Raw genomic sequence first — 108,565 nt, 5'->3', positions numbered from 1 at the left:
GACCTTCGCCAGCTCGACTTCCTGCCGCATCAGCGTGGACATGTCCCGCGTGACCTCGCCCAGAAGATCGCCCAGGGACGACGTTTCAGCCTTGGCGTGCGCGCCGGCGTGGGGCATTTCGCTGGTCATCGACGGCCACCATCAAAGGGATCATCACGGAACGGATCCTGCCGGGCCGGGTCCGTCGCCACAGGCTCGGATGCCCAGCGGTCCTGCCGGCCACCGTCACCGAGCGGATCGGCGTCGAGCGGATTGGGCGGATACGTCTCCGCAAAGCCCGCCGTCGTGGTTTCCGGGGCAGGCATCTGCACGGGCGGCGGCGGAACCGCCATGCCGGTGTCCGGGACCCTCGTGGCGGGCGCGGTTGCGCCCGTTTCCGGCGCTCCGGCGCTCAGGCTGCGGCTGAGCCGCCCGGCCAGGACGCCCGCGCCGGCCGCGAGCAGCAGGAACGTGCCGGGGCGCTGGCGGGCAAAGGACTTCACCTCGGTCAGCAGCGAACCCGGGTCGCGGCCATCGAGCCAGCCGGCGACTGCGGAGGACCGCTCGGCGGCCTGGCGCACAAGATCGCTGGCGACGCCGGGCTGGTCGGACGCCGTGGCCATGGTGTGCAGTTCGGTGGAAAACGAGCGAAGGCCTTCGGCGACCTTCTGCTGCTGCGCGCCGGCCTGGTCGGTGAGGTCGGACTTGGCCTGGTACATCAGGTCACGGGCGTTCGTCTTGACTTCGGCCGCGACATTGGCGGCTTCGGTTTTAGCGGTCTCGGCCACGGTCTGGGCCGAGTCCGTAGCCTGGCGCTTCAGGTCAGCTGCCTCGTCCTTGGCCGCATCGGTCTTAGAGGCCCCGCCCTCGGTGGAGGTGCCATAGGCGCTCTCGTTGGCCGTCGGCGGGAAGGTGGTTTCCGGCCGCAGGGGAGTCTGCTGGGTGGCCGTGGGATTGCCGTAGCTACCGTCCTGGGGCCATTTGTTCTCTGTCATCTTCGCTCTCTTTTCAAGATCGGCTGCTGATCACAAACCAGCAATAACTGGAGACATAATAGTAAGCATGATTACTAGTAAATGGTAAGTACCCTTTGCTTAATTCTTGCCGCAGAGTCTGGGCCCGCCGCGGTGAAGCCCTCCACGGCCGGTGAACTAGGCTTGAAACATGAGCAAAACGGTGGACGGCTGATGGCCAGGCGGGGCAGGGCTGCCGGCCGGAGCAACACCGAAAAGGCCCCCGGGGTGGTGGAGATCCCGAAGGGCAGCCGCCCCGACGGACCCCTGGAGGGCATCTACTACATCGACACCGGTGACTGCGAACTGATCGCCGACCAGGACAACTCCAATGGCTGGCTGCTGCGGATCAACGGGGTGATGAGCTCGCACATCGACCTGGCCGATCCGCTGTTCCTCGACTTCGAATACATGCGCTGGATCTCGGCCCTGGTGGAATCACGCTGGCCGCCGGACTCCCGGGTGAAGCTGCGCGCCCTGCACCTGGGCGGCGGAGCATGCTCCCTGGCGCGTTACTTCCACGCCGCCTACCCGGAGGCCCGCCAGGTGGTGGTGGAACTCGACGGCAAACTGGCCGAATATGTCCGGGGCTGGTTCGACCTGCCGAAGGCGCCGCTGATGCGCCTGCGGGTGGGGGAGGCCCGCGAGGTCACCGAAAGCCTCACGCCGCAGACCCGGGACCTGATCATCCGCGACGTGTTTGCCGGCTCGCTGACGCCGCGGCCGCTCACCACGAGGGAGTTCAACGAACACGCCAAGCGCGTCCTGGCCCCCGGCGGGATCTATGTCGTGAACTCCGGCGACGCGCCGGACCTGAGAAACGCGCGCGAGGACGCGGCGACCATCGCGGACATCTTTAAGCACACCGTGATCATCGCGGACCCCGCCATGCTCAAGGGCAGGCGCTACGGGAACATGATCATGGCCGGCAGCGACCTGCCGTTCGACGACGATCCCGGCCTGGCGCGGCGCCTGCTCGGCGGCGCCGTTCCCGCCCACATCTGGAACGACTCCAAGGTCCGGGCGTTCGCCGCCGGCGCCCCGGTCCGCCGCGACCCGAAAACGGTGGAGCCGGCGCCGTCGGCTGCTCCGTAGCGGCCGTTTAGCACCCCGATAACGGCGGTTACGGAGCAGTCGCTGCGTATCCTCCCCGCCCCAGGAGCGCCTTGCGGTGGGCCTTCGTCTGCTCGCGCAGCGCCTGCACCACCGCCGCGACGGCCGGGCGCCGCATGGAATCTGGCCGCAGCACCATCCAGTACGGCAGCAGTTCGGCGAACTCCTCCGGCAGCAGCCGGATCAGATCCGGATGCAGGTCCGCCGCGAAGCAGGGCAGGAAGCCGATTCCGGCGCCCGCGCGGGTTGCCTCCACATGGACGAAGACATTGGTGGAGCTCAGGCCGTCCCGCATCGTGGGCACAAGGCGCCGCGGGGCATCCAGATCGTCGACCTGAAGCATGGAATCCACGAAGTAGACCAGCGAATGCGTGGTGAGTTCCTCGATCGTCGCGGGGGTACCGTACTCGGCAAGGTAATCGCGGGAGGCGTACATGCCGAGCATGTACTCGCCGAGCCGGGCGGCCGCGGCCCGGTGCACCTGCGGTTCGCCCACCACAACCTCGATGTCCAGCCCGGAACGCTGCTGGAGCGCCCGGCGGGTCACGGTGATGATCTCAACGCTGAGACCGGGGTGGTCGCGGCGCAGCTTGGCCACCGCAGGGGCCGCGATGTAGGCGCTGAAGCCGTCTGTCGCGGTCATCCGGACGACGCCGGTGATCGGGTCCGGTACCCGGCCGGGCTGTTCCAGGGTCCGGATCGCCGCTTCCACCCGCTCGGCCACCAGCACCGCTTCCGCGCCCAGTTCCGTCAGCTCCCAGCCTCCGGAGGCCCTTGAAAGCACCCGGCCGCCCAGGGCCTTCTCCAGCGCCGCTATCCGGCGGGACACGGTGGTGTGGTTCAACCCCAGTGACTGCGCCGCCGTCGTGAACTTGGCGGAGCGGGACACGGCCAGAAGTACAAGCAGATCATCCGGGTTCGCATTCATATCTGCAATTCTGCACACAAGGGGTGCCGGTTTGACCATTGAATCGCACACTTTCTGCGGCAATACTCAATAAAGCTGCTCAGCGCTGTGCATCGCACCTCCTCTGGGCTGTTGACGACCGCAAACTTGAGGAGTGCAGGACATGGAGAGCAGCTTGAACGGGCGAAAGGCCCTGGTGACCGGCGGAGCCGGCGGAATCGGCGCTGCGAGCGTCCGCGCGCTGGCGGCACGGGGTGCCAAGGTGGTGATAGCGGATGTGGATGAAGCCGCGGCCACGGCCCTCGCCGACGAGGTCGGCGGCACCTCCTGGGCGGTCAACCTGCTCGACGTCGAGGCGCTGCAGTCGGTCAGCCTGGACTGCGACATCCTGGTCAACAACGCCGGCTTCCAGCGCATCAGCCCGATTGAGGACTTCGACCCGGCGGACTTCCGCCGCCTCATCACGCTCATGCTGGAAGCGCCGTTCCTGCTCATCCGGGCCGCGCTGCCGCACATGTACGCCAACAACTTCGGCCGGATCATCAACCTGTCCTCCGTGCACGGGCTCCGGGCCTCGCCTTTCAAGAGTGCCTATGTCTCGGCGAAGCACGGCCTGGAAGGACTGAGCAAGGTCACGGCGCTGGAAGGCGGCGCGCACGGCGTCACCTCCAACTGCGTCAACCCCGGCTATGTCCGGACGCCGCTGGTCGAGTCGCAGATCGCGGACCAGGCCAAGCTGCACGGGATCCCGGAGGCCGAGGTGCTCTCCAAGATCATGCTGACCGAGGCCGCCGTCAAGCGTCTCGTCGAGCCGGAGGAGGTCGCCTCCCTCGTGGCTTGGCTGGCCTCTAACGACGCCGGCATGGTCACCGGCGCGAGCTACACGATGGACGGCGGCTGGTCCGCCAGGTAGCGGGCCGACAATCAGTCCTTCGGCTTGTCGTCCTTCTGCTCGTCCGTCTCGCCGCCTTTGTCGTCCGCCTGGGCCGGGGTCGCGGGCTCGGTGGCGCGGCGGATGTAGTCGTTGACGGCTTCCTCGGGAACCCGGAACGAGCGGCCCACCCGCACGGCCGCGATCGCGTGTGACTTCACCAGCCGGTAAACGGTCATTTTGGACACCCGCATCGCCGCAGCGACCTCCGCGATCGTCAGGAAATGGGAGGAATAATTCGCTGAGCTCATGTCTTCTGGCCCGTCCACTAGTCGGGGTACCGGAGTTGCCGGTAGTCGTAGAACCTGACGTGCCCGGCCCCGCTGCCGGCTGTCCTGAGACCCACGTAGGGGGCATCGATCACGGCCACTGTGCCCAGGTGCCGGCCGTTGAACGGATCATCGCCAATCAGCACCTGACCCATCCGGAACGGGACGCGCGGGGCCCTGGCGCGGCTCACAGATCCCCACAGGAAATCCGCCACCCGGCGTCGATGGTGTGGTGGTCGTTGGTCTTGTGCCTGCGGAGATGCTGGGGACTCCATCGGAACCACTCCTTTGAAAAGCGCGCCACTCGGACAATCGGCGGCATCCGGAGCGGCTTAGGGCAGGCCCCCCAAGCCACGCCCCCGGCCGTCCGTGTCGCCGTGACGCCACTGTACCCGTCAGCCCCATTCGTCACACGAGTAACTTCTTCCTCTGCCGGACCGCGTACCACTTGGGCCGCAGCGCCGACTACTTGCTAGGGGGCGGATCCGTCCCGTTACCGGCCAAGGCAAGAGCTCCTCCCAGCCCGATCATCATCGCCCCGCCGGTGGTGCCCAGCGCGGCGATCCGCCGGGGCGAGCTGGCAAACCAGCGGCGGGCAGTACCGGCGACCAACGCCCAGCCACTGTCCGAGGCCAGCGCGATCGCGAGGAACAGCGCCCCCAGCGTCGCCAGCTGCAGGGGGATGGCGCCGGCCGAGTAGTCCACAAACTGGGGCAACACGGCGACGAAGAAGATAATCGACTTGGGGTTGGTGGCACCGACGATGAATCCTTCCCGGAGGGTCCGCAAGGTCGACGCCGGACGCGAGGGCTCCGCCGGCGTCGGGCCTCTGCCACGGTGCCGGATGGCCTGGAAGCCGAGGTAGATGAGATAGGCCGCGCCGGCGAACCTGACCACGCTGAAAAGCAGCACGGACTGTGCCAGCACCACGCCCACCCCCAGGGCCACCGCGGCGATCTGCAACAGCTCCCCGGCGGCGTTGCCCAGCACGCTCAGGAGTCCGCCCCGGCGGCCCAGCGCCAGCGTCCGTCCGATCACGAACAGCACACTGGGTCCAGGCACAGCGATCAGAAGGAGGGCGGCGAGGGCAAAGGCCAGCAGGTTGGTGGCGGGGACCATGACTGATTTTAGCCCCGCGGGCCCGGCCGTGGTCGCGGCGCCCTACCGGAGGGTGTGCCGGCCATGGTAGAACCGATCCGGGTCGCGAATCCCTTCGTCTCCTGCGCCCTGAGCAGGGCCGTCACCCGCCCGTGCGCTCAGGGTGCCGCCGGGCGCTGAGTTTCCAGCACCCCGACAGTGAAGAAGAAGAGGCGTCATGAAAGCCATCGTCCAGGACGTGTACGGCTCTGCGGATGTGCTGGTGCTGCGCGACGTTGAAACCCCGGTACCGGGCGATGACGAAGTGCTGATCCGGGTCCGCGCCGCCGGCGTCGAACAGGGGGTCTGGCACCTCATGACCGGGCTGCCGTTTCTGACCCGGGCCTTCTTCGGGGTCAGGGCCCCCAAGAATCCGATCCGCGGCAGGGAAGTCGCCGGGCAGGTCGAGGCGGTGGGGCAGAACGTCGTCGGGTTCCGTCCGGGGGATGAGGTCTTTGGGACCGCAGAGGGAACCTTCGCCGAATTCGTCTGCGCCAAGGAGGGCAAGATCGCCCTGAAGCCGGTGAAGGCCGGCTTCGAGCAGGCAGCAGTCGTGCCCATCTCCGCCACCACGGCACTGCAGGGCCTGCGCGACAGTGGGCAACTCCAATCCGGGCAGGATGTACTGATCATTGGCGCCGGCGGCGGGGTGGGCTCCTTTGCCGTCCAGCTCGCCAAGGTGCTCGGAGCGCAGGTCACCGGCGTATGCAGCACCGCGAAGCTGGAGCTGGTCCGGTCGATCGGCGCCGATCACGTCATCGACTACAAGCACGACGACTTCGCGGACGGCGCGCGGCAGTTCGACCTCATTCTCGACACGGCTGGCAACCGCCCGCTGTCAGTCCTCCGCCGTGCGCTGAAACCCCGGGGAACCCTCGTGATTGTCGGCGGCGAAGGCGGAGGCCGCTGGACCGGAGGATTTGAACGGTCCCTCCGGGCCGCCCTGATCTCCCCCTTCGTCGGGCAGAAACTGACCGGTCTGATGGCCACCGAGCGGCAGGAGGACCTCCGCTACCTGGCCCAGCTCATCGACGCCGGGACCGTCACCCCCGTCATCGAGAAGAGCTATCCGCTGGACGACGCTCCGGGGGCAATCCGGCACATGCACGACGGCCACGCCCGCGGCAAGGTGGTCATCACGGTCTGAGCGTCAACCGGCAATTCACCGGTATCCGGCTGCGTCCGCCGGAAGGCCCGCGTCCTGAACCTCCTCGAGATACCGCCAACAGTCGGGCCGGGAGCCATCGAGGTCAGTGAAGCCGTAGTCGCGGGCCAGCCCGCCCGATGAGTAGGAGCCGCCGCTGCGGCCCAGCACACCGGGGTCGGCAGCGAGGGCAGCCACTGCACGACCGACGAAGCGCGGGCTCTCCGAAATCGCGCCGAAGTGCGGCTGGACGGCGGCGGCATCACGCCAGTTCGCCTCCGTGACGCCGAACGCTTCGAGCATCATCTCGGAGCGCATCCAGCCGGGCGTGAGGGCCACCGCGGAGCATCCGTATGGCTTCAGTTCCTCCGCCTGGCTGAAGGCGAGGCGGAGAACTGCAGCCTTGACGAGGTCATAGAACACCGAGACCCGGTAGTGCCCCGCGTTGTACTCGCGCGTCCCGTCGGTCATCTCCACGACCAGGCCGCCGGGGCGACGGATCAGCAGCGGCAGGGCAAAGTGGCTTGTGATCAGGTGCGTGTCGAGACCCGTGTGGAGCATCCGCAGCCCGGAATCCAGGTCGTGGGTCCAGACCGGCGTGTTCCATTCAATCCGGCGCTCGCCGCCCCAGATGTCGTTGACCAGGATGTCCAGCCGGCCCTCTTCGGCGTCGATCTGCTGAACCAATGCTTCCACTTCGCCAGGCTGAAGATGGTCGACGGCGACGGCGACCCCCCTTCCACCGGCAGCTGTCACCAGTTCCGCGGTCCCTTCGATCGTCTCCGGCCGGTCGTACTCGGACCGCCGGCTCCGCGTCGAGCGGCCAGTGCAGTAGACCACGGCTCCGGCCTCCCCGAGGGCGACGGCGATGCCGCGGCCGGCGCCGCGCGTCGCCCCGGCCACTAAGGCCACTTTGCCGGCCAGTGCCGAATCAGGAGCTGTCACGGACTTCCCTGCCTTTCAGCCACGGCGTCCATCGAAGCACCGCCGCCGGGGGAATGGCTAGGGGCGGAAGTCCTCGGACTCCCGGCCAGCCCTGCGCTGCGGGAACCGGACGCAAGTCCGGGATTCCAGACAGGCTCCGCCGGTCGGACGGTCCGGAACCCCGGCCCGGGGCGCATGATTAAGTACGGGATACCGGACACCGCGCACTTGAAGAGGATCCATGCCAGCGACCAGCACACCCCCGCCTGCCGACGAGGCGGCACCCCACGCCGCCCCGGTCAAGGTGACCTCCAAAGTTCCGGCAGCGGAAAATACCCTGCGCATCCTCAAACTGCTGGCCTCCAAACGGGGGCCGATGGCGGCGTCGAACATTGCCACCGCGCTGGGGCTGCCGCGCTCCAGCGTCTATCACCTGCTGGGCGTCATGGAGGCCAACGGCTTTGTGCTGCACCTGCACGAGGAGCAGCGCTACGGGCTGGGGATCAGTGCCTTCGAGCTCAGCTCGGCGTATTCGCGGCAGGAGCCGCTCTCGCGCCTGGGCCGGCCGCTGCTCGCCGCGCTGGTGGACGTGATCGGTGAAAGCGCCCACCTCGCCGTCCTGCACGGCCGCGATGTGCTCTATATCGTGGAGGAGCGGGCAAAGAACCGCCCCTCGCTGGTGACCGACGTCGGGGTGCGGCTGCCGAGCCACCTGACCGCGAGCGGGCGCGCCATCCTCGCCGCGCTGCCCAAATCGCAGGTCCGGGCGCTGTACCCCAACGCGGCCGCCTTCACCGCCCGGCACGAGACCGAATCGCCGATTATGAAATACTCGGCGCTCTCCTCGCATCTGGACCAGGTCCGGCAGCGCGGCTATGCCACCGAGCACGGGGAGGTCACGCCCGGCTTCGGCTCGATCGCGGCCGCCGTCACGGACCATGTGGGCTGGCCGACCGCCGCCGTCGCCGTGACCTTCCTCGAGGACAAACTCCCGCCCGAGGAGTGGCCCGCCCTCGCCGCCCGGGTGCGGAAAGCCGCGGACGATCTCTCCCTCCGGATCCACGGCCGCCCGCAGCCCGGCTGACCGGCCCGCCTTGGCGGCGGGCGGGTCTGGAATCCCGGACAGCACCCCTGGGTGAGGCCTGTTTCCGCGGCCGCGGACAGGCTTTAGTTGATACAGAACCTCATTCCCCGGAACCATCAAGACACAAAGGAGCCCCTCATGGCACCCGCCGATTTCACCACCGGCGCCCGCCCGGTCAAAGCAGCCCGCGGCACCGAGCTCACCGCCAAGAGCTGGCAGACGGAAGCCCCGCTGCGCATGCTCATGAACAACCTGGACCCCGAGGTCGCCGAACGCCCCGATGACCTGGTGGTCTACGGGGGTACCGGCCGCGCTGTCCGGTCCTGGGCCGCGTTCGACGCGATCACCCGCACCCTGGAGACCATGGAAAAGGACGAGACCCTGCTGGTCCAGTCCGGCAAGCCGGTCGGAGTCTTCCGCACCAACGAATGGGCGCCGCGGGTGCTGCTGGCCAATTCCCACCTCGTCGGTGACTGGGCGAACTGGCCCGAGTTCCGCCGGCTCGAGGCTGAGGGCCTGATGATGTACGGCCAGATGACCGCCGGGTCCTGGATCTACATCGGCACCCAGGGCATCCTGCAGGGCACGTTCGAGACCTTCACCGCGATCGCCCGCAAGCTCACCGGCGACGAGAACGGCACCCTCGCCGGGACCCTGACCCTCACCGGCGGCTGCGGCGGGATGGGCGGCGCCCAGCCGCTCGCCGTCACCCTGAACGAGGGTGCCTGCCTGATTGTCGACGTCGACGAAAGCCACCTGCGCCGCCGCCTCGGCAAGCGCTACCTCGACGAGGTCGAGACCGACCTCGACGCCGCGATCGCCAAGGTCCTGGCGGCCAAGGAAGAACGCCGCGGCTGGTCCGTGGGCTACGTCGGCAACGCCGCAGAGGTTTTCCCGGAGATCCTGCGCCGCCACAACGCGGGGGAACTCACCGTGGACATCGTCACGGACCAGACCTCCGCGCACGATCCGTTGAGCTACCTGCCCGAGGGCGTCACGGTCGAGGAATGGCACCGTGAGGCCGCGGCCGACCCGGAGGGCTTCACCAAAAAGGCCCAGGCCTCCATGGCCAAACACGTCCAGGCCATGGTCGAATTCCAGGACGCCGGCGCCGAGGTGTTCGACTACGGCAACTCCATCCGCGACGAGGCCCGCAAGGGCGGCTACAACCGTGCCTTCGAGTTCCCCGGCTTCGTCCCGGCGTACATCCGGCCGTTGTTCTGCGAGGGCATGGGCCCGTTCCGCTGGGTCGCGCTCTCGGGTGATCCGGAGGACATCGCGGTCACGGACAAGGCCATCAAGGAACTCTTCCCGGCGAACAAGCACCTGCACCGCTGGATCGACGCCGCCGCCGAGCGCGTCGAGTTCGAAGGCCTTCCGGCCCGGATCTGCTGGCTGGGCTACGGCGACCGCGCCAAGGCGGGGCTGCTGTTCAACCAGCTCGTCAAGGAGGGCAAGGTCAAGGCGCCCATCGTGATCGGCCGCGACCACCTCGACTCCGGCTCCGTCGCCTCCCCCTACCGCGAAACCGAAGCCATGGCTGACGGATCGGACGCCGTGGCGGACTGGCCGCTGCTCAACGCCCTGCTCAACACCGCCTCCGGCGCCACCTGGGTCTCCATCCACCACGGCGGCGGCGTCGGCATCGGCCGCTCCATCCACGCCGGACAGGTCTCCGTCGCGGACGGCACCGACCTGGCCGCGCAGAAGCTCGAGCGCCTGCTCACCAACGACCCGGGCATGGGCGTCATCCGCCACGTCGACGCCGGCTACGACCGCGCCGTCGAAGTCGCCGCCGAACGCGGCGTCCGCATTCCGATGTCAGAAGCCCGCTAACCAAGGCCCCAACCCACATCGACTGCTCCGTAACTGCCGTTTTGAGCCACCAAAAGGGCAGTTGCGGAGCAACCGATGGGAAATAAGTAGGAACATCCCATGACTGTCACCACACACTCACCGCTCACCGTCACCCTCGGCTCCAGCGGCGTCACGCCCGAGGACGTCGTCGCCGTCGCCCGCCACGACGCCCGGGTGACCATTGCCCAGGACGCCCTCGACGCCGTCGCCAAGGTCCGTGCCCACATCGACGACCTCGCCCACAGCGCGGTTCCCGCCTACGGTATCTCCACCGGCTTCGGGGCGCTGGCCAACCGGCACATCCCCACCGAACTGCGCACCCAGCTGCAGAAGTCGCTGATCCGCAGCCACGCCGCCGGCATGGGCCCGGCCGTGGAGCGCGAGGTGGTCCGCGGCATCATGTTCCTGCGCGCCAAGACCCTCGCGTCCGGCCGCACCGGCGTCCGCCCCGTGGTCCTGCAGACCATGGTGGATGTCCTCAACGCCGGCATCACCCCGGTGGTCCGCGAATTCGGCTCGCTCGGCTGCTCCGGCGACCTCGCCCCGCTGTCCCACTGCGCGCTGGTCCTGATGGGCGAAGGCGAAGCCACCGGCCCGGACGGTGAACTGTACGGGGGGAAGGACGGCCGCCCGGTCGCCGAACTCCTCGCCGCGCACGGGATCGAGCCGGTCACCCTTGCCGAGAAGGAGGGCCTGGCGCTGGTCAACGGCACCGAGGGCATGCTGGGCATGCTGCTGATGGCCATCGCGGACATCCGCCAGCTGCTCACGACGGCGGACATCACTGCCGCGCTCAGCGTCGAGGCGCTGCTCGGCACCGACCAGGTGTTCCTGCCGGAGCTGCACGCGGCGCTGCGCCCGCACCCGGGCCAGGCCGCCTCCGCGGACAATATGCTCCGGGTCCTGTCCAACTCCCCGATCGTGGCCTCGCACCGGATCAACGACACCAAGGTCCAGGACGCCTACTCGCTGCGCTGCGCCCCCCAGGTGGCCGGCGCCGTCCGCGACACCGTGGATCACGCCGCCATGGTCGCCTCCCGGGAACTGGCCGCCGCGATCGACAACCCGGTGGTCCTGCCCGACGGCCGGGTCAGCTCCAACGGCAACTTCCACGGCGCCCCGGTCGGCTACGTGCTGGACTTCCTGGCGATCGCCGTCGCGGACCTGAGCTCCATCGCCGAGCGCCGGACCGACCGGATGCTGGACCCTGCCCGCTCGCACGGGCTGCCGGCGTTCCTGGCGGCGGACCCCGGCGTCGACTCGGGCCTGATGATCGCCCAGTACACCCAGGCCGGGCTGGTCTCGGACAACAAGCGGCTGGCTGTCCCGGCGTCGGTGGACTCGATCCCGAGTTCGGCGATGCAGGAGGACCACGTGTCGATGGGCTGGCACGCGGCCCGGAAGCTCCGCCGCGCCGTGGAGAACCTGCGCCGCGTCCTGGCGATCGAACTGGTGACCTCGGCGCGGGCACTGGACATCCGCACGCAGCTCTCCGGCGGCGAACTCACCCCGGGTCCCGCCGGCGCCGCCGTGATCGCCGCGCTGCGCGACGTCGTCGACGGTCCCGGCACGGACCGGTTCCTGTCCCCGGAGCTGGAAGCGGCGGACCGCCTCGTCGCCTCGGGCAGGGTGCGGGCCGCCGCCGAATCCGCCGTCGGAAATCTGGCCTGAGGGAAAACAAAGTTCAGTGCGGGTGGCCTATTTCCGGTGCCCCCGAAATAGTGGGCAACACGGCCAGCGGGGTCCCGGGAACTGTAGTACAAATGGAAAGTCACACCAACGAAGTTGTGACGAGGAACATATACAAAGGGGTAGAAGTTCATGAAAGCACGGGGGACGGTAATTTCCAGGCGCCTGGCATCGGTCAGTGCGGTCTCCGACTGGCGGAGCCTCAAGGCCGGGGACCGGGTCGAAATCCTCAAGCACGCCCAGGTTTTGGCCGCGGGTGAGGTCGAAGAAGTCTCACTGAGCGGCAACGTTCTCTGGCTGGTCCCGGCGGTCCCGCCGGCACCGTCCGAGACGCAGCTTTTCCTGAAATCTGACGGCGTGGAGGTGCGGCGCAGCTAGCCGCACACGGTTTTCGCGCCGGTCGCGCGTATCTTGGTGAGGGGGCGCCGTTCCGCAAGGACGGCGCCTCACTCATCCCCGGGCTTCCGGGCCCCGGCAGGAGGGATACGCAGTGTTTGAGGCGCCCAGTGTCATTTTTGCGGCGGCAGGCCTGGCCGTCTTCGCCGCGGCCCTGCTGCCCAGGCTGCTGCGCAACGCGCCGCTGTCCATGCCCATGGTCTTCCTGGCCGCCGGCATGCTGGCCTTCACGTTCATCCCGGACCTGCCGGACCCGGACCCGCTGCAATACGGGGAGTTCACCACCCATCTGACCGAAGTCTGCGTCATCATCTCGCTGATGGGCGCCGGCCTCGCGCTCGACCGCCCGGTGGGTAGGCGCTCATGGTCCACCACCTGGCGGATGCTGGGGGTGGCCATGCCGATCTGCATCGTTGCCCTCACCCTGCTGGGCCTTGGCGTGCTGGGGCTGGGGCTCGGAGCCGCACTGCTGGTCGCGGCGGCGCTCGCGCCGACCGACCCCGTGCTGGCCTCGGAAGTCCAGGTGGGCGAGCCCGCCGACGACGAGGACGAAACCGAGCGCGGCGAAGACGAGATCCGCTTCGGCCTCACTTCCGAGGCAGGCCTGAATGACGGCCTGGCTTTCCCGTTTGTCTACCTGGCCATCGCCATCAGCCTGGTCGGTCCCTCGCCGTCGCAGTGGTTCGTCTCCTGGTTCGCCATCGACGTCGTCTGGCGGATCGGCATGGGCGTGCTCCTTGGCTGGCTGGCCGGGAAAGCCCTGAGCCGGCTGTTCTTCTCCGCCCGGGACAGCATCCGGCTGTCCGCCCACTCCGAAGGGTTCGTGGCGCTGGCGGCGACCTTCCTGGCCTACGGGGTCACGGAAATGCTGGAAGGCTACGGGTTCGTCGCCGTCTTTGTGTGTGCGGTGACCATCCGGGCCGCGGAACGCACCCATGGGTTCCACCGCGTGATGCACTCCTACGTGGAGCAGCTCGAACGGCTCATGACGGTGGTCATCCTGGTGCTCCTGGGCGGCGCGATTGCCCGGGGCCTGCTGGCCGGCATCGGCTGGGCGGAGATCCTGGTGGCGCTGGCGTTCCTGCTGGTCGTCCGTCCGCTGGCCGGCTGGATCGGCCTGGCCCGGGGCAAGACCGGCCCGCGGGAACGGATCGCCATCGCCTTCTTTGGCATCCGCGGCATCGGCTCCCTCTATTACCTCGCCTACGCGCTCAGCAAGGGCGACTTCGACGCCCAGGCCGAGCAGTTGTGGGCGGTCATCGGCCTGGTGGTGGCAATGTCCATCGTGCTGCACGGGGCCACCACCGCACCGGTCATGAACCGGCTGGACCGGCTCCGCGAACGGAAGGCCGCGCGGCAGCATGGCGACGAGGGCAAGGCACCGAAAACACCGATCTGACGGGGCCGCACGCTGTGCCCTCCAGGCAGCCGGCTACCCCAGCACCGTATTGATGAGCCGCGCGGCCACCTTCGCGGTGCGGGCGTCGACGTCGAACTCCGGGTTCAGCTCGGCGACATCGAGGTGCAGCAGCTTTCCGCTCGCGGCCACCTGGCGGCACACCGCGCTGATCACCGGCAGCGGCACGCCGTACGCGGCCGGTGCGCTCACGCCCGGCGCCACCGAGGCTGGCAGCACGTCCAGGTCGATGGTCAGATACAGGGCGTCGACCTGCGCCAGGAACGCGGCGACAAACACGTGCGCGGCCTCGGCGGAACAGTCCTCGTCCAGCAGGAAGTCCACCCCCAGCTCCTCAGCGGTCCGGAACAGCGCCCGGGTGTTGTTCGGCTCGGAGATCCCGACGACGGCGTACCTCAGTTCGCGGCCCGCGGCGGCTTCCGCGCGGGCCATCTGCAGGAACGGGGTCCCGGAACTGGGCACTGCCTCGTCGCGGAGGTCGAAGTGCGCGTCCAGGTTCAGCACCCCCACACGCAGGCCCTCGCGGACCGCCGCCGAGCCTGCCACGCCCAGGTAGCTTGCGAACGCGGTCTCGTGCCCGCCGCCCAGCACCACGGGAAGCTGCCCGGCGTCGAGCAGGCCGGTGATGGCAAGCCCGGCACGCGCCTGACCCGCCTCCAGGGCATCCCCGGCAACGGTGACGTCGCCGGCGTCGTGCACTGCCCGGTTGAGGTGGAAGGCGAGCGGACCGAGGGCCGCACGGATCGCGGCGGGGGCCGCGGCGGCCCCGGTGCGGCCCTTGTTGCGGCGCACCCCTGCGTCGCTGCCGAAGCCGAGGATGACGGCGGAGCGGGCTGAGGCGGTGTGGACGGGGCGCGGCGTGTAGGGCGTGATGGCCTGCCACCAGCGCCGGTGCTCGGGCCCGTCGCCGTCGAACCGTCCGGTCCAGGGCTGCGGCGGGACATCAACGGCGGGCGCGGGGGAAACCATGCCCCTAGCTCACCGCAGCGCGGGCCGGAAAGCCAGCCGCGCAGCCGTCGGAGTGTCCGTAATCCCGGAATTCACACTTAAACACCGCCGAGGTGACACTTCGCGCCCATGCTTTGGACAAACATGGGTGCGAAGTGTCACCTCGGCGGCAGAGGGGAGCGGAGGTGCCTAGTGCATCCCCAGCGCGGCCTCGATCGGGCCGATGGCGAAGAACAGCAGGAATGCCGCGGCCACAGCCCACATCAGCGGGTGCACCTCGCGTGCGCGGCCCTGGAAGGTGCGGATCAGGACGAAGGTGATGAAGCCGGCACCCAGGCCGTTGGCGATCGAGTAAGTGAACGGCATCAGGGTGAACGTCAGGAAGGCCGGGATCGCGATGCCCATGTCCTGCCAGTCGATCTTGCCGACCTGGGAGACCATCATGAAGCCGACGACGACGAGCGCCGGGGCCACAGCCTCGAACGGCACGAGGTTGATCAGCGGCGTGAAGAACATGGCCACGAGGAATAGCAGGCCGGTGACGACCGAGGCCAGGCCGGTTCGCGCGCCTTCGCCGATGCCGGCGCCGGATTCGACGTAAATCTGGTTCGAGGAGACCGAAGCGCCGCCGCCGATGATCGCGCCGAGCGCGTCCACCTGCAGCACACGGTCCACATTGGGGATGTTGCCATCCTTGTCGATGCTGCCGGCCTCCGTGGCCAGGCCCACCATGGTGCCCATGGCATCGAAGAAGATGCTGAGCAGGATCACGAACGCCAGCAGGGTCGCGGCGACAAAGCCGAGGTGCTCAAAGGCGCCGAACGGGTTGGCCTGCCCGATCAGCGACAGGTCCGGGGCCGCCCATTCGGAGAACGCCGGCGCCACCAGGGACCAGCCCTGCGGGTTGTAGGTCGTGCCGTCGAAGCTGGGGCCGATGTGCAGCGTGAATTCCAGGATCACGGACAGGACGGTCGAGGCGACGATGCCGATCAGGATCGCGCCCTTGACCTTGCGGACCACGAGGGCGATGGTGAGGATCAGGCCGAAGACAAAGACCAGGGTGGGCCAGCCCGTCAGCTTGCCGTCGAAACCCAGGCCGACCGGAACGGTGGTGCCGGCAACATCGGGGATACGGCGCACGAAGCCCGCGTTGACCAGGCCGATCAGGGCGATGAACAGGCCGATGCCCACCACGATCGCGGTCTTCAGCCCTTCCGGGACCGCCTTGAAGACCGCGGTCCGGAAGCCGGTGAGGACCAGGATCAGCATGGTGATGCCCGAGAGCATCACGAGGCCCATCATGTCCGGCCAGGTCAGGCCGGGGTTGGTGGCCACGGTGACGGCGACGAAGGCGTTGACGCCCAGGCCCGTTGCCAGCGCGAAGGGGTGCTTGGCCCACGCGCCCATCAGGATGGTCAGGATGCCGGCCACAAAGGCGGTGACGGCGGCGACGGCGGGGAAGCCGAGGGTGGCGCCGGAGGAATCGGGGCCGGAGAGGATCAGCGGGTTCAGCACCACGATGTAGCTCATGGCAAAGAACGTGGCGAAGCCTCCCCGGATCTCCCGCGAGACGTTTGACCCCCGCTCGGATATCTTGAAATACCGATCGAGTGCGGAGCCCTGCTTGAGCATTAGATCTTGCATTAGTCCTCCGGGAGTGATGTGTGTTGTTTAAATCCTATTTGGCGCCAGATGGCCAACCCCGCGTTTTCGCCTAGTCTGTAAGGAAGCCAACACTAGGAGCAGCTTTTCCATGCGCCTCATCCGACCGCTATTAAGTGCCCTCGTGGGCGCCGCGATCCTCGCCGCCGCCCTGCTGGGCGCGGTGGCGCCCGCCTCGGCCCACGATGCCGCCGAATCCACCAGCCCGGCCTCCGGCGCCACGGTGGCAGCGCCGCCGGAGCAGGTCTCGGTCACCTTCAACAAGAATCCTCTCGCGCTGGGGTCGCAGATCTTGGTGAACGATGCCGCCGGCACCAACTGGTCCGACGGCGCCGTCGAGATCGTGGACAACGTCGCCTCGCAGAAGCTCAAGGCCGGCGCCCCGGCCGGGGCCTACACGGTGGCGTGGCGCGTCGTCAGCTCGGATTCACACCCGATCGAAGGCACCTTCACGTTCACGGCCACGGCCGCAGCGACGGGCTCGACGGCGGCTGCCGCGGTTCCCACGATGGGAACCGCCCAGCCGGGCGTCACACCGGCGCCGTCGCAGCCGGCCAGTTCCGCGGAGCCGTTCCCCTGGAGCATTGTGATCTTTGTCGGAACGGCCGTCGGCATCCTGGTGGTCCTGGGCCTGATGGCCAAGAGCCGGCTCAAATCGGACTCCGGCAGCGACACCAAAAACTGAACCAGTAGCGCAAAACTCCGGGGCGGCGAGCTGCGGCTAGGCCGGCGCGGCGAGGTCGTAGTAGGCCGGGAAGGCAGCGGGAAAGCCGTCGGGGTGGACCTTGGCGGAGATCGCCTGGCCCACGACCTTCGCCTGGCGCAGCACCTCCTTCGGCGTGGGGGTGATGAGTTCGCCCACGCCCACGAGGTACATCCCGAGGGCGTGCATGGCTGCCATCAGATTCTGCCCCGCAGTCATGCCGAGCTCCGAGAGCAACCGGCGCAGCTGGCTGTGGGCGCAGCGTGTCAGGACGAGGTGATCCGCCAGCAGGACGCCGCCGGGGGTGCGGACAGCCCACTGCTGGGCCGGTCCGGTGAGGCCGCTGACGCCGGTGTCGCCGCTGACGCCGGTGTCGACGTGGTCCAACTGCAGGGCCCGGATGTTGTTCCGGACGTCCAGCTTGTGGCTGGTGGCGTAGTTCCGCAGGTGCCGGAGGATCTCGTTGCGTTCCCGGAGGCTGGCGGCGTCGGCCGCGTCGCAGCGCTGCAGGGAGGAGGTGTTGGCCGGATGCCCGGCACCCAGAAGATCGAGCCCGTCCACAGTAATGGAGTCGACGCCGCGTCGCTGCAGCTCGCTAGCAACCGCCAGCCCGGACAGGCCGGTGCCGATCACGACGGCTGCGGTCCGTTCGGTCCCACCGGACATAGGCATGGTCGACACTGCAGGGTCCCTCCTCGAATGGTGCAGTCGCGGGGCCGATGCCCCGGACGCCGTCCGCTGCCCGCCCCGAATACGGCCCTCACTGCATCAGCAGCAGTTTCCGCGTTCTGAAACACGAGTCTCGGTTCAGCAACGCCTCGAAGACTACCTAACATTTCCGGCCTTGGATAGAGCGGCCGACACATTGGCTCATCCGGGAATTCCCGGGCTTTGCGGGCGGCGCCGCGGGGCTTTTCCACCGTCCTCCGGGGCCGCCGGAAGCCCTGTAAAAACTGGGTAAAACCTGTCTGACGACCGCCAGACCAGAGGCCCGCCGGGGCGCTTGCTAGTTCCCAAAAAACCGAGAATAGTTGTAAAGACCAGGGGTTCTAGCCCGCGGATTCTTCGGGCGCGTCGCCGGTGGACGTTGCACGCGGACACGTCTGGCAGAATAGCCGCAACATACGGCAAGAATCGCGAGGAGGCGGACCCCATGGGCCGAGAACAGGTGCATCCGGATCCGGCAGGGGATACCCCCGGCGGATCCGCGGGTCCCCGGGGGATAGTGGTCGGCGTTGACGGGTCAGACCACAGCAAGTGTGCCCTGGTATGGGCCGCCCGCGAGGCCGAGCGCCGCAATCGCCCGCTGCACATCGTGACTGCCTATTCCATTCCAATCTTCGCGGCGTCAGGGCTCGACGGCGGGTACGCCACCGTGGATGATTCAGTGATCCGCGAAGGCGCGGAGGCCATCCTGAAGCAGGCTGTGAACAAGGTGGCCGGCTACCTAATCGACGTCGACGCCTCCGTCGAGAATGGCGATGCCTCCGGCGTCCTGCTGGAGATGTCCGAAACCGCCGAGCTGCTGGTCTTCGGCACCCGGGGCCGGGGCGGTTTCGTCGGCCGGCTGCTTGGCTCCGTCAGCAGCGCCCTCCCCGCGCACGCCAAGTGCCCTACGGTCACCGTGCCCCTGATCTGCTCCGACCGCCTGGGCGAGACCACCGACGACAAGCACGTCCTCGCGGAGCGGGCGAAGTCCGGTCACGTCCCGGTTGAAAACGTGGTGGTGGTGGGGGTCGACGGCTCTGAACAGGCCCGCGTGGCGGTATTGGAGGCGGCGGCGCAGGCCGAGCGGCTCTCGGCGCGGCTGAGGGTAGTGTGCGCCGTCCCGCAGTACAGCGGTTCGCTTGCCTGGGTTCCCGCGCCAATGGACCGTGACGCGCTTTTTGCCGACATCAGGGCCCAGCTCGAGGCCGGCCTAGCCTGGATCAGGAGCCATTTTCCCCACCTCACAGTGGAGACGCAGCTCGTTGACGGCTCGCCCGTGGACATCCTCGTCGGGGCCAGCCGGCATGTGGAACTGGTGGTCGTCGGCACCCGCGGCCGCGGCGGCTTCGCCGGGATGCTGCTCGGGTCCACCTCGGACGGGATCCTGCACCACGCCAAGGGCCCCGTCATGGTGGTCCCGGACCGGGACGATCCCCGCCTGGCGGACCGGGTGAACTTCGGACCCATCCTCGGCGATTCATAGTCCCGACCGGTCCGGACCCGGGACGGAAAGCTTCCTCGCTGAAGGGAGGGCCGGCAGGTGAAACAGCTCCCCAGCCAGGGTGCGCCGGTGCAGGAACAGGTGCAGGAACAGCGGCAGGAACCGCCGCCCGGGCTGGTGCTCGCACTGGACCTGGCCGGCACGGAGCTGCTGCCCGACGTCGGCGGCAAGGCGGCTAACCTCGGTGAACTGCTGCGGGCCGGGCTGCCGATTCCGGCCGGATTCTGCCTCACCACGCAGGCCTACCGGCGTGCCACGGCGCCCGCCGGGCTCGAGGTCATCCACGCCGGACTGGCCGCGGCCGCTCCGGAGGACCTTCCGGGGCTCGCCCGGCTGGCCGCCGCCGCCCGCGCCCTGATCCTGGCCGCTGACATCCCCGCTGACATTGCCGAGGCCGTCCGGGCCGCCTACACGGCACTGGGACCGGACGCGCCCGTGGCGGTGCGCTCGTCCGCGACCGCCGAGGACCTGCCGTTCGCCAGCTTCGCCGGCCAGCAGGACACCTTCCTGAACGTCGTGGGCCCCGACGCCGTCCTGGCCGCCGTCCGGCGGTGCTGGGCCTCGCTCTGGACGGACCGTGCCGTGAGCTACCGTGCCACCCACGGAATCAGCCCCGCAACGGTGTCGCTCGCCGTCGTGGTCCAGCAGATGGTGGACGCGACCGTGGCCGGTGTCCTGTTTACCGCGAACCCGGTGACCGGACGGCGCCACGAGGCGGTCATCGATGCCAGCCCCGGGCTGGGCGAGGCCGTGGTGTCCGGGGTGGTCAACCCGGACCACTTCGTCGTCGACAGCGCCACGCGGCTAATCCTCGAGCGCCGGACCGGGAGCAAAACGGTGGCCATCCGGCCACTGCCGGGTGGCGGAACCGAACGGATCGAGCAGCCCGGATCCGGGTCCCGGCCCTGCCTGGACGACGCCCAGCTCCTGGCGCTGGAGCGGCTTGGCCGGCGCGCCGAGGTGCACCTTGGCGCGCCGCAGGACCTCGAATGGGCGATTGATGGCGGCGGAGCAGCGTGGCTGACGCAGTCGCGGCCCATCACCACCCTCTACCCGCTGCCGGAGCCGCGTCGCGGCCGGGACGGGACACGCGTCTACCTGTGCTTCAGCCTGGCCCAGGGCCTGACCCGCCCGCTGACCCCGATGGGGCTGGCAGGCTTCCGGCTGATTGCCTCGTCCGTGGCACGGGCCGCGAACTTCGACGTCCCCGTGCCGCACGACGGGCCGCGGCCCTACGTCCAGGCCGGCCAGCGCCTCTTCTTCGACCTGACCCCGGTGGTGCGCAGCGCCGTGGGACGGGCCATCGTGCCGCGGGTGTTCGACATGATGGAGGCCCGCTCCGCGGTCGTGCTGCGGCGGCTGTTTGCGGACCCCCGCTTTTCCGTCACCAGCAGGTCCCCCTGGCGGGTGCTGCGGCATGTGGGCCCGGTGGCGGCGCGGGCCAGGGTCCCGGAGTCGTTGCTCCGTGCCCTGTTCCGGCCCGAGGCCGCGCTGCGCCGGGCGGAACGGTTCGGCGAACGGTTCAGGTCCGCCCTCGTCGTCCCGGCCGGGTCCACCCCGGTGCAGCGGCTGGACCATGTGGAACGCATCCTCGGACAGGAGCTCTTCCCGGTGGTACCCAACATCCTGCCGCTGCCCGCCCTGGGCTTTGCCCTCCTGGCGGGCGCCGGCCGGCTGCTGGGACCCGCCGCCGGCCCGGGGGCACTGCAGCCGGTGCTGCGGGGACTTCCCAACAATGTGACCACTGAAATGGACCTGGCACTCTGGCAGCTCGCCTCAGCCATCCGGGCCGATGCCCGATCCGCGGCGGTGTTCGAGGGCGCTGGGTTCGATGAAACACGAGTGCCGGAGCTGGTCCGCCGCTACCGGGCCCGCGAGCTGCCCGCCGTCGCGCAATCCGGGCTCGCCGGATTCCTGGGCCGCTACGGGCACCGTGCCGTGGCGGAAATTGACCTCGGGATGCCGCGCTGGTCCGACGACCCGGCCCACATCCTCGGCGTCCTGGCCAACTACCTGCGGCTGGACGATCCCGGCCAGGCCCCGGACCGGCTGTTTAGCAAAGCGGCACGCGACGCTGAGTCCCAGGTGGAGCGGCTTGCCGCCGCCGCGGGGGAGCGGGGCAGGCTGCGCGCAGCGCTGGTACGGGCGGCGTTGAAACGCACCCGGATGTTTGCCGGGTTGCGGGAACTGCCGAAGTACCACATCGTCGAGGCCCTGGCCGCGGTGCGCGGTCAGCTCCAGGCCATCGGGACCGAACTCGCGGCCGCCGGAAACATCTCCATGGCGGACGACGTCTTTTTCCTGGACCTGGCCGAGGTCCGCGAAGGCCTCGCGGGGAGGGAGCTGCACCATGTGGTTGCGCAGAGCCGTGAAGCGTACACACAGGAACTGGGCCGCCGGCATATCCCGCGGGTACTGCTCTCGGACGGGACGGAACCTGAGGCGCTACAGGCCGGCCCGGCCAGTGCGGACGCAGGATCCGCCGGACTGCTGACGGGCACTCCGGCGTCGGCGGGCACGGTCACCGCCCCGGCCCGCGTGATCCTGGAGCCGCAGGGCGCGCACCTGGAGCCGGGCGAGATCCTCGTGGCGCCGTCCACGGACCCGGGTTGGACGCCGCTGTTCCTGACCGCCGGCGGTCTGGTGATGGAAATGGGCGGCCCCAACTCGCACGGCGCCGTCGTCGCCCGGGAGTACGGGATTCCCGCAGTGGTCGGGGTTCCGGACGCTACCTCGCTGATCGTCACCGGGCACAGCGTCACGGTCGACGGCGCTGCCGGCACCGTGGTGCCGGACGCCCCATCGGCGGGGACCTAGCGACAAATGGACATGAGCGACGCGCAGGGCGCCCCGCCGGCGAGCGACACGGCCGGGCCGGAAAACCAACCGGAAACGCAGCCGGCAAACCAGCCGGAACCCGAAGCGGAGGTGCCCCAGCCGGCGGAGCCCGGCACCGACGACTCCTGGCTCCCCGGCTGGCTGGTCCGCCGGCCACTCACCGCCGGCTGGGCCTGGACGGGATTCTGGGCGGTCGTGATCGTCGCGGACGACTTCTTCGACTTTGCGGGCTGGTCCTGGTACGTGATCGTCGGGATGGCCGCCTTACCTACCCTGCTGGCGACCATCGCCCTGCTGCAGGCCACGCCGCGCCGGTATCTCAGACCGCGGAAGGACTCCGTGCTGGGGCACTTCTTCGTCCGTTTCCTCGCCCTCACCGCGGCGTTCCTCGTGTGGGGTGTCTCGGTGGTCATGAGCGCCTCGATCTCCACCACCATCCAGTCCCTCGTCGGCGCCTCCGAGCGCGAGGTCACGGCCTTGGGGTTCAATCTCCTGCTGGCCGCGGTTCCCCTCGTCGTATCCGTGCTCTGGTTGGCGTTCATCGTCCGCTGCGCGTGGTTCCTCCGGCGGCTCCGCGGCTGGAGGCAGGACCCCGCGCCGGGCGGGCTGCCCAAGAAGTTCCTGCGCGGCAGGCCCCGGCTCAGGCGGGTCGTCGTGGGACTCGCCCACCCGGGGTTGCTGCTCGTTGCCGGACTCGGGACGTCGGTCCTGGCGCTCCTGCTCGGGGCGGTCGAACTGACGCTGAATGTTTTTTCCTAGCCGCGAAGCCGGGCCGCGACCACGGAGGCGAACCGCCGGAACCGATCTGCCGGCGAAGGGTGAAACGGGCCAGTCCCGGGCGTACTGTTGAATCATGAGCTGCAAGGTTGGAGCGCGGTCACGATGACGCGCAAATGGCTGCGTTGGATGCCCGCTGCGGTGGTGCCTGCCGTGATCGCGGCCGGCGTCCTCTCCGGATCCCTTCCCGCGAGCGCCGGAGACCCGCTGCCGGAGAAGACCCCGCAGCAGGTGCTGCTCATGGTCGCCCAGCACGGCGAGAAGTCCCTGTCCGGGACGCTGGAACAAACCTCCGAGATGGGCCTGCCGGAACTTCCGAAGGCCGGTGCCGGGTCCCCGGAGACCGCCTGGCTGGAACTGCTGACCGGACCGCACACAGCTCGTGTCTACCTGGACGGGCCGGAGAAGGCCCGGGTGCAGATCATGGACCGGATGGCGGAACGGAACGCGGTCCGGAACGGTAACGAGCTCTGGTTCTACAACTCCAAGGACAACACCGCCGCCCACGCCCAGCTGCCCGCCGATGCCGACGGCCGCCATGAAGCCCGCCCCGGGACCGTAGCGACCCCCGAGGAGCTGGCCGACAAGCTGCTCGGCAAGCTCGACGCGAGCACCGAGGTGACCGTCGGAGCGGACGTCCAGGTCGCCGGACGGGCCGCCTACAATCTCCTGCTGACCCCGACGTCGGATGCCACCCTGGTGGGTTCCGTCGCCATCGCGGTCGACGGCGAAAGCGGACTTCCGCTCGGCGTGAAAGTGAAGGCGCGGGGACAGGCCGAGCCGGCCTTCAGCGTGGCCTACACGAGCCTCACGCTGGAGGCCCCGGATGCCGCCATCTTCAACTTCACCCCGCCGCCCGGCGCCACCGTGGAGGAAATCCCGGTGCCGGACCACAAGGCCGCCGCCCTGCCGCCGTCGGACGCTGCCGCGAAGGCTGCCAAGCGGCCGACCGTCACAGGCGCGGGTTGGGCCTCGGTGCTCGAATTCCCGGCCGGGGCCGTGGCGATGCCGGGCCAGGCACAGCTTCAGCAGGGAACCCCGGATCCTGCAACCGCCAACCCGCTGCGGCCCGGACCCTCGGACCCGAAGGGAACCCGGTCCGGCGCGGCCGCCCTGCTGGAGCAGGCCGCGGTCGCTGTCCCGGGCGGGCGGCTCGTGTCGACGTCGCTGGTGAATGTGCTGATCCTCGACGACGGGCGCATCCTGGCCGGTTCCGTGCCGTTGGAGCGGCTGCAGGCCGCCGCCACGCCGCGGTGAACGACTTGGCGAACTACCCGGTGAACCGCCCGGTGTCCGCCGCGTGACCGCCGCCGCGCCGGCGACGGAACTAAGCATCGAGACGACCGGTCTCAGCAAGCGCTTCGGCCACCAGCTGGCCGTCGACGGCGTTGATCTGGCCGTGCCCAGGGGTTCGGTCTTCGGCTTCCTGGGTCCCAATGGCTCGGGAAAGACGACCACCATCCGGCTCATGCTCGGTCTCGCCGCGCCCACGGCTGGCTCCGTCCGGCTCCTCGGCGAGGAAATGCCGCGGCTACTGCACGCGGTGCTGCCGCGCGTGGGTGCCCTGGTCGAGGGACCGGCTTTCTATCCTTTCCTTTCCGGGGCCGCCAACCTGCACCGGTTCGACGCCGCTGACCCGCATGTTCCCGCCGCCACCCGGAAGGCCCGGGTCCAGTCGGCGCTGGAGCGGGTGGGGCTGACGCATGCCGCGGACAAAAAAGTCCGGGCCTATTCGCTGGGCATGAAGCAGAGGCTCGGCATCGCCAATGCCCTGCTCGCACCCCGGGACCTCCTGATCCTGGACGAACCCACGAACGGGCTGGATCCGCAGGGCACGCGGGAGGTCCGCAGCCTGGTCCGCTCGCTCGCGGCCGACGGCGCCACCGTGTTTGTCTCCAGCCACCTGCTGGCCGAGGTGGAACAGATCTGCACCCACGCGGCCATCATGAGCGCGGGCCGGCTGGTGGCGCAGGGAACCCTCACGGAACTGCGCCAGGGCGGGCAGGCACGGATCCGCGTCTTGACGCCCGACGCGGGAACCGCGGCCGAGGTGCTGGCCCGGCTGGGCCTGAACACGGCCGCAAGTGCCGGCGGTGCAGCGCCCTGCGGCGGCGAGGTCCTCTACGCGCCGCTTCCCGTGGCGGCCGGGAACGGAGCCGTGGCACCGGAAGCGGTGGTGGCCGCCCTGGTGGCCGCCGGCGTCCGGGTCCGGGGCTTCTCCACCGAGCAGGTCAGCCTGGAAGATCGCTTCGTGGCGCTGACGGGGGAGGGCTTTGACGTTGTCCAGTAAAGAATCCGCGTCCACGCCCCGGGGGCAGTGGGGCCGCGGTCTGTTCGCCTCCGAGCTCGGGGTGCTTTTCCGCCGCCGACGGACCTGGGCCATGCTGTGCGCCCTGGCAGCCATTCCGATCCTGATCGCCGTGGCCGTGCGGCTGTCCTCCGCGGTTCCGCCGGGACGGGGACCGGCGTTCCTGGACCGCATCACGCAGAACGGCTTGTTTGTTGGCGTGACGGCCATGCTGGTGTCCGTCCCGCTGTTCCTGCCGTTGACCGTGGGGGTGGTGGCAGGCGATACCGTGGCCGGCGAGGCCGGGCTGGGAACGCTGCGGTACCTGCTGGTGGCGCCCGCGGGCCGGGTCCGACTGCTGCTCGTGAAATACGCCGGGGCCGTGGCCTTCGCCGTCGCGGCGCCGCTCGTGGTGGCGCTGGTCGGGGCCGGCATCGGTGCGGCGCTGTTCCCCGTGGGGCCGGTCACGCTGCTCTCCGGGGATTCGATCGGTGCAGCCGAGGCGCTGCAGCGGCTGCTGCTGATTGCCGCCTACCTTGCCGTGTCGCTGATGGGGCTGTCGGCGATCGGGCTCTTTATGTCCACACTCACGGATGTCCCCGTGGGCGCGATGGCGTCCACGGTGGTGCTCTCGGTGGTCTCGCAGGTCCTCGACGCGCTGCCGCAGCTGGAATGGCTGCACCCGTGGCTGTTCAGCCACTACTGGCTGGACTTCGCCGACCTGCTCCGCCAGCCCATCGCCTGGGATTCCTTCCTCACCAATGCACTCCTGCAGGGCGGCTACGTCGCCGTGTTCGGTGCGCTCGCCTACGGCCGGTTCGTCACCAAGGACGTGCTTTCCTGACAGCGGCCTTCGGGCTGCGGCTTCCAGCCTGCTGCCGCTCAGCAGCGGGCGGCCACGGGGTGGAGCTGCATTCCTGACATCGACAGGGCTCAGGCGTGCTGGTGTGATTCGTGTTCCGCGTGGGAGACCGGTTCCAGCTGGAAGGTGCAGTGCTCGGTGTCAAAGTGCGAGCCCAGGCAACTGACGAGCTTGTCCAGGATCTGGTCGGCGCCGCGGGCACCCAGGGCCGCATCCTCCACCACCACGTGGGCTGAAAAGACGGGCACGCCGGAGGTGATGGTCCAGATGTGGATGTCGTGTACGGACACCACACCCTCCACGGCAAGGATGTGCTCGCGGATCATCTGCACTTCCACGCCCTTGGGGGTCGCCTCCAGCAGCACGTCCACCACGTCGCGGAGCAGGTGCCAGGCCCGCGGCAGGATCATCAGCGCGATGACGATCGAGGCGATGGTGTCCGCCGCCTGGAAGCCCGTGACCATGATGACCACGGCCGCGGCGATCACGGCGAAGGAGCCGAGCAGGTCGCCGAGCACCTCAAGATAGGCGCCGCGGACGTTGAGGCTCTCCTTCTGTGCGCCGCGGAGGATCAGCAGGGACACGAGGTTGGCGACGGCGCCGAGGACGGCCGCGGCAAGCATGACGTCGGTCTGCACCTCGGGTGCGGACCCAAGCCGCCGGATGGCCTCCGTGAAGATGACCACCGAGATCACAATCAGCACCAGGGCGTTGGCCAGGGCGGCCAGGACCTCGGCGCGCTGGTAGCCGTAGGTGCGCTGCTCGCTCGCCGGCCGGGCGGCTATCCAGGCGGCCAGCAGGGCGATGAAGACCCCGGCCGCGTCGGACAGCATGTGGCCGGCATCGGCCAGCAGGGCCAGGGAGCCGGAAATCAGCGCGCCGACGATCTGGATCAGGACGACGGCGAGGGTGATGGCCAGGACGGCGACCAGGCGCTTCCGGTGCTTGGCGGTGCCGGTCAGGCCGTGCGAGTGGCTGTGGTCGTGTCCCATGCCTACAAGGCTAGCCCCAGCCGAGCTCATGCAGGCGATCGTCGCTGATGCCGAAGTGGTGTGCAATCTCGTGAACCACGGTGACCGTCACCTCGTCGATGACGTCCTCGCGTGTTTCGCAGATGTCCAGGATCGGCTGGCGGTAGATGGTGATGCGGTCCGGCAGCGAGCCGGCGTCCCACCACGAGTCCCGTTCGGTCAGCGGCACGCCCTCGTAGAGGCCCAGCAGGACGGTGTCCGGATCGTCGCCGGGCTGGGGGGTGTAGTCGTCCTCGATGAAGATGGCCACGTTGTTCATGGTCTTGGCGAGGTCCGGCGGGATCCGGTCCAGGGCGTCGTTCACCGCGGCTTCGAAGTCGGTCTCGGACATCGGGAACGGCGCGTGGTCGTGGCCGGCGCCGTTCCCGCCGTCGTCCGGGCTGTCCGGACCGTCCGGAATGATCGGGAGGCCTGGCGGCAGGGAGGCGGGCATAGCTGAAACTCTAGCGCCGAATCAGCGGGACCGGCGCCGCGTCAGTCCCACCCCCACGAGGCAGATCGCGCCGCCGACCAGGCCCCACACGGTGGGGATCTCGCCGAGCACCAGCCAGGAGATCAGGATCGTGGTGCCGGGCACCAGATAGGTGGTGGCGGCCAGCCGGCCGGCGTCGATCAGCGACAGGGCATAGGCCCAGGTGGTGAAGGCGATCGCGGTGGGGAAAACGCCGAGGTAGACGAGGCCCAGGGTGGCCGGCAGCGGGGCCGCCTGCAGTTCGAAGATCAGCTGGCCGCTGAAGGGCAGGCAGCAGATGGCGCCGACCATGATCCCGAACCAGGTGGCCTGGGCGGCGGGGATCTTCCGCAGCACCGGCTTCTGCACGATCACACTCACCGCGGCGAGGGCCGCGGCCAGCAGGCACAGCAGCACCCCGGCGACGTCCGCCGTCGACCGCTGGCCGGAACCCAGGGCGATCACCGCGACCCCGCCGAACGCGACGAGGCTGCCGATAATCAGCCAGCGCGGGAAGCCCTCCTTGAGGATCACGCCAGCCATGATGGCGACCAGGATCGGGTTGACGTTGATCAGCAGGGCGGCCGTGCCGGCGTCGAGGAGGTGCTCCGCGGCGTTCAGCGCCACGTTGTAGCCGCCGAACCACATGACGCCGTAGGCCAGGATGGGCCACCATTCGCGGCCCCGGGGGAGGTTGCGGGTCTTCAGGAGTTGCGGGAGCACCACCAGGCCCAGCACGACGGCGGCAATGGCCAGCCGGCCCAGGGTCAGGGAGCCGGGGGAGAAGCTCGGTCCCACGGCCCGGATGCCCACAAAGGCGGACGCCCACAGCACCACGGTGACCACGACGGCGGCGATGCCGAGCCGGCTGATCTGGCCCGGCTGCAGGGTCTTGGACGGGGGAGCGGGGGCGGGAGCATGCGGCGGCACTTCGTGGGTGCCGTCCTGGTGCGTGCCGTCCGGCTGGGGGGAGCCTGTCTGGGCGGTTGTGGCCATGCTGCCAATCTAGTCCGCGCGGCGGCCCCGGGACTGGCGGAAATCGGCCATGTCTAGTCGAGTTCCTGCCAACCGGGGCGCAGCCGCGCCCGGCGGCTCACCGGAGGCGTCGGGCGGCGGCCTGGATTGCCGCTGCGACCTCCTCGAGGGCCGCCGATCCGTGCCGCCACTGCTGCCAGTGAAGCGGCACGTCCACGTGCGCGGCGACGTCCAGGGACACCAGCGTGCGGCGCTTCAGTTCCTCCGACACTTCGATCTCGGGAAGCAGTCCCCAGCCCATTCCCCAGCGGATGGCTTCGCCGAACTCGTGGGCCGCCGGGACATAGTGCCGGGGCGGCTGGAGTGCCTGGCGGCTCACGGACCGCAGGTACCGGTCCTGCAGGTCGTCCTTGCGGTCGAAAATGATGACCGGGGCGGCGGCGAGCGTTTCCGGCGTTGCCCCGCCGGAGAACCACCGGGCGGCGAAGTCCGGCGTGCAGACCGGCAGGTAGCGCATGACGCCCAGGCGCCGCGAGGAGCAGCCCGGCGCCGCCGTGGCCGTGGTGGTGATGGCAGCGGCTGCGGCGCCGCTGCGGAGGAGCTCCAGCGAGTAGTCCTGGTCCTCGCGCAGAATCTCCAGCTGGACCTTGTCCGCCACGGCCGCCAGCCCGGGCAGCGCCCAGGTGTGCAGGGAATCGCTGTTGATGACCAGGGTCAGCCGGACGCTGGCGGGCTGCGCGCCGGGTTGTAGCTCTTCGGCCAGATCGGCGGAGAGCATGTCCAGCTGCCGGGCGAAGCGCACCACCGCGTGGCCGGCGGACGTGAGTTCGACGGGGCGGGTCCGTTTCAGCACCGGCCGGCCGACGGCCACTTCGAGGGCGCGGACGCGCTGGCTCACCGCCGACGCCGTCACGCGGAGGTGGCTGGCTGCGGCCTCGAAGCTTCCGTGGGCCACGATGGCCGCGAGGGTCCGGGCCTGATCCGGATGAATGTCGATCATTAGCTCATCTTATGTTGACCAAGAATTATTAACTGGTTTCATGTTCTTGGGCCCTCTAGCGTTAAACCCGTGATCCTCTCTCTCCTTTCGGGCTTGGCAAGCGGGCTGTCCCTTATCGTCGCCATCGGCGCGCAGAACGCCTTCGTGCTCCGCCAGGGCGCCCAGCGCTCGCACGTTCTGCTGGTTGTTGCCGTGTGCGCCCTCTCCGACGTCCTGCTGATCGTGCTGGGCGTGGCCGGGGTCGGCGTCCTCATCGAGCAGGCGCCCGGCGTGCTCGACGTCGTGCGCTGGGCCGGAGCCGCCTTCCTCCTGGCCTACGGCGGCATGGCAGCAATGCGGGCCATCCGCGGAACGCAGGCGTCCCGGCCGGTGGCCGGGCAGAAGGGAACCTGGGCGGCCGCGCTGGGGACCTGCCTCGCGCTGACCTGGCTCAACCCCCACGTCTACCTGGACACCGTCCTGCTGCTGGGGTCCCTGGCCGGCACCCACGGCCCGGACGGGCGGTGGTGGTTTGCCGGCGGGGCTGGCCTGGGCAGCATCGCGTGGTTCGCCGCCCTCGGCGCCGGTGCCCGGTTCCTCGCGCCGGTGTTCGCCCGGCCGGGCAGCTGGCGCGTGCTCGACGGCGGCATTGCCTTGGTCATGGTCACCCTGGCTGTCATGCTCGTGGCCTGAGCCTGTCACCCGTTCCGCGCCTCACCGCACAACACAACTCGATAAAGGAAGCCCCCATGTACGTCCCCTCGCACTTCACCGCCGACCAGCAAGTCATCAATGAACTGCTCTCGAACCCGGGCGCCGCCAATCTGGTGACCTCGACGGAGCGCGGGCTGCTCGCGACGCTGCTGCCGTTCGTCTATGACCCGGAGGCCGGCGACCACGGGGCGCTGCTGGGCCACCTCGCCCGCAACAACGACCAGTGGCTGCTGCCGGCGCTGGGGGAGTCCCTGGTCATCATCCAGCGCTCCGACGCGTACATCTCCCCGTCGTGGTACCCGTCCAAGGCCGAACATGGCCGGGTGGTTCCCACGTGGAACTACACCACGGCGCACGTCCACGGCCGGCTGGTCATCCACGACGACCCGGCCTGGGTGGAAGACCTGGTCCGACGGCTGACCACATTGCACGAGGCGTCGTCGGCAGAGCCCTGGACCGTGGACGATGCCCCCGCGCGTTTCATCGCCGGGCAGCTCCGGGCGATTGTCGGCGTCGAACTTCTCATCACGCGGGTGGAGGCGAAGCGGAAGCAGAGCCAGAACCGGCCGGCCGCCGATGTGGACGGCGTCATCGCGGGACTGCGGGCCAGGGGCGACCTGGAGTCGGCCGGCGACGTGGAGCGGGCGCAGCAGGAGTCCCGGCCGGACTGAGTGCCCCGGCAGCCGGCGGCCGGGGATTTTGGATAATCCGGGGGTCTGCCCTTATAGTTTTATAGTCCAGTTCGGAGGAACCCGAAAGGACAAAAACGACAGGCTTCGGGCCTTAATTTTTGTCCTGGTTTATATCGTGTTTATTCGGATGGCGTTCTGGCCCCCATCGTCTAGCGGCCTAGGACACCGCCCTTTCACGGCGGCGGCACGGGTTCGAATCCCGTTGGGGGTACGCAAGGAACTGGTCAAGCCGGCTGTGAAAGTCTGGTAGGCTAAAGGCCTTGAAAAATTGCAGTAGCGATACTGCAGAGAAGCAAGAAAATAGCAAGGCCCTGTAGCGCAGTTGGTTAGCGCGCCGCCCTGTCACGGCGGAGGTCGCGGGTTCAAGTCCCGTCAGGGTCGCTCTGATTGCCAGAAGAAATTCCGGCTCTCATGGTGACATGTCACCTAGGCTCTGTAGCTCAGTTGGTAGAGCGTTCGACTGAAAATCGAAAGGTCACCGGATCGACGCCGGTCGGAGCCACCAGCTAGAACCCCGCAGTTCCCAGTGTTTACACGGGATCTGCGGGGTTTTTTCGTTGTGCGGGAAAGCCGGCGCTTCAGCCGGAATCAGGGGGGAATCAGCCCAGATCGGGAACAGCCCACTGGTATCCCCTTGGTAGAAGCCTCGCTGGCATGAGGCCACCCGCGCTGACATGCGAGCGGCTTCAGCCCATTAAAATCCCGAGGCATGGCCCCCTCGATGGATCGAGGCCAGGCTACGCACGCCAGGACAGATACTCTCGTCGCAAATTACCCTGATCGAAGCGTCCTCTCGGCCGCGAAGGCGAGCCGGACATGCGGTTGGTGGATTCCGCCATGATTCCGGCGGCCCGCTCCGGGCCACCGCTTCCCCGGGTCCCCATTGACGGCGCGGCCGTCCGGGCCGGAACCCCGCGCCGGGCGAAAGCCGGCTGATTTCGTACCATTGCGCTTGGACGCAGGCCAGGGTCCGTTCAGCTGTTGCCGGCGTACACGAGGCTCTCGGGGTCAGTTTGGTTTGCTGGGGCATCGGCGAGTCCTTGCGGGGACAGGTCCAAGTCGTTCACGCTGGGTGGTTCGATGTGGGTTGCGGGGTACGCGGCTTCGGGGGCGTGGTGGTTCGACACGAGGTCTCCCTGTTCCTGGTTGAATGCAGAGCCGAGGAGGCTGCCAGTCATTAGCGAAGGATCTCCATCTGGAATCCGCACCGGCAGCGCAGAACCCGGGTCCGGAGATGGACGCCGAGGAACTCGGCAGGACCGGTGTGGGTCGAAACGGGCCAAGGCCCGCTGAGCAATTCGGGGTCCGCCGCGGACATGGGCTTCTGGCAGCGGATGTAGGCGGCGTTCTCTTGCACGAGGTCTCCGTCGCTTTGTGTCCGGATCAGACATCCGGGACACGCCGCCCTGAGCGCGGATATCAACCATAATGAGTTCCAGCGTCATCAACAGCACCGGCATCCTCCGCGCCGTATGCGGTGACGCGGCCTTTGTTGGCTGCCTGAACTGCTTCGATGATTTCGGGGTGAGCCCCGGCGTAGTTATCCGAGGCGAAGCCCCGGTACGCCGGGTCGTGCAGGCGCCCCGCCAGTCTCTGCGGGACGCCTGTTTTGGTATCAACGCTGACGCTCATGCCGGTGCGCCCACGAGGTAACCGGCCGTGAGGGGCAAGCGCTGCCCGTTGATCTGTTCTGCCTCCCGGCCGAAGATCCGCTGTACAGCGTCGGCAAGGACACTGACATCGGTGAAGCCCGGAAATTTCCGTTCCGGCTGGGCTGCGCGCATCCGGTCATCGACCAGAGCCTTGACGACGAAGACCAGGGCGGCTGAGTGCTGAGCGGAGAGGGGGCTTTCGGTTCCTTCCTGCAGGTGCCGGAATCCGTCGGCCACGGCCAGGGTCCATGCCTCGGCCGCGGACTTGACGGCGGCATAGGCGGCGCCGTCCGCTGTCGGCGAGGAAGCGGACTGTGCGGAAACGATGGCCAGGCGACCCACAGGGGAGGTAGCCAAGTCATGGTAAAACGCCCGGCTGGTGTTCCTCAGGGTGGTGAGGACGCTGGTGTGCAGGAAGTCCCAGTCTGCATCCGTCTGGCCTTTAATGCCGGTACCGCCTCGCCACCCTCCTACAAGATGGATAAGGCCGTCCACGGGCCCCAGATCGTTCCGGACAGACGTCGCCAAGTCCTCAACGGCTTGCAGGTCCGCGAGGTTGCAGACATAGCCCGTGACGTTGTCGTACGTTACCGAGAGTTCCTGCACTCGGTCCTCAAGAATGTCCACGGCGGCCACGCGTGCCCCTGCTTGCGAGAGGGTGCGGACTACCGCGACGCCGGCAGCGCTTGTCGAACCGGCGACGACGACTGTCCGCCCCGAGAGGTCCTGGCTCATGCGCCCGCCTCGCCCTCAGTCTTCACAGGCCCCATACCGGTGATCCCCGCAGTTGATTCAATGACCGAGGACATCTTCTTCTCCAGTGCCTCGTAGAACATCGACAGGGGGAATTCGTCATCAAGGATCTGGTCCGTCAGACCCCGGGGAGGGCCGTCGAGCGGAAGGGCCTCCGGTCCCTTGGCCCACACGGAGGCCGGGTGGGGGGTGAGAGTTTCCGAGACGAGCTCGTAGGCAGCCAGCCAGTGTGCGGTCTTCGGCCGGTCGATTGAACGCCAGTAGAGTTCCTCGATGCGGAGACCCAGCTCGACGACCACGCCGGCGACGTCCTTCCAGTCGATGCTCAACTTACCATCGGTCCAGTGCAGGACCCGGTGCTGGTGCATCCAGGCGAACAGTAATTGGCCGCCCACGGCGTCGTAGTTACGGACCCGGTTCCCGGTAATCGCGAAGCGGAAAATGCGGTCGAAGATCACAGCGTACTGGACCAGCTTGGCGTGCTTGCGGGCGTTCTCGGAAGCCGTTTCGTCCCGCTCGATGAGGACTGATTCGCGGAAGGCGGTCAGGTCACAGCGGAGCTCCTCCAGGGAGTACAGGAAATACGGCATCCGCTGCTTGATCATGAACGGGTCAAAGGGCAGGTCACCGCGCATGTGGGTCCGGTCATGGATCAGGTCCCACATCACGAAGGTCTTCTCCGTGAGGTGCTGGTCTTCGATGAATTCCGCGGCGTCAGCCGGCAGGTCCAGGGAAGTGATGTCGGCAGCAGCTTTTAGGACGCGACGGAACCGGGCAGCTTCGCGGTCCGCGAAAATGCCTCCCCAAGTGAAGGAGGGGGTGCTCCGGACCGCTACGCTCTCGGGGAAGAGAACTGCGGAGTTCGTGTCATAGCCGGGCGTGAAATCGACGAAGCTGATGGGAACGAACAGCTTGTTGGAGTAGTTTGCTGCCTCCAGTTCAGCGACGAAAGACGGCCAAATGACCTCGATGAGGACCGCCTCGAAGTAGCGGTTGGTGCTGCCGTTCTGCGTGTACATGGGGAACACAACCAAGTGCGTCAACCCATCGATGCGCCACTGCTCGGGGTGGAAGGCCACCAATGAGTCGAGGAAATCCGGTACGACGAAGCCCTCGGACGCCCACCGCTGGAAGTCCTGCACGAGCAGTTCAAGGTAGTCCGTGTCGTGGGGGAGGAGGGGGCGCAGGTCGTTGATTGAGTCAGTAATGATGCCGACATTCCGGCGGGCCCGGTCATGATCAGCGGGTTCCGGAACGGAACCGTCCTGCACTTGAACCTGCTGCAGTCCGATGACGGCTGCCTTCAGAGCCTGCCATGCCGGGAGCGCCTTGAGGTCTTCTGCCCGGGCGGTTGTCACTTCCGGGTCTGCGATTACAGACATGCTCGTTCCTTCCGTTGAGGGGATTCCTGAAGAAGCTAGCACTGCATAAGCATACGTGAAGGGTTATTCCCTTATGCATAAGGAATACTCTTGCTCGGTGCCGTCTCTTCGCTGCTATGCCTGCGCCTGACCTTAAGGTCGGCCTCTCTAGGGCATCCCATAAACGGCGCATCACGATTGAAGAAGCCGCACTATCGGCTAGATCCGAGACTCAGCTCCTGCCACTCGTGCCGATCAGTGGATGCCTTGGCAGTAAGAGCGCACCCGCGCTGCTGCTGATCAGCGGGGCCCGTGCGGCCGCCCTTGGGCATCCAACTCGACACGTTGGGTGTAATGGTCTTAATCGCCGCCTATCGACGCGGCAGGTCGTTGCAAAGCAGAAAGGGCTTCCTCTGGGGCGAGTCTGAGAGGCGCTTGCTGGTCGAACCGGAAAGTTCATCGACATGCGCCCTGCTTGACGAGATGTTCAGACACCTCTTGTGCATCCTTACCCCAGGCATCGTTCGCCTAACGCCGGCCGCCTGCAATAGCAGATCATCAGAGCCGCTTACTCATTCGATGGATTAACATCAGTAACTCTTACGCTCAAATCGGATAATCCATGCCTATGCGTAAGGACTTGACCCGTCGGACGTGCAACATTCGCCACGCCAAAGGTCGCTTCCTTCACGTGTGTTAGCTTGATCACCATCCTTCCCGGCCCGGGGGCTCCGGAAGGCTCAAATCCACCGCAGCTACCTTTTCGGAGGCACCATGGGACTTAGCTCCCACACGCAAAAAAACGATCGGGCTATCGCTCCCCGCATCCCTGAAACCGATCTGTGTTTCGGTGCGGGACTCTTCCTCATCTCGGGAGACAGCACCGCGGAGGCGAGGACTGTCGGGACCCTTTTTTCCTACCAGCTCGCCACGGCAGTCGTAGACGCCTGCACCGGTCGAGCCGTCACCGGCACCAAGAACTCAAGCCGGATCGCAGCGATGCACCTTGGTGGTGTTGCATGACGCCAGTCAGTGAAACATCCGTAGAAATCACACCCGATGCAATGGCACAACGCGGTTCATCCCCCGAGGCAGGGGCAGTCCGCGCCTCGGGCGAAACCGGCAACGAACTCAATCGCGGGCTAAGCGGTCGCCATCTGCAGATGATAGCTATCGGCGGTGCGATCGGTACCGGGCTGTTCGTGGCCTCGGGCGCCACCATTTCCCAGGCGGGTCCCGGCGGTGCGCTGGTCGGCTACGCGCTGGTCGGGCTGATGGTATTCCTGTTGATGCAGTCTCTGGGCGAGATGGCGGCCAAAATTCCGGTCGCCGGTTCCTTTCAGTCCTTTGCCACCCGTTTTGTCTCCCCGTCCTTTGGGTTCGCGATCGGCTGGAACTATTGGTTCAACTGGGCCATCACCGTGGCCGCCGAGCTGGTCGCGGCCGGAATCATCATGGACTTCTGGCTCCCGGGGGTCCCAGGATGGATGTGGGCTGGGTTATTCCTGCTCGTGCTGACCGGGCTCAATGCCCTCTCGGCGAAGTCCTTCGGAGAGTCGGAGTTTTGGCTCTCCCTGATCAAGGTCAGCGCAGTGGTGCTCTTCCTGATCGCCGGCGTGCTGATGATTTTCGGCATCCTCGGGGATAACTCTCCGGGGCTGAGCAACTGGGAAAACCGCGATGACGTGTTCCACGGGGGATGGGTCTCGATCATCTCGGTCTTCATGGTTGCCGGGTTCTCCTTCCAGGGCACCGAACTCGTGGGAGTCGCCGCAGGCGAAGCCAAGAACCCGCGCCGCGAAGTGCCGAAGGCTATCCGCACTGTCTTCTGGCGCATCATGCTTTTCTACATTGGTGCCATCTTCATCATCGGCTGCCTGATCCCGTTCACCGATCCGAGCCTGCTGGCTTCCGGCGAGTCCGATATTGCAACATCGCCGTTTACCCTCGTCTTCACGCGCGCCGGAATCGCCTTCGCAGCGGCCTTGATGAACGCCGTGATCTTGACCGCAATCCTGTCTGCGGGCAACTCGGGACTATATGCCTCCACCCGGATGCTTTACGCCATGGCCCATGACGGCATGGCACCGAAGATCTTCGGCCGAACCAATTCGCGTGGCGTGCCGATTCCGGCGTTGCTGGCCACCGCGGCCGTGGGACTCTTCGGGTTCCTCTCCGCGATTGTCGGTCAGGGCGCAGCTTACTCCTGGCTGCTGAACATGTCAGGCCTATGCGGCTTCATCGTCTGGGCGGGAATCGCGGTCTCCCACTACCGCTTCAGGCGCGGCTTCCTGGCTCAGGGGAACAAAGTCAGTGACCTGCCGTACAAGGCGTCCCTGTTCCCCATTGGCCCGCTGCTGGCCTTCGCCCTGCTGATACTGGTAATCGCGGGACAGAACTACGAGGCTGTGCTTGCCGGGCGGAGCATAGAGGTGCTTTCCTCCTACATCGGGTTGCCAGTCTTCATCATCCTGTGGCTGGCTCACCGCTTCATCACCAAGTCCAAAGTGGTGCCGCTGCTCGAGATGGATCTCACGGCACCTAAGGACCTCGAGGACGAACCTAGGGGCGGCACCCAGTAACCATGCTGCGTGGGCTACCCCTTCAGAAGTCGTCTGCACTGGATTCCGCGGAACTACAGGGCTTGTTCAGACGACTCCTGACACGGAGGCGTTCGAAGTCGTCTGGGAAGAGTCAACTAAATGCCAGCCGCGGATCCACCGTTAAACGGACACTCCCAAACGCATAGCCATTGGTTCTGCGTCGGTAGCGAGTAATGACCAATGAGTGGGGCCTCCCAAGGCTCAGAGAGTCTGCCGTCGTTGATGCCGGCCCACGCCCAAACAAGGACGTCATTGCAGTAGTGCAGACGGCTTCTGCCGGCGGCTCGCATGTTTTGTTGAGAGAGTGTGACAGCTACTGTCAAGTAGGTTGACATTGGCGTACCTTTGGGAGGGTCAGAGCTTGGGGGCTGGCGGATACCTGGGAGGGTCCGTTGGGTGAACCGGGCAATCAACTCATCATCGGTTCCAAGACAAGGTCTCAATCATGAATACCCCTTCTGCTCGCACCCGTAAAATCGCCCTGTTTAGCGCCGCCCCGCTGGCCGTCCTGATTGCCGGCGGCATGGTCTGGCAGGGATCCCAGGCGGCCTTCACCGCCTCCACCCGCAATGCCGGCAGCTCCTGGAGCACCGGCAACGTTGTCCTCACCGACGATGACCTGGGCGCGGCCGCGTTCACGGTGGAGAACATCGTCCCCGGCCAGACCGGCCAGAAGTGCATCGTGGTCACGTCCCAGTCCAACGTCCCCGGCGAGGTCCGCGCTTACACGCAGAACCTGATTAGCTCCAAGGGCCTGGAGAACAGGATCTACTTCGATCTGGAGCAGGGAACTGGTGGCTCCTTCAATGACTGCGCCGGGTTCACCCCCATCGCCAACAACGTCCCCGAACTGCCCATCTCCACCCTGGCCTCGGTCAACCGTGACTTCGCGACCGGCGGCGCCTCCTGGCAGACGTCGGGAACGCCCGGCGAAACTCAGAGCTACCGCGGCACCTGGCGCTTTGACACCACCGGCCTGAGCCAGGATGACATTAACGCTCTGCAGGGGGCCCGTGTGGGCATCGACCTGGCGTGGGAGCTCCAGTCGGACGAGTCCCCGGTACTCCCGTAGCCGGGAGGCTTCGGAAATAGAAGATCTGTGAACCGGGAGGAGCCCGGGTCCGCCCGGGTACCCTCCTGGTGGGGTCCGCTGTTTTCCGCTGACGGCTGGGCGCTGTTCCTGGCCTCCGTCGCGTCGCGGCTGTATCTGGGTGTGCTGCTAAGCCTTGCCCTGATTGCGGTGCTGCCCGCCCTGCTGGGCTGGCACGGCACCGTCGTGCAGAGCGGTTCAATGGAACCGCACATCAGCGCCGGCGACGTGGTGCTCGCGGCCGGGTTCGACACTGCCCGGAAGATACCGGTGGGCGGTGTGGTGGAGTTCACCAGCCCGGCCGAGGCGGAGCCGGGCGGGGTGGAAAAGACCCGGCTGCACCGCATCGTTGCCGAAAACCCGGACGGCACCTTCGTGACAGCCGGAGACGCCAACTCCGAGGTGGACAGCACCCCGCTGGAGCGCGGTCAGATCACCGGCCAGGCCCGCCTCCTGGTCCCCGCGGTCGGCCTCCCCGGCCTCTGGCTGAACGGCGGCAACATTCCGGCGCTGGCGTGGTGGGCCGTGCTGACGCTGCTCGCCGTCGTCGTGGCCGTGTTCGGCGTCCGTACAGACGGAGAAGGGGACGAGGAGGAGGAGGACGAGGGCGGCCCTACCCCGTCTGGCCCCACCTCGCGGCGCTGGAAGGCAAGCGCCGCCGTCGGCATCGTGGCAGCCCTGGCCGTGTTGATCATCGCTACCTCCACCGCGTTTTCCTCAGCCGCGTTCACAGCCGCCACCGCGAACGCCGCCAGCACGTTCGGCGCGTCCGCGGACTGGACACCGCCCGTGGTCAGCATGCCCAGCCCCGGGACCACGGTGCGGGCCAGCGCGACGCTGACCGCGGAAGCGAGCGACGCCGAAACGGGCATCCGCAATGTGGCCATTCAATACCAGCCGCCCAACGGCGCTTGGACCACGCTGTGTACGGTGTCGGCCGAGCCCTATTCGTGCGTGTGGAACACCCGGGGCATGCCGGACGGCGCGTACAGCCTCCGGGCCGTCGCCACTGACAACTCAGGTCTCACCAGCAGTTCCGCCGCGGTACAGGCCACGGTGGCCAACAGCTTCGCGGTGGCCCTCAACGATCCCGGCGAAATCCAGTCCGGCACCGTCAACCTCAGCGCAACGCTCTACAGCCCGGGCAGCACCCTCTACACCGTAAGGGTGGAGTACTCCCTGGCCGGGACCAACAAGTGGAACAACCTGTGCCAGAACGTGACGGCCCCGTACCACTGCACCTGGGCCACGGGAACGTTCGCCAACGACTACTACGATCTCAGGGCCGTCGCCGTCTCCGGTCTGACGTCCACCTACTCGGAAACTGTCACCGATGTGCTGGTGGACAACCTGACACCCACGGTGACCATGAGTGATCCGGGCACCCCGCTGCGGGGCGTCAGCACCTTTGCCGCCGCGGCCGCGGACGCCCACTCGGGCATCGCCCAGGTGCAACTGCAGTACGCCCGCTCCGGCACCACCACATGGACGCCTCTCTGCACGGTGTTCGTGGCGCCGTATTCCTGCCGGTTCGACACCATCACCCTTGCCGACGCCTCCTACAGTTTCCGCGCCATCGCCACGGATGAGGCGGGCCTCAGTACGACGTCGGCCGCGATCACCAACAAGGTGGTGGACAACACCCGGTCCTCGGTTTCAATGGAGGATCCGGGCGGCTACCTCACGGGCAATGCCACGCTCACCGCTGCCGCGAACTCAACAGCGGGCGTGGGCAGTGTGCGGATTCAGACGGCGCCGGCCGGAACCGGCACCTGGACCACGCGCTGCACCCTGGCCGCAGTACCCTATTCCTGTGTGTGGGACACCCGGACTGTGGCCGACGGGCAGTACGATCTCCGCGCCATCCTCACCGACGCGGCCGGCAAGGAAACCATCTCCGCCATCGTGCCCGGGCGCCGGGTGGACAACAGCCCCCTGCGCGTCGCCGACATCCAGGCCGCCAACAGAACCGGCATCCAGGGCAGGCTCGACGCCGGCGACACCCTGAGCTTCACCTACAGCCAACAGGTCAACCTGGCCTCCGTCACTCCGGGATGGACCGGTGCCGCGCTACCAGTGACCCTCCGGCTGCGCGACGGCAATATTCTGGGCACGGGCAACAACGGGGACTCCCTGGACGTCCAGCGCCCGGGCAGCACGGTGAATCTGGGGGCGGTGAACACCAAAGGCAATTATGCCAAGAACCGGAAGACCGTCACCTACAACGCGACCATGACGGCCGCCACGGTGACCGTTGCCGGCATTCCCAGCACGGTGGTTACCGTGACGCTGGGCAGCGTTGCGAGCAGCAGCGGCAGCATCCGCACGTCCAGTACGGCAGCCGCGATGGTGTGGACGCCGACGTCGTCCGTTACGAGCACAGCCGGCGTCGCGTGCTCTCTCGCGCCGGCAACCGAAACCGGCACAATCGACAGAGACTTCTAACGAAAATCACGCCGGCAGGGCCAGGCAAAGTAGGGATTGCCCACCAAAGGGCTCCGCAGGACAGCGGTGACCTGACGGAGGCGCTCCGTCCCACAATTCACCTGAATCAATGCCTTGACGGTCCTCAACTATGGCTCATAAGCTAAGCAAGCTTAGTAATGCTGTTCCGGAGAGATCCATTCCGAAGCCTCACTTGGCGAGGCGCTGACTTGCATGTCCGGAGGCGGAAACCCGCGCGTGGAGACCGGCCTGGATTGCGGTCAGCAGTGAAGTCATCAGTGTCATTCCGTCACCGTTTGAGGAGCCACCATGTACTTGCACACTCAGCTATTGATCAACGACATCGCCGTCGACGAGCCCGATCCCGCAGCGGCCAATGCGCTTCAGGAAGGGCTGGGTGGACAGTTCGGGGAGATGCGCACGATGATGCAGTACCTTTTCCAGAGCATCAATTTCCGCGGAGACCCTGTATCCAAGCCGTATAAGGATCTGCTTCAGGGAGTGGGAACCGAGGAGATCAGCCACGTCGAGCTGATCGGCACCACCATTTCGCGGTTGCTGGACGGGTCCCCTGAATACCAGGGCAAGAAGACCGATCCGGTGGACCAGCCCGGCGCCAAAGGGGCCACACCCCTGAAGATCGCGCTCGACACGAGCAATATCCACCATTACTTGGTCGGCGCTCAGGGCGCCTTGCCGGTGGACGCCGCTGGAAACCCGTGGTCCGGCTCCTATGTCTACAACAGCGGCAACTTGGTTCTGGACCTTTTGTACAACCTGATGCTGGAATCCACCGGACGACTGCAGAAATGCCGGATCTACGAGATGACCGAGAACGCCGCCGCGCGGTCCACGATCGCGTACCTCATCGTCCGGGACCAGGCCCATGAGAACGCCTTCGCGAAAGCCCTTGAGAGCCTCGGCGTCAACTGGGGCAAGGTCCTGCCGATTCCGAAAACAAACGCCGAGCAGTTCCCGGAAGTGAAGAAGCTTCTGGACAAGGGTCTCCAGAGCATCCAGTACACGTTCAGCGCGGACAACGCCAGCGAAGCCTCCAAGCTGTACCGGGGAGCATCACCCTCCAATGACGGCACCGAGCTGAGCACGGATGTTATGCCCGAGGGCTTCCCGATGCCAATGGCCCCCGAACGACGGGAAGAGTTCGCACCCGGACTTGATGCCGACCTTCTAGCGCTAATCCAGGCCACGGCGGAAGTAGAAATGAAAGACGCAGATAACCCCAAGGAACCGAAGGGATAGTCGCGCGGCTCCCGCCGGCGCTCCGTCCGACCGCTTCGGAGCGCCGGCGATTTCTGCCCTTGGCCCTGACCGGCGTTCCTGATGGCAGCGGCCCGAGCCTGTTTCGATGGCACGGGCCGCCGTAGGCTAATAGGGATCCAACACATCGAGGAGGCACTCATGCGCACGGCAAGACCCACCACCCAGGCCGATCAGATCCGCCATCTTTCTGAGAATCTCATGTCCCAGCTCACCAAGGGGAGAGAGTGGGCTACCCCCGGTGTCGAGGCGGCATTGCAAGGTGTGCTGGCCGGGCTCGATGCGGGGATTGAATCTGCGTCCCCGAAGATCCAGACCGGACTGCGGCGGCTCGCCGAAGAGCTTGCCGGCGGGGTGGAAACTCTGACTCCGCGTGTTCATGAGGGCCTGAAGAGGGTTGCACCGAAAGTTGATCCGGCGCCCGGTCGGGCTAAGTCGCGGCGGACGGCGTCCGGGAAGGCCTGGCTGATTGCCGGGGCGGTGGCCGTCGCCGTGACTGCGGGACTCGCGGCCTGGCTCTCTTTTCGGCCGGCCGTGGATGAGCCGATGCCGTCCGTGGATGCGCAGCGTTCCAGCGGCGCTGACCCCGACGGGGACGCCGGCCCTGCAAAGGCCCGAACCTGAGGCAATCATGACTCCGGGGGTCTTGCGAACGGCACGTAAGGGCCCCGGATACTTCCCCGGCACCGTAGTAATTCCTAAACCCCATCGAGGCCGGCCGCCAATCCCTACGCCAAGCGGCCACCTTGTCGTTGACAGGTACTAGGGTGGTCACAAAGAGAAGGGGGAGTGCTTCATGGAATACCAGAATTCCCAGCCCGCAGCGGCCCCAGTGCCCGGGTTGGCCACCGACCTGCCGCTGCCCGGTGCCGGCCGCACCGTCATTTCCGAAAACGCCGTCGCGAAGGTCGCGGGCATCGCCGCCCGCTCCGTTCCCGGCGTGTACTCCCTGGGGAGCGGCCCGTCCCGCGCGCTCGGCGCCTTCCGCGACGCCGTCGGCAGCTCGGACCATGCCGCCGGCGTCCACGCCGAAGTCGGTGAAACCCAGGTCGCCGTCGACATTGACCTGGTGGCGCTTTACGGCACCCCCCTGCACGCCCTGGCGGACCAGATCCGCGCCGCCGTGTACGCGGCGGTCGAGGAACTCGTCGGGCTCCAGGTCATCGAAGTGAACATCGAGATCAACGACGTCTACGTGCCCGGCCCGGCGAAGCCCGGTACCCCCGCCGAGACCCGGCCACCAAGGGAGGCAATCCAATGAATCTGACGGTTGTGGGGATTGCAATGGGCGCCTTCGTCGCGTTCATGTCCTTCCAGTTCGGCGCATGGGGTTTCCTCGGCGCCCTGCTGTTCATGGGAATCGGAGCCCTGCTGGGCCGCGCCGCGGAAGGGAAACTGGACCTGCGCAGCGTGCTTGACGCCCTCACCGGCCGGCGTTCCTCCTCATGAGCGCGACAGCTGGCGCCGTCCGCGCCACCGTGATGGCTGGACACACCAGGATCAGCACGCAGGCGCTCACCAGCGTGGCCCGGGCCGCCGCGGCGGAAGCCCTCGGCGTCACGCCGCACGAGGTGCGGGCCCAGTGGTCCGACGACGACGGGCTGTTGGTACTGTCCCTCGTCTCACCCATCACCCTCCCCCCGCTGGCCGTAGTCCTGCGGGAACCCGGACGCGTCGCGGGATTCGGCGGCTCCGTCTGGGACCGGGCCGTGGCCGCGAAGGCCGACATCCTGCGCCGTGTGACCGAGCTGAGCGGTGCCGGCCTGAGCCGGGTCGACATCCGGATCAGCGGCGCCAGTGTGAGAGAAGGAGGGCGGGTCCATTGAGCCACGCCACCGACCGTCATTCCAGCGGCGGACGCCATGTCCCGCCCGCTCCCGCTGCCGCACCGTCCGCCGGCAACCCGAAAGCCGCCGGGACGGGCGGCGAGGGTATGGAACAGATCCTCAAGCGCGAAACCCATTCCTCCAGGGCTACGGCCTCGATCATCGCCGCCGTGCTCGTCATTGCCCTGTGCGTCTATGGCCTGCTGGAAACCGCGGTCCGGGCCGTCGGCCAGCCGCCCTGGCTCGTGGATCCGCAGACTGCCGCGGAGCGGGTCGTGGCGCTCCCGAACGGGATCCCACCGCTCCTGCTCGGCGTCGTTGGCGCGGTGCTGGTCATGGCCGGGCTGTTCTTTTTCCTGAACGCGGTACTGCCGGGACGCCGTGCCCGCCACATCCTGCTGGACCGCCGCGCCGCCGTCGTCGTGGACGACGAAGTGATCGCTTCCGCGCTGGCGCGGCGGGCGCGGCTGGCCGCCAACGTTAGCCAGGAACAGGTGATGGTGACGGTGTCCCGGCAACAGGTCGACGTCAACGTCCGTCCCACCTCCGGCGTGCCGTTGAGCCGGAACGCAGTCCTCACGGCCGTCCAGGACGAGCTCCGGGAGATGGGACTGACCCCTGCTCCGGAGGCCCGGACCAATGTCTCCTCGACCGGGGTGATCGGCGCATGAACGGCACCCCCAGAACCCTCAACCGGATCCTGATCGGGGTCCTTGGCTTCAAGCTGCTCAGCATCGGAGTGCTGCTCATTCTGCTGGCGACTGTGCCGGCGGTCGCCGCATGGTGGCACGGCTGGGCCGCCGGCGTCTGGAGCATCTGGCGAGACCTCTTCGAGCGCACGCGCTTCCCCGGCCGTGCGGAGAGCTGGCTCTGGATCGTAGTGGTCCTGATGCTGCTCCTCGTGATCGGTGCCATGGTGGCCTGGGTTGCCCAGCAGGGCAAGGGCCGGGCCGACACCCTCCTGTCCGAAGAGGATCCCGGCGACGTGCCCGGAAACGTCAGGATCGGCAGCGGAGTAGCCGAGCAGGCCCTTCGGGCCGCCCTGGCAGACCGTCCGGACCTGGCGGGCACGACCGTTGCCACGTACGAATTCCGCGGCGAGCCGGCCCTGAGAATCAGGATCCAGCCCCGTCACGGCGTGGCACCGCACCGGCTCGCGGCCGAGGTGTCCGCCCTCGTGGAGGCACTCGACTTCGCGCTCGGAAAACGCACCCTGGTGCTCATCCATATCGCCTCGGGTGCCCGGTCGAGGTTTGGCCGGGCCGAACGGGTCCGCTGAGCGGTGTGAGCTTCCGGCAATATTTTCGCCGGGCACGCGCGGGGCGCCCCGTGGCCGGATTTCGCTGAAGCGGCGCGGGCTGGCTCACAAAAAAAGCTCCGGCGCAAGGGTCTCTTTTCTGTAAAGGTCCATGTAAACGCTTGCATTCCTCACCGCATGGTGATTATGGTGATGGGCACCACACAACGCACGGCCGTTTTTGTCAGGTACTCAGCGAGGAGCCCCCCAGAATGAAGAAATCGAAGTTCCTACTTCCCGTAGCCACAGCAGGCGTTCTCGCCATCACCCTTTCCGCCTGTGGTGGCGGCGGTGGCGGCGGAGGCACTGCCAGCGGCGGCGGCGACGCCGCGAACGGCTTGGACTCGCGCGGACCCATCACCTACGTGCAGGGCAAGGACAACAGCAACGTGGTCCGCCCGCTGATCGACAAGTGGAACGCGGCCCACCCGAACGAGACGGTCACGTTCAAGGAGCAGACGGACAACGCCGACCAGCAGCACGACGACCTCGTCCAGCACTTCCAGGCCAAGGACCCCGGCTACGACGTTGCAAGCGTCGACGTCGTCTGGACCGCCGAATTCGCCGCCAAGGGCTGGCTGCAGCCGCTCAAGGACAAGATGGCGCTCGACACCTCGAAGATGTTGAAGCCGACCGTCACGGCCGCCTCTTACAAGGGCACGCTGTACGCGGCACCGGAATCATCCGACGGCGGCATCCTGTACTACCGCAAGGACCTGGTCCCCACGCCCCCGAAGACCTGGGACGAGATGATGAGCATGTGCTCCATCGCCACGGCCAACAACATCGGCTGCTACTCCGGCCAGTTCAAGAAATACGAGGGACTGACCGTCAACGCCTCCGAGGCCATCAACTCCGCGGGCGGAGCCGTGCTGGATGCCGATGGCAAGCCCAACTTGCTCACCCCTGAGGCAAAGGCGGGCATGGCGAACCTGACCAAGGCCTACGCGAACGGCGAGATCCCCAAGGAAGCCATCACCTTCCAGGAAGAGGAAAGCCGGCAGGCGTTCCAGGACGGCAAGCTGCTGTTCCTGCGCAACTGGCCCTACGTGTACAACCTGGCCACCACCGAGGGTTCCTCGAAGGTCAAGGACGTCCTGGGCATGACCGCCCTCCCGGGCAAGACCGGACCTGGCGCCTCGTCCCTGGGCGGGCACAGCGCCGCGGTCAGCGTCTACTCGAAGAACAAGGCCACGGCACTGGACTTCCTGAAATTCCTCACCACGGAAGAGACCCAGAAGTTCTTCGCCACGCAGGGTTCGCTCGCCCCGGTGCTCGGCTCGCTGTACGACGACCAGGAGCTTGTCGCCAAGCTGCCGTACCTGCCGGTCCTGAAGACTTCCATCGAGAACGCCGTGCCGCGCCCGGTCACTCCGTTCTACCCGGCAGTCACCAAGGCCATCCAGGAAAACGCGTACTCGGCCATTAAGGGCGAGAAGTCAGTAGACGACGCCCTGTCCGACATGCAGAAGTCCATCGAGTCCGCTAGCGCGGGACAGTAGGTCCATCATGGCAACTGAAGCAGGCCCGACGTCGGTCAAGGCACCGGCGTCGGGCGGCGCACCCGTCCACCACGGACCCAAGGGTGTTGGAGAAGACAACCGGATCGCGACGCAGGGGCGCTGGGCAGCCTGGCTCCTGGCGCCGACCATCCTCGCATTGTCAGTCGTGATCGTGTACCCGATCATCACCGCCGTTGTGATGTCGTTCCAGAAGGATGCTGGTCTAGACCCCGCCACGGGTCTCTTCGCCGAAGGTGGGCCGGCCGGCTTCTCGAACTACGTCAACTGGATTTTTCAGCAATGCCCGGCCCCGGGGGGCGGAACCGTAGACTGCCCGCCGGGAACCCTCGGGGCGCAGTTCTGGTCCGCCACCGCCACCACCTTCTTCTTCACAATCGTCACGGTGACACTGGAGACGGTGCTCGGCTTCTGGATGGCCGTCATCATGGCACGGGCCTTCAAGGGCCGCAGCCTGGTCCGTGCAGCTGTCCTGGTGCCGTGGGCCATCCCCACCGCCGTGACGGCCAAGCTGTGGCTGTTCATATTCGCCTTCGAAGGCATCGGCAACAAGCTCTTCAATACCACCGTCCTGTGGACCGGCAGCGAATGGCCTGCCAGATGGGCTGTGATCATCGCGGACGTGTGGAAGACCACGCCGTTCATGGCGCTGTTGATTCTTGCCGGCCTGCAGATGATTCCCGCCGAAGTGTACGAGGCGGCCAAGGTCGACGGCGCTTCAGCTTGGCAGCGGTTCCGCATGATCACTTTGCCGCTGGTGAAGCCGGCGCTCATGGTGGCCATCTTGTTCCGCACCCTGGACGCACTGCGCATGTTCGACCTCCCGTACATCCTGACAGGCGGAGCGAACAACACGACCACGCTGTCCATCCTGGTGATCAACCAGATCAGGCAGGGCTTCAACGCGGCGGCGGCTTTGTCCACCATCACGTTCATCATCATCTTTCTGGTGGCTTTCATCTTCGTACGCTTCCTTGGAGCGAACGTGGTGGAGCAGCAGACCGGCGCAGGTAAGGGGAAGAAATGACCGCCGCGACCGAACTACGCGCAGAGCAGGACCGGGGGCGGAAAGTTGCGCAGAACCGGGAGAAGTGGGCTCAGGGACGCACCTACATCAGTGCAGTCGTGATCCTCTTCTGGTGCTTGGCTCCGGCTTACTGGATGGTGGTGACGGCGTTCCGCGACGTCGGCTACACCTACGACACCTCGATACTTCCGACCCACGTGACGCTGGACAACTTCAAGACGGCGTTCGACACCTCCTTCGGCAACCACTTCGGCCAGGCACTGCTTAACAGCTTGTTCATCGGTGCCGTCGTTACAATTGTTTCGCTGGTGATCGGCGTGTTTGCCGCTTACGCGCTGGCGCGCTTGAACTTCCGCTCCAAGTACCTCGTGCTGGGCTTCATCCTGGGGGCCTCCATGTTCCCCGGCGTCGCCCTCATCACGCCGCTGTTCCAGCTATTCACGAACATCGGCTGGATGGGTACCTACCAGGCCCTGATCATCCCGAACATCTCGTTCGTGCTGCCGCTGACGGTCTACACCATGACGTCCTTCTTCCGGGAGATGCCATGGGAGCTCGAGGAAGCGGCCCGGGTGGACGGTTGCACCCAGGGACAGGCGTTCCGGCGGGTAATCATGCCGCTGGCCGCCCCGGCGATCTTCACGACGGCGATCCTGGCGTTCATCTCCTCCTGGAATGAATTCCTGATCGCCAGCCAGCTCTCCAGCGACAAGACCCAGCCGGTGACCGTCGCCATTGCCAGCTTCGCCGGCGCCCAGCCCAACCAGGTACCGTATACGGCCATCATGGCCGCCGGAACGATTGTCACAATTCCCCTGGTCATTCTGGTGCTGGTCTTCCAGCGCAAGATCGTCGCCGGCCTCACCGCCGGTGCGGTTAAGTGACTGTGGCGTGATGACCGAGGAGCAGAACCAGGGCCACGTGCCGGCGACGCGTCGAAAGGTCCGGTCCGGCGAGGATTTCGACATCATCATCGGGTTCCTTGGTTTCTGGGCAGTCGTGCTGCTGGTGGTCACCGTCTGGATGGAGGTAACGGCCCAGCCGGCGCTTGGCTGGGCATTGGGCCTGCTGGTGATGCTCGTGGCCTTGTACGGAATGATCCGGCTGCGCCGCCGGCTGCCGGAAAGGACGGCAGCCCGGCGAAAGTGAACGCGGGGTCACCTAGCGCCCACCCCAAGGGGTTATGGGCGGCAAGGGACCCCGCAATGCTTGGGGCGTTTGTTGCCGTGGGGGGAGGCAGGCTAATGGAGTGCTTCGGAGGCTGCGAGTTGCCTCAGGAGTCAGTCGACAAGGGGACACGGTGGCAAGGACAACAGACAGGGCGCAGCGCGGGGGCCACTCCGGTGTCAGCATCGAAGATGTGGCCGCCGCCGCCGGAGTGTCCACCGCCACCGTGTCCCGCGCCGTCCGCGGCCTGCCCAGGGTTTCGCCCGCCACCCGGGAGAAAATCCTGGGCATCGCTGCAGACCTGGGCTACGTCGCCTCCTCCTCGGCGTCCGGGCTGGCCACCGGGCGCACCAAGACCATCGGCGTGCTGGCCCCCTTCGTCAGCCGCTGGTTCTTCTCCAAGGCCATCGAGGGCGCCGACCGTGAACTGCACGCCCGCCAGTACAACCTCTCGCTGTTCAACCTGGGCGGCCACGGCAGCAACCGTGAGCGGCTCTTCAGCAAGACCATGGTGTACAAACAGATCGACGCGCTGCTGGTGCTGTGTATGGCACTGACCCATGAGGAAATCGAACACCTGCAGAAGATCGACATCCCGCTGGTCGTCGTCGGCGGCCACGTCGAGGAATGCCCCTACATCGGGATCGACGACTACGCGGCCGCCGCCACGGCCGTGCGGCACCTGATCGACCTTGGCCACACGGAGATCGCCCTGCTGCACGGCGACGACGAAACGGACCTCAACTTCGACGTCCCCCGGGTCAGGATCCAAGCCTTCCAGGACGTCATGGCCGAAGCACGCCTGAACGTCCGGGAGGAATGGGACGAATGGGGGGACTTCACCGTCCGCAGCGGCCAGGACGCCTTCCACCGGCTCTGGGACAGGCCCGGACCGAAGCCGACGGCAATCTTCTGCGCCTCGGATGAGATGGCCATGGGAATCATCTTTGAGGCCACCCGGGCCGGGGTGAAGGTCCCCGAGGACCTCTCCGTCATCGGGATCGACGACCACGACTTTTCCGAGGCCATGGGCCTCACCACGGTCCGGCAGCGCCCGGACGAGCAGGCCGAACTGGGCACAAAAATGCTGCTGGACGAGCTCGACGGGATCGCCGGATCAGTGCTCTCCACAGTCGCCCCGCACCAGCTGGTTGTCCGGAGCACGACGGCGCCGCCCGGGGGCGCGGGCGCGTGGGCCCAGAAGGGCGCCGCACCCGGGACTCTCACCCCTCAGGCCGGCCGCCCGTAGCAGCCGCACTTAGCACCAGCCGCCGCCATCGATCCCGTCAGGACGCGCGCGCCAGCTGCCGGATCGGGATCCAGCGGGACGCCAGCCTGCGATAGGCGGCGGCGGCCCCGGTCATGTCTCCTTCGGCCAGACACTCAATGCCCAGCCGGACATCCATGGGCGAGTCATCCGGGTAGACCTTGTCCGCCACGGCCCCGTAGTCCAGTTCCACCATGGACTCCCGGTGGAAGAGCTCCAGCCATTCGGTGAGCTGGGTCAGGTCCTCGAGCATGTCCAGGTCCGGGGCGGCCAGGGCCAGATGGGCCACGGCGTAACGGACCCGCTCCAGGGACTCTCCGATCGTCGCGCGGATGCGCACGGTGACGATCCGCCCCTCGGATTCCACCACGTCCGTGGGGTCCGATTCCTTGAACAGGCAGAACCAGCTGAAGGGAATGCCCCAGGTGGACGCCCGGGTGTGCACGCGGCCCAGCCCGGAATGCGCCCGCACGTCGTCAATGCGCTCCTGGTGCCGGTCGCGTTGCTCCTCCGGGATGAGCAGCTGGGCAAGCGGCCCGTGGATGCCCTCCATCAGGGCGTTGGCCGCCAGCCCGGCCCGGAGCACCAGCTGGCTGGGGCAGTACAGCAGCCGCTCGGGCGCGACGGCGTCCGGCGCCCCGGCCTCGGGACTCCCGGCGCCGGCCGGCCCGGCTGCCGGGGCAGTGCCGCCGGGGGCAGGGCCGTCGCTCCGCGGTAACGCAAGAATCCTGACCAGGTCCGTCGCGCCGGTGGGGAACGGGTCCCCGCCCGGGCGGGTGATGCGGCCGAGGGAGGCCAGCAGCTCGGCGTTTTCAACGGCGGCCCGGGAAACGCTCCGGTCCCCCGCCACGCGCAGGGCGCCCTGCTGCTCCTCCGGGAACGCCTCCAAAGGTTCGTAGACGCGCAGCGCGGACGAGAACGGCAGCCCGGCCTGGCCGTGGTAGAGGTTTCCCGTCATTGGACCACGTCGCTTCCCTGGGCTGCGCCCATCAGTCGCTCAGCTCCACCAGCACCGGGGCATGGTCCGAGGCACCCTTGCCCTTGCGTTCCTCGCGGTCGATGGCGGCGCCGGTGACCCGGGTGGCCAGCGCGGGGGAGGCCAGGACGAAGTCGATCCGCATGCCTTCCTTTTTCGGGAAGCGCAGCTGGGTGTAGTCCCAGTACGTGTACACGCCGGGGCCGGGGGTGTGCGGTCGGACAACGTCCTGGAAGCCGGCATTCTCAAAGGCGTGGAAGGCCGCGCGTTCCGGTTCGCTCACGTGGGTGAGGCCTTCGGTGCGGAAGTAGTCGATGTCCCAGACGTCGTCGTCCTGCGGTGCAATGTTCCAGTCGCCCATCAGGGCAATCTGCGCTTCACCGTCCTCCCGGAGCCAGCCCTCGGCGTGGGTCCGCAGGGCGTCCAACCAGCTGAGCTTGTAGGGCATGTGTTCATCGTCGAGGGCCCGGCCGTTGGGAACATAGAGGCTCCAGACCCTGATCCCGCCGCAGGTGGCGCCGATGGCGCGGGCCTCCTGCACGGCATCCTTGCCGCTCTTGCCAAAGACGGGCTGGTCCAGGAAGGTGCGTTCGACGTCGGCGAGACCCACGCGGGACGCGATCGCCACACCGTTCCACTGGCTCAAGCCAAAATGCGCCACCTCGTAGCCCATGCTCTCGAACAGCTCCCAGGGGAAGTTGTCGTCCTTGCACTTGGTTTCCTGGATGGCCAGGACATCACAGTCGGTGCGCTGAAGCCAGGCTTCAACGCGGTCGGCACGGGCACGGAGCGAGTTCACATTCCAGGTAGCTATCTTCACAATCCCTAACTTACCGAACTTGGCTGACGGACGAAGCGGCGGTGCGGCCACGCCCCTCTGGAATTTAGTAGGAAGTCCGAGTATATTCGGGAGGAGAAGATGGCGTGGGTCACACGGCCCGGCCGTCACTTCGGCCATCACACCGTGCAAAGGAGCATTCCATTATGGTTCGCGAACTATCCCATTACATTGACGGACAGCATGTTGAAGGTACCTCGGGGCGCTTCAGCGATGTCTACGATCCGTGCACCGGCGAGGTCCAGGCCAGGGTGCCGCTGGCCAGTACCGAGGAAGTCCGCAACGTGGTCTCCAACGCGGAAAAGGGCCAGCTCGAATGGGCGGCCATGAACCCGCAGCGCCGCGGGCGGATCCTGCTCAAGTTCGTTGATCTGGTCAACCAGAACCTGGACGAACTCGCCACTCTACTGTCCTCGGAACACGGCAAGACCTTCCTCGACGCGAAGGGTGACATCCAGCGCGGCATCGAGGTCGTGGAGTTCGCCGCCGGCGCCCCGCACCTGCTCAAGGGCGAATTCTCGGACAGCGCCGGAACCGGCATCGACGTCCACTCACTGCGCCAGCCGCTCGGCGTCGTCGCCGGGATCACGCCGTTCAACTTCCCGGCCATGATCCCGCTCTGGAAGTCCGGACCGGCGCTCGCCGCGGGCAACTCCTTCATTCTCAAGCCGTCCGAACGGGACCCCTCCGTGCCGCTGCGCCTCGCGGAGCTCTTCACCGAGGCCGGCCTGCCCGCCGGGGTCTTCAACGTCGTCAACGGCGACAAGGAAGCGGTCGACGCGCTGCTGGAGGACCCCCGGGTCCAGGCCATCGGCTTCGTCGGCTCCACGCCGATCGCGCAGTACATCTACGCCACGGCCGCCGCGAACGGCAAGCGCGCGCAGTGCTTCGGCGGGGCCAAAAACCACATGGTGATCATGCCGGATGCGGATCTGGACATGGCCGCGGACGCCCTGATGGGCGCCGGCTTCGGCTCAGCAGGCGAACGCTGCATGGCGATCTCGGTGGCCGTGCCGGTCGGTAAGGCCACCGGTGACGCGCTCGTCGCGAAACTGGAGGAGCGGATCGCGGACCTCAAGGTCGGCCACAGCCTCGCCAAGGACTCGGACTTCGGCCCGGTCGTGGCGGCCTCCGCCAAGGAACGGATCGAAGGCTACATCCAGGCCGGCGTCGACGAGGGCGCCACCCTGCTCACCGACGGCCGCGGCCTCAAGGTCGAGGGCTACGAGGGCGGCTTCTGGGTCGGCCCCACCCTCTTCGATAACGTCACGAAGGACATGACGATCTACAAGGAAGAGATCTTTGGCCCGGTGCTGAGTGTGCTCCGCGCGGAGGACTACGACGAGGCGCTGCGGCTGTGCAGCGAGCACGAATTCGGCAACGGCGTGGCCATCTACACCCGCGACGGCGACTCCGCCCGCGACTTCGCCAGCCGGGTCCAGGTGGGGATGGTGGGGATCAACGTCCCCATCCCGGTGCCGATCGCCTACTACACCTTCGGCGGCTGGAAGGCCTCCGGCTTCGGCGACCTCAACCAGCACGGCGCGGACGCCTTCCGCTTCTACACCAAGACCAAGACGGTCACCACCCGCTGGCCCTCCGGCATCCGTACCGGTGCCAGCTTCGTGATGCCGGAAGGCAGCTGATGGCGGGGAAGCATTCCTCCGACGCCACGTCGGCGGAGGTGCTGTTCGAACGGCGGGGCCGGCTGGGCGTGGTCACGCTCAACCGGCCCCAGGCCGTCAACGCGCTCACCGCGGGCATGGCCTCAGCCATGCTCGAACAGCTCACGCTCTGGGCAGACGACGACGCCGTGGCGGCCGTGCTGGTCCACGGCGCCGGTGACCGGGGGCTGTGCGCCGGCGGCGACATCGTGGCCATCTACCGGGACATGCTCGACGGCGGCGACGCCACGGCCGACTTCTGGGCCGAGGAATACCGGATGAACGCGCTCATCTCGGGCTACCCGAAGCCGTACGTGGCGTTCATGGACGGCCTGGTCCTCGGCGGCGGAGTGGGGATCTCCGCGCACGGATCGGTCCGGATCGTCACCGAACGCACCCGAATGGGCATGCCGGAGACCACCATCGGGTTTGTGCCCGATGTCGGCGGCACCCTGCTGCTCTCCCGCTCACCGGGGGAGTCCGGCACCCATGCGGCCCTCACCGGCGCGCACCTGAGCGGCGCCGACGCCCTGTTCCTGGGCCTCGCGGACCACTTCGTCCCGTCCGCGAAGCTCGCGGAACTTGCCGAGGCGCTGGAGACCGAGGCGGCGGATGACGCCGTCGCGCGCTTCGCCGAGGAGGCGCCGCCGTCCGTCCTCGCAGCGCAGCAGGAATGGATTGACGCCTGCTATTCAAGCGACGACGCCGGGGAGATCGTGCGCCGGCTGCGGGCAGTGGGCGGGGAAGCCTCCGACGCCGCCGACACCATCGAGGCCAAGTCGCCGACCGCCGTGAAGGTGGCGCTGGAATCCCTGCGCCGGGTCAGGGGACTGGGCCTCGAGGAAACCCTGGAACAGGAGTACCGCGTTGGGCTGCGGTTCCTTGCCGGGCCCGACTTCCGCGAAGGCATCCGCGCCCAGGTCGTGGACAAGGACCGCAACCCGCACTGGCGGCCCGCCACGCTGGCGGAGGTCAGCCGCGGCGACGTCGAATCCTATTTTGCGCCGCTGGGCGACCGCGAACTGATGCTTTCGAAGGAGCGCGACAATGTCTGAACCATCGACGCCTGAACCGGACCGGCCCGGGGCGGCGCAGGCCGGTCCGGTCGCCTTCCTCGGCCTGGGCCACATGGGCGGGCCGATGGCCATCAACCTGGTCAAGGCCGGGTACACCGTGACCGGCTTCGACGTGGTGCCGGCCGCGCTGGAAGCTGCCCGGGCGCACGGCATCGCGACCGCGGACACCGCAGCGGAGGCCGTGGCCGGCGCCGCCGTCGTCCTCACCATGCTGCCCAGCGGCAAACACCTGCTGGACGCCTACCGCGGCACCCCCGGCCAGCCCGGCCTGCTCGCCACCGCAGCCCGCGGCACCCTGTTCCTGGACTGCTCCACGATCAACGTGGATGAGGCCCGGGAAGCGGCCGAACTCGCCGTGGCGGCCGGGCACCGCGCCGTGGACGCCCCGGTGTCCGGCGGTGTCGTGGGCGCCGAGGCGGGCACCCTGACGTTTATGGTGGGGGCGCTTCCGGAGGACTTCGAGGCGGTCAGGCCGATGCTCGAGGTAATGGGCAAGCGGGTGGTCCACTGCGGGGAACATGGCGCCGGACAGGCCGCGAAGATCTGCAACAACATGATCCTCGGCGTCTCGATGATCGCGGTCAGCGAGGCCTTTGTGCTCGGCGAGAAGCTGGGCCTGACCCACCAGGCGCTGTTCGACGTCGCCTCCGCGGCCTCGGGCCAGTGCTGGGCGCTGACCACCAACTGCCCCGTGCCGGGGCCGGTGCCCACGAGCCCCGCCAACCGCGACTACCAGCCCGGCTTCGCCGGAGCCCTGATGGCAAAGGACCTTAAGCTGGCACTTAACGCGCTCCAAAGCACCGGCGTCGCCGCACGGCTGGGTCCGCTTGCTTCCGAAATCTACGATAGCTTTGCCGCGGAAGGCGGGGCGGGCCGGGACTTCTCCGGCATCATTACCGACATCCGGGACAAATCCGAACACTAGCCGGGTCTGAATACGGACCGGCCGGACCAAACATTTTCTGAACAGCTGAGGGGACAGGCATGACAGAGCAATACACAAACATTCTGGTGGAGCGCCGTGGCCGGGTGGGGCTCGTGAAGCTCAACCGGCCCGAGGCGCTGAACGCCCTCAACAAGGCCACCATGGACGAACTCGTGGCCGCCGTGTCGGCCATGGACGCCGACCCCGAGGTGGGGGCGGTCGTGCTGACCGGATCCGCCAAGGCTTTCGCGGCCGGGGCGGACATCAAGGAAATGCAGTCCAAGGGCTACATGGACATGTATGCGGCGGACTGGTTCCGCGGCTGGGAGGACTTTACCCGGCTGCGCATCCCGGTGGTCGCGGCGGTGTCCGGGTTCGCCCTGGGCGGCGGCTGTGAGCTCGCGATGATGTGCGATTTCATCATCGCCGGGGACAACGCAAAGTTCGGCCAGCCGGAAATCAACCTCGGCGTGCTGCCGGGTATGGGCGGCTCGCAGCGCCTCACCCGGGCGGTGGGCAAATCCAAGGCGATGGACATGATCCTGACCGGCCGCTTCATGGACGCCGAGGAAGCCGAACGCGCCGGCCTCGTGTCCCGTGTGGTGCCGGCCGCGGACGTGGTGGACGAGGCCATGAAAGCCGCCGCGGTGATTGCCTCCAAGTCCAAGCCGGTGGCGATGGTAGCCAAGGAAGCCGTCAACACCGCTTTCGAGACCGGGCTGGCCCAGGGTGTGCTGTTTGAACGGCGGGTGTTCCACTCGCTGTTCGCCACCGAGGACCAGAAGGAAGGCATGGCAGCCTTCACTGAGAAGCGCCAGCCGGACTTCACGCACCGTTAGGCGGCGGGAGCGGCCGGGCAGCTTTACGTGAAGCCGGGCAGCTTCAGGTGAAGATGTCGGCCACGTATCTTCCGTGGGTGCGTTCCACCTCATCCATCCAGGCCTCGGCGTCCGCCGCCGAGGCGCCGGTAGCCTCCCTGTAGATCAGTGCACACGTGTCGCGGACCTGCGGCGCCATGTATTTGCCGTCGCCGCAGACGTAGACCGTGGCGCCATCCTTGACCAGCTCGACGACGTCGGCCCGGTCAGCCCACAGCCGGTCCTGAACGTGCTTCAGGCCGTCTTCGGGAGCACTGGAAAAGACCGGCCGGAGGTCGAGATTGGCTTCGTCTGCCCAAGATGCGAGCTCCGTCTGATAGAGGAAGTCGGTGTCCGGGGCCCGGCAGCCGAAGAACAGCAGGGCAGGCGCCGGCTTGATGCCTTCGGCCTCGGCCCGTAGCGCCCGGTCCTGAACGAATCCCCGGAAGGGCGCCAGCCCGGTCCCGGCACAGACCATGATGAGCGGGACCTCCAAGGACTGTGGCGGGTGGAATGCCGCGTTGGAGGGACGGACCGTGACGGCGACCCTCGACCCGGGCCTGGCCTGGGCGAGATAGGTTGAGGCGGCTCCTTCGAAGACGCCGTGGCCTGACCAGGCCGGAGCCTGGATGACTGAGAAGGTCAGTGTCGCGTGGTCGGGGCTCCAGCGCGGGGACGAGGAGATGGAATACCGCCGCGGGGACAGTTGGGTGAGCAGCTGCAGGAACGAGCCGAACGACAGCTGGCAGGACGGGTGCCTCTCCAGCAGGTCCAGAAGGGAGACCCGCTTGTCGAGGATCTCGGCCGCATGGCGCTCGCGGTTCTCCGCGAGGGCCTCAAGGTCCTGGCGGTCGGCAGGATCCTGCGCGACATCCGCCAAGTACTCGAGCTGGGTCCGTGTGGCCGGGACCGCGAGTTCGACGTAGCTGCTCAGCAGTTCGCCCACGGACACGGGCATCCCGGTGGGCAGGAAAGTGTCCCCCTGCTCCATGCTCAACAGGACGTGCGAGTCGTAATCTAGGTTGAAGCGGGTCAGGGCACGCTGCACGAGTTCGCTGGGATTCAGCGGCAGCACGGCAAGATAATCGCCAGCCCGGTAGCTCATCCCCTCTGGCAGGGCGATCTCGACATGACGCTTGGACCGGGCGCCGGGCTTGGCCATATCGACCAGCTCGCGGTTCGCCACGACGGTGCCGAGCGCCAGCCCGTTCTGGCGCAACAGCGGGTCCCGGACGTTCCCGACAAACTGAAGGTCCAGCCCGGGCTGCGCGGCCGGGGAACTGGTGCTTTGCCCGAGCTCGCCATCCACGGCCGGCCAGAATCCCGCGTACCATTCGTCGAAAGCGCCGAAGAAGTCACCGCGGGCGTTGGCTTCGCCCCGGGTATAGATCCGGGTGGCGCCGGCGGCCGCGAGCCGGGCGTCGATGGCCTTGGGGACCTCCTGGTAGGTCCGCGCCCAGTCCTTGTTGCCGTTCCCGAACACCGTGTACCTCACGCCCGTGAGGCTGCCCGGCCGCAGGCCCTCGGTCCAGGTCATGAACTTCCGGGCGTTGTCCGGCGGCTGGCCCTCGTAGGACGAGGCCACGACGGCAACGAGCCCCGCCGTGGGCAGTCCGCTGGCCGCGTCGTCGAGCGGTCCGATGGTGGGGCTGTAGCCACGCCGCCCGGCATCGTTGGCGATGCGCTGAGCGAAGTCCTGGGACGTTCCGGCGTTGGAACCGTAAAGAACGCGGATCGGAACGCCGTTGGGGGCGGTCGCAGCCACTGCAGCCTCCGCTTGGCGGGCCTGTTCGACGGCGGCGGGGGATCCGGCCGCGATCGTGATGTTCCGCCGGCGCACGTGGATGAACAGCCCTTCGGGCTTCATGGTCAAAGTGTGCTGGATCTTGAGTTCATAGCTGGGGTCCGCCGGCGTGATGTCGAAGCGCTGCAGGAGCTTGGCCAGGAAAAGCATGGCCTCCTGCAGGGCAAAACCCCGCCCGATGCAGGAGCGCTGTCCGTTACCGAAGGGCTTCCAGGCATCGGCGGGGATTTTCGCGGCCCGTTCCGGGGAGAACCGGTCCGGATTGAAGATCTCTGCGTCCTCGCCCCACGCCGCCTTGTCCCGGTGCAGCAGGGGGAGCAGGACCAGGACGGGCTGGCCTGCCGGGACTTCGTAGCGGCCGCCAAGCGTCGTATCCTCGAACGGAGCGACGTTGAACGCCGGGGCGGTGGGCCAGAGCCGGAGCGTTTCCTTGAGGATTTGGTCCAGGTACGCCAGCCGGGGCAGGTGTGCGAGCCGGGCGCCCTCGGTGCCTAGGACCTCGTCCACCTGGGCGCGCGCCTTGGCCAGGACAATCGGATGGCGCAGCAGTTCGTAGAGTGCAAAGGACAGCAGGCCGCTGGTGGTCTCATGCCCCGCGACCAGAAAGGTGACCATCTGGTAGCGGACGTTTTCATCGGGCAACCGCTCACCGGTCAGTGGATCCGCCGCGTTGAGCATGGTGTCCAGAATGTCTTCGCCGCCCGGCGGGCTGGGGTTGCGCCGCCGGTCGCTGATCATCTGGTCAGCCACCTCGAACATCAGGGCGTTGTCTTCCTCGAGCTGGTGGCGGCGGCGCAGCATGATCTTATTCTGGACCGGGAGCCTGCGCCCGCGTTCTCCGGATTCGACCAGGGCACGGACCATTGCTCCCACGAAGGGATGCAGCTCCTCCCGGTAGAGGCTGTTGAAGCGGTAGCTGAAGGAGCACAGGGCGATGGTGTCCAGGGTCAGCCGGGTGGTGCTGTCCGGAACGTCGATCCGGGCCGCGGGGCCGAGCCTCTCCCATTTGAGGAGCAACTGCTCGGCAATGTCGTCCATGCCGGTGAACATCCGCTTCAGCGCGGCCGGCCCGAAGGCCGGCATCAGGATCCGGTGCGCCTTTTGCCAGTTGGGTTCCTGTGTTTCGGCGGTGAACAGGCCGTCGCCGATGAAATCCCGAACCTCCCGCAGGGCGTTGCCCATCACCTTGTCGAAACGGGACTCGTCGCACACTTCGTTGACGAGTTGTTGGGAGGATATGACGACGACGCTGCGATTGAAGAACTGCAGGCGCACAATGGGGCCATACCGCTCGGCCAATTCGGCTATTCCGAGGACGCCCTTACTGGAGTCGATGTCGGCCAGGTTGCCGACCACCGGCTTCGGAGGAGGCTGCGGTATGGGGACGGTCGGCGAAGTCATGGCCCCTCCTCGGCGATTGCCAATCGACGCTCTGTGAGCACTAATTGCTGCCTGGCCGGACGGCGCTGTCCGGCTGCGACCCACGATACTCCGCGACGGTTCGGGGCAAAAGACGCGCAAAGGCCCTGTCGCTGCCGAATCCCGGTAGCGACAGCTCCATTGCGTGTCGTCAGGAAGTGCCAGCCGCTCCGGCGCTGCCCGGGACGGTCAGGACATCAGGCCGCGCTGATCCCGAACAGACCGATGATCAGGGCCATCACCATGAGGGTAACGAGTTCGTGCGCGCAGTTCAGCACCGTCAGTCCGACCGGGCGGCCCTCGAAGGCATCGTGGGTGATGAAGCGCGCCGCCGTGAACCCGGCCCACAGGATCAGGGCCGTGACCAGGGTGTTGGCCAGGAAATCCCCGCCGTAGAAGTGCTGCGAAATGGCAGCGGCCCCGGCCAGCACGAGGGCGCTGACGAAGCTGACCACCAGGGTGATCAGGATCGGTTTGACGGCGTCCTTGGCGTCCCCGCTCGGGGTGACCTTGGCGACGCGCATCCAGTAGTTGCCGAACACCTTCGGCGTGTACCAGACGGACCCCACCACCATGCTGGACAGGGTGGCCAGCAGTACCGCCCAGATGTTGATCTCCGGGATCATTTCGCTCCTCAAGGTTCAGGGTTGGCTTCTTTCCGAAGTCTAGGGGACCGCCCGGGTAGTCCCGCGCTTTTCGGAACTACCTCTTTTGGGAGGTAGTTGGATGTCCATGCTTTTCGTTACGGTGAGCTAAGTCACAAAGCCGCGCATCGAGGCTGACATCAAAGGAGATTGCCATGACTTCAGTTTCACCGACCTCGGCGGCCGGGCAGCAAGCGCCGCCCAGCCGCAAGACGCTGCGAAAGGTCGCCCTCGCCAGCGCCGCCGGAACCACCATCGAGTTCTATGACTTCTTTATCTACGGCACCGCTGCCGCCCTGGTCTTCCCGGTTGTGTTCTTCCCGGCCCTGGGTGCCGCCGCCGGCACCATTGCCTCCTTCGGCACGTTCGCCGTCGCCTTCTTCGCCCGTCCCGTCGGCGCAATCATCTTCGGCCACTTCGGAGACCGGATCGGCCGGAAGAAAACCCTTATCACCACACTGCTCATGATGGGCATCGCCACCGTGATGATCGGCCTGATTCCGGACGCCAACACCATCGGCGTGGCCGCCCCCATTCTGCTGGTGGTGCTCCGCTTCGTGCAGGGACTCGCCGTTGGCGGCGAATGGGCCGGCGCCACGCTCCTCGTGGCCGAATACGCACCCAAGGGCAAGCGCGGGCTGTTCGGCTCTTTCCCGCAGATGGGCCCGTCCGTTGCCTTCGCCCTGGCCAGCGGCACGTTCCTCATCACCAACCTCACACTGGGGGACAAGTCCGACGCCTTCATCACCATTGGCTGGCGCGTGCCGTTCATTCTCAGTGCCGTGCTGGTTCTCGTGGGCCTGTGGGTCCGGCTGAGCATCGAGGAAACCCCGGTCTTCAAGAACGCCGCCACGGTCACCAAATCCAGCACCAAGCTGCCCATCCTCGAGTCCATCAAGCGCCAGCCACGCGAAATCCTCCTCGCCGGCGGCTCCCTGACGCTGCTGTTCGCCTTCTTCTACATTGGCACCGCCTACCTCACCAGCTATGCCACGAGCCCCACCGGCATGCAGCTGAGCCGGGTGGAAGTGTTGAGCACCGGCATCGTCTCCTCGCTGTTTGTCGCCGCCGCCACCCTGGCCTCCGGTATCCTCTCGGACCGCTTCGGCCGCAAGAAGGTCATCGCCACCTCCTGCATCCTCGCCGTGCCGTGGTCCCTCATGCTGTTCCCGATCCTCAGCGCGAACACGGTGTTCGCCTTCGGTCTGGGCCTCACCGTCACCCTCGTGATCTTCGCAATCGCCTACGGCCCCGCCGGTGCGCTGCTTCCGGAGCTCTTCGAGACCCGCTACCGCTACACCGGCGCAGGCATGGGTTACAACCTCGCCGGCGTCGTCGGCGGAGGCATCGTCCCGCTGGTGGCAGCCCAGCTTGCCAACACGTCCGGTGCGTGGTCCATTGGGGTCCTGCTCGCCGGGATCGGCGTGTTCAGCGTGCTCTGCACCCTGGCCCTGCCCAACCGCGAAAAGCAGGGACTGGAGGACGGCAAGGCGCGCACCTCCCCGGAGCACGCGGAAGGCACAGCAGCCACCGAGCTTGCCTCACGGCCCTAGGGATCTGAGCCGAAGCAATCCAGACCGCGGATTCCGGGCTTTGGGGGATCCGCGGGTGGGGGCGGGGCTGCCGGTGAAAACCGGCAGCCCCGCCCTACGGGATGAGTCCCAGCCGGCGGGCCGCGGACACGGCCTCAAGCCGGTTGTGCGCGGATAATTTGGACATCGCGTTCTGCAGGTAGCTCTTGACCGTCACCGCTTTCAGGCCGAGGCGTTCAGCGGTTTCCTGGTACGAACAGCCCAGTGCCACCTGAGCCAGCACATCGAGCTCACGGCGGGCCAGCCGGGCTGTCGGATGGATGCCGACGGCGGTCGGCGGCGCCAGATGGGTGCCGATGATGTCCAGCTGCCGCGCCAGGTGAGGATCGGACACGGTGCCGGCCAGGGACCGCAGCTCGGCGTGGGCTTCCCGGACGTGCTCCAGCCAGCTGCGGTCCTGGACCAGGGCAGGCGCGGCTTTGGCGGTATCGATGATCGAGACCCGGCGGTCAACCTCGTCCCGGATCCGCAGTTCGGCGGCGATCTCGGCGGCCGCCTCCATCGCCTCGCACACAGCGTTTTCGCCCAGCGGGGCGCTGTCCCTGCTGGCGATGTACAGCACCGCGCGCGACTGGCCCCGGACCACCACGGGGACGGCCGCCATGGACGTCAGGCGTTCCCGCCGGACGGCGAGATCGTATTCGTGGGTGATTCCCTGGGAGGCGATATAGTCCTCGACAAGGAACGGCCGACGCTGCGTGAAGACCCGGCCGCCGAGCCCGGTGCCTGGAACCACCTGCATCTGGTGCAGGCTGGACGTGGCGGTGCCCAGGAAGTCCGTCAGCTGCAGCAGCTCGCCGCTGGCCAGCCCGGCGAAGAGCACGGCGGGCCGGAACCTGCCGGAGAGCAGGCGCAGGGAGGCGCGGAGCAGCTCCCTGTCATCGGGGCGGGAATAGGCGTTCGGCTGCATGAGTCGTCTCCTGGTGCCGCGGAACCCGTCACTGCGTTGTGACGGGACATCAGTTCTGATAAGGCCCTCGGCCGGGGTTATTCGCTGAAATCGCCGGCGTTGCGGCGGAAGGTGCCCAGGATCCGGATCAGCTGGTCGACATCCTGCTCGGCGAAGCCGGACTGGGCGAACACCTCGGAGTTGAGTGCCGCCGTCGCCCGTTTAGCAAGCGTACGCCCTTCCTGCGTGAGTTCAATCAGGGTGGTGCGCCCGTCGGTGGGGTGCGGCGAGCGGATCACCAGCCCCGCGCCCTGCAGCCGGTCGACGGCGTTTGTCACCGAGGTGGGGTGGACCTGCAGCAGCGCGCTCGCCTTGTTCATGGGCAGCGCGCCGCTGCGGGCGAAGCTCAGCAGGGCGAGCAGCTCGTAGCGGGCGAACGTCAGCCCGAACGGCTTCAGGATGCCCTCGATCCGGGCCAGCAGGATCTGCTGGGTCCGCATGATTGCGGTGATGGCGGCCATCGGTGCGGCGACGTCGGACCAGCCGTGCCGTTCCCAGTTCAGCCGGGCGTCGGCGATCGGATCACGCGGCAGCGGCGTTGCCACGGAACCCCCAGCGTCTCGTCCTGAATCTCATACGGTTCAGCCTAGCTTTTCGGCGGGACTTTTCAGGCCGGGGAAGTCGGCTTCGGAGTACTCGGTGCCGAGGCCGGCCGGGACCGTCCCGCCGCCGTGGCGCAGTTCTTCGCTGTGCCGCAGCTCCACACGCCGGATCTTGCCCGAGATGGTCTTGGGCAGTTCGGCGAATTCCAGCCGGCGGATGCGCTTGAACGGGGCCAGATGGTCGCGGCAGTACCGCAGGATGTCCTCGGCAAGTTCCGGGCCGGCCTCGTGCCCGGCCGCCAGGACCACAAACGCCTTGGGCACCGAGAGCTTCAGCGGGTCCGGGGAGGGGACGACGGCGGCCTCGGCCACCGCCGGGTGCTCGATCAGCACGCTTTCCAGCTCGAACGGGGACAGCCGGTAATCGGAGGACTTGAAGACGTCGTCACCGCGGCCCACATAGGTGATGATGCCGCGCTCGTCCCGGCTCGCCATGTCACCGGTGTGATAGTAGCCGTCGCGGAACGCGTCCGCCGTCTTTTCGGGATCACCGTAGTACGCCTTCATCAGCCCGACGGGCCGGGGGTCAAGGCGCAGGCAGAGCTCGCCGTCGTCGCCCTCAGCACCGGTCGCCGGGTCCACGAGCACGACGTCGTAGCCGGGCAGCGGCTTGCCCATGGCGCCGATCTTGATCGGCTGGCCGGGGGTGTTGGCGATCTGCACCGTGGATTCGGTCTGGCCGAAGCCGTCGCGGATGGTCTGTCCCCAGGCGCGCTGGACCTGGTCGATCACCTCGGCGTTGAGCGGCTCGCCGGCGGAGACCACCTTGGTGGGCGGGTTCTTGAGCAGGGTCAGGTCGGCCTGGATGAGCATCCGCCAGACCGTGGGAGGGGCGCAGAAGCTCGTCACCGACTCGCGGTCCATCTGCTCCATGAGTGCCTTGGCATCGAAGCGCTCGTAGTTGTAGATGAACACGCAGGCTTCGGCGATCCAGGGCGTGAAGACGTTGGACCAGGCGTGCTTGGCCCAGCCGGGCGAGGCCACATTGAGGTGCACATCGCCGGGTTCCATCCCGATCCAGAACATGGTGGACAGATGGCCCACCGGGTAGGAGGTGTGCGTGTGCTCCACGAGCTTGGCCTTGGAGGTGGTGCCCGAGGTGAAGTAGAGCAGCAGGGTCTCGTCGGCCCGGGTCGGCGCGTCCGGGGTGAAGGCATCGTCCGCCCCGGCGGACTCGATGTACTGCACGGCGGCCGGGTTTGCGGCGTTGCCGGCGTCACCGCCGATTTCAATCAGGGTGTAGTCGCCCGGGACCTCGGCGAACTTGCCTATATTGGCACTTCCGACGGCGGCCCAGTTCGCTCCGCCGCGCTCCACCCGGTCCTTGAGGTCCGCCGGCCCCATCAGGGTGGTGGTGGGGATCATGACGATGCCCAGTTTGATGCCGGCGAGCATCAGTTCCCAGAGTTCCACCTGGTTGCCGAGCATGATGATCATCCGGTCACCGCGCCGCACACCCTGGCTGCGCAGCCAGTTGGCCACCTGGGCCGAGCGCAGGGAGAGGTCCGCGTAGCTGCGCCGCGTGGCCGAGCCGTCCTGCTCGACGATGACCAGGGCCGGGTTGTTCGCCTTGGCCGGGTCCGCCGCGATCTGGTCGAACCAGTCCAGGGCGAAATTGAAGTGCTCAAAGCGCGGCCACTGGAATTCGCTGCGCGCCGCCTCGTAGTCCTTGCGGAGGTCAAGCATGCGGTCGCGTGCTACGCGGAATTCCTCAGTGACTGTCATCGTGCACCTTTCGAAGTCTGGTGGCGCAGCCGTTTCAAGCCCGGCGCCGTTGCCCGGTGATCACGAGTTTCTTAGTGATCACCATCACTATGCAATATACTAGGACATCCAAGGGTTTGGAAGAGCCGGCCCGGTTCATGACCGGATCACTACGAAGGGATACATGCCCGTGCAGCCACAAGGACGTGCCAGCGGACCGACCCTCACAGAGGAGGCCACACAGCGGCAGCCCGCCGCGTCAGCAGCGGGGAGCGCGGCCGGTATAGCGGCACCGCCGTTCCCAGACGCCGACCTGATGTACATCGTCGACCTGCTTCCCCCGGAGGAGCAGTTCCGCTACCAGGAAGTCCGTGACTTCCTCCAGTCCCGGATCCGGGTGGCCTCGATCGATTACTGGAACCGTGAGGAATTCCCCTTCGGGCTGGTCGCCGAGCTCGGCAAGTACGGCCTGGGCGGCCTGCAGACGGACGGGACGTCCAAGCTGTTCAAGGGCCTGATGTACGTCGAGGTGGCCCGCGCCGATGTGTCCCTCTCGGCCCTGGTGGGGATCCACAATGAGCTGATCGTCGGGATGATCGACCAGCTCGGCTCCGAGGAACAGAAGGCGCGCTGGCTGCCGGGTCTGACGGCCCTGACGCAGATCGGCGCCTTTGCCCTGACCGAGCCGGAGCACGGCTCGGACATCGCGGGAGGCCTGGCCACCACGGCACGGCTGGACGGCGGGGAATGGGTCATCAACGGCGCCAAGCGCTGGATCGGCGCCGGCACCATTGCGGACTTCGCCGTGGTGTGGGCTCGGGACGTCGCGGACCAGCAGATCAAGGGCTTCATCGTGGAGACGGACCGCCCCGGCTACACCGCCACCAAGATCGCGAACAAAATCGGGCTGCGGATCATGCAGAACGCGGATATCGTGCTCGACGAGGTCCGCATCCCGAAGTCCAACCTGCTCCCCGGTGCCACGGACTTCTCCAAGGCCAATGAGCTGCTGCGCGATTCACGCGCCTGGGTGGGCTGGCAGGCCGCCGGCATCCAGCTGGCCGCGTTCGACGTCGCACGGTCCTATTCGCTGGAGCGGAAGCAGTTCGGCAAGGAACTGGCCCGCTTCCAGCTGATCCAGCAGCAGCTGGCCGAGATTCTGGGCAACGCCTCCGCGTCGCTGTCGCTGATGGCGCAGCTGGCCAGGATCCAGGAGGACGGCAAACTCGAGATGGTCCAGGCCGCGATGGCCAAGTCCACCACCACCCGGCTGGCCCGGGCGTCGGTGGCGATGGGGCGTTCGCTGATGGGCGGCAACGGGATCAGCAGCGACTACGAGATGGGCAAACTCTTTGGTGATGCCGAGATCCTGTACACGTATGAGGGCAGCTACGAAATCAACTCACTGATCGTGGCCCGGGCCGTGACGGGCAAGTCCGCGTTCGTGTAGGCAGGGCCGGGTCCGCGGATCCCGGGGGTGCCGCGGGACCGGTCAGGGCAGGAACCGGTAGCCTATCCCCGCCTCTGTGATCAAGTGCCGCGGCGTGGCGGCCTCGGGTTCCAGCTTGCGCCGGAGTTGGGCCATGTAGACCCGTAAGTAGTTGGTTTCCTTGGCGTAGGCCGGGCCCCACACCGCGGACAGGAGCTGCTGCTGGGTGACGAGTTTCTCCGGATTCCGGACCAGCACCTCCAGCATTTTCCATTCGGTCGGAGTCAGCCGGATGTCTTGGCCGTCGCGGAGAACGCGGCGTTTACCCAGGTCCACGGTGAACGCTTCGGTGGTGATGACCGCCGGCTGCTCCGTCTCGGCGCTGCGGCGCAGCAGGGCGCGCAGGCGTGCCAGGAGTTCGTCCAGCCCGAACGGTTTGGTGATGTAATCGTCGGCGCCGGCGTCGAGCGCTTCCACCTTATCCTCGGAACCATGACGGGCGGACAGGACCAGAACAGGCACTGAGCTCCAGCCGCGGAGCTTCCGGATCACCGCCGATCCGTCGATGTCGGGGAGCCCCAGGTCCAGGATCACGAGGGCCGGCGGTTGCTGCTGGGCAGCGAGCAGCGCCGAACGGCCGTCCGCGGCGGTCACGACGTCGTAGCCGTGGGCCTGCAGGGTGATCCGCAGGGCCCGGAGCAGGTAAGTGTCGTCGTCGACCACCAGCACGGTGGTCATGCCGGGTCCGTCCCGGACGCGAGGATCGGCGGCGCATGGAGGCGGCCGACGACCGCTGACTGCGGTTCGAGCGGTGCTTGTTCCGGCTCCGCGTGGAACGGGATGCCAGCTGACAGGGGAAGGCCGATCACCATGGTCAGGCCGCCGCCCGGCGTCGCTTCGGCGGTCAGCCTGCCGCCCATCGCCTCGGTGAATCCCTTCGCCACGGCCAGGCCCAACCCCACCCCGGTTGCCTGCGTGGCATCGTCGAGGCGCTGGAAGGGGCGGAACATGTCCACGACCCGGTCTGCCGGGATGCCCGTTCCGTGGTCGATGATGCGCAGTTCACCGGCCGGGCGGCCGCTCACGGTGGCCGGGCCCAACACGCCTGCGGAACCGGCCAGGACAATGTCGGATTCGGGGGCGTACTTGACGGCGTTCTCCACGATGTTGGCAATGACCCGCTCGAGCATGCCCGCATCCGCCTCGACCTCGGGCATGTTGGCCGGGAGCTCGACGCGCACCCGGCCCGGAGCGATCCCGTGCAGTCCGCCGGGAATGACCTCGTACCACCGCACCGGCCGCAACAGCGGGTTGATCGAGTCGGACGTGAGCCGGGACATGTCCAGCAGATTTCCCACCAGGACTTCCAGCCGGTCCGAACAGTCCTCGATGGTTGCCAGCAACTCCTGCTCCTCCTCCGGGGTGTAGCGGACGCCCTCCTGCCGAAGGCCTCCCACCGCGAGTTTGATGCCGGCCAGCGGGGTGCGGAGATCGTGCGAGACGGCGCGCAGGATCGAGGTGCGCATGGTGTTGCTTTCAGCGAGCTTGAGGACTTCGGATCGGCTGGCCAGCAGTTGCTGGCGTTCCAGCTGAGCCACCAGATGGACGCCAAAGGCGCCGAGCAGCCGTCTGTCGCTGGCCGGCAGCACGCGGCCGGTCAGGACCAGGCACGTGGTGTCATCAATCCGTTCCACGTTGTCACCGTGGATGCCGGCTGCGCCCGGGCTGTCCCCGCCGCCGCCGGAACTCACGGCCGGAACTTCGCCGGCGCTGGCGATAAGCCGCCAGCCCCCACCTGTACCGGCAACGGCCCCGGGGCCGTGCAGAAAAGCGTCGTCTTCCTGACGGCTTAGAAGGGCCGCGCCCCGGACCTGGAAGACGTCCAGGGCTTGCTCCAGTAATCCCGCAATCGTGTCCTCCGAACCGGCCGCCCCGCGCGAGAGGTCCGCCAGAGTGGCGGCCTCCGCCCTGGCGAGGGCCGCTTCCTTGGACCGGCGCGCGGAGAGATCCACCACCGTGGCGACTGCGGCGGACACCCCGACAAACACCAGGAGGGCCAGCACGTTCTGGGAATCGCTAATGGTCAGCGTGCCTACCGGCGGGGTGGAGAAGTAGTTCACCAGCAGGCTGCTCCAGAGTGCCGCGACCATCGCGGGCCACAGTCCGCCGACCAGCGCCACGGCGACGGAGCCGGTGAGCTGGACCAGGACGGTAGCCGCCAGATTCTTGTCCGGGTTGACCGCCAGTAGGAGCTGCAGCAGCGCAGGAAGGAGGACAGCCAGGACAAAACCTGTCGTGACGCGGGCACGGCCCAGATCCCGCCGCCGGGGCACCCCCGGGCTTCCGCCCGCGGACGGCTGGGACACGATGTGAACGTCGATGGCACCAGCGCCGCGGACCACCCTGCCGCCAGTGCTGCCGCCGCGAAGGCCCGCCCGGAGTCCGGCCAGCCTGCCGCGGCGCGGGATTCCGACGATAATCTGGGTGGCGTTGACGCTGCGGGCGAAGTCCAGCAGCGCGACAGCCGGATCTTCCCCGGCCACTATGTGATAACTGCCGCCGAGGTCCTGGACGAGGTGCCGCTGCGCCTCGAGATCCTGCGGCGACTCTGCGGCCGCTGATTGCGCTGCGCGGACGTGCACCGCCAGCAGGTCGCCTCCGCTGACCCGGTTGAGGATGCGTGCACCGCGGCGGATGAGGGCCCCGCCCTCGGGGCCGCCAGGCAACCCGACGACGATCCGCTCGCGGGCCGGCCAGCTGGCGTCGATGCCGTTCCCCGTCCGATACCTTGCGAGGCCCTCGTCCACCCGGTCCGCCAGCCACAGCAGGGCCAGCTCACGCAGGGCGGCCAGGTTGCCCGGACGGTAGTAGCTGGCGAGGGCAGCATCGACCCGGTCTGCCGGGACGATCCTGCCGTCCGCGAGGCGCTGCCGCAGGAGTTCCGGGGAGATGTCCACCAGTTGAATCTGCCCGGCCCGCCGGGCGACCTCATCCGGCACAGTCTCCGTCGGCCGGACGTTGGTAATGGCTCGGACGACGTCGCTCAGGGACGCGAGATGCTGGATGTCAATGGTGGTCAGGACGTTGATGCCGGCGTCGAGCAGTTCGTCGACATCCTGCCACCGGTGGTCGTTCCGGCTTTCCGGGGGATTGGCGTGGGCGTAATCATCGACGATGGCCGTGGCGGGCCCGCGACGGAGGGCCGCGTCGAGGTCCAGCTCTTCGAGGTGGAGCCCTTGATACGGGACCCGCTTGGCCGGGATCAGCTCGAGCCCTGCCACCAGGGCCCGGGTGTCGCGTCGCCCGCGGTCCCGGGCGAACGCGATCACGACGTCCTCGCCGCCCTCTTGCAGCCGGTGCCCCTCCCGGAGCATCGCGTAGGTCTTCCCGACGCCAGGTGCTGACCCCAGGAAGATGCGCAGCGTTCCACGTGCCATGGGGCCATTCTTCCATTTCACGCAGGATTCGGCGGGGCAGCCCTGCGTCAAGGATTCGTCAAGATCCCCGTCCCGGCAGAGGCGTCGGGGGCGGCCGCTGCTAGTTTCGCAACTGAGAGCTGTGCGGCGCACCGCCATCTGAGCCCGCGCCGCGAGGGAAGGAAATCATGACCACGCTGAGCAGGCCGCCGGCAGACCCGTCGGCGCCGCGGCCCCGTGCCAAAACCACGGTGAGGAACTGGCTGCTGTTCGGGCTGCAGGACAGCAAGGGCGCCCACCAGGGCCCGGGCGGAGTGCCCACGGCCCAGGAGAAGAAACACTCCTGGTGGCAGGTGATGTGCCTGACCGGCGTCGACTACTTCTCCACCCTGGGATACCAGCCGGCGATCGCCGCGCTCGCCGCGGGCGTGATTTCGCCGCTGGCGACCCTCGTGCTCGTCGCCATCACTTTGCTGGGCGCCCTGCCCGTGTACCGGCGGGTGGCGGGCGAGAGCCACCGGGGCGAGGGCTCCATCGCGATGCTCGAGCGGCTGATGCCGCGCTGGGGCGGAAAGCTGTTGGTCCTGGTCCTGCTGGGCTTCGCCGCGACGGACTTCATGATCACCATGACGCTCTCGGCGGCAGACGCCACGGCGCACCTGATCCAGAATCCGGTAGCCCCCGGCTGGCTGCTGGGGCAGAACGTGCCGGTCACCTTGTTCCTGCTGGCGATGCTGGGTGCGGTCTTCCTCCGGGGGTTCAAGGAGGCAATCGGCGTCGCGGTCGTGATAGTCGCCATCTACCTGAGCCTGAACGTCGTCGTGCTGGCCGTTTCGGTCTTTGAGGTGTTCACGCACCCCCTGGCGGTGGACAACTGGTGGCAGGCAATCTCCACGTCTCACGGGAACCCGCTGCTGGCCGTCGGGTTTGCCTTGCTCGTCTTTCCCAAACTTGCACTCGGCCTGTCCGGGTTCGAGACCGGGGTTGCCGTCATGCCGCAGATCCGGGGGCACGACGGCGATGTAGAGGACCATCCCGCCGGCCGCATCCAGGGGGCCCGGAAACTGCTCACGACGGCGGCACTCATCATGAGTTGTTTCCTGATCGTCAGCAGCTTCACCACGGTGGTGCTCATCCCGGAACAGGAATTCCAGCCTGGCGGGGACGCGAACGGCCGCGCGCTGGCGTTCCTGGCCCATGAGTACCTGGGCGTGGGGTTCGGCAGCGCCTATGACATCAGTACCATCGCGATTCTCTGGTTCGCTGGCGCCTCCGCCATGGCCGGGCTGCTGAACCTGGTGCCCCGCTACCTGCCCCGCTACGGCATGGCGCCCGGGTGGGCTCGGGCCGTCCGGCCTCTGGTGCTGGTGTTCACGCTGGTCGGGTTCCTGATCACCTGGCTGTTCGACGCCGACGTGGATGCCCAGGGCGGCGCCTACGCCACCGGCGTGCTGGTACTGATGACGTCGGCCGCGGTGGCCGTGACGCTCTCGGCCCGCCGTCAGCGGCAGCGCAAACGCGCGGTCGGGTTCGGCGTCATTACCGTCGTGTTCATCTACACCACCGTCGCGAACATCATCGAACGGCCTGAAGGCATCCGGATTGCGTCGGTGTTCATCCTGGGGATCATTGTGATCTCGCTGCTGTCGCGGGTCGGGCGTTCCTTTGAGCTGCACGCCACCCGCGTTCACCTCGACAGCGCGGCGCTGGAATTCATGTCCGACGAACTGGACGGACCCATCCGGATCATCGCCCACGAACCGCTCCGGCTCAGCCTAGAGGCATACCAGCAGAAACTGGAGTCCGCCATAGAGGTCAGCCACTTACCGCTGGACTACCGTGCCCTGTTCCTCGAAGTTGTCGTGGACGACTCGTCCGACTTCGAGACGGAACTCGTCGTACGCGGCATCACCCGGCACGGCTACCGGATCCTGGAGGTCCACGGACCCGTCGTCCCGAACACGCTCGCGTCGGTCCTGCTCCACATCCGCGATGTGACGGGCCTGATGCCGCATATCTACTTCCGCTGGACCGAAGGTAACCCCGTCACCAATCTCCTGCGCTTCCTGGCATTCGGCGAGGGGGAAATAGCGCCGGTGACCCGTGAAGTGCTGCGGGAGGCGGAGCCGGACGTGACCCGGCGGCCGTGGGTCCATGTCGGCTGACCGCATGGCGCCTTCGGCAAAACGACAGACGCCCCTCCCGAGGAATCCTCGAGGGGGGCGTCTGTGGTCTTGGGGAAAGCATGGCGGCCGGCTGGCCGGTGCTGCTATCCGGGGTATTTAGAGCGGGCGGATGTTCTCGGCCTGCGGGCCCTTCGGACCCTGGGTGACGTCGAACTCGACCTTCTGGTTCTCGTCCAGCGAGCGGTAGCCGCTGCTGGCGATTGCCGAGTAGTGGGCGAAAACGTCGGCTGACCCGTCATCCGGGGCAATGAAGCCAAAACCCTTTTCGGCGTTGAACCATTTAACTGTGCCTGTAGCCATGCCATATCCTTCTGAAATGCTGCTGATCTCCGGCGGCCCGGAGGCCAACGGCTGCGGAGACATTCGTCCGCTGTTGCTCAACCTACGGGGCCGGGGGCCGTGGTGCAAGGGTCCAACGGGGGTATTTCGTCCCGTTCCCGGACTATGGTCGGGACAATATGACAACAATCTCCGTGGTTAACCCGACCCGCAACGACGCTGACATGCTCGCCGTCTGCCTCGCAGCACTCGCCCGGCAGACCCGGCCGGCTGATGAAATCGTCGTCATGGACACTGCCAGCACGGACGACAGCGCGGGGGTCTGCGCCGCCGCCGGGCCCGGCTGAGGAGGACCGGGAACTCATCCTGGGGCGGGCACCGTCGTGGAGCATTGACCTGCCCAGGCACCAAAGGAACCGGCCCCGCCGCCTCCGCGGTCGTCGTCTTTGCCGCAAGCTGGATTCCTAGGTGGATCCGTAGAGCGCGATCAGGTCCCGGCTCATCTGGTGCGGCGAGGTCTCACTGGGACTGTGCCCGCCCCGGTACACCGCGATGCGCGCGCCAATGGACTGCGCGAAGCGGCGGTGCAGCGCCAGCGGCCAGAGGTCGTGTTCCCCGACGGCGACGAACTTCGGCAGCGATGCGGCCGCCAGCGCCGCCCTCAGATCCGGCGCGTGCCGCATCAGTCCGACGATGTCGCGCACCGAACTCCGGCGGGTGAAACGGAACCGGTGATTCACGAACCGAATCCGGTTGGGCGGGACACGCACGACGTTGACGCGGATGCCCCAGATCATCAGCGCCGCCCCGGCCCTCGGTCTGATCCAGCCGCTGAACCGCCCGATGCGCTGGACGCCGCGGAAGCTCTGGCCGGGTTCGGGCGGACAGCTGAGCAGGGTGAGGCTGCGGAATTTTTCCGGCCGCCGGGAGAAGGCCACCTGGGCGACGATCGCGGCGAAGGAATACCCGACGACGTGCGCGGCCTCCTCGTCGGCGTCGAGCATGGCGAGCAGGTCGTTCGTGAACAGCTCGTAGTCGTAGTGCGCGCGGGGAGGCACGAGGTTTTCCGGGCCCGCCGCGGCGGATTCGTACTGGCCGGCGATGTCGCAGCTCAGGACGAAGTACCCGGCAGCGGCGAGCTCGGGCAGCATCAGGACAAAATCTTCCTTGGAGCCGGTGGCCCCGGGAATCAGGAGCACCCGGGGGTTGCCCGGTGTGCCCATGGAGAGGGTGGCGAGCGGGCCGCTGGGGGCCGCGAAGATGCCCGGCACCGCGCCCTCGGGCAGGGCGGCCCAGTCCACGTCGCCCAGGGCGGCGTCCCGGCGGGCGGCTTCGTCAACCAGCGCCGATCCGAATCCCTCAGGATCCCGATCGCCCTGTGCGTTGCTGTCGGCAGACACCATGGACTAAACATAGCCCCGAGCGGCGGCGGACGGGACCCGGTAGGGACAGCAGCCCTCAGGCCACTTTGCGCACGAAGGCGTGCAGCCGGCGGTACACTTCCTGTGATTCCGGGTAGCGGAAGTCCTGCTGCCAGGTGTGCTCGGTGTTGGAGTTGTCCCAGTCGTAGATGAGGCTGTCCACGGGGACGGAATGTTCGCGCAGCCGGGCAATGAAGTTCATGTTGGCGGCGTAGAAGAAGTCCCGTTCCGAGGTGGTCACGAAGACCGGCGGGAAGCGGGAATCCAGCCATTCGATCGGGGAGAGGAAGCCTGCGCCCTTGCGGAGAGCCTCGAGCCGGCTGGAACCGGAGTCGGCAAACCTGCTGCCCAAGCCGCCGCGCATACCCCGGCCGATGCCCCGGTTCCGAGCGCCGGAACGGAGTCCGGGAAGCAGCATTCGGATGAAGTTCAGGCTCAGCACGAAGCCCTTTTCGAAGAAGACGGAGAAGTCCACCACACTGCAGTGCTGGACCAGCCCCTTGAAATCGGACGCCGGGACGGCTGGCGTGAGGTCGTGGTGCCGCGCCAGTTCCGGCCGGAAACTGGCTGCGGTGAGGAGGGCCGCGATCTGGCCGCCGGCGGAGTCACCGCCCAGCACGATCCGCGATCCGTCCCCGCGATAACCGGCGATGTTCTGCCGCACCCAGGCCAGGGCGGCGTTGGCGTCCGCCAGGACGTGGGCCATCTGGAAACGCGGAGCCTTCCGGTAGTTCACGTTGACCACCACCATGCCGCCCTCGGCCTGGCTGGCGCAGTATTTGGTCAGCGAGGCCTTGTCCCCGGAGGTCCAGCCGCCGCCGTGGAAGTACACGTAGACGGGCAACGCTCCCGGCGAGCCGGCGAAGGCTTTTACGGTGCCGGCTGCTGCAGTGCCGGCGGGCACGTGGGGGGTGATGACGTCGAGGCGGTGCGCCCGGATGCCGTCGCCCACGAAGTCGATGTCGTGGAAGTAGTCGACGCCGGTGATCGGGTCGACGTTGAAGCGGGAGTTCTCGCTGGCCTTCACCGAGTGCATCAGCACCCGCCACGTCCACACCGGAACCCTCCGCAGGACGTTCCTCGCCTTGCGGGCCAGGGTGAAGGAGCTGCCGGATGGTTGTTGCCGGTGCCGGGACAGCTGATCGGACGACTCGTGGTGCGGTGGCTGGTGGGCCGGTGTGGTCATCGTCTCATTCTATCTGGCACATCTGTGCTACGGCTGTGAGGGCGGCCTGCCCCGGGTCACGGCTCCTCGCGGATTGTCCCGGCCGCCCCGTCAACGGTGACGGTCTGGCCGGTCCGCAGCCGGGTCGTGGCGTCCGGGACGCCGACGACGGCCGGGATGCCGTACTCGCGGGCCACCACGGCCCCGTGGGATATGACTCCGCCCATTTCCATCACGAGCGCGCCGGCCGTCAGGAACAGCGGCGTCCAGCCGGGGTCCGTCGAGGGGGCCACCAGGATGTCGCCGGGTTCCAGGTGGGCGCCCACCGGGTCCATGATCACCCTGACCCGTCCGGTGGCGGTGCCGGCCGAGGCCGGTGTCCCGGTCACGGCACCCGACGGGGGAGACTTCGCCATCATGGCGGCCTCGACGTCGGTGCCGTCGGAGAGCAGCAGCCGCGGGATGCGCCGGCGCCGCAGTTCAATGTCGTACAGCCGGCGGCGGTCCGCGACGATGCCGCGCAGGTCCGCCCCGCGCAGGCCCACGCGGATCTCGTCGAAGTCGAGGAAGAACACGTCCTGGGCGTCGGCGATCGTCCCGGCCGAGGCCATGTCCGCGCCGATCCGCAGCAGTTGCCGATGCATCTCGCCCAGCACCAACACGATGTAGAACTTGGGCAGTTCCCGCAGCCCCGCCAGTTGCCGCACGCGGCGCAGACAGAGCTCCAGCGCCCGCGCGCGCCAGGGGCTCCGGACCCGCGCCCGGTCCACCAGGCTGCGGATCCTGTCCTCCGCATGCTCGGCGGCCCGGGCAAACTGCCGGTCGGGAGCCTGCTCCGGATCCTCGACGCGGAGGTAGTTGGAGATCATGCCGAGGATATGGTCGGGCTGCTCGGACCAGCGGGGCATGCCGAGGTCTATCTCCGCCACGGCGCGGTGGCCGTAGCGGGCGAGGAAGCCGCGCACCCCGGTCTGGGCCTGGGGCGGCAGTGTGCCGGCGAGATATTCGGCGGACAGCTCCTCGGGGCGTTTCGCCAGGAATTCCCCGCGCGACACCGGGTCGTCGCCGATGTAAACGGCGAGCTTCCAGAGCTCCAGGTCCATTTCGGTCGTGATGTTGTGGGGGAGGCCGCGCAGGACAGCCTCCAGCTCCCGGGGTGGGGCGATGCCGCGGAGCAGCCGCCGGGCCACGGCCAGCATAATGTAGCCAACGGACGGGCCCGGCAGCGTGGCCCGGATTAGCCCGTCAATCGTCCCGCCCAGGATCAGCTCGGTGAATTCGAGCCGCTGCGCGGAGCTGGCGGGTTCGGCCAGCCGGAGCTCGGCCTCGAGCCCCCTGCCGTAGTTTTTGGCCCTCCGCAGCTCGGCGGCGGGCCGCAACGCGGACCGGATCATGGCCGGAAGCAACCCCACGATGAGGCCGAGGCCGGCCGTCTGCTCGGTGCCGCCGGTGCGTCGCGGCGGCGGGACGCGGCGCCCGGACCCGCTCTTGCGCAGGCGTGCCCGGAACCGGTGTTCGAAAATGCCGAACCTCGGGTCCTCGAGCAGGGCCGGGAGCACGGCACCGGATCTGCCGTCCGCCAAAGGGAGCATCCGCAGCAGGTAGGCGCGTCCGGACTTGTTACGGATCACGGCCGTCAGGTCCACGTACATCCGCATCCCGGGATTGGCATACCGCCAGGGTCCCTTGCTGTTGCGCATCGCCTCGAGGACGGCCAGCCCCATCGGCGTGATCGGCCGGGTCAGCCCCTGGAAGAGGGTGCCGCACAGGTACACCCGGGTAGGGGCCGCTTCGCCGGCGGCGGCGTCTTCGGGCGCGGGCTCGGGCAGCGGATAGAGCGTGGTGATCGGGCGTGACTGGGTGAGCCAGATCCTGCCGGCCGTGTCGACCGCCCATTCGATATCCTGGGGCGACCCGAGGAGACGCTGGACGCGGTCTCCCAGCGCCGTGAGTTCCTGCAGCCGATGCTCGCTCAAGGACGGGCCGCGACCGGGGCCGGTCCCTCCCGGCGTTTGAAGCCGGACCGCGCCGGAGGCCGTGTCCAGCACGAACTGGTCCGGGTTGACGGCTCCCGAGACCACGGCCTGCCCCGAGCCAGGGCTCGCGTTGATGACCGTCTCCGTCCGGGTCCCGGTGACGGGGTTGGCGGTGAACAGCACTCCGGCCGTGGCGGCGTCGACCATGGCCTGGACGACGACGGCGAGTCCCACGTCGCGGTTGCTGATGCCGTTGCCGGACCGGTAGGCTACCGCCCGGTCGCTCCAGAGGGACGCCCAGCAGCGCCGGACCGCCTCGACCACGGCGTCGGCGCCGACGACGTCGAGGTAGGAGTCATGCTGGCCGGCGAAACTGGCGAAGGGCAGGTCCTCCGCCGTGGCGGAGGACCGGACGGCCACCGGAAGGGTACCGCCCATGTCCGCGTAGGCGGTGCGGACGGCGGCATCCACCGCGGGCGGGATCGGCGCTTCCTCGATCAGTGCCCTGGTCCGCCCGGCAACCGTGACCGGCGCGGCCCCGGATGCTGCTGGTCCCGCCCCCGTTCGCGGCGCGTCGAGTTCGGCTGCGAGAGCTGCGAGTCCGGGTGGTGCCGCCAGTTCATAGGCGACGGTGGTCAGGCAGAATCCGCGCGGCACCGGCAGGCCGGCCGCCAGGAGCTTGCCGAGGTTCAGGGCCTTGCCGCCCACCAGCTCGAGGGGCGCCGTGCCGGTCCCGCCGAGGTCCAGCACGAGGGGTCCTGCGGGGGAACTGCTGGCCGACGGGTCAGGACGCGCAGTATCCATGGCGGGCCCCTACGGAAGGTCCGTTGGACTGCCGGTGTCCTCCCACATCACGTCCAGGTTCCGGAACACCGGCGGCCCATCGCAGAGGGCCGCCATCCGTGCGGCGAAGTCGGAGGTCTCGGGCCGCGAGGAGTTCTCCATGGCAGAGTCGTAGGAATCGAATTCGACCACCGTGAGATAGGTTCCGGGACGGTCGCGGTCCGCGGTGGCCAGGATCCGGCGGAAAGTCGGCGGGGTGCTTCCCTCGGTCCCCGACGGGCGGCCCAGCGCCTCAATTTCCTCGATGCGGGAGGTCTGGAACTCGATGATCTGCACAAACCTGGCCATGACGGCTCCTCGACGGCGGCGGATGCTGATGCGCTCACGGTAGACCCGGTCCCCTTGATAGAACAAGAGCCATCGGGCCTGCTCTCAGGGGGTGAGCAGGACCTTGATGGCGCGTCGTTCGTCCATCGCGCGGTAGGCCTCCGCGGCCTCCTCCAGCGGCATCACGACGTCGAAGACGCGGCCCGGGTTGATCGTGCCGTCGAGGACGTCCGCCAGCAGTTCCGGAATGTAAGTGCGAGCCGGGGCCATGCCGCCGCCGATGGAGATGTTCGTGTCGAAGAGGTAGCGCAGCGGGACCTCGCTGCCGCCGGTGGGGACCCCGACAAACCCCAGCGCGCCGCCGGGGCGGGTGCTGTGCAGCGCCTGTTCCATGGATTCCTTGGTCCCGACGCACTCAAGCACGGAGTCGGCCAGCACGCCGCCGAGGAGTTCGCGGACCTTGGCGACGCCGTCGTCCCCGCGCTCCTCCACGATGTCGGTGGCCCCGAATTCGCGGGCGATCGCCTGGCGGTCGGCATGGCGCGACATTGCGATGATCCGTTCCGCCCCCAGCCGCCTGGCGGCCAGCACCCCGCAGAGTCCGACGGCGCCGTCGCCCACCACCACGACGGTCCGGCCCGGGCCGGCCTTCGCGGCGAGGGCCGCGTGGTGGCCGGTGGCCATCACGTCGGACAGTGTGAGCAGGCTTTTCCGGAGGGCGTCATCCGGCTCGGTGATGCCGGGAACCTTGACCAGGGTGGAGTCGGCCATTGGGACGCGGACCGCCTGGCCCTGGCCGCCGTCGACGCTTAGGCCCGTGTCGTCCTTGCCGCCCCAGCCGGCCAGATGGTCGCAGGCCACGGTGACGCCGTTGAGGCACTGGGGGCAGGCCCCGCAGCTGATCACGAACGGTGCGATCACGAGGTCGCCGACGGCCAGGCCAGTGATTCCGGAGCCGATGCTCTCCACGGTGCCGATGAACTCGTGGCCGATCGCGGTGGGCCGGCGTGTGGGCCGCACGCCCCGGTAGGGCCACAGGTCCGAGCCGCAGACGCAGGACGCGGTGACCTTCACAACGGCGTCGGTGGGTAGGTGGACCGTGGGATAGTCACGGTCTTCAACCCGGATATCGCCGGGGGCGTGGATGATCGTGGCGCGCATGGAGGCTCCTCGCATGGGGGTGGGCGGGCTTGGACCGAGTTTAGTCCTCCCGCCCGCCGGCCCGTGCGTTGGTTTTCTCAGACGGCTTCAAGCACGCTGACGTAGTTGGCGATGCCGACCCCGCCCATGTTCTGCACGGCGCCGCGGCGCGGGTTCGCCAGCTGCATGGCACCGGCCGTGCCGGTGAGCTGCATCGCCGCGATGACGTGCTGCGAGACACCGGTCGCACCCACCGGGTGGCCCTTGGCCTTGAGCCCGCCGGAGACGTTGACGGGCAGCTTGCCGTCCTTCAAGACCCAGCCTTCCTCGATGGCGCGGGACCCCTGGCCCGGTTCGGTCAGTCCCATGGCCTCGTACATGAGCAGTTCGGCGATGGTGAAGCAGTCGTGCACCTCGGCGAAGTCCAGCTCACCGAGCCCGACGCCGGCCATCCCCAGCCCGCGCTGCCAGGACGCCCGGGTCGCGGTGAAGGCGGTGGGGTCGCGGCGGTCGGCGGGGAAGAAATCGTTCGCGTGGCCGAACCCGGCAAGCCGGACGGGGGCAGTGGCGCCGCCGGTGGGCGCAACGCTCAGCACGACGGCGGCGGCGCCGTCAGACACGGGCGAGCAGTCGGTGCGGCGCAGCGGGTCGGCGACCATCGGATTCTTGTCCGAGACGGTGCGGCAGAACTCCTCGCCGAGGTCCTTGCGCAGCTGGGCGTAAGGGTTGTCGACGCCGTTGCGGTGGTTCTTCGCGGCGATGGTGCCCAGCACGTCCGACACCGGTCCGTAGCGCTTCTCGTAATGCTTGGCGACCTCGGCGAAGAGTCCGGTGAAGCCGGTGCTGGAGGCCTTGCCGGCCATGTCGTAGTCCGCGCCGAGCAGGGCAGCCCCGACGACGTCGGCGCCGGCGTGGGTCATCTTTTCGGCGCCGATCACGAGGACGGTCCTTGCGGTTCCGGCCAGCAGCGACTTGGTGCCCTGCTGGAACGCGGCCGACCCGGAGGCGCAGGCGTTCTCGACCCGGGTGGACGGGACGTTGGCCAGCTGGTCCGAGACCTGCAGCGCGAGCGAGGACGGGAACGCCAGCGGCATCATGCCGGAGTTGAACTGGCCGAGGTAGATCTCGTCGATCTGGCCGGGTTCGATCCCGGCGTTGTCGATCGCCTCCGTGGCGACCTGGACGATCAGGGACTCGAGGGTTTCGTCGGTGAGTTTTCCGAAGCGGCTGTGGCCCCAGCCGGTCAGCAGGACATCCTTGCCAAACTGTTCGCGCAGGCTCATGCGGTTACTCCTTCAAGGGTGGGGGTTGCATCCAGGGACGGGGCGACGTCGAACCGGGCCTCGGTCTTCCCGCGGAGTTCCTCCACGGTGACGCCCGGGGCGAGCCGGGTCAGCGTGAGCTGCCGGACGCCGCCTGCTTCTTGTTCATTCTTCACAAGGTCGAACACGGCGAGGTCGCTGATGATGCGGTCAACGCAGCTCAGCCCGGTGAGCGGCAGGGTGCATTCCTTGACGATCTTGGCGGTGCCGTCCTTGGCGTTGTGCTCGGTGAGGACCACGACGCGCGGGGTGCCGGCGACGAGGTCCATGGCACCGCCCATGCCCTTGACCATCTTGCCGGGGATGGTCCAGTTGGCGAGGTCGCCGGCACCGGAAACCTGCATGGCGCCCAGGATAGCGACCTTGACGTGCCCGCCGCGGATCATGCCGAAGGAGGCGGCGGAGTCGAAGATGCTGCCGCCGGGCAGGACCGTGACGGTCTGCTTGCCGGCATTGATGAGGTCCGCGTCCTCCTCGCCCTCGTAGGGGAACGGCCCCATGCCGAGTAGGCCGTTCTCGCTCTGCAGCACGACGCGGACGCCGTCGCGCAGGTTGTTTGCGACCAGCGTGGGGATGCCGATGCCGAGGTTGACGTAGTCGCCGTCGTTGAGCTCTTCGGCCGCGATGGCAGCCATTTCATTCCGGGTCCAAGCCATGATGATTCTCCTGAAAAAAGTAGGGGGACGGCGCTTAGGCCGGAATGGATGCGGCGGCGGCCGCTTCGGCTGCCTCGGCGCGGGGGCGGACGGTGCGCTGTTCGATGTCCTTGACCCGGTCGCTGGCCTGGATCAGGCGCTGGACGAAAACGCCGGGAGTGATGATGTGGTTGGGGTCCAGGGCGCCGGGTTCGACGATGACCTCGGCCTCCGCGACGGTCACGGCGCCGGCAGCGGCGACGACGGGGTTGAAGTTCTGCGCGGTGTAGCGGTAGATCAGGTTGCCGTCGGTGTCGGCGGTGTGCGCGTGCACCAGGGAAACGTCGGCCTTGATGGCGCGTTCCTGGACGAACGTCTCGCCGTCGAACTCCGCGAGCGGTTTGCCCTCGGCGACGAGGGTCCCGACGCCGGTCTTGGTGTAGAACGCCGGGATGCCGGCGCCGCCGGCGCGGAGGCGCTCGGCCAGGGTGCCCTGCGGGGTGAACTCCACCTCCAGCTTGCCGGCGAGGTACTGCTCGGCGAAGAGCTTGTTCTCGCCCACGTAGGAGGCGATGACCTTGCGGACCTGGCCGGCTTCAATCAGCACGCCGAGGCCCTTGCCGTCCACGCCCATGTTGTTGGACACCACGGTGAGGTCCTTGACGCCCGAGTCGCGCACGGCCTCGATCAGGTCAGCCGGGATGCCGCTGAGGCCAAAGCCTCCGACGGCGAGCGTCATGCCGTCCCGCAGTACGTCCTGCAGCGCGGCGGCCGCTCCGGATTTCAGCTTTGACATTGCATCTCCTCATTGAGCTCTTGACGCAATCCACTTTGTGGACTGTTCCTCTGCTGTGGGAGCCTACGGTGCCGAAATGGGGGCTGTCAATGGATGATTTCGGCTCCAAAGGTGCCGTTTTTACAGTGTGGACGGTAGGCTGTGGACTATCCACAATGTGGATAGTTTGTGTGGATCCAACGCAAAGTCCGAGGAAAAAGATGTCTTCATTACCGGTACAGGGCGCACAAGTCGTCAGCCGCGTCGCATCCCTGCTGCGCATCGTCGGGCGGAAACCGGAAGGCTCCCCGCTCGTGGAACTCGTCAGGGAATCCGGACTCACCCGACCCACCGTGCACCGGCTGCTTAGTTCGCTGGCCGCCGAGGGGCTGCTGGACCAGGACCCGGCCAGCGGCAACTGGGTGCTGGGACCGGAAATCCTGCTGATGGGTTCGGTGGCCTCGGCGCGGTTCCCGCTGGAGGACATCGCCCGGCCCAGCCTCCGCCGGCTCGCCGAGGAGACCGGCGAAAGCGCGTTCTTCTCTATCCGGCGCGGTGCCGAAACGGTGTGCCTGCTCCGGGAGGAGGGCAGCTTCCCGGTGCGGTCCTTCGTGCTGCACGAGGGCGTCCGCTTCCCGCTCGGGGTCGCCTCTGCGGGGACCGCCATCATGGCGTTCCTGCCCGAGGCGGAGCAGGAGGAACTGCTGGCGGGCTGGCCTGCGCACGCGGGCAGTTTCGCGGCAGCCCACACCGAGGCCCTGGTCCGCGCCAATCTGGCTGCGACGCGGCAAGCCGGCTATTCGGTAAATCCAGGGCTCGTGTTGGAAGGCAGCTGGGGGATGGGGGCGGCTGTGTTCGACCAGCGCGGGCGCCCGGCCTGGGCGCTGTCACTGACCGGCATCGAGCCGCGCTTCAAAGGCGAACGCCAGGCGACGCTGGGCCGCTTGCTGATGGATGAGGCCCACCGGATCTCCACGCTGCTGCAGGGCAACACTTAGCCCCGGGCACCGGCCCGGCCGCGGCGAGGTGGGTCCCGGCGTCGTGGTTGGCAGGCTTATGCGGTCCGGGGGCACATTGACACGGACACGCCGGCCCCTCGGCGCCAAAACGGTGCGCAAGGGCTCAAAGTGCCCCCGGACGGATGAGTGTCCGCGGGCCGGCTACTTCCACCAGGTGTCGAAGATGGTGACCGGGACGGTGCGCTTGTGCCGGGTTCGGAGGTATTTCTGTTCGATCAGCTCGGCCGCGGCGTCGGGGATGTCGCGGCCCTCGAGGTAGTCATCGATTGTGTCGTAGCTGAGGCCCAGTTCGTCCTCATCGGTGCGGCCGGGCTGGCCGTCGAGGAGGTCGGCCGTGGGCACCTTCTCCCAGATCCTGGCCGGGGCGCCCAGCTCGGCGAGGAGGGCACGGTTCTGGCGCTTGTTCAGTCCGAAAAGCGGCAGGAGATCCGCGCCGCCGTCGCCGAACTTGGTGAAGAAGCCGGTGACCGATTCCGCGCCGTGGTCCGTGCCGATGACCAGATAATTGTGCTCACCGGCGAGGGCGTACTGCGCGATCATGCGGGTGCGGGCCTTGGTGTTGCCCTTGTGGAAGTCAGAGATCCCGTTGCCCACGGTCTTCTCGAATTCGTCCTCAAAACCGTCCACGGCCGCGGAGATGTTGAACGTCCACTCGGTCTTTGCCTGGATGAAGTCCAGGGCGGCTTGGGCGTCGTGCTCGTCGTGCTGCACGCCATAGGGGAGGCGGACGGCGACGAAGTTCGCCTCCACACCTTCGGCCGTGAGCTCTTCGACGGCCAGCTGGGCCAGCCTGCCGGCAAGGGAGGAATCCAGCCCGCCGGAGATCCCGAGGACGAATCCCTTGGTGTGTGTCGCCGTCAGGTAATCCTTAAGGAACGTGACGCGTTTACGCACCTCCCCGGCGGGGTCAATCCGGGGCAGCACGCCCATTTCTTCGATGATCTTCGCCTGGAGTTCACGCATGACTCAAAGCCTAGCCAGCAGTGTCAACCATGCTCAACTATGTCCGTCAGGCCGGCACGCCCGCCTCACACCAGCGGAGCCTGCCCCGTGGAGCCGCGGACCGTAAGGTGCGTGGGCATCACGGACCGGTTGCGGGCGCCGCCGCCGGCGAAGATCGGCTCGCCGCTACGCTTTCGGACCGGCGCTACGCGGATCCCCGCCGCGCCGGTCCGGAACCGCCGCGCTAGTCCACAACGTGCGCGAAATACCCCCTCCCGCGGCACCCCGCGCAGGCGTAGCGTATGGCCATGGAGAAGACCGGATGCGTGGTGGTCGGCGGCGGGCCGGCGGGCATGATGCTGGGACTGCTGCTGGCGCGGGCCGGCGTGCGGGTGACGGTGCTGGAGAAGCACGCGGACTTCCTGCGCGACTTCCGCGGCGACACCGTGCACCCCTCCACCATCCGGCTCATTGACGAACTAGGACTCGGCCAGGAGTTCCGCCGGCTGCCGCAGAGCCGCCTGAGGAATGTCGTTTTCCCGGTTCCGGGCGGGCCGCCGGTGACCATGGGCGACTTTGACGCCCTGCCGCCGCCGTACAACTACATCGCCATGATGCCGCAATGGGATTTCCTGAACTTCCTCGCCGCTGCGGCAGCCGAAGAGCCCGGGTTTACGTTGCTCATGAGCCACACCGCCACCGGGCTGGTCCGCAACGGTGGCCGGGTCCGCGGAGTCCGCTTCCGCACCCCGGACGGCACGCCGGACGAACTTATGGCGGACCTGGTGGTTGCCACCGACGGCCGCCATTCAGTGCTGCGCACCGCGGCCGGGCTGGCCCCGAAGGAGTTTCCGGTGCCGTTCGACACCTGGTGGTTCCGGCTGCCCCGGTATCCCTCCGAAACCGGCGAGGTGGCCGGGCTGGTGCCGGCGTTCGGCCCGGGCGAAGCGCTGCTGGCACTGTTCCGGAACGACTACTACCAAATGGGCTACCTCGCCGCGAAGGGCACCGACGCCCGGATCCGCGCGGAAGGCGTCGAGGGCTTCCGACGGCGGGTCGCGGCGCTGCGCCCGGACCTTGCGGACCGTGTTGACGCCATCGAGTCCCTCGATGACCTCCACTGGCTGGACGTGCGCCTGAACCGGCTGCACTCGTGGCACGTCACCGGACTGCTGTGCATCGGCGACGCCGCACATGCGATGTCCCCGGCCGGCGGCGTCGGAATCAACCTCGCGATCCAGGACGCGGCCGCCGCCGCCGAGTACCTTGCCCCCGCACTGCTCCGGGGCCGGGTGACCACGGCAGACCTCGAGAAAGTCGAACGACGACGGCGGCTGCCCACCGTCATTGTGCAGAGCGTCCAACGGATCATGCAACGCGCGATCTTCGTCCCGATCATGACCGGGAAGCGGACAAAGTTTCCGGCCGGGGCACTCTTCCTCGCCCGGCACGTTCCGGTGTTCCGCACCATCATTCCCCGCTTCATCGCCTTTGGTCCGCGGCCGGAGCACGCACCGGCGTTCGCGCGGCGCGCCCCGCAACCCAGCTAGCAGAAGCGAGGAACCGATCATGGGCCAGCTGGTAGTCCAGGAATTCGTGACGGCCGACGGGTTCGCGGCGGACGCCAACAATGAGTTCACGGCCTACGAGCTGATCGAAGGCGGGACCGCGGAGTTGGACCAGAGCCAGCTCGCGTGGCTCGAGACTGTCGAGGCGATGGTCGTCGGGGCAACCACTTACCGGATGTTCGTTGAATTCTGGCCGACTCCCGCATCCCGGGGAGAGGTCATTGCGCCGGCACTCAACGCGCTGCGCCACTACGTGTTTTCCAGGCAGCTCCAGGACGCGCCGTGGGGCGGATTTCCCGCGGCGACCATCGAATCGGGCGATGCGGTCGCGGCGATCCGCCGCATTAAAAGCGAGGTCGCGGGCACGATTGTGCTCTGGGGCAGCCTGACCCTGAGCGAGGCGTTCTTCGCCGCCGGCGAAGTGGACGCCGTGCGCCTCGTTGTCATGCCGGTTGCGACCGGCGCGGGGCGCGGCGTGTTTCCGGCCGGCCAGGACCCGACCCTATTGAGGCTGCTGAGCGCGAAGACGTACGACGCCGGGCTGACCGAGCTCGAATACGCCGTCAGGGCTGGCCGGTAGGTCTCGGGAAGAGGAGATCGAGGCCGCCAACCGACATCCGGGCGTGCGGCTGCAGTTCCTTGGCGGGCCGCCCACTAAACTGGGACCCATGACTGCCAACAGTGCCCCTGCAGCTGACACCGCTGCCGCCCGTGCCCGCCTGCTTGAACTGATCAAGGAGCTGGCCGTCGTGCGCGGCAAGGTCATCCTCTCCAGCGGCGCCGAAGCCGACTACTACATTGACCTGCGCAGGATCACGCTGCACCACGAGGCCTCCGGGCTTGTCGGGCAGGTCATGCTCTCGATGCTGGACGACGCCGGCGTCGACTTCGAGTGCGCCGGCGGACTCACCATGGGTGCCGACCCGGTGGGCACCGCCGTGATGCACGCCGCCGTCGACGCCGGACGCCCCGTGGACGCGTTCGTGGTCCGCAAGGCGCAGAAGTCCTACGGTATGGGCCGCCAGGTCGAGGGCCCCTCCGTCGAGGGCCGCAAGGTGCTGGTGCTGGAGGACACCTCCACGACCGGAGGCTCGGCGCTGACCGCCGTTGACGGTGTCCGCCGGGCCGGCGGCAACGTGGTCGCCGTCGCCGTGATCGTGGACCGTGACACCGGTGCCAAGGAAAAGATCGAGGCAGAGGCCGGAGTTCCCTACCTCTTCGCCTTCGGCAAGGACGAACTCGGCCTCAGCTAGGAGTTCACCCGTCAGCGGACGCGTGTGGACGGTGGTTTGACCGTGAATTATCATTTTCAGATATCCGCCCCACCCCTCCGGAGACCAAGCGCCATGCTCCTGCCCGAAGAAATCCTCGAATCTGAGCCCCTCAGCACCGTCGACCAGATCCAGAACCTCATCCTGGACAGCGCCGATTTTGAGGACTTCCTCAACGAACTCGCTCGTTTCTCCGCCCACCAGGTCGCCGGCGCCGGCGACGACGCCCTGTGCGGCATCACGCTGTTGCGGGACCGCAAGGCCGCGACCATCGGCTGGAGCAGCGACTCCGCCCGCGAGGTGGACGAAATCCAGTACCGGCTCTCGCAGGGCCCGTGCCTGACGGCGGCCCAGGAGGAACGGGAAGTCTATGTTCCGGACCTGTTCGATGAGGACCGCTGGGGCCCGGACTATGCCAGCGCCGTCGCGTCGCACGGCCTTCGCTCGGTGCTTTCCGTGCCGTTCCACCTGCAGGGCGAGGCCCAGGCGGCGCTGAACCTGTACTCCGACGCGCCGCACAAGTTCGACGGCGATGTGGCCGCCCGGGCGCGCGACTACACCCGCCAGATCTCGCAGGCACTCCGGCTCGCGGTCCGCTTCTCCCTGCACACGGACAGCGCCACCAACCTCCGGGCCACCCTCGAATCCCGCACCGTGATCGACATGGCCATCGGGATCGTCATGGCGCAGAACCGCTGCAACCAGGAGACAGCCGTCCGGATCCTTAGCGACGCGTCCAGCAACGGCAACGTCAAGCTGCGTGACATCGCCGCATCCCTGGTCCAGTCGGTGGGCGGCACCGCGTCGCGTACCCACTTCGAGGAACCCGGCCGGAGAGAAACCGCCTAACCGGTACTGGCGTATGACTTGTGTGCACCTTCTGCGGCCGATATTCTGGTCGAGGTTGAGCCGTCGGCCATAGACACCCTTTTTTGGAGTACCTATGGACACCTCGTTGAACGCCCACGCCAAGCTCGATATCGCCTCAGATGTTCTCCGGATCGATGTCCGGGGCAGTCTTACGCAGCACTCCCGCCCCACTTTGATGCAGCTGATCCAGCGCGTCCGCCGGATGGGCATCACGTCCCATATCCGGGTGAACCTCGGCCACGCCGCCGTCGTTGAATCCTCGGCCTTGGCAGGCCTCCGCAACGACCTCAACGCCATCGATAGCGCCGCGGCGCTCGTCGACACTGCCGGAGCCCTGCCGAGCTCTGCCGGCGTGTCCCTGGAGCTGAGTCCGTCCCTGGACACCGCCGTCACCGCGCTGCCGCCCCTCGATCTCTGGGCGGACTTCACCGCGTCCATCGACACCGCCGGGACCCGGCCGCTGAACGTGTTTTCCGACGCCGAACTGCTCGCCGCGAGCGACTCCGTGTTCGGCCTGCTGGACAATCCGGCGGATATGGCCCGATCGCAGCTCCTCGCGACCTACGACGAAATCGGCCTCGAAATCGGCCGCCGGGAAGTCGGGCCGGAAACCGTCCGCCACGACGTCGGCTTCGAAATCAGCCGTCCCGGGGCGGGCCGGGAACCGGAACCGGTGTAGGCGGCGCCGGCCGGACGAGGCTGTAACTGAGCTGTTACCGGGACCGTTTCTGATCCGTGTTCCACGGTGGTTACGGTAGAGATGTGCCGCGTGAGCCTGAAGTTGAGGATGTGGGCGGGCCCGGGGATGCCGACGCCCGTGTGCTTCGGCACGCCGCCGGACTCCGGCGGTTCTCCCGGCGGGGCCTTCTGATCGGTGCCGGCGCCGCCTCCGTGCTGGCGGCGGACATGCTGTTGACCCGCCGGGTGCAGGCCGAACGCCGCGTTCATAGAATCCTTACGGTGCCGGACGAGACCGCCGAGCGGTACTTTCCCAACGCCAGCTGGTTCCTCTTTCCCGGCTACAAGACGAGCTGGGAGGAAGCCTTGTGGATCCTGAACGCCCTGCGTGGTGCGCTGAACCAGCGCGGCCAGCTCGCCGCCGTCGGCTACTCCAATGTGGGCCTCGACATCGACCAAATCGTGATCGCCGTGGTCGAGCACGCGCGCGCACATCAGTTGACCACGTTCTACTTCTACGGCCACAGCTTCGGCGGCATGGTGGCCACCCAGGTCGCCGCCCGGCTCCGGGAACTGCACGGAATTGAGGTGGCGTTTATCCTGCTGGACTCCAGCCCGTACAGCAAATACGACGTGCTGGACCAAAGCTGGTTCGAGGGGGTCGTGTTCCTCTACGAAAGCGGCTTCCGGTTCCCCTCGGTGCTGCGCGGCGGTTACGAACTCGGTGAGCGGATGATGCACAAGGACGAGCGCAGCTGGGGGCAGGTCGTGGACCAGACCCTGGAACAGCTTTCGCCGATTGCGCCCTCCAGCGTGTTGATTCAGTCCGAGTCCGCCTTCATCTACCACTACGACGCCACCCGCTTCGCCGGAAAGCTCGGCGGGACCCGGATGGCCTTCATCGGCAACCCGCGGGACCGGACGGTCGACTACGAGACCGCCCGTGACTCCTGGTCGCTGACCTTCAAGGACAACATGGCCGCCGACTCACTGCGGACCGACGGCGCCCAGCCGGCGCACGCCAGCCCGGGCTGGAACCCGTTCATCTACCGTCCGGTGCTCGAGGAGCTGCAGGACGAGATCCTGCCGCTGCCTTCCGGCGGGGGCAAGAAAACCGCCTTCTAGGGGACGGGACTTAGATCTGGTTCTTCAGGTCGGCCACGGAGTTCAGGATCTGGTTGGGCCGGAACGGGTAGGCGGCGATGTCGTCCTTGTGGGTGATGCCGCTGAGCACCAGCACGGTGTGCAGCCCCGCTTCCATCCCCGCGATGATGTCGGTGTCCATCCGGTCGCCGATCATGGCCGTGGTTTCTGAATGCGCGTCGATCTGGTTCATGGCCGAGCGGAACATCATCGGGTTCGGCTTGCCCACAATGTAGGGTTCCCGGCCCGTGGCCTTGGTGATGAGCGCCGCGATCGCGCCGGTGGCAGGCATCGGGCCGTCCTTCGAGGGGCCGGTGGCGTCCGGGTTGGTGGCGATGAACCTCGCCCCGCCCAGGATCAGCCGGATGGCCATGGTGATGGCTTCAAAGGAGTAGGTCCGGGTCTCGCCGAGCACCACGAAGTCCGGGTCCTGATCGGTGAGGATAAAACCGGCCTCGTGCAGCGCCGTCGTCAGGCCCGCCTCGCCGATCGTGTAAGCGCGGTTGCCGGAATCCGAGCCGCGGACCTGGTCCTTGAGGAACTGCGCGGTGGCCAGGGCGGAGGTCCAGATGTTCTCTTCGGGGATTTCCAGGCCCGAGCTCTTCAGCCGGGCGGCGAGGTCCCGGGGCGTGAAGATCGAGTTGTTGGTCAGGACGAGGAAGCGCCGGGACGTGTCCACCCAGCGCTGGATGAGTTCGGCGGCGCCGGGGATGGGCTGGTTTTCGTGGACCAGGACACCGTCCATGTCGGTCAGCCAGCACTCGATCTCCTGGCCGCTGCGGTACACGGATTTGAATGAACGCACGTGGTCCGAGTCTTCCCTGTGGTCTGTCTGCTGATCCGCCATGATGTCCTCCGCCGATAATGTGCCGATGCCAGTCCCAGTCTAATGTTGAGTCGTGACTGAACCCGAGATACCCAGCGAAACCCTTTCCGGCACCCTGGCGGAGCCGGAGGCGGAGCCCAAGGCGGAGGTCGGCGTCGGGCCTTGGGAAGGGGAACTGCCGGAGGGCACGCACTGGGACCCGGACCTCCTGGCGGACGGGGACCGCCGCAACGTAGTGGACAAATACCGCTACTGGAAGCACGAGTCGATCGTCGCGGACCTGGACTCCAAGCGGCACAACTTCCACATCGCGATCGAAAACTGGCAGCACGACATGAACATCGGCACTGTCGTGCGCAGCGCCAACGCGTTCCTGGCCAAGGAAGTGCACATCATCGGGCGACGCCGGTGGAACCGCCGCGGGGCCATGGTCACCGACCGGTACCAGCACATCCGGCACCACCCGACCGTCGCGGACTTTGTGGAGTGGGCGCAGGGGGAGGGCCTGGCGATCATCGGCATCGACATCTTCCCGGACTCCGTCCCGCTGGAAACGTATGAACTGCCCAGGGACTGCGTCCTGGTGTTCGGCCAGGAGGGCCCGGGGCTCTCCCCCGAGGTCCACGAAGCGGCGGTGGACACTTTGTCGATCGAGCAGTTCGGTTCCACGCGCTCTATCAATGCCGCCTCGGCCGCCGCCATCGCGATGCACGCCTGGATCCGCCGGCACGTGTTCAACCAGCTCCCGGGGTAGGGGCCCGGCCGGCCGCGGGTTGTACGTGGTGCGAACGGGATTCCGCGCGAGCGAGTATTACAGGCCCGAGTGACCGTAAACACTGCACGGGCGAAGGAATGGCTAGGATGGTTCCTAGCCGACGAGGTTCACTCCAGGGTGAGCCCAGCCCGCAGACGAAACTCACTTTAGGAGTCAGCATGCCCATTGCAACCCCAGAGATTTACTCCGAGATGATCGACCGCGCTAAGACGGGTGGCTTCGCGTTCCCCGCCGTTAACGTCACGTCCTCCCAGACCCTCAACGCGGCCCTCCGTGGCTTCGCCGAGGCCGAGTCCGACGGCATCGTCCAGGTCTCCACCGGCGGCGCTGCCTACTGGTCCGGAGCCTCCACCAAGGACATGGTGGCCGGTTCGCTGGGCTTCGCCGCGTTTGCCCGCGAAGTCGCCAAGAACTACGGCGTCAACATCGCCCTGCACACGGACCACTGCCCCAAGGACAAGCTGGAGGGCTTTGTCCTGCCGCTGCTGGCAGCCTCCGAGGCCGAGGTCAGGGCCGGCCGCAACCCGCTCTTCAGCTCGCACATGTGGGACGGGTCCGCCGAGACCCTGCCGGAAAACCTGCGCATCGCCCGTGAACTGCTGGAGCGCACCGCTGCCGCCAAGATGATCCTCGAGGTCGAGATCGGCACCGTCGGCGGTGAGGAAGACGGCGTCGAGAACGCCATCAACGACAAGCTGTACACCACGGTCGAGGACGCCCTTGCCACCATCGAAGCCCTCGGTGCCGGCGAGAACGGCCGTTACATCACGGCGCTGACCTTCGGCAACGTGCACGGCGTCTACAAGCCCGGCGGCGTCAAGCTCCGCCCGGAGATCCTCAAGGACATCCAGGAGCAGGTCGGCGCCAAGATCGGCAAGGCCAACCCGTTCGACCTGGTCTTCCACGGCGGATCCGGCTCCTCCGAGAAGGAGATCGCCGACGCCGTCTCCTACGGTGTGATCAAGATGAACATCGACACCGACACCCAGTACGCCTACACGCGCCCCGTGGTGGACCACATGCTCCGCAACTACGACGGTGTGCTGAAGGTCGACGGCGAGGTCGGTAACAAGAAGCTTTACGACCCGCGCGTCTGGGGCGCCTCCGCCGAGGCCGGCCTCGCGGCCCGCGTGGTCGAGGCTGCCCAGCAGCTCGGCTCCACCGGCAAGACGTTCTAGGCATGTCGGACGAGTTCCGCAAGAACCTGATGGGCCCCGAGCCCACGCTCCTGCCCGCCGAGACCGAGGTCTACGCGGCGCTGGACGCGGGCCAGGAAGCCCTGGACCTTGTTGAAAAGCACCCGACGTCCTCGCTGCTCTGGGCCGTGCTGGCCGAGGAAGCATGGACCGAGGGCCGGACCATCGACTCCTACGCCTACTCCCGCGTCGGCTACCACCGCGGCCTGGATTCGCTGCGCCGCAACGGCTGGCGCGGCGTCGGGCCCATCCCGTGGGAACACGAACCGAACCGCGGCTTCCTCCGGGCCCTGTATTCGCTGGGCCGGGCTTCCGCTGCGATCGGCGAGGCCGAGGAGCCGGAGCGGATCGAGAAGTTCCTCAACGACTCGGACCCCTCCGCCAAGGCAGCCATCGAAGCCGAAAAGCGCTAACCGCAACGCGGGGTCACTTCGGGCCCATTCCACACCCTGGGATGGACCGGAAGCGACTCCGTGTTGGTAGTTAAAGTCCGACGGCGGGCGTCCACCAGTTAGGTGGGCGCCCGCCGTCGTTGTTGCGGAAAATCAGCTGGTCTTGGCCAGGCCGGTGCGGGCCATGGCGTCCGCGTACACGGTGCCCATCTCGTCGAGGTACTGCTCCTGGCGGGCCGGGGTTCCGGCGAAGGCGCGGCCGCTGAGCGACCGGACCTTGTAGGTCTTGAGGCCGCGGCGCCAAATCATGGGCACCTCGGTCTTGAGGAGAAGGTTCGCGAGGCGGTTGGCCTCGGTGCCGTGGGCCACAATCACCGAGGCGCGGGGCACGACGGCGAGGAACTTCAGCAGCGGCTTCAAACCTGCGGAAATCTGGTCCGGCGTGAACTTGCCGTTGGGCTCGCCCGGCACGTACCAGGGGTGGACGTTCCAGGGCATCACGTACTCGGGCCGCAGGCCGAGCTTCCACTGGACGCCGAGCAGGCGGGTGGCCGCTTCCTCGTCACCGGCAGTGATAAAACCGGACTCGTCCTCGGTCCCGATGTTGGAGAAGAGGCTGATGATCCGGCACTCGTCGACGTCGTGCAGCGGGTCCACATACGGGACGTTCGTGCCAGCTTTGGTTGCCTGCAGCGTGTCGCACAGCTCGTTGACGGCTGCAACGCTAGGTTCGTAGCGGCGGCTCAGAAGCTGTTCGCGTGAATTTTCAGTGGCCAAGGCTGTCATATATTGCTGAGTCTCCTGCGGGATTGGTAAAGCTGCCAGACCGTACGCGGCATACCGGGCACCGGGGCATGCCAAGCACGGTGTGGTTTGAAATGTGGTGTGGACCGATTCCTGGTCGATCCTTATTAGTCTATCAAGCCCTGCGAAATGACGTTTCTGCCGAAGTCGGATTACCAGAGCCTCGTGGTCGCGCGGCGGGCGCCTTCCCCCAGGGATTCCAGCTTGGCAAAGGCGATTTGCGGGTGCACGCGGCCGCCGAGGCCGCAGTCTGTGGAAGCAATCACATTTTCCCGGCCCACCAAGTTGGCGAAGCGTACGATCCGGTCCGCCACCAGGTCGGGGTGCTCGACGACGTTGGTGGCATGGGAGACGACGCCGGGGATGATGACCTTTCCGTCGGGGAGCTCGGTGTCCTCCCAGACCCGCCATTCGTGCTCGTGGCGGACGTTCGCGGCCTCGAAGGAGTATCCGCCGGCATTGATCTGCAGCACGGAGCCGATGATGTCCGCGAAGGGGATGTCCGTGGTGTGCGGGCCGTGCCAGGAACCCCAGCAGACGTGCAGCCTGATCTGCTCCTGGGGGAGGCCGCGCAGGGCCCAGTTGGTGGCTTCAACCCTGAGCTGGATGAATTTGAGATAGTCCGCCAGGCTCGGTTCCGGGTTGATCTGGTCCCAGCTTTCGGCCAGCGACGGATCGTCGAGCTGGACCGTGAGCCCGGCGTCGATGATGGCCTTGTACTCCTCGCGCATGGCGTCCGCGCAGGCGTACAGGAGTTCCTCATCGGTCTTGTAGTACTCGTTGGCGACGCGGGCGCAGGAGCCGGGGGAGAGGGAAGCGACGAAGCCTTCGGCGAGTCCGGCGGCGGCCAGGCCGGTTTTGAGGTTGGCGATGTCCGAGCCCACGAGATCCTGCCCGGTGTAGTGCAGCGGGCCGGCGATCTTTGGCTGCGTGACACTCTTGCGGTGCGCCAGGATCCCGGCGGACGGGTCGTCGTAGGCCTCGCTGAACTTCTGCCGGTCGCGCCGGTCCGGGAACGAGGTCAGCACGATGTTGCCCGGTGTGGAGCGGTGCACCGCGGCGTCAGCCCAGCGGTCGACGTCCGTCGGCTCGAGGCCGCCGAGCCGGCTGAAGGAGTAGTTCCACCACGCGCCGTAGTCCACCGAGCTGGACATCGTGTGCCCGTATTCGCCGTCGTTGGGGATATCGATGCCGAGGTCCTTCTGGCGCTGGACGATGTCCACCACGGAGGTTTCCAGCAGATCCAGGAACTCGGGGGTGACGCCGTCTGCTTCCCTGGCCTCGTTCGCGGCGATGAGTTCGGGGGTGCGGGGCAGGGATCCGGCGTGTGTGGCGCGGATATGGTCGGTGTTCTGGCGCATGGGGCGCTTCCTTTCCATCGGTCCTGGCGGTAGCACCCGTCGCCGCCACAAGGCTGTGTCCGGGCAGGGTTGCTGCGGCGTCAACGGTCCAGGTCCCTCGGCCGCTCGGGATGGTCAACTCTCACTTAATTCCACCCGGCCGGCCTGCGCAAGTCCGTGCGCCGGAGTTCCGCTGGCTGGACGCCGCGTCGCGGGCCGCGGCCGGCGGGAAGTCCATTGGATGGTCAAATGAACTGCCGCGACCTTGATCGGCTAAACTTGGGTGGTAAGAGCCCCGGACTCTGGCGTTGATGGTAAGAGCACAGCGGTAGATTCGGGGCATTCTCATGAACGGCGCTGAGCTCCGGTGACCACCCAGGTGAGTCACCCGGACTTCAGCCCGAACGAATGGGGGAGGATCCCATGCCAGCAATCGTGATCGTCGGAGCCCAATGGGGCGACGAAGGCAAAGGTAAGGCCACTGACCTGCTTGGTGGCCGAGTCGACTACGTCGTCAAGCCCAATGGCGGCAACAATGCCGGACACACCGTCGTCGTAGGCGGTGAGAAGTATGAGCTTAAGCTCCTTCCGGCTGGCATCCTGAGCCCCAACGCGATTCCGATCATCGGCAATGGCTGTGTGGTGAACCTTGAGGCGCTGTTCCAGGAGATCGACGGCCTCGAAGCCCGCGGCGCCGACACCTCCAAGCTGCGTGTCTCCGCCAATGCCCACCTCGTGGCGCCCTACCACCAGGTCCTGGACAAGGTCACGGAGCGGTTCCTCGGCAGCCGCGCCATCGGCACCACCGGCCGCGGCATCGGCCCGGCCTACATGGACAAGGTCGCCCGCCTCGGCATCCGCGTCCAGGACGTTTTTGACGCCTCCATCCTGCGCCAGAAGGTCGAAGGGTCGCTGCGGCAGAAGAACGAACTCCTGGTCAAGGTCTACAACCGCCGCGACATCGAGGTGGACGAGATCGTGGAGTACTTCCTGTCCTTCGCCGAGCGCCTCCGCCCGCTGGTCATCGACAGCACGTATGTCCTGAACACCGCCCTGGACGAGGGCAAGGTGGTCCTCATGGAGGGCGGCCAGGCCACGTTCCTGGACGTCGACCACGGCACCTACCCCTTCGTGACCTCCTCGAACCCGACGGCCGGCGGCGCCTCCGTGGGCTCGGGCATCGGCCCCACCCGCATCTCACGTTCCATCGGCATCATCAAGGCGTACACCACCCGGGTGGGCGCAGGCCCCTTCCCGACGGAGCTGTTCGACGAGATGGGCATGTACCTGCAGAAGACGGGCGGCGAGTTCGGCGTCAACACCGGCCGGCCGCGCCGCTGCGGCTGGTACGACGCCGTGCTGGCGCGCCACGCCTCCCGCGTCAACGGGTTCACGGACTACTTCGTCACCAAGCTGGACGTGCTCACGGGCATTGAGCAGATCCCGGTCTGCGTGGCCTACGACGTCGACGGCGTCCGGCACGATGAAATGCCGATGACGCAGACCGAGTTCCACCACGCCAAGCCGATCTTCGAGCACTTCGAAGGCTGGACCGAGGACATCACCGGCGCCCGCACTCTGGAGGACCTCCCGGAGAACGCCAAGAACTACGTGCTGGCCCTCGAGAAGCTCTCCGGCACGCGCTTCTCGGCGATCGGCGTCGGCCCGGACCGGGACCAGACCATCGTGATCAACGACCTGATCAACGACTGATACTGACTGACGCTTCAACAGCTGAGGTACGACGGCGGCGGGTCACCTGGAAAGGTGGCCCGCCGCCGTCGTCGTTGGGTCCTCGGTGGTTCCCGCCAGGGCCGGCGCGGCTGTACCGGATTCCCGGAGATATTGACCCGGAATCGTGTCCGAGCCACGATGAGAGAAGCAGTATCCCGACACATCGATGGCCCCCACTGCAGACCTTTGGGCAGCGACCCGGGGATACGGCAGGGAAGTCACACGAAAGGACGCGACATGAGCGACACGCCTGGCGCAGAACGGCGCCACAGCGAGGCTCCGGCTGAGGGGGATCCGACCGCCGACGTGTCGGAGATCCGGCTCCATTCCCAGGATCCGGCCGAGGGCGCAGATTTCGTCGATACCGCACCTGGCACGCCACCGACCCCAGGAACAGCAGCGGACGACGACGCCGGCCGGGCCCGGGAACCTTAGGCCAGGACCTGACGCTTGGAGGAAATGACCCCGGTGTCGAAGCCGGCCAGGTGCAGGCCGCCGTGGAACCGGGCATGCTCAATCTTCACGCAGCGGTCCATCACGACGTCGAGCCCGGCGGCTTCCGCTTCCTTCGCGACGTCCTCGTGCCAGGAACCGAGCTGCAGCCAGAGCGTCTTGGCGCCGGCGGCGATGGCCTCGTCGAGGACACCCGGCAGGTCATCGTGCTTGCGGAACACGTCCACGATGTCCGGGCTCTCCGGCAGGTCCGCGAGCGAGGCGTAGGTCTTCTCGCCCAGGATCTCCTTCACCACCGGGTTCACGAAATACACCTTGTAGCGCGTGGAGGACTGCAGGTAAGTCGCCACGAAGTAGCTCGCCCGGGACGGCTTGTCCGAGGCGCCAACAATCGCAATGGACGTCGCCTGCCGCAGCAGGGTCAGCCGTTCCGGCGCGGACGGCCCGGTCCAGGTACGGGTTTCTTCGCTGCTCATGACAGTGCTCCGATCGTGCAGGTGTCGGCCGACAGTGCATCCGCACGCGGCTTAGACACACCGCCTCGTTCCTCGGCGGCGCGATGCGCCGCTTCCGCGGATACACCGTCGGCCGCCATTTCGGTTGCCGCGTCCAGGGCCTGGTCCAGGTCCCAGAGGATGTCCTCGATGTCTTCCAGGCCGATCGAAATCCGGATCAGGTCCTCGGGGATACCGGCGGACTCAAGCTGTTCGGGGCTGAGCTGCTGGTGGGTGGTGGAGCCGGGGTGGATCACGAGGGTCCGTGAGTCGCCGACGTTGGCCAGGTGCGAGGCCAGCTGCAGGGACTCGATGAACTTCTGGCCCGCGGCCCGGCCGCCCTTCACGCCGAAGGAGAACACCGAGCCCGGTCCCAGCGGCAGGTACTTCTTCGCCCGCTCGAAGTGCGGGTGCGAGGGCAGGCCGGAGAAATTCACGTAGGCCACGCGATCGTCCGCTTCGAGCCATTCCGCCACGGCCTGGGCGTTCCTGAGGTGCTCGTCCAGGCGCTGCGGGAGGGTCTCCACGCCCTGCAGGAGCTGGAACGCGGACATCGGCGACAGCGCGGGCCCGATGTCGCGCAGCTGCTCGCAGCGGAGCTTGGTCAGGAAGCCGTACTCGCCGAAGTTGCCCCACCAGGAGACGTTGCCGTAGGACGCCACCGGCTCGGTCATGGTGGGGAACTTCCCGTTGCCCCAGTTGAAGCGGCCGCTCTCGACAATCACGCCGCCGAGCGTGGTGCCGTGCCCGCCGAGGAACTTGGTGGCGGAGTGGATCACAATGTCCGCCCCGTGTTCGATCGGCCGCACGAGGTAGGGGGTGCTCAAGGTGGCGTCGACAACGAGGGGGATGCCGGCGTCGCGCGCGACCTTGGCCAGCCCCTCCAGGTCCTGGACTTCCGAGGACGGGTTGGCCACCACCTCGACGAAAATCGCCTTGGTGTTCTCGCGGACGGCCGCGGCGTAGTCCAACGGGTCGGTGCCGGGGACGAACGTGGTGTCCACCCCGAAGCGGCGCAGCGTGACGTCCAGCTGGGTCACGGTGCCGCCGTAGAGCTGGGAGGCCGCGACGATGTGATCGCCGGACTGGGTGAGCGCGGCGAAGGTGATGAATTCCGCGGCCATGCCCGAGGACGTGGCCACCGCGCCGATGCCGCCCTCCAGGGAAGCGATGCGCTCCTCGAACGCGGCGACCGTGGGGTTGCCGATCCGGGAGTAGATGTTGCCGTACTTCTGCAGCGCGAACAGGTTGGCGGCGTCCTGGGTGTCCTTGAACACGAAGGATGTGGTCTGGTAGATCGGCACGGCCCGGGCGCCGTGCTCGGCGTCGGGGGTTCCGCCGGCGTGCAGGGCGCGGGTGCGGAAACCGAACTTGCGGTCGGCCATTACGCGTTCACCTCAACCTTGGCGGCCGGGATGCCGGACAGGTCCAGTTCCGTGCCGTTTTTCCGGGCAAGATCTGCCTCGAGTTCGCGGACGATCGGCAGGATGTCGTGGCCGAAGGCCGCGACCTCCTCCTGGAAGTGCAGGTAGCCGGTGAGGAACAGGTTCACGCCGATCTTCTTGTACTCCACGATCCGCTCGGCGATCTGCTCCGGGGTGCCGATCAGCTGGGTCTTGAAGCCGTCGTTGTACTGGACCAGGTCCTCGAAGCTGGAGTCGGCCCACATGCCCTTGCCGTCCTTCGTGGACGCTCCGGCTTCCTGAACCGCGGCGCGGAAACCCTCGACGGCGGGCTTGTGCGCCTTCGCGACGATCTCGCGGAGGGTGTCCCGGGCTTCCTTCTCGGAATCGCGGGCGATGACAAAGCCGTTGAGGCCGAATTTCGGGGCGCGTAGCCCCCCGGCGGTCCCGCGACCGGTCTCGCTGGCAGCGGCCACGACGCCGGCGATGTTCTCCTTGAAGCCTTCCAGGTCCTTGCCGTTGGAGAAGTACCAGTCCGCCACCCGGCCTGCCGTGGCCTGCGCTGCGGTGGAGTTGCCGCCGAAGAAGATCTCCGGGTGCGCCCGGCCCGGTACGTCCACCGGTGCCGGCTGGAGGGTGAAGTCGTTGATGTTGTAGTACTTGCCCGACTGGCTGTAGTCCTGCTCGGTCCACAGCCCGCGGAGGACCTTGATGAACTCCTCGGTGCGGACGTAGCGTTCGTCGTGTTCGAGCCATTCGAGGCCGAAGTTCTCGAACTCGGCCTTGAGCCAGCCGGAGACGATGTTCACGGCGGCGCGGCCGTTGGAGATGTGGTCCGCGGTGATGATGAACTTCGCCAGCACACCGGGGTGCCACATGCCCGGGTGGACCGCGGAGATCACCTTGAGCCGTTCGGTGGCGGCCAGCAGCGCGAGGCTGAACGCGGTTGCCTCGTGCTGCTTGTCCGCGCCGTAGGAGGCGGCGTAGCGGGTCTGGGTCAGGGCGTATTCGAAGCCGGAGTTCTCCGCGATCCGGGCCAGTTTCTTGTTGTACTCGAAGTCCCAGCCGGTGCGCTGTTCGATGGTGGAGACCACGAGGCCGCCGGAGACATTCGGAACCCAGTAGGCGAACTTGAGCGGATCGGAAAGACGGGCGACGTTGCTGATGTCAGTCATGGGTGTTCCTTTACTTCCGGGTATCACGGGTCCGCAGGACATCCTGGATGTCCGCGATGGATGGTTCGTTCTGCAGCGAGGTCGTGTCCCCGAGCGCTGTTCCTTCGAACAGCTGGGTGAGGAGCCTGCGCATGATCTTGCCGCTGCGGGTTTTCGGCACATCGGACACGACGACGACGTCCCGCGGCTTCGCGATCGGCCCGATCTCCTTCGCGACGTGGGCCTTGAGCCGGTCCTGGATCCCGTCGGCGGCGGCGGTCCGCTTCAGCACGACGAATGCGACGATCGCGTGCCCGGTCTTCGGATCGGTGACGGGGCAGACGCCGGCCTCCACGACGTCGGGGTGGGACACGAGCGCCGATTCGATTTCGATTGTGGAGAGCAGGTGTCCGGAGACGTTGAGGGTGTCGTCCACCCGCCCGAGGATCCAGATGTCGCCGTCGGCGTCGTATTTGGCACCGTCGCCGGCGAGGAACCAGCCCTGCCCGACGTATTTGCGCCAGTACGAATCGAAGTAGCGCTGCGGGTTGCCCCACACGGTCCGGGCGATCGCGGGACCGGGAGAGTCCACCACGATAAAGCCCTGGACGCCGGGCGGCACCGTGTTGCCGGCGTCGTCCACGATGCGCGTGCTGACGCCGGGCAGCGGACGGGCCGCGCAGCCGGGCTTGAACTCGGTGTCCGTCGGTGCGGGGGAGAGGATGGTGGCGCCCGTCTCGGACTGCCACCAGGTGTCCACCACGGGGGCGGTGCCGGCGCCGACGTTGTTCCGCAGCCAGCGCCAGGCCTCGGGGTTGACAGCTTCGCCGACGGTGCCGAGCATCCTGATGGAGGAGAGGTCGTAGGTGTCCGGGATGCCGTCGGGGAACCAGCCCATGAGGGACCGGACCAGCGTGGGGGCCGTGTAATACTGCGTGACACCGTAGCGTTCGATGATTTCGAAGTGCCGGCCCGGGTGCGGGGTGTTCGGGGTGCCCTCGAAGATCACCTGCGTGACGCCGTTCGAGAGCGGGCCGTAGATCTCGTAGGTGTGGGCCGTGACCCAGGCGAGGTCAGCGGTGCACCAGTGCACGTCCTGGTCGCGGAGGTCCGGGTCCGGGTGGCTGAAAAGGTGCTCGAAGCTCCACGACGCCTGCGTCAGGTAACCGCCCGAGGTGTGGACCAGGCCCTTGGGCTTCCCGGTGGTGCCGGAGGTGTACATGATGAACAGCGGCGTCTCGGCGTCGAACGGCTCTGCGGCATGGAGGTCGGAGGCCTGCCCGACGGCGTCGTGCCACCAGACGTCGCGGCCCTCGGTCATCGGCACGGTGTGCAGCAGCTCCGGTGCCGTGGTGCGGTTGACCACGAGGACGTGTTCGATGGCGTTCTCGCCGGAGACGGCGGTGTCCGCGTTGTCCTTGACCGGCACGGCGGTGCCACGGCGGAACTGACCGTCGGTGGTCACGAGCAGCTTCGCGCCGGTGTCCTCCACCCGGAACTTGAGCGCCTCGGCGGAGAAACCGCCGAAGACCAGCGAGTGGATGGCGCCAATGCGGGCGACGGCCAGCGTGATGATGACGGTTTCGGGGATGACCGGCAGGTAGATGACCACGCGGTCGCCTTTGCTGATGCCGAGGGCCAGCAGCGCGTTGGCGGCCCTGGCGACGTCGCGCTGGAGTTCGGCGTACGTGATGGAGCGGCGGTCGCCGGGTTCACCCTCGAAGTGGAAGGCCACTTTGCCGCCCCGGCCCCCGTCGACATGGCGGTCCACGCAGTTGTGGGCCACGTTGAGCTTGCCGCCTTCGAACCACGTGATGTCCGGGCCGGTGCCGGCTTCCAGGTCGGCCGGCACGCGCCGGTGCGCCGTGTGCCAGGGCTTGCCGCCGTAGGAAGGGCCGCCGGGCACGTCCGCCCAGTCAAGGCGGAGGGCTTGTTCTTCCCAGAACGCAACGGTGTCTGTGCTTGCGGCTGCGGCGGGCGTGGGGATGGTGCTGCGGTGACGCGCCGGTCCGTCCTCGGAGGGAGTCCGGGCAAACGTGGGTAAGACGGAAGAATTCTTGGGGGGCATTGTGGCACTCCATCGGTCCTGGCAGTAGCACCCTGGTTCCCTCGGTTCCCTCGAATTTCATCGATAGGGAGAGGAATAGTGGCGTGGGAATGGTCGTCTCACGTCACCGGGGTTGCTGCGGCTTCATCGATCCAGGTCTCTCGGCCGCTCGGGATGGTCACTACCTACTAGAGCCGAGATGCACGAATCCACAAAATCCGGGGCCGCCGCGTTGTAATATTCGTTCATCGCGGCGACCTGGGCCGATGTTTCATTCATTTGTTCGGATATTTTCTCGAAACTCCGCAGGAGTAGGCTTGATGCATGACGCACGTTAACGATCCGGCAGTCATTGATCGGCTCATGCGAACCAAAGGCCTGTGGGCGATCGTCGGCCTCACCACCAACGAGTGGCGCTCGGCCTACGACGTGTCCCTCTACGTCCGGGACCGCCTGGAGATGCAGATTGTCCCGGTGAACCTCCCCGGGGACGACGTCCACGGCGAGAAGGGGTACCGCTCGCTGGCGGAGATCCCCGCGGAGAAGCACCCGATCGACGTCGTGGACTGCTTCGTCAACTCGCACAAGGTGGGGGACGTCATCGACCAGGCCATCGCCGTCGGGGCCAAAGCCGTCTGGCTGCAGCTCGGCGTCTTTGACGACGCTGCGGTGGAGCGTGCCAGGGCGGCCGGGCTGGACGTTGTGGTCAACGCGTGCCCCGCCCGCGAAGGCTGGCGCGTCGGCGTGTAGCCGGGGCCAAGAAGCAGCAGAGTCAGGAAAAGCCGGTTACAAAATGTGACTGGCTTTTTCAGTATCCGCCACCTTGCCGTGTCAGATGGAGTCATAACCATCCCGAGCGGCTGAGAGATCTGGCTCCGTGACGCCGCAGCAACCCCCTCTTTGAGGACGGTGCTACCGCCAGGACCGATGGAGAACCGATGTGTTCTTAGGCTCGGGGCTTCGCTTTGCGCAGCCTGGGGCCGGGGCCCAAGGCTTTCCTCGGGCGATCCCGGAGGACTTCATGAACACGCAGACAGCAGCCGCAGCACGGCCCCGAGCAGGTGATGGCCTGTGATCGAAATCCAGAATGTCAGCACGACGTTCGATTCGGCGGGGGGTCCATTCACGGCCGTGGACGACGTCAGCCTGCATATCGGGCGGGGCACCATCCAGGGCATCATCGGGTTCTCCGGGGCGGGAAAGTCCACCCTGCTGCGGAACATCAACCTCCTCGAGCGCCCGACGTCGGGACGCGTCCTCGTGGACGGCGTCGACCTGGTGACCCTGTCCGACGCCGACTCCGGACCAAGCGGCACGACATCGGGATGATCTTCCAGCACTTCAACCTGCTCAACAACCTCACGGCCCAGGAAAACGTGGAGCTGTCGCTGAAGTTCGCCGGCGTGGGCAAGGCGGAACGCCGCCGGCGGGCGGCCGAAACCCTGGAGATCGTGGACCTCGCCGACAAGGCCAGCACGTATCCGGCCAAGCTCTCAGGGGGCCAGAAACAGCGGGTGGCCATCGCCCGCGCTCTCGCCACCGGCCCCAAGGTGCTGCTCTGCGACGAGCCGACGTCGGCTGTCGACCCCCGGACGACCGCATCCGTCTTGCAGTACCTGGCCGACGTCAACGCCGAATTCGGCATCACGATCGTGGTGGTTACCCATGAGATGAACGTCATCAAGGCCATCGCCGACAACGTTGCGGTGATGGAAGAGGGCCGGGTTGTGGAGCAGTTCGATCTCACCGAACTCCAGCGCCCCGGCTTCCACCCGGCGACCTCGATCGGCCGTTACCTGATTTCCGATGAGATCCAACTGGACCGCTCCGGGAAGGCCGCGCACACTACAGCCACTTCGGAGGGCCTGATCAATGCTTGACCGGATCCTGGAAGTCCTGCCCGAAATCGGCGTCGCCATGGGGCAGACCCTCACCATGCTGCTCGTGGCCATCCCGCTGGCGGTGCTCCTCGGCACACCCCTGGGCGTGCTGCTGTACACCATCGGTCCCAACGGGCTGAAGCACAAACCGAAGCTGCACCGCGTCCTCGACGGGCTGGTCAACCTGGTCCGCTCGTTCCCGTTCCTGATCCTGCTGATTGCGATCATCCCGGTGACCAGATTCATTGTGGGTACCACCATCGGGACCGCCGCAGTCATTGTCCCGCTTACCCTCAACGCCATCCCGTACTTTGCCCGCTTCGTGGAACAGAACCTCAGCCAGTTGGGCGGCGGCGTGGTCGAGGCGGCACGGTCCATGGGAGCCAGCCGCTCCCAGATCGTCCGGGACGTCCTGATCGTGGAGGCGAAGCCCGGGCTCGTCAGCTCCATCACGATCATGACCGTCAGCTTCATCTCCTACTCGGCGATGGCCGGCCTGGTGGGCGGCGGCGGAATCGGCGACTTCGCCATCCGGTACGGCTACTACCGCTACGAGACGCCGCTCATGATCACGGCGATTGTCCTGATGATCCTGCTGGTCACCATCGTCCAGCTGGGCGGCTCCTACCTCGCCCGACGCCTGGACAAGCGCCTCTGACCGCCCGCAGCAACCCCGCCCCCACACCTCCCACAGCGGAAAGCACCCCCATGACTTCAACAGCCAGTACCCGCTTCGACGGACCCCGCCCGCGCCTTCTCATCAGCGCCTTCGTGATGAACACGTCCAGCCACATCATGGGCGGCCAGTGGCGGCGCCCGGAAGCGCAACAGCACCGGTTCAACGAACTCCAGCTCTGGATCGACCTGGCCCGCCAGCTCGAAGACGCCAAGTTTGATGCGATCTTCTTCGCCGACGTCGTCGGTCTCTACGGCGACTACGACGGCGGGTGGGCGTCGCTGCTGAAAAAGGGCCTGCAGGTGCCGTCCAACGATCCGCTCATTCTGTTGTCCGCGCTCGCCACCGGAACGCGGGACATCGGACTGGCCGCGACGTCGTCGGTGATTCAAAGCCACCCCTTCCAGTTTGCCCGGCAGATGTCCACCCTGGACCACATCAGCAACGGCCGGGTGGCGTGGAACATCGTCACCAGCGTGCTGGAAAACGCGCACCGGAACTTCAACGCCACCGAGCTGACCAAGCATGACGAACGCTACGACTGGGCGGACGAATATGTCGAGGCCGCCTACAAATTGTGGGAAGGCTCGTGGGAGGACGACGCGCTCCTCCGGGACAAGGAGACCGGAGTCCACGCCGACCCGGAGAAGGTCAGCAAGATCTACCACCGCGGGCCGCGGTACTCGATCGACGGGCCGCACCTCGCGGCGCCCTCCCCGCAGCGCACCCCGGTGCTCTTCCAGGCCGGGAGCTCCGGCCGCGGGCAGCAGTTCTGCGCCGCCAACGCCGAGGCCACGTTCACCCTGGCGCCGAACACGGAGGTGGCCGCGAAGTACACGGCGGCCGTCCGTGAACAGGCCGTTGCCGCCGGCCGCCACCCGGACGACGTCAAGTTCCTGCAGGGCATGCACTTCGTGGTCGGGGGGACCGAAGCCGAGGCAGAACAAAAGGCCGGGGAGTTGGAGGACAGCCTGGACATCGAGGCCCTGCTGGCGCACGTTGGCGGCGGATTCGGCGTCGACCTCGGCGGCCTGCCGCTGGACACCCCGCTCGGTGACCTTGAAACGGAAGGCAGCCAGGGCCACCTCACCGCCATCCGCGCCTCCGTCCGCGGCGGCAATCCCACGCTCCGCGACATTGCGCTGTACCGCAGCCGGGCCAACCGCGTGGTGGGAACGCCCGAGCAGATTGCCGACCGCCTCGAGGAGTGGCAGGACGCCGGGATCGACGGCATCAACATCATCAACCAGACCATCCCCGGCTCGTACACAGATTTCATCGACGGTGTGCTGCCGGAACTGCGGAGCCGCGGGCTTGCCCAGGACAGCTACGCGCCCGGAACCCTGCGCGAGAAGCTCTTCGGGGCCGGGCCGCGCCTCAACGGCCGCCATCCGGCCGCGGCCTTCCGGGGAGCGTTCACGGAATTCTCCGCGGCTGCCGAAAACCAGCCCGCCACCGTTACCGCCTAGCGCGACCCACCACAAAGGACCAAGAACATGCAGCGTAGAAGTTTCCTCAAGTACGCCCTCGCGGGCGCCGGCGCAGCCTCCGTTTCGGCACTGACCGGCTGCGGCCTCGTCAATCCCGGGGGTGCCGGTGCCAGCGGCGGCAAGACGATCAAGATCATCGTCACCGAGTCGGCCCCGTACCAGGAGCCCACCAAGCTTGCCCAGAAGCTGCTTGAGGCCAAGGGATGGACCCTAGAGCCGACCTACGTCACGGACATCATCCAGCCCAACCTGGCCGTGGCCAACGGCGAATTCGACGCCAACTTCTTCCAGCACAACGCGTACCTGAAGCAGTTCAACCAGGACAAGGGCCTGGACAACGTGGGCCTCTTCTACGTTTACAGCGCGCCCGGCGGCATCTGGTCTGACAAGTACAAAGCCCTGGACGAGCTCCCGGACGGGGCAAAGATCGGCATCCCCGTGGACCCGGCCAACAACGGCCGTGCCCTGTTCATGCTTCGGGACGCCGGCCTGCTGGAGCTTTCCGAAGCAACAGTGATCCACACCTCGCAGGAGAACATCACCGCCAACCCGAAGAAGCTGCAGTTCGTGGAGGTGGACCAGCAATCCCTGGCCAAGACCCTTCCCGATGTCGACGCCGGATTCCTGATCGCCCGGATGGCCGCCGACGCCGGGCACACCAAGGAAGACGCGCTGGCCTTCGAAGCGGACGCTGACCAGGTGCCGTTCCGGATCGTGGTTGCAGGCCGGAAGGACTTTGCCGGTTCGGAGAAGGCAGCAGCCCTCAAGGCCGCATTCCAGTCCCCGGAGGTCAAGGCCTGGTTCGCCGGCTACCAGAAGGGCATCCTGCCCACCCCCTGGGACCAGGATCCCGCCACCGACGTCTCGAAGCTCTAACCCGCCGACAGGAACCGAGGAAACGTATGTCCCACGCCCCAGACACCACAGCCCCCGCGGCGCCGTCGGCCGAAGCCGGATACGAGAAACTGGCGCAGCGCTTCCGCCCCGTGTTTGCCCGGATCGCCGAAGGCGCGCTGGCCCGCGAGCAGGACCGGGTCCTGCCCTTCGAGCCGGCCCGCTGGCTGAAGGAGGAAGGCTTCGGCCGGCTGCGGGTGCCCGCGGAACACGGCGGCGACGGCATCGGCTTCGAGCCGTTCTTCCGGCTGCTCATCGAACTCGCCGAGGCGGATTCCTCCGTGGCCCACCTTTACCGCTCGCACTTCGCCTTCGTGGAAACCGTCGGCCTGGAATCCGTTGCATTCCGGAACCGCTGGTACCCCAAGGTGGTGGCCGGTGAGATCTTCGGGAACGCCGCCACGGAGAAGTCCGGAAATGTCATTGGAACCACGGGAACCAAACTGGCGCGCCACGGCGCGGACTGGCTGCTCAACGGCCGAAAGTTCTACACCACGGGAACGATCTTCGCCGAGTGGATTGCCGTCATGGCCAGCACCGAGGGCGTGGAAGGCCGCCAGTATGCGGTGATCAGCACCACGCAGCCGGGAGTGGAAATCCTCGACGACTGGGACGGGTTCGGCCAGCAGCTGACCGGCACCGGAACCACTATCTTCCGCGACGCCGTGGTTCCGGACGCCAACATCATCAGGCGCTCGGAATCCACCACACACGAGCCGGCCTTCTTCCAGCTGGTCCTGCTCGCCGTCCTGGCCGGCATCGGCCGGGCGGCGCTGGCCGATGCGCGGACGCTGGTCCGCGACCGCAAACGCACGTTCAACACCGGCTCCGGGGAGCTGTTCCGCAGCGACCCCCTCATCCTGCAGCTCGTCGGCCAGCTCTCGGCCAAGGTCTTCGCCGCGGAGTCCGTGGTGCTGGCGGCCGCACGGGAACTGGACGCCGGCGCCGATCCGGACCTGGATCTCACCGTGGACCAGCGTTATGTCCGCGGCGAAATTGCCGTGGAAAAGGCCCAGCTGCTGGTGCCCGAACTCGTCCAGTCCGCTGCCCAGCAGCTCTTCGACGTGACCGGGGCGTCCGCAACATCGAAGTCCAAGTCACTGGACCGGCACTGGCGCAACGCCCGGACCGTGGCCACCCACAACCCGGCCGTGTTCAAGGCCCGCACCGTGGGCGACTACGAAGTCAACGGCACCACCCCGGAAGGGCTGCACAGCATCGGCGACGCCCGCACGGCGGGGTAGGCCGCAGCCCGCCGTGGAGCCCGCGCAGCCGCCGTGGGGCCGCCGTGGGAGCCCGCGCAGCCGCCGTGGGGCGCTGCGGGGCGGGCTGCGGGCG

General features: G+C 67.4%; 102 protein-coding genes, 3 tRNA genes, 1 pseudogene and 2 riboswitches. Of the genes and pseudogenes, 62 read left to right on the top strand and 44 right to left on the bottom strand.

Annotation, left to right across the window (positions count from 1 at the left end; all coding sequences use genetic code 11):
- Nucleotides 1–117 (bottom strand): annotated as a pseudogene (locus ACZYZ5_RS13975) (phage holin family protein); the annotation flags it as partial.
- A gap of 8 nt (nt 118–125) precedes the next feature.
- Nucleotides 126–974 (bottom strand): hypothetical protein, encoded by an 849-nt coding sequence (locus ACZYZ5_RS13970; RefSeq protein WP_463902381.1) that lies wholly within the window; start codon nt 972–974, stop codon nt 126–128.
- 192 nt (nt 975–1,166) lie between these two features.
- Between ACZYZ5_RS13970 and ACZYZ5_RS13965 the strand changes: the two genes are divergently transcribed.
- Nucleotides 1,167–2,087 (top strand): spermidine synthase, encoded by a 921-nt coding sequence (locus ACZYZ5_RS13965; RefSeq protein ID WP_463902379.1) that lies wholly within the window; start codon nt 1,167–1,169, stop codon nt 2,085–2,087.
- A gap of 28 nt (nt 2,088–2,115) precedes the next feature.
- Here ACZYZ5_RS13965 and ACZYZ5_RS13960 read toward each other — a convergent pair whose 3' ends face one another.
- Nucleotides 2,116–3,033 (bottom strand): LysR family transcriptional regulator, encoded by a 918-nt coding sequence (locus ACZYZ5_RS13960; RefSeq protein ID WP_463902377.1) that lies wholly within the window; start codon nt 3,031–3,033, stop codon nt 2,116–2,118.
- A 142-nt stretch (nt 3,034–3,175) separates the two neighbouring features.
- Between ACZYZ5_RS13960 and ACZYZ5_RS13955 the strand changes: the two genes are divergently transcribed.
- The gene (locus ACZYZ5_RS13955) at nt 3,176–3,925 is read left to right on the top strand and encodes a 3-hydroxybutyrate dehydrogenase (RefSeq protein WP_463902375.1); all 750 of its coding nucleotides are present in this window, start codon (nt 3,176–3,178) and stop codon (nt 3,923–3,925) included.
- An 11-nt stretch (nt 3,926–3,936) separates the two neighbouring features.
- Here ACZYZ5_RS13955 and ACZYZ5_RS13950 read toward each other — a convergent pair whose 3' ends face one another.
- The 3 genes from ACZYZ5_RS13950 to ACZYZ5_RS13940 all read right to left on the bottom strand — a co-directional run bounded on the left by ACZYZ5_RS13950 (nt 3,937) and on the right by ACZYZ5_RS13940 (nt 5,331).
- Entirely contained in the window at nt 3,937–4,194 is a 258-nt protein-coding gene (locus ACZYZ5_RS13950; protein ID WP_463902374.1) for a helix-turn-helix domain-containing protein, read from the bottom strand.
- 17 nt (nt 4,195–4,211) lie between these two features.
- Complete coding sequence (locus ACZYZ5_RS13945; protein WP_463902372.1) at nt 4,212–4,403, bottom strand: hypothetical protein; 192 nt, start codon at nt 4,401–4,403, stop codon at nt 4,212–4,214.
- 274 nt (nt 4,404–4,677) lie between these two features.
- Nucleotides 4,678–5,331, bottom strand: a complete 654-nt coding sequence (locus ACZYZ5_RS13940; protein WP_463902370.1) for a LysE family translocator — start codon at nt 5,329–5,331, stop codon at nt 4,678–4,680.
- 196 nt (nt 5,332–5,527) lie between these two features.
- Between ACZYZ5_RS13940 and ACZYZ5_RS13935 the strand changes: the two genes are divergently transcribed.
- Nucleotides 5,528–6,496, top strand: coding sequence for an NAD(P)-dependent alcohol dehydrogenase (locus ACZYZ5_RS13935; protein WP_463902368.1), 969 nt, complete (start codon nt 5,528–5,530; stop codon nt 6,494–6,496).
- 15 nt (nt 6,497–6,511) lie between these two features.
- Here ACZYZ5_RS13935 and ACZYZ5_RS13930 read toward each other — a convergent pair whose 3' ends face one another.
- Nucleotides 6,512–7,438 carry an SDR family oxidoreductase gene (locus ACZYZ5_RS13930; RefSeq protein WP_463902367.1) on the bottom strand — a complete coding sequence of 309 codons (927 nt, stop codon included), beginning with the start codon at nt 7,436–7,438 and terminating at the stop codon, nt 6,512–6,514.
- Between the two features lie 220 nt (nt 7,439–7,658).
- Here ACZYZ5_RS13930 and ACZYZ5_RS13925 point away from each other — a divergent pair, with 220 nt between their 5' ends.
- The 5 genes from ACZYZ5_RS13925 to ACZYZ5_RS13905 all read left to right on the top strand — a co-directional run bounded on the left by ACZYZ5_RS13925 (nt 7,659) and on the right by ACZYZ5_RS13905 (nt 13,842).
- Nucleotides 7,659–8,501 carry an IclR family transcriptional regulator gene (locus ACZYZ5_RS13925; RefSeq protein WP_463902365.1) on the top strand — a complete coding sequence of 281 codons (843 nt, stop codon included), beginning with the start codon at nt 7,659–7,661 and terminating at the stop codon, nt 8,499–8,501.
- A gap of 138 nt (nt 8,502–8,639) precedes the next feature.
- The gene (gene hutU / locus ACZYZ5_RS13920) at nt 8,640–10,337 is read left to right on the top strand and encodes a urocanate hydratase (RefSeq protein WP_463902363.1); all 1,698 of its coding nucleotides are present in this window, start codon (nt 8,640–8,642) and stop codon (nt 10,335–10,337) included.
- Nucleotides 10,338–10,436: 99 nt separating this feature from the next.
- The gene (gene hutH / locus ACZYZ5_RS13915) at nt 10,437–12,029 is read left to right on the top strand and encodes a histidine ammonia-lyase (RefSeq protein WP_463902361.1); all 1,593 of its coding nucleotides are present in this window, start codon (nt 10,437–10,439) and stop codon (nt 12,027–12,029) included.
- A 150-nt stretch (nt 12,030–12,179) separates the two neighbouring features.
- On the top strand, nt 12,180–12,425 hold the full coding sequence (locus tag ACZYZ5_RS13910) for a hypothetical protein (protein ID WP_463902360.1): 246 nt from the start codon (nt 12,180–12,182) through the stop codon (nt 12,423–12,425).
- A 112-nt stretch (nt 12,426–12,537) separates the two neighbouring features.
- The gene (locus ACZYZ5_RS13905) at nt 12,538–13,842 is read left to right on the top strand and encodes a cation:proton antiporter (RefSeq protein WP_463902358.1); all 1,305 of its coding nucleotides are present in this window, start codon (nt 12,538–12,540) and stop codon (nt 13,840–13,842) included.
- A gap of 33 nt (nt 13,843–13,875) precedes the next feature.
- On the opposite strand, the gene hutG is transcribed toward ACZYZ5_RS13905, so the two are convergent.
- The gene (hutG, locus tag ACZYZ5_RS13900; RefSeq protein WP_463902356.1) at nt 13,876–14,829 is read right to left on the bottom strand and encodes a formimidoylglutamase; all 954 of its coding nucleotides are present in this window, start codon (nt 14,827–14,829) and stop codon (nt 13,876–13,878) included.
- Nucleotides 14,830–14,997: 168 nt separating this feature from the next.
- Nucleotides 14,998–16,440, bottom strand: coding sequence for an NCS2 family permease (locus ACZYZ5_RS13895; protein WP_463902390.1), 1,443 nt, complete (start codon nt 16,438–16,440; stop codon nt 14,998–15,000).
- Nucleotides 16,441–16,561: 121 nt separating this feature from the next.
- Between ACZYZ5_RS13895 and ACZYZ5_RS13890 the strand changes: the two genes are divergently transcribed.
- Nucleotides 16,562–17,155 (top strand): copper resistance CopC family protein, encoded by a 594-nt coding sequence (locus ACZYZ5_RS13890; RefSeq protein WP_463902354.1) that lies wholly within the window; start codon nt 16,562–16,564, stop codon nt 17,153–17,155.
- 36 nt (nt 17,156–17,191) lie between these two features.
- Here ACZYZ5_RS13890 and ACZYZ5_RS13885 read toward each other — a convergent pair whose 3' ends face one another.
- Nucleotides 17,192–17,845 (bottom strand): NAD(P)/FAD-dependent oxidoreductase, encoded by a 654-nt coding sequence (locus ACZYZ5_RS13885; protein ID WP_463902387.1) that lies wholly within the window; start codon nt 17,843–17,845, stop codon nt 17,192–17,194.
- A 481-nt stretch (nt 17,846–18,326) separates the two neighbouring features.
- On the opposite strand from ACZYZ5_RS13885, the gene ACZYZ5_RS13880 reads away from it, so the two are divergent.
- From ACZYZ5_RS13880 to ACZYZ5_RS13855, 6 genes are all read left to right on the top strand, one after another.
- Nucleotides 18,327–19,364, top strand: a complete 1,038-nt coding sequence (locus tag ACZYZ5_RS13880) for a universal stress protein (protein ID WP_463902352.1) — start codon at nt 18,327–18,329, stop codon at nt 19,362–19,364.
- Nucleotides 19,365–19,463: 99 nt separating this feature from the next.
- Nucleotides 19,464–22,199 carry a PEP/pyruvate-binding domain-containing protein gene (locus ACZYZ5_RS13875; RefSeq protein ID WP_463902385.1) on the top strand — a complete coding sequence of 912 codons (2,736 nt, stop codon included), beginning with the start codon at nt 19,464–19,466 and terminating at the stop codon, nt 22,197–22,199.
- A 12-nt stretch (nt 22,200–22,211) separates the two neighbouring features.
- Nucleotides 22,212–22,979, top strand: coding sequence for a hypothetical protein (locus tag ACZYZ5_RS13870; protein ID WP_463902351.1), 768 nt, complete (start codon nt 22,212–22,214; stop codon nt 22,977–22,979).
- Between the two features lie 123 nt (nt 22,980–23,102).
- Nucleotides 23,103–24,254 carry a LolA family protein gene (locus tag ACZYZ5_RS13865; protein WP_463902350.1) on the top strand — a complete coding sequence of 384 codons (1,152 nt, stop codon included), beginning with the start codon at nt 23,103–23,105 and terminating at the stop codon, nt 24,252–24,254.
- A 43-nt stretch (nt 24,255–24,297) separates the two neighbouring features.
- Nucleotides 24,298–25,287, top strand: coding sequence for an ABC transporter ATP-binding protein (locus tag ACZYZ5_RS13860; protein ID WP_463902348.1), 990 nt, complete (start codon nt 24,298–24,300; stop codon nt 25,285–25,287).
- The gene (locus ACZYZ5_RS13855; RefSeq protein WP_463902347.1) at nt 25,277–26,128 is read left to right on the top strand and encodes an ABC transporter permease; all 852 of its coding nucleotides are present in this window, start codon (nt 25,277–25,279) and stop codon (nt 26,126–26,128) included. The genes ACZYZ5_RS13860 and ACZYZ5_RS13855 overlap by 11 nt, the downstream gene beginning before the upstream one ends.
- Before the next feature lie 89 nt (nt 26,129–26,217).
- Here ACZYZ5_RS13855 and ACZYZ5_RS13850 read toward each other — a convergent pair whose 3' ends face one another.
- The 4 genes from ACZYZ5_RS13850 to ACZYZ5_RS13835 all read right to left on the bottom strand — a co-directional run bounded on the left by ACZYZ5_RS13850 (nt 26,218) and on the right by ACZYZ5_RS13835 (nt 29,603).
- A complete protein-coding gene (locus ACZYZ5_RS13850; RefSeq protein WP_463902346.1) occupies nt 26,218–27,138 on the bottom strand; it encodes a cation diffusion facilitator family transporter in 921 nt (306 codons plus the stop codon).
- Between the two features lie 10 nt (nt 27,139–27,148).
- A complete protein-coding gene (locus ACZYZ5_RS13845; protein ID WP_463902345.1) occupies nt 27,149–27,610 on the bottom strand; it encodes a metallopeptidase family protein in 462 nt (153 codons plus the stop codon).
- A gap of 21 nt (nt 27,611–27,631) precedes the next feature.
- Nucleotides 27,632–28,624 carry a DMT family transporter gene (locus tag ACZYZ5_RS13840; RefSeq protein WP_463902343.1) on the bottom strand — a complete coding sequence of 331 codons (993 nt, stop codon included), beginning with the start codon at nt 28,622–28,624 and terminating at the stop codon, nt 27,632–27,634.
- 97 nt (nt 28,625–28,721) lie between these two features.
- A complete protein-coding gene (locus ACZYZ5_RS13835) occupies nt 28,722–29,603 on the bottom strand; it encodes an ArgP/LysG family DNA-binding transcriptional regulator (RefSeq protein ID WP_463902340.1) in 882 nt (293 codons plus the stop codon).
- 69 nt (nt 29,604–29,672) lie between these two features.
- On the opposite strand from ACZYZ5_RS13835, the gene ACZYZ5_RS13830 reads away from it, so the two are divergent.
- The 5 genes from ACZYZ5_RS13830 to ACZYZ5_RS13810 all read left to right on the top strand — a co-directional run bounded on the left by ACZYZ5_RS13830 (nt 29,673) and on the right by ACZYZ5_RS13810 (nt 31,493).
- Nucleotides 29,673–30,275 (top strand): LysE/ArgO family amino acid transporter, encoded by a 603-nt coding sequence (locus ACZYZ5_RS13830; RefSeq protein ID WP_463902339.1) that lies wholly within the window; start codon nt 29,673–29,675, stop codon nt 30,273–30,275.
- A 56-nt stretch (nt 30,276–30,331) separates the two neighbouring features.
- Entirely contained in the window at nt 30,332–30,967 is a 636-nt protein-coding gene (locus ACZYZ5_RS13825) for an FMN-binding negative transcriptional regulator (RefSeq protein ID WP_463902337.1), read from the top strand.
- Between the two features lie 159 nt (nt 30,968–31,126).
- Nucleotides 31,127–31,199 (top strand) — tRNA-Glu (locus ACZYZ5_RS13820).
- 96 nt (nt 31,200–31,295) lie between these two features.
- Nucleotides 31,296–31,369: transfer RNA gene (locus tag ACZYZ5_RS13815), tRNA-Asp, on the top strand.
- Between the two features lie 48 nt (nt 31,370–31,417).
- Nucleotides 31,418–31,493: transfer RNA gene (locus ACZYZ5_RS13810), tRNA-Phe, on the top strand.
- A gap of 469 nt (nt 31,494–31,962) precedes the next feature.
- Here ACZYZ5_RS13810 and ACZYZ5_RS13805 read toward each other — a convergent pair.
- The 4 genes from ACZYZ5_RS13805 to ACZYZ5_RS13790 all read right to left on the bottom strand — a co-directional run bounded on the left by ACZYZ5_RS13805 (nt 31,963) and on the right by ACZYZ5_RS13790 (nt 34,775).
- Nucleotides 31,963–32,166, bottom strand: coding sequence for a hypothetical protein (locus ACZYZ5_RS13805; protein ID WP_463902335.1), 204 nt, complete (start codon nt 32,164–32,166; stop codon nt 31,963–31,965).
- A 241-nt stretch (nt 32,167–32,407) separates the two neighbouring features.
- The gene (locus ACZYZ5_RS13800; protein WP_463902333.1) at nt 32,408–32,620 is read right to left on the bottom strand and encodes a hypothetical protein; all 213 of its coding nucleotides are present in this window, start codon (nt 32,618–32,620) and stop codon (nt 32,408–32,410) included.
- Nucleotides 32,617–33,375 (bottom strand): SDR family NAD(P)-dependent oxidoreductase, encoded by a 759-nt coding sequence (locus ACZYZ5_RS13795; protein ID WP_463902331.1) that lies wholly within the window; start codon nt 33,373–33,375, stop codon nt 32,617–32,619. The genes ACZYZ5_RS13800 and ACZYZ5_RS13795 overlap by 4 nt, the downstream gene beginning before the upstream one ends.
- Nucleotides 33,372–34,775 carry a DUF6421 family protein gene (locus ACZYZ5_RS13790; RefSeq protein WP_463902328.1) on the bottom strand — a complete coding sequence of 468 codons (1,404 nt, stop codon included), beginning with the start codon at nt 34,773–34,775 and terminating at the stop codon, nt 33,372–33,374. The genes ACZYZ5_RS13795 and ACZYZ5_RS13790 overlap by 4 nt, the downstream gene beginning before the upstream one ends.
- Before the next feature lie 1,043 nt (nt 34,776–35,818).
- On the opposite strand from ACZYZ5_RS13790, the gene ACZYZ5_RS13785 reads away from it, so the two are divergent.
- The 15 genes from ACZYZ5_RS13785 (at nt 35,819) to ACZYZ5_RS13715 (ending at nt 50,256) form a co-directional block, all read left to right on the top strand.
- The gene (locus ACZYZ5_RS13785) at nt 35,819–37,336 is read left to right on the top strand and encodes an amino acid permease (protein ID WP_463902326.1); all 1,518 of its coding nucleotides are present in this window, start codon (nt 35,819–35,821) and stop codon (nt 37,334–37,336) included.
- Nucleotides 37,337–37,802: 466 nt separating this feature from the next.
- Nucleotides 37,803–38,429, top strand: coding sequence for a hypothetical protein (locus tag ACZYZ5_RS13780; RefSeq protein ID WP_463902325.1), 627 nt, complete (start codon nt 37,803–37,805; stop codon nt 38,427–38,429).
- A gap of 27 nt (nt 38,430–38,456) precedes the next feature.
- Nucleotides 38,457–40,892 (top strand): Ig-like domain-containing protein, encoded by a 2,436-nt coding sequence (locus ACZYZ5_RS13775; RefSeq protein WP_463902324.1) that lies wholly within the window; start codon nt 38,457–38,459, stop codon nt 40,890–40,892.
- 309 nt (nt 40,893–41,201) lie between these two features.
- Nucleotides 41,202–42,152 (top strand): manganese catalase family protein, encoded by a 951-nt coding sequence (locus ACZYZ5_RS13770; RefSeq protein WP_463902322.1) that lies wholly within the window; start codon nt 41,202–41,204, stop codon nt 42,150–42,152.
- A 159-nt stretch (nt 42,153–42,311) separates the two neighbouring features.
- Nucleotides 42,312–42,794: a hypothetical protein gene (locus ACZYZ5_RS13765; RefSeq protein ID WP_463902321.1), complete on the top strand. Its 483-nt coding sequence runs from the start codon at nt 42,312–42,314 to the stop codon at nt 42,792–42,794.
- A gap of 172 nt (nt 42,795–42,966) precedes the next feature.
- Nucleotides 42,967–43,431, top strand: coding sequence for an Asp23/Gls24 family envelope stress response protein (locus ACZYZ5_RS13760; RefSeq protein ID WP_463902319.1), 465 nt, complete (start codon nt 42,967–42,969; stop codon nt 43,429–43,431).
- Nucleotides 43,428–43,619 carry a hypothetical protein gene (locus ACZYZ5_RS13755; RefSeq protein WP_307461673.1) on the top strand — a complete coding sequence of 64 codons (192 nt, stop codon included), beginning with the start codon at nt 43,428–43,430 and terminating at the stop codon, nt 43,617–43,619. The genes ACZYZ5_RS13760 and ACZYZ5_RS13755 overlap by 4 nt, the downstream gene beginning before the upstream one ends.
- The gene (locus ACZYZ5_RS13750) at nt 43,616–43,996 is read left to right on the top strand and encodes a hypothetical protein (RefSeq protein ID WP_463902318.1); all 381 of its coding nucleotides are present in this window, start codon (nt 43,616–43,618) and stop codon (nt 43,994–43,996) included. Before ACZYZ5_RS13755 ends, ACZYZ5_RS13750 begins: the two co-directional genes overlap by 4 nt.
- A 107-nt stretch (nt 43,997–44,103) precedes the next feature.
- On the top strand, nt 44,104–44,667 hold the full coding sequence (locus ACZYZ5_RS13745; protein WP_463902383.1) for a hypothetical protein: 564 nt from the start codon (nt 44,104–44,106) through the stop codon (nt 44,665–44,667).
- Nucleotides 44,664–45,275 (top strand): hypothetical protein, encoded by a 612-nt coding sequence (locus ACZYZ5_RS13740; RefSeq protein ID WP_463902317.1) that lies wholly within the window; start codon nt 44,664–44,666, stop codon nt 45,273–45,275. Before ACZYZ5_RS13745 ends, ACZYZ5_RS13740 begins: the two co-directional genes overlap by 4 nt.
- A 230-nt stretch (nt 45,276–45,505) precedes the next feature.
- Complete coding sequence (locus ACZYZ5_RS13735) at nt 45,506–46,795, top strand: ABC transporter substrate-binding protein (protein WP_463902316.1); 1,290 nt, start codon at nt 45,506–45,508, stop codon at nt 46,793–46,795.
- A 7-nt stretch (nt 46,796–46,802) separates the two neighbouring features.
- Complete coding sequence (locus ACZYZ5_RS13730; protein WP_463902315.1) at nt 46,803–47,840, top strand: carbohydrate ABC transporter permease; 1,038 nt, start codon at nt 46,803–46,805, stop codon at nt 47,838–47,840.
- Nucleotides 47,837–48,724: a carbohydrate ABC transporter permease gene (locus ACZYZ5_RS13725; protein ID WP_463902314.1), complete on the top strand. Its 888-nt coding sequence runs from the start codon at nt 47,837–47,839 to the stop codon at nt 48,722–48,724. The genes ACZYZ5_RS13730 and ACZYZ5_RS13725 overlap by 4 nt, the downstream gene beginning before the upstream one ends.
- Nucleotides 48,725–48,734: 10 nt before the next feature.
- The gene (locus tag ACZYZ5_RS13720) at nt 48,735–48,989 is read left to right on the top strand and encodes a hypothetical protein (RefSeq protein WP_463902311.1); all 255 of its coding nucleotides are present in this window, start codon (nt 48,735–48,737) and stop codon (nt 48,987–48,989) included.
- A gap of 151 nt (nt 48,990–49,140) precedes the next feature.
- Nucleotides 49,141–50,256, top strand: a complete 1,116-nt coding sequence (locus tag ACZYZ5_RS13715; protein WP_463902310.1) for a LacI family DNA-binding transcriptional regulator — start codon at nt 49,141–49,143, stop codon at nt 50,254–50,256.
- 37 nt (nt 50,257–50,293) lie between these two features.
- Here ACZYZ5_RS13715 and ACZYZ5_RS13710 read toward each other — a convergent pair whose 3' ends face one another.
- Nucleotides 50,294–51,232: a DUF8083 family protein gene (locus ACZYZ5_RS13710; RefSeq protein ID WP_463902308.1), complete on the bottom strand. Its 939-nt coding sequence runs from the start codon at nt 51,230–51,232 to the stop codon at nt 50,294–50,296.
- A gap of 31 nt (nt 51,233–51,263) precedes the next feature.
- The gene (locus ACZYZ5_RS13705) at nt 51,264–52,070 is read right to left on the bottom strand and encodes an exodeoxyribonuclease III (RefSeq protein ID WP_463902307.1); all 807 of its coding nucleotides are present in this window, start codon (nt 52,068–52,070) and stop codon (nt 51,264–51,266) included.
- Between the two features lie 164 nt (nt 52,071–52,234).
- Here ACZYZ5_RS13705 and ACZYZ5_RS13700 point away from each other — a divergent pair, with 164 nt between their 5' ends.
- Genes ACZYZ5_RS13700 through ACZYZ5_RS13685 form a run of 4 tightly spaced genes read left to right on the top strand, consistent with a single transcriptional unit; the run spans nt 52,235 to nt 56,592 of the window.
- A complete protein-coding gene (locus ACZYZ5_RS13700; protein ID WP_463902306.1) occupies nt 52,235–53,734 on the top strand; it encodes a CoA-acylating methylmalonate-semialdehyde dehydrogenase in 1,500 nt (499 codons plus the stop codon).
- Complete coding sequence (locus ACZYZ5_RS13695) at nt 53,734–54,807, top strand: enoyl-CoA hydratase/isomerase family protein (RefSeq protein ID WP_463902305.1); 1,074 nt, start codon at nt 53,734–53,736, stop codon at nt 54,805–54,807. Before ACZYZ5_RS13700 ends, ACZYZ5_RS13695 begins: the two co-directional genes overlap by 1 nt.
- Nucleotides 54,800–55,753, top strand: coding sequence for a 3-hydroxyisobutyrate dehydrogenase (gene mmsB, locus ACZYZ5_RS13690; RefSeq protein WP_463902304.1), 954 nt, complete (start codon nt 54,800–54,802; stop codon nt 55,751–55,753). Before ACZYZ5_RS13695 ends, mmsB begins: the two co-directional genes overlap by 8 nt.
- Nucleotides 55,754–55,812: 59 nt before the next feature.
- The gene (locus ACZYZ5_RS13685; protein WP_463902303.1) at nt 55,813–56,592 is read left to right on the top strand and encodes an enoyl-CoA hydratase; all 780 of its coding nucleotides are present in this window, start codon (nt 55,813–55,815) and stop codon (nt 56,590–56,592) included.
- 43 nt (nt 56,593–56,635) lie between these two features.
- Here ACZYZ5_RS13685 and ACZYZ5_RS13680 read toward each other — a convergent pair whose 3' ends face one another.
- Nucleotides 56,636–59,815 carry a bifunctional cytochrome P450/NADPH--P450 reductase gene (locus ACZYZ5_RS13680; protein ID WP_463902302.1) on the bottom strand — a complete coding sequence of 1,060 codons (3,180 nt, stop codon included), beginning with the start codon at nt 59,813–59,815 and terminating at the stop codon, nt 56,636–56,638.
- Between the two features lie 215 nt (nt 59,816–60,030).
- The gene (locus ACZYZ5_RS13675) at nt 60,031–60,459 is read right to left on the bottom strand and encodes a DUF1761 domain-containing protein (RefSeq protein WP_463902301.1); all 429 of its coding nucleotides are present in this window, start codon (nt 60,457–60,459) and stop codon (nt 60,031–60,033) included.
- A gap of 173 nt (nt 60,460–60,632) precedes the next feature.
- Between ACZYZ5_RS13675 and ACZYZ5_RS13670 the strand changes: the two genes are divergently transcribed.
- Nucleotides 60,633–62,030 carry an MFS transporter gene (locus ACZYZ5_RS13670; protein WP_463902300.1) on the top strand — a complete coding sequence of 466 codons (1,398 nt, stop codon included), beginning with the start codon at nt 60,633–60,635 and terminating at the stop codon, nt 62,028–62,030.
- A gap of 94 nt (nt 62,031–62,124) precedes the next feature.
- Here the strand turns inward: ACZYZ5_RS13670 and ACZYZ5_RS13665 are convergent, their stop codons facing one another.
- From ACZYZ5_RS13665 to ACZYZ5_RS13655, 3 genes are all read right to left on the bottom strand, one after another.
- Nucleotides 62,125–62,979 carry a helix-turn-helix transcriptional regulator gene (locus tag ACZYZ5_RS13665; RefSeq protein WP_463902299.1) on the bottom strand — a complete coding sequence of 285 codons (855 nt, stop codon included), beginning with the start codon at nt 62,977–62,979 and terminating at the stop codon, nt 62,125–62,127.
- A gap of 77 nt (nt 62,980–63,056) precedes the next feature.
- Entirely contained in the window at nt 63,057–63,563 is a 507-nt protein-coding gene (locus ACZYZ5_RS13660) for a MarR family winged helix-turn-helix transcriptional regulator (RefSeq protein ID WP_354349404.1), read from the bottom strand.
- 36 nt (nt 63,564–63,599) lie between these two features.
- Nucleotides 63,600–65,345 (bottom strand): AMP-binding protein, encoded by a 1,746-nt coding sequence (locus ACZYZ5_RS13655; protein WP_463902297.1) that lies wholly within the window; start codon nt 65,343–65,345, stop codon nt 63,600–63,602.
- Between the two features lie 295 nt (nt 65,346–65,640).
- Between ACZYZ5_RS13655 and ACZYZ5_RS13650 the strand changes: the two genes are divergently transcribed.
- Complete coding sequence (locus tag ACZYZ5_RS13650; protein WP_463902296.1) at nt 65,641–66,774, top strand: acyl-CoA dehydrogenase family protein; 1,134 nt, start codon at nt 65,641–65,643, stop codon at nt 66,772–66,774.
- Nucleotides 66,775–66,816: 42 nt separating this feature from the next.
- Here the strand turns inward: ACZYZ5_RS13650 and ACZYZ5_RS13645 are convergent, their stop codons facing one another.
- Together ACZYZ5_RS13645 and ACZYZ5_RS13640 are read right to left on the bottom strand one after the other, a co-directional pair.
- Nucleotides 66,817–67,491 (bottom strand): response regulator, encoded by a 675-nt coding sequence (locus tag ACZYZ5_RS13645; RefSeq protein ID WP_463902295.1) that lies wholly within the window; start codon nt 67,489–67,491, stop codon nt 66,817–66,819.
- Nucleotides 67,488–70,190, bottom strand: coding sequence for a DUF4118 domain-containing protein (locus tag ACZYZ5_RS13640; RefSeq protein ID WP_463902294.1), 2,703 nt, complete (start codon nt 70,188–70,190; stop codon nt 67,488–67,490). Before ACZYZ5_RS13640 ends, ACZYZ5_RS13645 begins: the two co-directional genes overlap by 4 nt.
- A gap of 167 nt (nt 70,191–70,357) precedes the next feature.
- Here ACZYZ5_RS13640 and ACZYZ5_RS13635 point away from each other — a divergent pair, with 167 nt between their 5' ends.
- The gene (locus ACZYZ5_RS13635; RefSeq protein ID WP_463902293.1) at nt 70,358–72,334 is read left to right on the top strand and encodes an APC family permease; all 1,977 of its coding nucleotides are present in this window, start codon (nt 70,358–70,360) and stop codon (nt 72,332–72,334) included.
- Between the two features lie 117 nt (nt 72,335–72,451).
- Here ACZYZ5_RS13635 and ACZYZ5_RS13630 read toward each other — a convergent pair whose 3' ends face one another.
- A complete protein-coding gene (locus ACZYZ5_RS13630; RefSeq protein WP_013599688.1) occupies nt 72,452–72,655 on the bottom strand; it encodes a cold-shock protein in 204 nt (67 codons plus the stop codon).
- Nucleotides 72,656–72,813: 158 nt separating this feature from the next.
- On the opposite strand from ACZYZ5_RS13630, the gene ACZYZ5_RS13625 reads away from it, so the two are divergent.
- Nucleotides 72,814–72,981, top strand: coding sequence for a glycosyltransferase family 2 protein (locus ACZYZ5_RS13625; protein ID WP_463902292.1), 168 nt, complete (start codon nt 72,814–72,816; stop codon nt 72,979–72,981).
- Nucleotides 72,982–73,098: 117 nt separating this feature from the next.
- Here ACZYZ5_RS13625 and ACZYZ5_RS13620 read toward each other — a convergent pair whose 3' ends face one another.
- The 8 genes from ACZYZ5_RS13620 to ACZYZ5_RS13585 form a co-directional block, all read right to left on the bottom strand.
- A complete protein-coding gene (locus ACZYZ5_RS13620) occupies nt 73,099–74,037 on the bottom strand; it encodes an alpha/beta fold hydrolase (RefSeq protein ID WP_463902291.1) in 939 nt (312 codons plus the stop codon).
- A gap of 55 nt (nt 74,038–74,092) precedes the next feature.
- Nucleotides 74,093–75,241 (bottom strand): alpha/beta hydrolase, encoded by a 1,149-nt coding sequence (locus ACZYZ5_RS13615; RefSeq protein WP_463902290.1) that lies wholly within the window; start codon nt 75,239–75,241, stop codon nt 74,093–74,095.
- 56 nt (nt 75,242–75,297) lie between these two features.
- Entirely contained in the window at nt 75,298–78,000 is a 2,703-nt protein-coding gene (locus ACZYZ5_RS13610) for a PEP/pyruvate-binding domain-containing protein (protein WP_463902289.1), read from the bottom strand.
- Nucleotides 78,001–78,009: 9 nt separating this feature from the next.
- Nucleotides 78,010–78,327, bottom strand: a complete 318-nt coding sequence (locus ACZYZ5_RS13605; RefSeq protein WP_463902288.1) for a hypothetical protein — start codon at nt 78,325–78,327, stop codon at nt 78,010–78,012.
- Nucleotides 78,328–78,411: 84 nt separating this feature from the next.
- A complete protein-coding gene (locus ACZYZ5_RS13600) occupies nt 78,412–79,467 on the bottom strand; it encodes a zinc-dependent alcohol dehydrogenase family protein (RefSeq protein ID WP_463902287.1) in 1,056 nt (351 codons plus the stop codon).
- A gap of 77 nt (nt 79,468–79,544) precedes the next feature.
- Nucleotides 79,545–80,729, bottom strand: a complete 1,185-nt coding sequence (locus tag ACZYZ5_RS13595; protein WP_463902286.1) for an acetyl-CoA acetyltransferase — start codon at nt 80,727–80,729, stop codon at nt 79,545–79,547.
- Nucleotides 80,726–81,424 carry a 3-oxoacid CoA-transferase subunit B gene (locus tag ACZYZ5_RS13590; protein ID WP_463902285.1) on the bottom strand — a complete coding sequence of 233 codons (699 nt, stop codon included), beginning with the start codon at nt 81,422–81,424 and terminating at the stop codon, nt 80,726–80,728. The genes ACZYZ5_RS13595 and ACZYZ5_RS13590 overlap by 4 nt, the downstream gene beginning before the upstream one ends.
- Before the next feature lie 34 nt (nt 81,425–81,458).
- Nucleotides 81,459–82,199 (bottom strand): CoA transferase subunit A, encoded by a 741-nt coding sequence (locus tag ACZYZ5_RS13585; RefSeq protein ID WP_463902284.1) that lies wholly within the window; start codon nt 82,197–82,199, stop codon nt 81,459–81,461.
- 200 nt (nt 82,200–82,399) lie between these two features.
- Between ACZYZ5_RS13585 and ACZYZ5_RS13580 the strand changes: the two genes are divergently transcribed.
- Nucleotides 82,400–83,176 (top strand): IclR family transcriptional regulator, encoded by a 777-nt coding sequence (locus ACZYZ5_RS13580; RefSeq protein ID WP_463902283.1) that lies wholly within the window; start codon nt 82,400–82,402, stop codon nt 83,174–83,176.
- 162 nt (nt 83,177–83,338) lie between these two features.
- Here the strand turns inward: ACZYZ5_RS13580 and nadE are convergent, their stop codons facing one another.
- A complete protein-coding gene (gene nadE / locus ACZYZ5_RS13575) occupies nt 83,339–84,160 on the bottom strand; it encodes an NAD(+) synthase (RefSeq protein ID WP_463902282.1) in 822 nt (273 codons plus the stop codon).
- 287 nt (nt 84,161–84,447) lie between these two features.
- Here nadE and ACZYZ5_RS13570 point away from each other — a divergent pair, with 287 nt between their 5' ends.
- From ACZYZ5_RS13570 to ACZYZ5_RS13545, 6 genes are all read left to right on the top strand, one after another.
- Nucleotides 84,448–85,689: an FAD-dependent oxidoreductase gene (locus tag ACZYZ5_RS13570; protein WP_463902281.1), complete on the top strand. Its 1,242-nt coding sequence runs from the start codon at nt 84,448–84,450 to the stop codon at nt 85,687–85,689.
- 19 nt (nt 85,690–85,708) lie between these two features.
- The gene (locus tag ACZYZ5_RS13565) at nt 85,709–86,287 is read left to right on the top strand and encodes a dihydrofolate reductase family protein (RefSeq protein WP_463902280.1); all 579 of its coding nucleotides are present in this window, start codon (nt 85,709–85,711) and stop codon (nt 86,285–86,287) included.
- 88 nt (nt 86,288–86,375) lie between these two features.
- Nucleotides 86,376–86,960 (top strand): orotate phosphoribosyltransferase, encoded by a 585-nt coding sequence (gene pyrE / locus ACZYZ5_RS13560; protein WP_463902279.1) that lies wholly within the window; start codon nt 86,376–86,378, stop codon nt 86,958–86,960.
- Between the two features lie 93 nt (nt 86,961–87,053).
- Nucleotides 87,054–87,827: a GAF and ANTAR domain-containing protein gene (locus ACZYZ5_RS13555; protein ID WP_463902278.1), complete on the top strand. Its 774-nt coding sequence runs from the start codon at nt 87,054–87,056 to the stop codon at nt 87,825–87,827.
- Nucleotides 87,828–87,921: 94 nt separating this feature from the next.
- A complete protein-coding gene (locus ACZYZ5_RS13550) occupies nt 87,922–88,527 on the top strand; it encodes a hypothetical protein (RefSeq protein WP_463902277.1) in 606 nt (201 codons plus the stop codon).
- Between the two features lie 83 nt (nt 88,528–88,610).
- Nucleotides 88,611–89,651 (top strand): thioesterase domain-containing protein, encoded by a 1,041-nt coding sequence (locus ACZYZ5_RS13545; RefSeq protein ID WP_463902276.1) that lies wholly within the window; start codon nt 88,611–88,613, stop codon nt 89,649–89,651.
- A gap of 10 nt (nt 89,652–89,661) precedes the next feature.
- On the opposite strand, the gene ACZYZ5_RS13540 is transcribed toward ACZYZ5_RS13545, so the two are convergent.
- Entirely contained in the window at nt 89,662–90,516 is an 855-nt protein-coding gene (locus tag ACZYZ5_RS13540) for an HAD-IIA family hydrolase (protein WP_463902275.1), read from the bottom strand.
- Nucleotides 90,517–90,583: 67 nt separating this feature from the next.
- Between ACZYZ5_RS13540 and ACZYZ5_RS13535 the strand changes: the two genes are divergently transcribed.
- The 3 genes from ACZYZ5_RS13535 to ACZYZ5_RS13525 all read left to right on the top strand — a co-directional run bounded on the left by ACZYZ5_RS13535 (nt 90,584) and on the right by ACZYZ5_RS13525 (nt 92,879).
- Complete coding sequence (locus ACZYZ5_RS13535) at nt 90,584–91,249, top strand: TrmH family RNA methyltransferase (RefSeq protein ID WP_463902382.1); 666 nt, start codon at nt 90,584–90,586, stop codon at nt 91,247–91,249.
- Nucleotides 91,250–91,428: 179 nt separating this feature from the next.
- Nucleotides 91,429–92,448 (top strand): class II fructose-bisphosphate aldolase, encoded by a 1,020-nt coding sequence (gene fbaA, locus ACZYZ5_RS13530; RefSeq protein ID WP_463902273.1) that lies wholly within the window; start codon nt 91,429–91,431, stop codon nt 92,446–92,448.
- Between the two features lie 2 nt (nt 92,449–92,450).
- The gene (locus tag ACZYZ5_RS13525; protein ID WP_463902271.1) at nt 92,451–92,879 is read left to right on the top strand and encodes a DUF3151 domain-containing protein; all 429 of its coding nucleotides are present in this window, start codon (nt 92,451–92,453) and stop codon (nt 92,877–92,879) included.
- A 132-nt stretch (nt 92,880–93,011) separates the two neighbouring features.
- Here ACZYZ5_RS13525 and ACZYZ5_RS13520 read toward each other — a convergent pair whose 3' ends face one another.
- Both ACZYZ5_RS13520 and ACZYZ5_RS13515 read right to left on the bottom strand, forming a co-directional pair.
- Nucleotides 93,012–93,644 carry a uracil-DNA glycosylase family protein gene (locus ACZYZ5_RS13520; protein WP_282378176.1) on the bottom strand — a complete coding sequence of 211 codons (633 nt, stop codon included), beginning with the start codon at nt 93,642–93,644 and terminating at the stop codon, nt 93,012–93,014.
- 170 nt (nt 93,645–93,814) lie between these two features.
- Nucleotides 93,815–95,023, bottom strand: coding sequence for a cobalamin-independent methionine synthase II family protein (locus ACZYZ5_RS13515; protein WP_463902269.1), 1,209 nt, complete (start codon nt 95,021–95,023; stop codon nt 93,815–93,817).
- Nucleotides 95,024–95,034: 11 nt separating this feature from the next.
- Nucleotides 95,035–95,140, bottom strand: a riboswitch (SAM riboswitch).
- Nucleotides 95,141–95,425: 285 nt separating this feature from the next.
- Between ACZYZ5_RS13515 and ACZYZ5_RS13510 the strand changes: the two genes are divergently transcribed.
- Together ACZYZ5_RS13510 and ACZYZ5_RS13505 are read left to right on the top strand one after the other, a co-directional pair.
- Nucleotides 95,426–96,715, top strand: coding sequence for an adenylosuccinate synthase (locus tag ACZYZ5_RS13510; protein ID WP_463902268.1), 1,290 nt, complete (start codon nt 95,426–95,428; stop codon nt 96,713–96,715).
- A 258-nt stretch (nt 96,716–96,973) separates the two neighbouring features.
- Nucleotides 96,974–97,171, top strand: coding sequence for a hypothetical protein (locus ACZYZ5_RS13505; RefSeq protein ID WP_463902267.1), 198 nt, complete (start codon nt 96,974–96,976; stop codon nt 97,169–97,171).
- Here the strand turns inward: ACZYZ5_RS13505 and ACZYZ5_RS13500 are convergent.
- The 4 genes from ACZYZ5_RS13500 to acs are packed head-to-tail and all read right to left on the bottom strand — an operon-like array spanning nt 97,168 to nt 102,308.
- Complete coding sequence (locus ACZYZ5_RS13500; protein WP_463902266.1) at nt 97,168–97,665, bottom strand: CoA-binding protein; 498 nt, start codon at nt 97,663–97,665, stop codon at nt 97,168–97,170. The two genes, ACZYZ5_RS13505 and ACZYZ5_RS13500, sit on opposite strands and share 4 nt — an antisense overlap.
- The gene (locus ACZYZ5_RS13495) at nt 97,662–99,068 is read right to left on the bottom strand and encodes an O-acetylhomoserine aminocarboxypropyltransferase/cysteine synthase family protein (RefSeq protein ID WP_463902265.1); all 1,407 of its coding nucleotides are present in this window, start codon (nt 99,066–99,068) and stop codon (nt 97,662–97,664) included. Before ACZYZ5_RS13495 ends, ACZYZ5_RS13500 begins: the two co-directional genes overlap by 4 nt.
- Nucleotides 99,068–100,261 carry a dimethylsulfone monooxygenase SfnG gene (gene sfnG, locus ACZYZ5_RS13490; protein WP_463902264.1) on the bottom strand — a complete coding sequence of 398 codons (1,194 nt, stop codon included), beginning with the start codon at nt 100,259–100,261 and terminating at the stop codon, nt 99,068–99,070. Before sfnG ends, ACZYZ5_RS13495 begins: the two co-directional genes overlap by 1 nt.
- A 10-nt stretch (nt 100,262–100,271) precedes the next feature.
- A complete protein-coding gene (acs, locus tag ACZYZ5_RS13485; RefSeq protein WP_463902263.1) occupies nt 100,272–102,308 on the bottom strand; it encodes an acetate--CoA ligase in 2,037 nt (678 codons plus the stop codon).
- 303 nt (nt 102,309–102,611) lie between these two features.
- On the opposite strand from acs, the gene ACZYZ5_RS13480 reads away from it, so the two are divergent.
- The 7 genes from ACZYZ5_RS13480 to ACZYZ5_RS13450 all read left to right on the top strand — a co-directional run bounded on the left by ACZYZ5_RS13480 (nt 102,612) and on the right by ACZYZ5_RS13450 (nt 108,471).
- Nucleotides 102,612–103,037: a CoA-binding protein gene (locus ACZYZ5_RS13480; protein ID WP_463902262.1), complete on the top strand. Its 426-nt coding sequence runs from the start codon at nt 102,612–102,614 to the stop codon at nt 103,035–103,037.
- Nucleotides 103,038–103,131: 94 nt separating this feature from the next.
- Nucleotides 103,132–103,221: riboswitch (SAM riboswitch) on the top strand.
- 137 nt (nt 103,222–103,358) lie between these two features.
- Nucleotides 103,359–103,616, top strand: a complete 258-nt coding sequence (locus ACZYZ5_RS13475; protein ID WP_463902261.1) for an ATP-binding cassette domain-containing protein — start codon at nt 103,359–103,361, stop codon at nt 103,614–103,616.
- Nucleotides 103,613–104,167: an ATP-binding cassette domain-containing protein gene (locus ACZYZ5_RS13470; protein ID WP_463902260.1), complete on the top strand. Its 555-nt coding sequence runs from the start codon at nt 103,613–103,615 to the stop codon at nt 104,165–104,167. Before ACZYZ5_RS13475 ends, ACZYZ5_RS13470 begins: the two co-directional genes overlap by 4 nt.
- A complete protein-coding gene (locus ACZYZ5_RS13465; RefSeq protein WP_463902259.1) occupies nt 104,160–104,825 on the top strand; it encodes a methionine ABC transporter permease in 666 nt (221 codons plus the stop codon). The genes ACZYZ5_RS13470 and ACZYZ5_RS13465 overlap by 8 nt, the downstream gene beginning before the upstream one ends.
- Nucleotides 104,826–104,875: 50 nt before the next feature.
- On the top strand, nt 104,876–106,312 hold the full coding sequence (locus tag ACZYZ5_RS13460; protein ID WP_463902258.1) for an LLM class flavin-dependent oxidoreductase: 1,437 nt from the start codon (nt 104,876–104,878) through the stop codon (nt 106,310–106,312).
- Between the two features lie 27 nt (nt 106,313–106,339).
- Nucleotides 106,340–107,209 (top strand): MetQ/NlpA family ABC transporter substrate-binding protein, encoded by an 870-nt coding sequence (locus ACZYZ5_RS13455; protein ID WP_463902257.1) that lies wholly within the window; start codon nt 106,340–106,342, stop codon nt 107,207–107,209.
- Between the two features lie 26 nt (nt 107,210–107,235).
- Nucleotides 107,236–108,471 carry an acyl-CoA dehydrogenase family protein gene (locus tag ACZYZ5_RS13450; RefSeq protein ID WP_463902256.1) on the top strand — a complete coding sequence of 412 codons (1,236 nt, stop codon included), beginning with the start codon at nt 107,236–107,238 and terminating at the stop codon, nt 108,469–108,471.
- The last annotated feature ends 94 nt before the right edge of the window (nt 108,472–108,565 follow it).

The organism is Pseudarthrobacter ribosi, from assembly GCF_055412865.1.
The sequence above is the reverse complement of the archived record's forward strand: the minus strand, read 5'-3'. Positions and strand labels throughout refer to the sequence as shown.

Bases quoted from the DNA above. Each gene is read 5' to 3' on its own strand.
- ACZYZ5_RS13970 (WP_463902381.1), bottom strand. From the start codon at position 974: ATGACAGAGAACAAATGGCCCCAGGACGGTAGCTACGGCAATCCCACG.
- ACZYZ5_RS13965 (WP_463902379.1), top strand. From the start codon at position 1,167: ATGGCCAGGCGGGGCAGGGCTGCCGGCCGGAGCAACACCGAAAAGGCC.
- ACZYZ5_RS13960 (WP_463902377.1), bottom strand. From the start codon at position 3,033: ATGAATGCGAACCCGGATGATCTGCTTGTACTTCTGGCCGTGTCCCGC.
- ACZYZ5_RS13955 (WP_463902375.1), top strand. From the start codon at position 3,176: ATGGAGAGCAGCTTGAACGGGCGAAAGGCCCTGGTGACCGGCGGAGCC.
- ACZYZ5_RS13950 (WP_463902374.1), bottom strand. From the start codon at position 4,194: ATGAGCTCAGCGAATTATTCCTCCCATTTCCTGACGATCGCGGAGGTC.
- ACZYZ5_RS13940 (WP_463902370.1), bottom strand. From the start codon at position 5,331: ATGGTCCCCGCCACCAACCTGCTGGCCTTTGCCCTCGCCGCCCTCCTT.
- ACZYZ5_RS13935 (WP_463902368.1), top strand. From the start codon at position 5,528: ATGAAAGCCATCGTCCAGGACGTGTACGGCTCTGCGGATGTGCTGGTG.
- ACZYZ5_RS13925 (WP_463902365.1), top strand. From the start codon at position 7,659: ATGCCAGCGACCAGCACACCCCCGCCTGCCGACGAGGCGGCACCCCAC.
- hutU (WP_463902363.1), top strand. From the start codon at position 8,640: ATGGCACCCGCCGATTTCACCACCGGCGCCCGCCCGGTCAAAGCAGCC.
- hutH (WP_463902361.1), top strand. From the start codon at position 10,437: ATGACTGTCACCACACACTCACCGCTCACCGTCACCCTCGGCTCCAGC.
- ACZYZ5_RS13910 (WP_463902360.1), top strand. From the start codon at position 12,180: ATGAAAGCACGGGGGACGGTAATTTCCAGGCGCCTGGCATCGGTCAGT.
- hutG (WP_463902356.1), bottom strand. From the start codon at position 14,829: ATGGTTTCCCCCGCGCCCGCCGTTGATGTCCCGCCGCAGCCCTGGACC.
- ACZYZ5_RS13895 (WP_463902390.1), bottom strand. From the start codon at position 16,440: ATGCTCAAGCAGGGCTCCGCACTCGATCGGTATTTCAAGATATCCGAG.
- ACZYZ5_RS13890 (WP_463902354.1), top strand. From the start codon at position 16,562: ATGCGCCTCATCCGACCGCTATTAAGTGCCCTCGTGGGCGCCGCGATC.
- ACZYZ5_RS13885 (WP_463902387.1), bottom strand. From the start codon at position 17,845: ATGCCTATGTCCGGTGGGACCGAACGGACCGCAGCCGTCGTGATCGGC.
- ACZYZ5_RS13880 (WP_463902352.1), top strand. From the start codon at position 18,327: ATGGGCCGAGAACAGGTGCATCCGGATCCGGCAGGGGATACCCCCGGC.
- ACZYZ5_RS13870 (WP_463902351.1), top strand. From the start codon at position 22,212: ATGAGCGACGCGCAGGGCGCCCCGCCGGCGAGCGACACGGCCGGGCCG.
- ACZYZ5_RS13865 (WP_463902350.1), top strand. From the start codon at position 23,103: ATGACGCGCAAATGGCTGCGTTGGATGCCCGCTGCGGTGGTGCCTGCC.
- ACZYZ5_RS13850 (WP_463902346.1), bottom strand. From the start codon at position 27,138: ATGGGACACGACCACAGCCACTCGCACGGCCTGACCGGCACCGCCAAG.
- ACZYZ5_RS13845 (WP_463902345.1), bottom strand. From the start codon at position 27,610: ATGCCCGCCTCCCTGCCGCCAGGCCTCCCGATCATTCCGGACGGTCCG.
- ACZYZ5_RS13840 (WP_463902343.1), bottom strand. From the start codon at position 28,624: ATGGCCACAACCGCCCAGACAGGCTCCCCCCAGCCGGACGGCACGCAC.
- ACZYZ5_RS13835 (WP_463902340.1), bottom strand. From the start codon at position 29,603: ATGATCGACATTCATCCGGATCAGGCCCGGACCCTCGCGGCCATCGTG.
- ACZYZ5_RS13825 (WP_463902337.1), top strand. From the start codon at position 30,332: ATGTACGTCCCCTCGCACTTCACCGCCGACCAGCAAGTCATCAATGAA.
- ACZYZ5_RS13805 (WP_463902335.1), bottom strand. From the start codon at position 32,166: ATGACTGGCAGCCTCCTCGGCTCTGCATTCAACCAGGAACAGGGAGAC.
- ACZYZ5_RS13800 (WP_463902333.1), bottom strand. From the start codon at position 32,620: ATGAGCGTCAGCGTTGATACCAAAACAGGCGTCCCGCAGAGACTGGCG.
- ACZYZ5_RS13795 (WP_463902331.1), bottom strand. From the start codon at position 33,375: ATGAGCCAGGACCTCTCGGGGCGGACAGTCGTCGTCGCCGGTTCGACA.
- ACZYZ5_RS13790 (WP_463902328.1), bottom strand. From the start codon at position 34,775: ATGTCTGTAATCGCAGACCCGGAAGTGACAACCGCCCGGGCAGAAGAC.
- ACZYZ5_RS13785 (WP_463902326.1), top strand. From the start codon at position 35,819: ATGGCACAACGCGGTTCATCCCCCGAGGCAGGGGCAGTCCGCGCCTCG.
- ACZYZ5_RS13780 (WP_463902325.1), top strand. From the start codon at position 37,803: ATGAATACCCCTTCTGCTCGCACCCGTAAAATCGCCCTGTTTAGCGCC.
- ACZYZ5_RS13770 (WP_463902322.1), top strand. From the start codon at position 41,202: ATGTACTTGCACACTCAGCTATTGATCAACGACATCGCCGTCGACGAG.
- ACZYZ5_RS13765 (WP_463902321.1), top strand. From the start codon at position 42,312: ATGCGCACGGCAAGACCCACCACCCAGGCCGATCAGATCCGCCATCTT.
- ACZYZ5_RS13760 (WP_463902319.1), top strand. From the start codon at position 42,967: ATGGAATACCAGAATTCCCAGCCCGCAGCGGCCCCAGTGCCCGGGTTG.
- ACZYZ5_RS13755 (WP_307461673.1), top strand. From the start codon at position 43,428: ATGAATCTGACGGTTGTGGGGATTGCAATGGGCGCCTTCGTCGCGTTC.
- ACZYZ5_RS13750 (WP_463902318.1), top strand. From the start codon at position 43,616: ATGAGCGCGACAGCTGGCGCCGTCCGCGCCACCGTGATGGCTGGACAC.
- ACZYZ5_RS13745 (WP_463902383.1), top strand. From the start codon at position 44,104: ATGGAACAGATCCTCAAGCGCGAAACCCATTCCTCCAGGGCTACGGCC.
- ACZYZ5_RS13740 (WP_463902317.1), top strand. From the start codon at position 44,664: ATGAACGGCACCCCCAGAACCCTCAACCGGATCCTGATCGGGGTCCTT.
- ACZYZ5_RS13735 (WP_463902316.1), top strand. From the start codon at position 45,506: ATGAAGAAATCGAAGTTCCTACTTCCCGTAGCCACAGCAGGCGTTCTC.
- ACZYZ5_RS13730 (WP_463902315.1), top strand. From the start codon at position 46,803: ATGGCAACTGAAGCAGGCCCGACGTCGGTCAAGGCACCGGCGTCGGGC.
- ACZYZ5_RS13725 (WP_463902314.1), top strand. From the start codon at position 47,837: ATGACCGCCGCGACCGAACTACGCGCAGAGCAGGACCGGGGGCGGAAA.
- ACZYZ5_RS13720 (WP_463902311.1), top strand. From the start codon at position 48,735: ATGACCGAGGAGCAGAACCAGGGCCACGTGCCGGCGACGCGTCGAAAG.
- ACZYZ5_RS13710 (WP_463902308.1), bottom strand. From the start codon at position 51,232: ATGACGGGAAACCTCTACCACGGCCAGGCCGGGCTGCCGTTCTCGTCC.
- ACZYZ5_RS13700 (WP_463902306.1), top strand. From the start codon at position 52,235: ATGGTTCGCGAACTATCCCATTACATTGACGGACAGCATGTTGAAGGT.
- ACZYZ5_RS13695 (WP_463902305.1), top strand. From the start codon at position 53,734: ATGGCGGGGAAGCATTCCTCCGACGCCACGTCGGCGGAGGTGCTGTTC.
- mmsB (WP_463902304.1), top strand. From the start codon at position 54,800: ATGTCTGAACCATCGACGCCTGAACCGGACCGGCCCGGGGCGGCGCAG.
- ACZYZ5_RS13685 (WP_463902303.1), top strand. From the start codon at position 55,813: ATGACAGAGCAATACACAAACATTCTGGTGGAGCGCCGTGGCCGGGTG.
- ACZYZ5_RS13680 (WP_463902302.1), bottom strand. From the start codon at position 59,815: ATGACTTCGCCGACCGTCCCCATACCGCAGCCTCCTCCGAAGCCGGTG.
- ACZYZ5_RS13675 (WP_463902301.1), bottom strand. From the start codon at position 60,459: ATGATCCCGGAGATCAACATCTGGGCGGTACTGCTGGCCACCCTGTCC.
- ACZYZ5_RS13670 (WP_463902300.1), top strand. From the start codon at position 60,633: ATGACTTCAGTTTCACCGACCTCGGCGGCCGGGCAGCAAGCGCCGCCC.
- ACZYZ5_RS13665 (WP_463902299.1), bottom strand. From the start codon at position 62,979: ATGCAGCCGAACGCCTATTCCCGCCCCGATGACAGGGAGCTGCTCCGC.
- ACZYZ5_RS13655 (WP_463902297.1), bottom strand. From the start codon at position 65,345: ATGACAGTCACTGAGGAATTCCGCGTAGCACGCGACCGCATGCTTGAC.
- ACZYZ5_RS13650 (WP_463902296.1), top strand. From the start codon at position 65,641: ATGTACATCGTCGACCTGCTTCCCCCGGAGGAGCAGTTCCGCTACCAG.
- ACZYZ5_RS13645 (WP_463902295.1), bottom strand. From the start codon at position 67,491: ATGACCACCGTGCTGGTGGTCGACGACGACACTTACCTGCTCCGGGCC.
- ACZYZ5_RS13640 (WP_463902294.1), bottom strand. From the start codon at position 70,190: ATGGCACGTGGAACGCTGCGCATCTTCCTGGGGTCAGCACCTGGCGTC.
- ACZYZ5_RS13635 (WP_463902293.1), top strand. From the start codon at position 70,358: ATGACCACGCTGAGCAGGCCGCCGGCAGACCCGTCGGCGCCGCGGCCC.
- ACZYZ5_RS13630 (WP_013599688.1), bottom strand. From the start codon at position 72,655: ATGGCTACAGGCACAGTTAAATGGTTCAACGCCGAAAAGGGTTTTGGC.
- ACZYZ5_RS13625 (WP_463902292.1), top strand. From the start codon at position 72,814: ATGACAACAATCTCCGTGGTTAACCCGACCCGCAACGACGCTGACATG.
- ACZYZ5_RS13620 (WP_463902291.1), bottom strand. From the start codon at position 74,037: ATGGTGTCTGCCGACAGCAACGCACAGGGCGATCGGGATCCTGAGGGA.
- ACZYZ5_RS13615 (WP_463902290.1), bottom strand. From the start codon at position 75,241: ATGACCACACCGGCCCACCAGCCACCGCACCACGAGTCGTCCGATCAG.
- ACZYZ5_RS13610 (WP_463902289.1), bottom strand. From the start codon at position 78,000: ATGGATACTGCGCGTCCTGACCCGTCGGCCAGCAGTTCCCCCGCAGGA.
- ACZYZ5_RS13605 (WP_463902288.1), bottom strand. From the start codon at position 78,327: ATGGCCAGGTTTGTGCAGATCATCGAGTTCCAGACCTCCCGCATCGAG.
- ACZYZ5_RS13600 (WP_463902287.1), bottom strand. From the start codon at position 79,467: ATGCGCGCCACGATCATCCACGCCCCCGGCGATATCCGGGTTGAAGAC.
- ACZYZ5_RS13595 (WP_463902286.1), bottom strand. From the start codon at position 80,729: ATGAGCCTGCGCGAACAGTTTGGCAAGGATGTCCTGCTGACCGGCTGG.
- ACZYZ5_RS13590 (WP_463902285.1), bottom strand. From the start codon at position 81,424: ATGGCTTGGACCCGGAATGAAATGGCTGCCATCGCGGCCGAAGAGCTC.
- ACZYZ5_RS13585 (WP_463902284.1), bottom strand. From the start codon at position 82,199: ATGTCAAAGCTGAAATCCGGAGCGGCCGCCGCGCTGCAGGACGTACTG.
- ACZYZ5_RS13580 (WP_463902283.1), top strand. From the start codon at position 82,400: ATGTCTTCATTACCGGTACAGGGCGCACAAGTCGTCAGCCGCGTCGCA.
- nadE (WP_463902282.1), bottom strand. From the start codon at position 84,160: ATGCGTGAACTCCAGGCGAAGATCATCGAAGAAATGGGCGTGCTGCCC.
- ACZYZ5_RS13570 (WP_463902281.1), top strand. From the start codon at position 84,448: ATGGAGAAGACCGGATGCGTGGTGGTCGGCGGCGGGCCGGCGGGCATG.
- ACZYZ5_RS13565 (WP_463902280.1), top strand. From the start codon at position 85,709: ATGGGCCAGCTGGTAGTCCAGGAATTCGTGACGGCCGACGGGTTCGCG.
- pyrE (WP_463902279.1), top strand. From the start codon at position 86,376: ATGACTGCCAACAGTGCCCCTGCAGCTGACACCGCTGCCGCCCGTGCC.
- ACZYZ5_RS13555 (WP_463902278.1), top strand. From the start codon at position 87,054: ATGCTCCTGCCCGAAGAAATCCTCGAATCTGAGCCCCTCAGCACCGTC.
- ACZYZ5_RS13550 (WP_463902277.1), top strand. From the start codon at position 87,922: ATGGACACCTCGTTGAACGCCCACGCCAAGCTCGATATCGCCTCAGAT.
- ACZYZ5_RS13540 (WP_463902275.1), bottom strand. From the start codon at position 90,516: ATGGCGGATCAGCAGACAGACCACAGGGAAGACTCGGACCACGTGCGT.
- fbaA (WP_463902273.1), top strand. From the start codon at position 91,429: ATGCCCATTGCAACCCCAGAGATTTACTCCGAGATGATCGACCGCGCT.
- ACZYZ5_RS13525 (WP_463902271.1), top strand. From the start codon at position 92,451: ATGTCGGACGAGTTCCGCAAGAACCTGATGGGCCCCGAGCCCACGCTC.
- ACZYZ5_RS13520 (WP_282378176.1), bottom strand. From the start codon at position 93,644: ATGACAGCCTTGGCCACTGAAAATTCACGCGAACAGCTTCTGAGCCGC.
- ACZYZ5_RS13515 (WP_463902269.1), bottom strand. From the start codon at position 95,023: ATGCGCCAGAACACCGACCATATCCGCGCCACACACGCCGGATCCCTG.
- ACZYZ5_RS13510 (WP_463902268.1), top strand. From the start codon at position 95,426: ATGCCAGCAATCGTGATCGTCGGAGCCCAATGGGGCGACGAAGGCAAA.
- ACZYZ5_RS13505 (WP_463902267.1), top strand. From the start codon at position 96,974: ATGAGCGACACGCCTGGCGCAGAACGGCGCCACAGCGAGGCTCCGGCT.
- ACZYZ5_RS13500 (WP_463902266.1), bottom strand. From the start codon at position 97,665: ATGAGCAGCGAAGAAACCCGTACCTGGACCGGGCCGTCCGCGCCGGAA.
- ACZYZ5_RS13495 (WP_463902265.1), bottom strand. From the start codon at position 99,068: ATGGCCGACCGCAAGTTCGGTTTCCGCACCCGCGCCCTGCACGCCGGC.
- sfnG (WP_463902264.1), bottom strand. From the start codon at position 100,261: ATGACTGACATCAGCAACGTCGCCCGTCTTTCCGATCCGCTCAAGTTC.
- acs (WP_463902263.1), bottom strand. From the start codon at position 102,308: ATGCCCCCCAAGAATTCTTCCGTCTTACCCACGTTTGCCCGGACTCCC.
- ACZYZ5_RS13480 (WP_463902262.1), top strand. From the start codon at position 102,612: ATGACGCACGTTAACGATCCGGCAGTCATTGATCGGCTCATGCGAACC.
- ACZYZ5_RS13470 (WP_463902260.1), top strand. From the start codon at position 103,613: ATGATCTTCCAGCACTTCAACCTGCTCAACAACCTCACGGCCCAGGAA.
- ACZYZ5_RS13465 (WP_463902259.1), top strand. From the start codon at position 104,160: ATGCTTGACCGGATCCTGGAAGTCCTGCCCGAAATCGGCGTCGCCATG.
- ACZYZ5_RS13460 (WP_463902258.1), top strand. From the start codon at position 104,876: ATGACTTCAACAGCCAGTACCCGCTTCGACGGACCCCGCCCGCGCCTT.
- ACZYZ5_RS13455 (WP_463902257.1), top strand. From the start codon at position 106,340: ATGCAGCGTAGAAGTTTCCTCAAGTACGCCCTCGCGGGCGCCGGCGCA.
- ACZYZ5_RS13450 (WP_463902256.1), top strand. From the start codon at position 107,236: ATGTCCCACGCCCCAGACACCACAGCCCCCGCGGCGCCGTCGGCCGAA.